This is a genomic window from Bradyrhizobium sp. McL0616, assembly GCF_049993385.1.
GTDB lineage: Bacteria > Pseudomonadota > Alphaproteobacteria > Rhizobiales > Xanthobacteraceae > Bradyrhizobium.
Window position 1 is genome coordinate 959,943 of record NZ_CP188255.1, and the last position, 113,383, is coordinate 1,073,325.

Below are 113,383 nucleotides of genomic sequence, written 5' to 3' on the forward strand. Positions count from 1 at the left end.
TGCAATCACGCTCTCATATTGCAGCTTGAGCTGCTGATCGAGCGCCATCCGGGTCAGTGCCCGCTGCTGGGTGATCGAGAAGCCGGAGAGGATGGCGCACGCCACAGCAACGGTCAGCGCGATGGTGAGAATCAGGCGGGCCGCAATCGACTTGAGCTTGAGCATCGAAATTCCCCGGGCATTCCAAAAGATTGATCTTGGTTTTCCCGGACGGTCCCAGAAATTGCTTAACAACAAGGCCGGCATGGCCCCCGTGTTTCAACGGGGTCGCCTTATCCTTTTGCATGACTCACTGCGATGAGTGCATGGAGACCGGACGTTCGTCGCAAGCAGGGACAAAGCGCCGCAGCTTCGTGCGCGCAGGCGACTAGCGTTTTTCGGCAAGGATCATCTTGCCGACATCCTCATAATGCGTGTCGCGCGCCTGGATCTGCTGGGTGATCGCGTGCATGTCGCGAAAGCGCCGTTCGAACGGATTGCTGCGAAACACCGCCGTCGCGCCGGCCATGTGATAGGCGGTGTCGACCACCTTGGCCGATTGCTGGATGGTCCAGGTCGCAGCGAGGCGAACGGCGCTGCGCTGCGCCGGGCTGAACGTGCCGGTCGCGGAGAGGTCGCGCCACATCGCGTTCGCCGTCGCGTAGAGATACGCGCGGGCCGCGCGAAGATCGCCCTCGGTGCGGCCGATCAGGCCCTGGACCGCCTGGTTGTCGCGCATGGCGCTCGCCGCAAGCGACTGATGCTTTGCGCGCGCCAGCGCAATCGCGGCATCAAGCGTGGCGCGTGCCACGCCGAGCGAGACCGCGGCAAAGCCGAGACTGAACGTCGAGCCGGTCGGGAGCCGGTAGAGCGGGCCCGGCTCGCGCAAGGCATCGGGCACGTCACGGAACGCGGCAAAGCGATCCGGGATGAAGAGGTCGTGCACCTCGTAGGAATCGGTGCCGGTTCCGGCGAGCCCGATCGCCTGCCAGACGTCGTGCATCACAGCGCTCGCAAGCGGAAACAAAATGGTGCGCATCTCCGGCGAGCCGTCGGCATTTTTTCGCGGTGTGCCGTCGCTACCTGTGATGCGGACATGCGCCCCCAGCCAGCTCGCCTGCCGTGAGCCCGAGGCAAAATCCCAGCGCGCCGTGACGCGATAGCCGCCCTCGACCGCGCGCGCCTGATGCGCTACCGCGCCCCAGGCGAGGATGCCAGGCGCCGTGTTGAAGATCTCGTGCGCGCTGTCGTGATCGAGCGCGGCTGCGATCATCGCGCAGACGCTGCATTGGCCGAGACACCAGGCGGTCGAGGCGTCCGCCTTCGCGATCTCCTCCAGCATCTGCATGAAGATCTCGGGCGGCGCCTCCGAGCCGCCGAGGCTCTGCGGCAGCAGCGCGCGATAGAGCCCGTTCTCGGTCAGCGCGCCCACGACCGCCGGCGTCAGCCGCCGTGTCCGCTCGATCTCGTCAGCCTCGCTCGCAATCAGCGGTGCGATGGCCCGCGCCCGCTCGATCAGGCCAACCCCGGGAGTTGCGTTCATATCAGCGTTTCCTCGCCCATTCTTGGTGTGAGCGGTAAGTGGCGCGATGGTGGTCTATTTCGCGATAGCGATCAAGCCGGGGCTACCGACCCTGCAAGGGAGCATCGAGCAAGCGTTCCATGATGATCGTGCGTTCGTCGCCATGATAGCTGTCGCGCACGGCGTTGAACCCGAGCCGCGCGTAGAATGTTTCAGCGGTGACCGACGACGGAACCGTCAAGGCTGGAATGTTTCGCGTGCGCGCCATGTGCTCGATCCGGGCCATCAGCAGCTTGCCGATCCCTTGGGCCTGAACGTCGGGCGCCACGAACACGGTGCGGACGACGCTTCCGTCGAGGCTTGCCGTTCCGACGACGCGGTCGCCGATGGTGGCGACAAAGACGGCGCGTTTCGCAATCAGCTCGCGCACGGCGTCTGGACTAAAGCTGAGCTCGACCCTTGCGATGATCTCGTCGGTATAGTCCTTGGCATTGGTTTCGCGCAGCGCACGCAGGATGACCACGCTGATGTCGGCGGCGTCATCGTCCAGCGCAGGCCGGATCGTGTATTCCATCGGTCGCCCCCTCGGCTGGCAGCTTGTCGCGCAATCGGGATAAATGCTACAATTTGTAGCATATGTCTGTAAAGCCAGTCCGGCCGTCCAAGAGGCACGTCATGAAGAAGCCAACCCGTCGCGCCGCGGCCGCCGCCGAGGCGCCGAAGCTGACGCTCGCACACGCGCCTTTGAGCGACATCATCGATGCCCTGGCCGGGGGGCAGGTCACCGCGACGGCGCTGACCAAATTCTATCTCGCGCGCATCGAAGCCTACGACCGCGATGGTCCGATGCTCAACGCCGTCCGCGCGCTCAATCCCGACGCCCTCACGATCGCGGGCAAGCTCGACGGCACCAGGCCGTCGGTCAAACGGCCGCTGGCCGGCGTTCCGATATTGCTGAAGGACAACATCGCAACCGGCGACAAGCAACCGACGACGGCGGGCTCGCTGGCGCTGGAGGGTGCACGCGCCAGGCGCGACGCCACAATCGTCAAGCTGCTGCGCAAGGCCGGCGCGGTGATCCTGGGCAAGGCGAACCTGACGGAGTTCGCGAACATCCTCGCGATCGACATGCCCTCGGGCTATTCATCGCTGGGCGGCCAGGTGAAGAACCCCTATGCACCGACGCTGATGGACGATCGCGGCATTCCCGTCGTGTCGCCGGGGGGCTCGAGTTCGGGTTCGGCGGTCGCCGTGGCCGCAGGTTTTTGCGCCGCCTCGATCGGCACCGAGACTTCGGGCTCGCTGCTGTTCCCCGCCAGCCAGAATGGCCTCGTCACCGTCAAGCCGACCGTCGGATTGATCAGCCGTGCCGGCATCGTGCCGATCGCGCACAGCCAGGACACCGCAGGACCGATGACGCGCAATGTGTGCGACGCGGCGATGCTCCTCAACGTGCTGGCCGCCAAGGATCCGCTCGATCCCCTGACGCTGCGGCAGCGGCGGCCGGCCGATTACACCGCGGGCCTTGCCTCCGACGCGATGAAGGGCGCGCGCATCGGTGTGCCGAGCGACCCAACCGACCCGCTGAACGATCGCTACTACGGCAAGCTGCAACCCGGCTGGGTCAAGGTGATGACCGAGACGATCAAGGTGCTGGAGGATCTGGGTGCCGTCATCGTGCGCGCCAACATGCCGACGGCCGGCTGGCTTGCCGGACCAGGCACGACCATGTCTGTGCTCAACCGCAATCCGCTGAGCCCCAACAAGGGCAATGCGATGATGCAGTGGATCGTGTTCCTCTACGAGCTGAAGCACGATCTCAATCTCTATTTGAAGAATTGGGCGACCAGCACAGAGATCAAGACCATCGCCGACATCGTCGCCTTCAACGAGGCGCACGCGGAGAAGGCGCTGCGTTTCGGCCAGGACCTGTTCCTCGCCGCCAACTTGACCAGGGGCGATTTGAGCGAGCGCGAATACAAATCGGCGCGTGCGATGGACCTGCTTGCCGCCAAAACGCGTGGCATGGACGCCTATATGAACCAGCACAAGCTCGACGCCGTGCTGTTCCCCGGCAGCGGAGGCTGCGTGATATCAGCGAAGGCGGGCTATCCCAGCGTCATGGTGCCCGCAGGTTTCATCTCGGGGGCCGACGACAAGGACACGCCCGACTATCCGCTCGGCGTTACCTTCGCAGGGCCTGCCTGGAGCGAGCACAAGCTTCTGCGTCTGGCCTACGCGTTCGAGCAGGCGTCGCACATGCGCAAGCCGCCGCCCGGCTTGCCTGCGCTTTAGATTCTAAGGCTCTCCTTGCCGAGAGATGTCCGGCGGGATGCCGAGGAACCGCAAGGGTCTCGCGTTTACGCGAGCCTCGGAAACAAGTCCCGCTGCCCGGACGTTATCATCCTTTGAAAGAACGTGGTATTCCTGCAAGGCAGGCAGCGATCTTGATCTCCGACCGGCAGCGCCAAATGTCCTCGTCTGATGCGCAAATGAAACCCACTGACGCAGACCGCCGAGGGCGGAGAAGGACGAAGACCCTCCTGCTGATCTTGGCCATCGGATTTCTCATTTTTGGAGCCGCCGCGGGCACACTGTTTTATGCGCTGCGGCCGATAACTCTCCGGATTGCCGTCGGACCGCCGGGAAGCAACGATCACAAAGTGATTGAGGCGATGACCGAGGCCTTTGCCAACGAAAGCAGGACTGTGCGTCTGTCGCCGATCGTCACGGCCGGAGCGGTCGAAGCTCTCGCTCTGCTTGGTGCTGGCAAGGCCGACCTTGCGGTCGGTCGTGGCGATCTGGAAATGCCGGCCGACGCGCAAACAGTCGTCATCTTGCGCAAGAACTTCGTCGTGCTGTGGTCTCCTTCGGGACTTGCGGGCAAGGGCTCCAAGAGAAAGCCAGCGCCGAAAATCAAGGAGATCGCCGACCTCGCGGGGCACAGGGTGGGAGTGATCGGCGGGACGCCGGCGAACGCTGCGTTGCTTCGGGTCATCCTGAGCGGCTCCGGCGTGGAGACGGACAAGGTCGCGGTGACGCAGTTCGGCACGAGTCAAATCGAGGAGCTGGCGCGTGACCCCACCCTCGATGCATTCATGGCGGTCGGTCCGCTCGACAGCAACATAACCTCCGGCGCGATCGCGGCGACGGCCCGGACCCGCGGCGAGCCGAAGTTTCTCGCGATCGATGCGTCGGAAGCCATCGCCCTGAAGCACCCGAGTTACGAAGCGGAGGAAATCCCGCCAAGCATTTTCAATGCGAATCCGGCCTGGCCGGATGACAAGGTGGACACAGTCAGTGTCAGCCACTTGATCGTGGCGCGGAAGGCTCTGTCCGAAACGACGGTGGCGGCATTTTACCGGCAGGAATTCGCCCTCCGGCAGGCGGTTGCAAAGCAAGTGCCTGGCGCTGCGCAGATTACCAAGCCGGACACTGAGAAAGAAGGCGAGCTGCCGATACATCGGGGAGCGGCGGCCGTCATCGACGGGACTGAACGCACCTTCCTCGACAGATACGGCGACTACTTCTGGTTCGCGCTCCTGCTTCTCTCGGGGGTTGGTTCGGCCGGCGCCTGGTTGCGCCAATATTTGAATCGGGACGACAGGGACGAAAATACCATCCATCGCAACAGAATTCTGGCCATGGTCTCAAAAGTGCGGACCGCGGAATTCGACAGCGAATTACTGGTCATGCAGCGGGAGGTCGACACCATCATTGCGGAAACGCTCGACTGCTACGATGGCGGCTTGATCGAGGAGGAGGAACTGGCAGCCTTTGGCCTTGTGCTCGAACTGTTCAACCATGCCATGGTCGAGAGGCGCGCCGCCTTGCAAGCAGCCCCTTCAAACCTGCTGGCGGCGCGGCGGTAGGCGATCGGCTCGCCCTGGCCGCGGCTTCGAGCGGCTATGGGTCAAAAGCGGGCTTCGGTTGGGGCCACCGAAACACTTCTGCTCGATCAGCAGCCGCGGCAGATGCCGGAGATCTTGCGGTCGATGTAGGAATCTTCCGGATCGAGGAAATCCAGCGATCCCATCGTTGTCGCGGGAACGTCGGACGCGTGCGGCTGGCGGTGACCGACCGGCGCCGCCCAGGGCTTTGTGGTCGTTTCCTTTCCGCCCACCGATGGATGGAAAGATTGCGCCGAAGCTGCGCTCATCACCGATACGATCGCGACCACAACCAGCATCTTCGAGGTAATCATAGCTATCTCCAAATGCATCCCGCCCTGTGCGGTTCTGACATCTGGATTTGCAGCGAAGGCCCGTTATTCCCCGTGATAGCGTAGGCGTGATGCAGGCGTGGCCCAGCCTTCTGAAACGATGCTTTGTCAGGCCGGCGCTTTCCTGCCGATCAGGCCGAAGACGATCATGACGAGGCTGATGCCGCCGACAGCGCCCGAGACTTCCCCGACCGTACGCATCAGGGCGACAGGATCATTGGACCACAGCGTCATGTCCCGCATAGACAGGAAGAACAGCACGGCGAGCACCAGCAGCACCGTGCCGACCGCAATCAATCGCCAGTTACGCTTTCGCATGACAGACACTCCCCGTATCGCCCATCGACGGGCGAGGCCGCTTACTCCATAGGGGGATAGTGTCGCGGAGTTCGGATCGGGTTCAATCGGATCGGGCGACATGGGGCAGCCGAGCGCTTTTGATAGCTCCGACAAGCGCAATCCATCTCCGTCATCCCCGCGTAATGGCTTCGCCATTGCCCGGGGATGACGGGGTGATGGATTAGCGCACGGCCAAATCCGCCATCGGTAGCAATTCCAGCCTCGCTGATGATTTTTCCAACAACGAGGCGTGTGTTGTGCGCCGAGGGTCATTCCGATAGTTTTGAAAGTCCGCATCGGATGCGAAGCTGACGATGTGCATCTCGACGGTGCCATCCGGATTTCGAAGCCGACGTTCCAGAGATCCGTTGAATTCGGGCAAGAGCGGCAAGACGGCATCCTCGTAGGAACGAAAGTCCGCGATACCCTCTTGAGAGATTCGGGCTATGAGCACAAACGTTAGCGGCTTGGTTTCATGGGACATCATCGCTGCCGATCACACGCGCTGCAATGATGGCATTATGCCCCTGTTTTGCCCGACGCGTCACACGAAGGTCATGTCGGGCAGTGATTTCGTCATCGGAGGGTCAGCCGGGCCACCCCAAGTGCCAGATTGACACCAACCTGGCCTTCTACCGACAGTGGCTGCAGGGAAATCGTGCGATGGGATCCGCCGACGAGTACGTTGGCGCCGAGGCCAACACCTAACGACGCATTGCCGCTGGCGCCCACATAGGTTCCTCTCAGCGTTCCGTGTCCGACATGCGAGGTCGGTGCGAACACCCCCCAGAACAATCGTCCCCCGCCGGTGACCCCGAGATCGAGGCCAAGCCGGCCAATCGTGCCGCTATAATTGTAGAGGCGTGTCGTTGCGTTCGACCTGAAAACGCACCGTAAATTCTGCCGCGAGCCGAGAACCAAACCAACTCTGGGACCGGTATCGCAGGTTAACCCGCCGACTCGAACAGGCTGTGCCTGCGCGAACGCAGGCCCTGCGAGAGTGACCATGAAGCATGAAATAACTGGAAGGCAGATTTTCAACATTTGTCTCTTCCTGTGGGTGGCGGCCGGTCAGATCAACTCAACGGCAATATCGGTGCGACACGGGGTGAGATCTTCCGTTGTGCGTACGATACCAGCAACGGCCGTTCCTCCAATAATATCTGTGCCAATTGTGACGCCGGTGGGCACCGGCAACTGCACCGGCGGTAGCTCCTATGGCAGCGCCGCGACGTCCGCCAATGGCACCTCCGATAACCGCGCCCCGCAGTGCACTCTGGCCGAAGGATTCGGTGGAAGGCAATATTCCAACGAGCGAGAGCAGAATCAAAAATAGCGAAATTTTTCGCATATCATTCCCTGTTGTCGTCCGGATGATCGGCATCCTAGAAAACCCTATCGAGGGGGACATCAGGTCAATCCGGTGTTGCCGCTCCGGTAAATTACCGAGGGTATCTTCTTCTTGCCTTCCTTCTGTTTCTTCGGAAGCTTGCGCTTACGGCGTGATGTCGCCGCCATAGCCGCGCGGCAGACGCCGCGTCATTCGGGAAGCCCTGCTTTGCGGAGGCCGTCGATATACAACTGAGGCCCCAATAGGCCGCCGCGCGCTACCCGTTCAGAAATGCGAAAATCGGGTTCGAGTTCGAGCAGACCAGCCACTGTCTCCTTTGCCTCTACGTCGCGACCCAAATGAGCCAGGGCCGACGCAAGGCCGCGATAAGCGAAAGGATAGAGCGGGTTCTGGCGGACGGCCTTCCTGGCGGTCGAGACTGCCTCCTCGAAACGACCAAGACCGATGAAGGCAACGCTCATTCCTCCAAACGTTGAAAAAAGCAGCGGGTCAAGTGGGCTCAATCGAATGCGGCGCTCAAAGCTCCGGATTGCCTCTTCTGGCTGCCCCGCCATCAGGTAAGCGAGACCTCGCTGCTCCCATATGGGGGATGAATTAGGGTTTAAGGCGACCGCACGGTCCACCATCCCCCTTGCAGTATCGTAATCGTCAGAGAAGGAAGCGGTTGCGTTGCCCAGCATGCTCAATGCCAAAGTGGCGTTCCCGTCGATGCTGAGGGCCAGCCGCAGAAGCCGAAATCCCTCTGCAATTTCCGACGTCGGATCGGTCGCCCATCCCTGACGTACATTTCGAATGTGGCATCCCCCTGCAAGGGTGGCGGCAAAGCAGCATCGAGGGTCGATCTCCAATGCGCGAGAAGCAAGCCGAAGACTCTCGGCCGATCCGTCCCGGGTCCATGACGGGAGGTGCTGTGCGCGAAGGCAAAGGTCGTAGGCGCTGAGGCTGTTCGGCCGACGCGAAGCCAAATCAATTTCGGTTTGAAGCAGTTTTGGCTGAATCACGGAGACAACATTGACCGTCACCTCGTCCTGCAACGCAAAGACATCGCTGAGATCACCTTCAAACCGATCAGCCCAAAGGTTCGCGCCAGTCATGGCATCAATCAATTGGCCGGTAATGCGGACCTTTCCCGCTGCTTTGCGCACACTTCCTTCGAGGACGTAGCGAACGCCGAGCTCGCGTCCGACCAGCTTGATGTCGACAGCCCTGCCCTTGTAGGTAAAGCTCGAATTGCGCGCGATCACGAAGAGGGATTTGAACCGCGACAAGGCGGTGGTGATTTCGTCCACCATGCCGTCCGCGAAATAGTCCTGCTCAAGATCACCGCTCAGATTGGTGAAGGGGAGAACTGCGATCGAGGGCTTGTTGGGGAGCGCGAGCGCTGGTGTTGTCGAATTGTCGGCGGTTGCCGCACTTGCGGACCCCAGCGTTTCCACCACCGACCCGATGAAACGAAAGCCCCTGCGCGGCAATGTCTTGATGAGGCGCTGATCCCCACCTGTATCGCCGATCGCGCTCCGCGCGACATTCAGGCGGGTCGTGAGCGCGGCATCGGACACGCTCCGCCCATTCCAGATGGCGTCGATGAGATCGCCTTTGCTGACGACGCGCTCTCTGTTGCGGATCAGGTAATCGAGCAGGTCGAACACCTGCGGCGCGACGGAGATGACGTCGGCCCCGCGATGCAGCTCGCGCCGGACTGTGTCGAATGCATAGTCCTCGAACAGATAGCGCAAGCTGCGAATCCTTCAGTCGCTCCTACATTCCGGGCTCCAGCGCCGCCTGAAACGCGAAGAATAAGCCCCGGGTGAGGAAAATGTAAGCCGCCGGTTAAGCGCGCTGGAAGATCTTGCGGCAGCTTGGGGTGGTGAAACAGTCCAGACAGGACACACCACAATGAGCACGATCAACGAGACCACCGAGCTGCGACCCGCAAGCGCGAAGCGTCAGGTCTACAGTCCTCTCGAAATCTACTGGGATGCATTTCAAGAGTGGCGCAAACGCGGGAAGCTGCGCGCCCGTTTGGAGCAGCTTGCGGACAGCGAGCTTGCGGACATCGGCATCACCCGCGGTGAGATCGATTACGTTGCCTCGCACCGGGATAGAGACCCGCGAAGCATCCGATCCGCAGAATGAGCGTCGGTATGGATCAGGCGGCGGCATCGCCGAACGTCGCAAAAACCTTTTGGCGATCAGTGATCTAGTTCACCTGCTGTGCGCCTACAGGTGCCGTAGAAGGATGTCATGGCAATGATCAACACATGGAGTTCGATCATGCCCATTCTATTTGACATGCTTTACCGCGAATTTCTCCGGGCGCGCCTCGCCGAGATGCGGAAGCAGCTCCTGCTGTGGCCTGGTACCGCTGGGGTTCCCGAAAAGAATTGCGACGCCGGCCACCCCGACAACGCTGCTGAGTCTTCGCGGGATTGGGACAGTCACACGGACAGAAAGCATTCCTGAGACTGGCTAGTGGAATCGAAAGCCGCTTCAAATGGATTTGGGCGCCGCGGACCGCGGCCAGATGCGGGCTCATGGCGGCGCAGCAAAAGGACAAGCACGAACCAGGTTGGCTGTTTGACGGATCTCGGCTGCGAGCGCGTGCTGTCTCCTGAAGTGCTGCTTGCTCATAAAGGCCTTGGAAGAAAAATGCCGCCGATGAACAGCAGCAGGATTGCGATTCCGAAGAGGATCCTAAGATGCCGGGGTAGCTCCAGCAGATCTCGGTCCGCATTCCAGGGGTCCTGGCCGAAGTATAAATACCACCTAAGTCGGTAAAATATGGTCGCCGAGAGCGCGAGCAATGCAAAGGACGGGACATGGTTCGCCGCTTTGTTGAAATGATCGAGCGGGTCAAAATACGGCTCTGACGCAACTTTGGTGCAGCCGTGGTCATGTAGCGGCCCCTATTAGGCGAGCCTGAAGCAAGTCGAGCTTGGCACGCCCGTACATTTGACGCTTAACGAGCTTGAGCTTGGTGATCTGGCCTTCGGTCTGTCCGTTGGACCAAGACGTCGTGATCGCAGCGCTGATGGCGGCTTTGTCCTTGGTGACGCCATTGGCGAAGGACACGACGAGGCTCGCGCATGCGCGTTCCAGCCATGGGTCAAGATCGGCGTGGGCCTTCTTACGGATCATCGTATGGAAAGCGGCGATGACTTCTCGAGCTTCTACCAGGAGAGGAACGCCTTGCTCGATCGCCGCGATGGTGACGGTGTCTGACTTCGATAGCGTATCGCGGCCATTGGTCATCAAGCGGGCGATAGTTCTTGCGGACGGCACGCGCTGTAGGCTCTGAGCATTGGGCGTTTCGGCGCGCCGACGGCGTGTCGCCCACTCTGTAACAACCCGCACCGAGCCCCTAAATCCCTGCGCCTTGAGGCAACGCCACAGGTCGGCGCCGTTACGATGACCAGCAGCCCACTGCGCGTCGAGCCATGGTAGGTGGGGTTCGAGCGAGCTCTCGCGAACTCTGAACACATCGGTTCGCTGACCTCGCAGCACCCTGCGAACAAGGCCCCGGCTATGTCCGGTGAGCCGCACGATCTCCTTAATGGAGACGCCCGCCTCAGCCTGCTTGAGGATTGCCGCGTTGGTGTCCTCACGTCGCAGATAGCCCTCATACTGGATGCGCTCGGCGGCGGTCAGCAAGTCGGGATTTATGGTGGCGGAGCCGACCGCGGCGCGGACCCGGTGCATGGATTTGCGAACCGCATCGAGGAAAGCGTGGCTGGCGTTCTCCATGAGATGCCAACGGTCAGCGACCTGGGTGGCGTGAGGGAGTGCCTTGGCGGCAGCAAGGGCGTAACTGCCGCCGCGGTCGCGCGCGACCACAGTGATTTGCGGCTGGCCCGCGAGCCAGGCCTGCGCGGTGGCAGGTTCTCTGTCGGGTAAGAGTGTGATCGGTCGTCGCCGCTCCAGGTCGCAGACGATTGTTCCGTAACGCTGGTTGCGCCGCCAAGCCCAGTCATCGATGCCTATAACGCTTGGTGCAGCAAAGGGCGGACACCCGCGCCTTCGAACGACCCGAAGCAACGTATCATTGCTCACGGGCAACATAAGTCGGCGGGCAAAACTCGCCGCTGGGCGGCCACCCAAGGCAAGGCCAAGATGATGGACGACCAAATCGAGCCGCGCGGTTCGCCGCGCCCACGGTGCCACAGCGCCGTCATCGAAGCGCTCGGAGAAAATACGTCGACCGCACAGAACCACTTCGCAGCGGAAGCGACGCGCCACGACCACAAGCCGAACCTGCCGCCCCGCCAGCGGCAGATCGGTAAGGCGTCGCTGATATCGGCTATGGATCCGCCTAGAACTGGCTCCGCATCCGGGACAGAGACTCGTCCTACTCGTGGGACGCACGGTGATCACGGTCGTGGTGCCGTCACAGAAGGCGCTTTCCACGTCAAACCCGCGAGGGACCAGGGCCGACGGACGTAGGGCTTGCCGCATCATGTTGATTCCTTTGTGAAACCAACGCGAGCCGGCGCTTGAACTTCATCAAAAGTGAGTCAGAGCCAAAATACAGCGCCACCAATACGACCGGTGCTGCGAAGATGAGAAAGATGGCAAACGCGCGAAGATAGAGGCGCAGGCGCACCGGCACGAAATTGCGCACCGCTCTGAACCAACGCTCGCTCATGGATCGGATTTTACATCATCGCGCCGCGTTGGGCCTCCAACCTTCTAAAATTCTTGGCAAGTCCGTCCAATCACCAGCGCGGCGCCGCTGAGCAGTACCTACTCAATCATTCGTTTGGCCTCAGAGGCGGACATCGCGAAGTCCGAGATCATGTCCGCCTTGGGTCAAAATGCGAAGAACTCAGAGTGAGAAAATCGAGTCCGCTCCGCCCCACTAAGCGTACCTGAATGAGAGGTGTCGCCACTTCGCATTCGGGCCAACAACGGAAGAAGCTCTGCAAAGAGGTGATCGTCGGACATTGATTGCAACATCAATCCGCATCTACGCGCTAGTCGCGCGCGGGCACCGGCTTCCGCGTGATGGTCGCCGCCGGAAGCGGCGTGAAATCCGGGTTCTGGTCGTTACCGACCCGTATGCCGGAATAGGCGACGAGCCCGTCAGCGGTGGCGACCGCGTCGCCCGAGCGTAACGAGCCGTCCATCGCGAGATCGATTGATGCAAGACCGGCGGGGCTTTGGCCGTTGCAAGTGCAATCGGCGCGCAGCGCCTTCCGATAGGCAAAGGCGTTTTCGCTATCGGCGTAGCGTTCGCCGGTTGCGGCATAGGCTCTGTCGATGCTGGAGCCGAAGAAAACTTTGGTCGGGCTTGCCGGACAGAAGGCCTGACACATCTGCGCCGGCGAGGCCGCGCCGCGCATCAGCGGAAAATATTTTCCGTCGCAACTGCGCACGCAGAAGGCAGGTCCCGCGCTTACGACGACCGGCCGCGGCGGTGGTGATTGCGGATCAAGAGTCGAGGTCTGCTGCTGTTGCTTCTGGCCGCCACCGAAAAAGAAATCAAGCAAGCCTTCGGCCGCACTCATTTCGGGCGTCAGCGCCACGGGGCCAACGATGGCAACAGCAACAAGCATACGGCGCAGCTTGCGCTGAAAGCACAATTCGGTACGCATCGCTTGCTCCACCGGACGCAACGAACTCTCTTCAGTACAAAGGACGCTTGCGGCAACCGTGGATACGAAACGCGCTCTAAGCTGGGCGGAGAAGGGGAAATAAATAGGCGAGTGGGCACGGCAAGCGCCACATTTTGGCCGTTATGGGACGCCGTCGGAGCCGTAATCCCCCGGAGTTCGCGCCGCGTTGAAACCGACCGAAGTCCGGTTCGGGTCAACAACGGCCCTGACAGCGTTGAAACGGGACTTCCGAAATGTCCCAGAGAGCAGACATTCGCGGTGCTCGTTGGCATGTCTCAAACGGGCCACAAACGGACTCATGCATCGCAGCAATTACGTCCTATTCGCCCACCTCGTCGACGCGAGTGTGGCTCATTCGGGCAATCCCGCTTTGCGAAGGCCCTCAATGAACAGCTTCGCTCTTGCTAGTCCGCCCGCGTTCAACGGAGATATTGTAAAGGCGGGATCAAGCTCAAGCACACGCAACGCCGCCTCACGCGCCTCAGCGCCGCGTCCAAGATGGGCGAAAGCGGACGCGAGACAACGGTAAGCGACCGGAGTTGACGAGTTGACACGCAAAGCCTTCTTTCCTGAAATGATTGCGTCATCAAACCGACCAAGCTCGATAAAGGCCAACCCCATTCCCGAGAACGTGCTGTGTAGCCGCGGGTCGACCGGGCTCATGCGAATGGCACGTTCATAGCTTCGGACCGCTTCCTCCGGCAGCTCCGCAGTTATATAGACCGAGCCTCTGCAGTTCCAAGCGGCGTATGAATTTGGGTTGAGCGCGACCGCCCGGTCAACCATTTCGACCGCGCTTTCACAATCGCCGACCATGAGCGCAGTAATGGCGCTGGCCATCGCTAATATGTCCGGATCACCATCGTTGATGCTTAAAGCCAACCCAGCAAGCCGAACTGCTTCCTGGCGCTCGAATTGACGATCGATCGTATAGCCCCAAAGGGCGTTTTGCATGTGACAGACACCTGCCAGTGCGGCGACCAAGCCGAATCGAGGGTCCAGCTCCAAAGCGCGATTGGCCAGCCTTATCGCCTCCGCCAACCCTTCGCGGGTCGCCAGGTAATGCTGCGGCAAGGCTCGGAGATATAAATCATAGGCGGTAAGGTTCTCTGGTCGCCGCCGCGCTGCCATTGCAATTTCTGCTTGAAGCAACTTTGGCTGAATGGTCGAAACAACAGCGGCCGTTACTTCGTCCTGGAGAGCGAAAACGTCAGTCAGGTCACGCTCGAACCTGTCCGCCCAAATGTGCGCCCCCGTCACCGCATCAATCAGCTGCCCCGTGATCCGAACTCTCCCAGATGCTTTGCGTACCGCCCCCTCAAGGACGTAGCGCACACCAAGCCTGCGCCCGACCTCTTTAATGTCGACGGCTCGGCCCTTGAAGGTGAAGCTCGAATTGCGAGCAATCACTAACAACGATTTGAACCGCGAGAGCGCCGTAATGATTTCTTCAACCATCCCATCCGCAAAATACTCCTGCTCGGGATCGCCTGACATGTTTTGGAAGGGCAGTACCGCGATAGACGGCTTGTCCGGGAGTGGAGGGGCCGTACCAAGCCACTCGGTCGGCACGCTATGCGTTCCCGCACGCACCGCGTAGGCGCGGACCGGCTTGGAGATATTCTTGAGCTGCTGCTCGCCGCGATCCTCGAAGCCAACATCCAGCTTGCCTTCGACCTCGCTGTAGACCTTTTCAGACATCAGGATGCCGCCCGGATCGGCGATCCCCTCCAGCCGGACAGCAATGTTGATCCCGTCGCCATACAGGTCGCCGTCCTGCCCAACGATTACGTCACCAAGGTTGAGCCCGATGCGTAGCTTGAATGGACCCCTACCCTCGGCGAGATGATCCTGCATCTCGGTCGCGCATCTCACGGCGGCTAAGGGACTGGCGAATTCGGCGAGCGCGCCATCACCCGTTGTCTTGATCAGTCGGCCGTCGTGGCGGGAGAGGCTCGGCGCGATCAAGTCCCGCTTGAGCCGCTCGAACTCGGCATAGGTGGCTTCCTCAGCGCGTTGCATCAACGCGGAGTAGCCGACCACGTCTGCGGCCAAAATCGCCGCCAGTCGCCTTTGAACCCGCTGCTCGGCCACAGCGCCCTCCGAACGACCAGACTAACCCACGCCGCTAGGACAAGGGGACCCTAGCACTTTGTTGCGGACCTGTGAGCGGCAATCGCGGGAGCCCGATTGCCTCAAGTGGAACTTGGAGGTCCGAGTTGGGTCAAAAGCGCCGTTTTTGCACTCGGCCAGCTACTTCTGATGTACCACCAACTTCAGACATGTCACTGCACTGCGCCAACTGGCGCGATGGGCCAGTAACAGGTCACCTGCCGCAACCTGAACCAGGTACGGTCTGCGCACGTAAACCGACGTGGGCAGCGGCTTTCTCAATCCGTGTTGGGAGCATCGCCGACGTTAACCCTATCGGCAAATGATCCGTACGTGGGTCGGCAGCCGCCGACAACTAGCCTTATTGGAGCGGAGAATGTTCAGCGGCACTAACTCAGGTTAGAGGCGCATTATGCTGAGAATGGCGTTGTTGGGTCTCCTTATCCTACTGAGTGTAGGAGTGCTGTCAGCAATGGAACTGAGAGCTCCACCGCGCAGCGCAATCGCGACCGTGCAGCCGCTTGCCGAGCCAAGCGCAGGCACTTCTGCTTCAAATGGCGCGTTGGCGAAGGCCGATCGTCTTGAAGTTGTCGCTGTGAGCGGCGAGGCGCCGACTCAGGCTGCTTTGGTAGAAGAACGCATTGCTCCACCAGAAGACATCAGTATCGGTTCGTCGGAGCCTCCGAGGTCGATCACCCGTGATCGGCAGAATTCGAAGAAGATCGGGGCCGCTACACGTCCCAAGCCGAAGCCAAAGGCAACCGTTATCAAGCGAGCTGCCATTTTCCAGAATTCAAAGGCCGCCAGCGATACCGAGCCCTGTCGGCTTAAGGCGTTTGGTGGCTTGCGCAAGGCATTGAATTTGGCCGGCTGCGAAATCTGAGGGCGCCTCCGAGCCTGGCAGATCGAAGTCGAACAATCTGTGTTCGTGGTCCGCCGTGGGGCAGAAGCTGGAGTCTGGGTCTGCTAAGCGCTGGGTCCACTCTGTCCTTGATAGCGGGCATGCCAGAGCTTTCGCTGCGTGGCGGCTTAGGGTCAAAAGCGTCGATTTGACCGTAACTCGGCGATGTCCGGTCTATCCCTAACAACCGACGTTCGGGGAAACGCTTGGTTTCGCCGGTATGGGGCCAAAGGCGGAACCGGTTGAACTTCCGCTCTTTACCTTCAAAAGTTATAAAAGACAGAGTTGGCATGGCCGCTTAGCCGGGTCGGCCTGCGTATTGGAGGGATGCCGTGGCCTTGACGGTGCAATTGCTAAAGCAGTTGATTGCCTCGCTTCCGCCAAGCGAAAGCAGCAAGGCAGCTCTCAACTTCCTGAAGCAATCAGACCTGACCCAAATCGTCCCTGCCAGAGGACCATCAGGTTACATGCCGGCCGAATATTGGCTTCGAGTTTACAAGATTAAGCATGGAACCGCGACGGAAGCAGGCATCGCCACCTACGGCTTTCCTTTGCTACTCGCTGCCTTACAGAAGTTGCCCCCCTCAGCACCCGTTGCCATCACTGCGTTCGAAACCAGAGAATGGCATGGGGCTTTTTGGTCCGAACAAGCCGATCAACTCGTAGGGTTCGGGCTCGTGAAGCGCCGATCCACTCGGGAAGAGCAAGACCGCTTAGATTGGTTTCGGCGCAACTTGACGTAGGACGCAACGCGACCTTCGGCAGAAGTCACAGCGTGTCGGCCTCGGATTAAGGGCTGCGCTTGTTGGCTTCAGTCATTTCAGCCCGCTAAGAGCCAGAAGCGAACGTTCGCCATTCGGAGCAGGCTGCCAACTGATCACGTAACCCTGCTTATTTGATGAGGAGTTTCCGTGCGTCTTCCGCCGCTCGATCCAAGCGTATGCGACGCTTCCCTTGGCCCAGTTCGTCACGATATTGACCTAGAGAGAAGACGCTGAGTTCTTTGACGGTCAGCGCCCCAGCAGCGCGCGGAATCTCAAAAGTAACAACCGACCGGTCATCGATGAGTACTGTATAGATGTCTTCGTATTGCTCTGGAATGTGGTTTAGCACGTGAGAGACCGTGCCGCGTTCGCCATTGGCCGCCATGAGCTTTACCAAATCGGCGTCTCGACTGCTTTCATTCTGCAGCAAGATGCGAGACTTGTATTTGTCGTGGAGACGTTGCGGTGACATCCTTCTAAACCTTCCCATCCCTTCCGGGAGAAAATGACCGCGAAGACCGACATCTGCAACGGGCCAAGAGCAGCCGTTCAAGCACGGTATTTCCAATTAGAAGTCGCCATCCCACTTAACCGGGCCCCATGGTTGAGAATCGGCCCACGCCTTTAATTCTTCGAGCGATAGGTGCTCGCCCGAGTTGGTAAGCAGGCAATAGTACAAAAAACCATCCTTCGTTTCGGGTATCGGTCGGCTCTCGTCTATTGATGGCTCCTGGTCGGTGTTACGGTCAAATCGAGACGACGCGAGACGTGCTTCCTTCCGGTAAGCTGCGATGCGCTTCGGAATGTTGCCGTCATAATACCAAGTACCTTCCGCAACTTTTTCAGACATTTTGGCGCTCGCAAGCTGAAGCCGCTTCTCTTGTAACGAACGATGCAGAATGACTGCAATGGGTCTCAATCACGTTAGTTTACCCCTCAGCGGATGACTGCCGGTTTGCGCCCGATCCGGACATGTCGCTGCGCCACGCCACCGTCGCGATGGGCCCATGTGTGGACGGCTCCAGCTTGGCGAGGGTTTTCTTCACGCCTGCGGCGGTGGTCGGAGCAGCCATGTGTTCGGCCTGTCAGCGCGGTTCACGCGACCGCTGGCCATAATGCCCTTCGCGGATCAGGTCCCGGTCAAAAGCACGCATTCGATGATGCCGTGGCCCATGTGGGTTGTCCTGATCGCCGGATCGACCGGCGCTGCATTAGGCGCGGATCGAATTGATGACGGCGGTCTGCTGGCGGATAAACAGATGGCGCGCCCGGTGAAGCATCAGACAGCCCTGTTGCTCGACCGTCCTAGTCGGCACAAACCGCATGTTGGGCCTCGTGACCGCCTCGCAAATTGCCTCCGCGTCGGTGCCATCGTTCTTCTGTCGCTTGACGTAGGGCTTCACATAGGCCGGAGGCATCAATCGTACCGTATGCCCCAGCGCCCGCAGTTCGCGGGACCAATGGTGCGACGACGCGCAAGCCTCGATCCCCACCAGGCATGGTGGCAGTTTTTGGAAAAATGCCAGGACCTGCCGGCGCTTCAACTGCCGGCGCAGGACCACTTGGCTGGCCGCATCAACGCCGTGCACTTGAAAGACCGACTTGGCGATATCGAGACCGATTGTCGAAATCGACTGCATAGCCGCTCCTCCGAATCGTGGGAGCCTCAAACGGCGCCCACTCCTTGGCACTCTCGTGCCCGTGGAGGAGTCGTCCACAGCATCAATAGCGGACATCAGGAGGGGGCAGGCAAGCTGCGGCGCTGCCTGACAGAAAATGCGATCAGCAGCGAGCCTGCCAGCCCTGCCAGCGAAAACCAAATGATCGCATATCGCATGTGCTCGTCGGGCAGATGCACCTGAATCGGTCCGGGTTTCGGGATGCCGCTCGGTGGTATCGGCGCCTCCAGATCGATATAGAACGGCGCTATCCGATCCCACCCAAGCGCCTGCGCCATCGCGAGATGATCACGGGTGAACCACAACCGCTTGTCGTGCTCTACGTTAAGCGTGAACAAGCCGGTCGCTACCGGAAAACGGACGTAGCCCGTCATCAGGACAGGCTTGTTGGTGATGAGTTGCGCCACCGCGCGATCCTGCTGGCCTCGGTCCACCATCGTGTTCGGGACAAATCCCGCGTTGACCGCAACGGTCTCGCCGGTTGGTAGTTGGGCAGGAATGAAAGCCCAGCTGCCGGTACCGGAAATATCGTTGCGCATGGCCGTGCCGGAGCTGTAGACCATCGCATCCAGGCGGGCCTCATAGGTCGCCGCAAAGCTGACACGCCGGAACTCGTCTTTCTCCGCGGTCAGGGCGGGCCACTGCGAGGGATTGGACAATGCCACGGGCGCTGCGGCGAGGCGTTCACTTAGCACTGCAATGAGCGCGCGCTCCTCGATCCAGCGCTGCAATTGCCAGACGCCACCGCCGACAAACAGCGCCACTATCACTAGCGTAAAGACGGCGAAGCCGACGGTACCGCGTTGCCCAACTCGGTCAGTCATCGTAACGCACCAAAGGCTCTTGTCGCGTTGCCGGCGACGCTTGCATCCAGCCTGTGCCGAGGTCTTACGGCCTTACTGTGTGCCTTTGCTGGCAGCGTCCACGGCAATGCGGAGGTGCCAAGAGGCGCAATGAATTCGCCTCGCCTCGTGTGACCTCCCTGTCGATTGGCCCCGGCTACGGCATCGTACCCTAGTACGTCCAGCGAACGGAAGGGAGGGTCGAATTCAGGGGTGGCGATCAATAACGGCTTCGGGTCAATCGCGTCATTTTGGACGAGGGCCAACGACTTAGGGGCTACCCTTAACAACGGACCTCGGCGAAATCCGGGAGCCAGTCTGTTGAGTGCCAATAGGCGACACCATTCCATCATCTTGTCAGCGCACGTGACCCCGCGGGCACACCTTATTCGGCACCGATGTGAGCGCCTTTCTCAGCCACTGACCGTTTCATCAGAAGCACCACAAGTACCGGCGCGAGCGTCACCACAGCCAACAAGAAAAAGACGTCGAAATAGGCAAGCGATGACGCCTGCTGTTGACGCAAAATGTCGAGCGACTGCCAACCGAACTTCTGCGCGGCAGACGGATCGCCGGTCTGCTGCAGGAAAACGGCCTGGGCCTGATCGAGGAAGGAGACGACATTAGCGTTGAAAGAATCGAGGGACTCGCCCAACCGCAAAGTGTGAAATTGGTCACGCCGCTCCTGAATTGTCTGCGCCATCGACGTCCCCACGCTGCCGCCTTCGTTGCGCAGCAAACTGAGCAAGCCGACAGCCGCGCCGCGCAGCAGCGGCGGCGTATAGAGGTAGGCCGCGACATTCGCAGGGGCAAAGCACATCGAGAGTCCGAAAACCAGCATCACCCGCGGCCAGACGACCTGGCCCGGGCTGATCTCCAGGTTCATTTGCGACATCCAATAGTTTGCGAACGCCATGGCTAAGAGGCCGGCAGCGATCAACCACCGGGCATCGGTTCCTCGGCCAAGGGCCAGGCCGACAAACGGCATTGCCAGAAGCGCAGCGAACCCAGCCGGCGACATGACCAACCCCGCGCTGAGAGCATCATAGCCGAACAGAGATTGAAGCAGAGCTGGCAACGATGTGCTCGCGGCGTACAGGACTGCAAAAGCGCAAAAGATGATGAAGCAGCATGCAGCGAAATTCCGTTCCCGCAGGGGACGAAAATTGACCACGGGGCTGGGATGGCGCAACTCCCAAAAAATCAGCGCGATCAGACCAACAACGAAGAAAATCGCGAGCGTCTGTACACGCCAGAATGGATCGCCCAGCCAATCCCATTCCTGTCCCTTGCTGAGTACCACTTCCCAGGAGACCACGACGATCACCAGCAGAGACAGGCCGAGCGTGTCGAAGCGCAACGGCTGCTTTCTTAATTCCTTACGCTGCTCTGTGAGATAGTCCGGATCCCGCAGCAAAGCATAACACGCAGCAAGCGCCAGGAGACCAACCGGGACGTTGATGAAGAACACCCATCGCCACGAATAGTTGTCCGTGATCCAGCCGCCGAGGGTCGGACCGACGACGGGTGCCAAGAGGGCAGCTAAGCCAAACAGCGTCATCGCAATGCCTTGCTTCTCCACCGGAAAGGCGTCCAGCAGTACGCCCTGGCTGGAAGGCTGCAGGCCGCCGCCCGCCAAACCCTGCAAGACGCGAAACACAATCAACTGACCGAGACTTGTGGCCATCCCGCAAAGTCCGGACGCGAGGGTAAAGACGGCTATCGACAGCAGGAAATAGTTGCGGCGCCCGAGATGCGCCGAAAGCCAGCCACTGATCGGCAGGATGACGGCGTTGGCGGCGAGATAGCTGGTGATGACCCATTCACCGTCATCGACAGTGGCCGAAAGGCCGCCGGCAATGTATCGCAGCGCGACCACAGCAATGGTGGTGTCGAGGACCTCCATGAAGGTCGGTATGATCACGACGGCGGCTACGAGCCACGGGTTCACGTCCGCCTGGGATCTGACAGGTGAAACGACCACGTCCGTCATTTGCTGCCGCCTGGCGTGTTCGCGGTCGAAGCGCTGCCCGGCGTCGGCTGCATGGTGCTTTGAAGGAACTTTCCGGCATCGGGGCCAGTGGGCGGCTTGTTGATATGGACGTACGGAACGACCGACGTGCCGATGAACAGCGGCTTCTTGTCCGGGTCGTATCCTTCAAGCTCGATGCGGACCGGCAGCCGCTGCACGATCTTGATGTAGTTACCCGTAGCATTCTGCGGCGGCAGCAAGGCAAGCGTCGATCCGGTTCCGAATGAAAACCCGGTGATCCGGCCGCTGAATACCTGTTTGTCGCCATACATATCGACATAAAGATCGGCGGCCTGACCGATGCGCAAGTCGCGCAGTTGCGTCTCCTTGAAGTTGGCATCGATCCAGATCTCGTTGAGCGAGCGAATCGCCATCAGGCTCTGTCCGACCTGAACGTCATTGCCCGGGTTGACATTTCGGCGCGTGACGACGCCGTCAATGTCTGCGACGACATCACAATACCGAAGGTTCAGCTCGGCCAGAGCGAGATCGCGTTTGGTGGCTTCGAGTTTAGCCTCGGCTTGCTTGACCGTCGGCGCCTCCGCCGCCAGCCGATCGAACGTGCGGTTGATGTCGCCTTTTGGATCAAGCTTTTCGAAGTCTTCGAGCATCTGCTTCGGAGACTTGTTGTAGGAAAGGAGAATGCCCAGTTCAGCCGCGGTCTGAATCAATTGCGCCTGCACCTGCAGGACCGAAGAAAAGGTTTGGTCGAGATTGGGCGGTACCTGCTCGAGATCGGCGCTGTCCTCGGGCAAAGCCTCCAGGCCCAAAGAGACACGGATCTGGTTTGCGTCCGCCAACGCCTGGACAACAGCTGCTTGAGCGATTGACAACGACGCTTGACGCTGATCGTAGAGCTCGCGGCTCGCCGTTTCCGACTCAAGCAGCTTCGACGTTCGGTCGAACTCCTGGTGCGCGAGTACAAGCGTGGCCTGTGCCTTCCTGAACGCAGCGACCTTCGCATGTAGCAGGCTTACCTGGTTGTCGACATTCTCAAAGGCTTGTTCCAATTGCCAATGGCGGCTCCTTGCCTGTGCTTCGATGCCGCGCACCGTGGCCCGGGCGGCATCGAGGTCTGCCTGTGCGGTATCGACCGTCGCCTTTTTCACCGCCACTGCGTCTCGAAACGGCTCCTTGTCCAATTCAACGAGAAGATCTCCCTTGTGTACGCGATTGTTGTCATCCACCAGAACCCGGGAGACCTGACCGCGGACGCGGGGCGCCACGAACGTCACGTGGCCGTTCACGTAGGCGTCGTCGGTTGAAACCGTGCTGAGCGCGAACTGGATCCAGGGAATACCGAACACCAAGGCAATCGCCAGAACCAGAACGCCCAGTCCGCCCATCAGCCATCTTCGTTTCACCGCGGAGCTCTGCCTCACTGGTGGAATCGGTCCGGAAGCAGGATCTGCTTGCGGCAATTCGTCGTCGCGATGGATCGCTGCATCCGCTTTGGCGGTCGCGGACGCATCGGCCGAACTCGACCCTCTGCTATGCTCAGTCATCTCGGCAGGCATTGGATGATCCACTCCTAACGATTGTCTCTCAAGCAATTAGGTCGTGTTGATCGCCGGAACCTATTTCTAACCTAAATTCAGTCTCTCGTCGCGGAAGCTCCTGATACGGGCAGCGCGCCTCGTGACCGGCGGCTCAATCTCCGTCAGCGGCGAAGTCGAAGATGGCGACCTCGTCGCCATTGCCTGCGCGTTCGAGCACCTCGGGATGGAGTAATGTGCGCATGGCGTCGTTGTAGCCCGAGCGCCAATGCTCTGCCATGGACAACCGGGAGAACTCATAGTCTTTCGAGTCGCCTTCGTAAGATCTTGGGCGATAGATGAGATGGACGAGGTTATAGGCGTGGCGCTCCGCGATCGAGGCGAGGAACCTGGCTTCGTCACTTTGCTTGAACTCGTCCGGCAGCTGGTCGAGGAGCATGGCGACGGAGTATTCCACCTTGTGCAGCCGTTTGATGAAATCCGTGAAGGCGCGCGTGCGGCTCGAATATTGGATTTCTTTCTGGCGGGTTGCGACTTCTGCGAGGTTGCGCGGAAACTCTCCGTGCGCGCTCCAGAGGTCGACCTGAAACACGAGCGCGTCGGGCAGGCGCGCGCCGGTCACGCGTGTGTCCGTCACAAGCCACTGAAGCGGCGTATTCGAGACGAGGCCGCCATCCCAATAATGCTCGCCCTCGATCTCGACGGCGGGGAAGCCAGGCGGCAATGCGCCGCTGGCCATCACATGCTCAGGCCCGAGCACCTGCTTTGCGGTGTCGAAATAGGCCAAGTTTCCGGTGCGCACATTGACGGCACCGAGGCTAAGACGCGTTTCCTTCTCACCGGAGTTTAGGCGGTCGAAGTCGATGAAGCGCTCGAGCGTGGTTCTCAGCGGCCGCGTGTCGTAGTAACTGGTCGCCTCGATGGTGCCGGGGAGATGAAACCACGGATTGGTGATGCGTGGTCTGAAGAAGCCTGATGTCCCGACATACGCAACCATGGCAGCGCTCACCTGATTGGCGAGCGCTCGCGCCTCGCCTCTCTCAAAGAGGCCAAAGACGTCGGCGTGGAATCCCATGGCGGGAGCGGTGATTTCCTCCCAGAACGCGCGCAGCTTGTCGATGCGTCTCTCAGCCGCGTTGCCGGCGATAATCGCGGCGTTGATGGCACCGATCGAGATGCCGACGACCCAGTCGGGATGAAGCCCGGTTTCAGCCAAAACCTGATAGACGCCGGCTTGATAGGCGCCGAGCGCGCCACCTCCCTGCAGCAGCAGCGCGATACGATCGAATTGAAGTCGCGGGCGCAGATTTCGGCCCTCGTCCATTCTCGCTACACGCGATTTGGGGACGAATGGCCTTTCCGCGAGCGGCATGTCTGGCACGACCGGATCGCGCAACGCTGTCGTCGGCATGCCCTCCCAGATCGTGCTCTTCGCCATGGCTAGCGGAACCCCGGCTTGAGAAAACCCGACGTGGCATCGCGCATTGTACCGAGCTCACTGTGGGACCGTACACCCGACCCGCACATTGTGAAAACCCGTACGAGAACCCTCGAAAACTTCTGAAACTTGATCGGGCAACGAAGCCTCCGACCCGGAGGTGCGCGATGCCCGAATCCCATTGCAAGGCTTATGGTATTGACCAGTCTGCGCTCGATCTGTGGCGCGGCCGTGATCAAGGCAGTCTGGCCTCACGCTGTTGTGACCGACGAATCCGTGACGCGGTGTGTGAGCGAGGTGCGTTAAGAGCCCTTGACGATAGCGAGATGCAGACCAACCGGACCGTGCCATGAAGGGGTTATACTAGTCGGCTTGTGGAGGCACCCTGTTGGCCCAATGTCCGCTTCGGTCAATCACGTTAGTTTACCCCTCAGCGGATGACTACCGGTTTGCGCCCGATCCGGACATGTCGCTGCGCCACGCCACCGTCGCGATGGGCCCATGTGTGGACGGCTCCAGGTTGGCAAGGGTTTTCTTCACGCCTGCGGCGGTGGTCGGAGCAGCCATGTGTTCGGCGTGTCAGCGCGGTAGGGCTTCACATAGGCCGGAGGCATCAATCGTACCGTATGCCCGAGCGCCCGCAGTTCGCGGGACCAATGGTGCGACGACGCGCAAGCCTCGATCCCCACCAGGCATGGTGGCAGTTTTTGGAAAAATGCCAGGACCTGCCGGCGCTTCAACTGCCGGCGCAGGACCACTTGGCTGGCCGCATCAACGCCGTGCACTTGGAAGACCGACTTGGCGATATCGAGTCCGATTGTCGAAATCGACTGCATCGCTGCGGTGCATTCTTCAATTTCAGGGCAAGAACCGGAGTTCGATGCGGGGCGACGACGCCTAGACATTGTGGCGATCGAGAGTCGATCCATGATTCCTGCAATGAAGGGTGTTTTTCGATGAGCAAGCAAGATGAGAACAAGGCCGTCGTCGGTCGTTGGTTCACCGAATTCTGGGGCGAGACCGTCAATCTCGGCGTCATCGACGAGATTGCCGCGCCGGACATGCTGCTCAAATATTCGCTGCATGAGCCCCGGCGCGGTCGCGCTGACATCAAGGCGTTCATGACCGATTTCCGCGCCGCGTTTCCCGATCTCAATTTCTGGGGCATCGCGGACCTGATTGCCGAGGGCGACTATGTCGTCGGTCAATGGGAGGGCGGCGGCACCCACACCGGCCCGGCATTCAGCGATTTCCTGATCGGCAGCCTTCCGGCTGCGACGGGCCGCAAGATGCGCTTCACGGGCACCACGGTGCTCAAGGTCATCAACGGCAAGATCGTCGAGGAGATCGGTCTGGATGACGGCGTCACCGCACTGACCCAGCTCGGGTTGCTCAAGGCGGCGGCCTGATCGGTACGTTTCCGCACCATCGGCACATCTAGTGCCGTTGAGCGAGGCTCGCACATTGTGCGGGCCTCGTCTGCTTTTGGAGCACCGGACTGTCCCGTCGGAAATCGGGTGGTGATGTCTCCGGTATCGTGGAGACTAGAGCCGATGACCGCAGCGCCCCTTCAGTTCCGGAAGCAGATGCCCCTACCGGTCGCGGATGATCCGCGATGGGCCCGCGTCCTTGCGCGCGACAAGGCCGTAGATGGCCACTTCTGGTATTCGGTTTCGACGACGGGGATCTACTGCCGGCCGTCCTGTCCCTCGCGTGCGGCGAACCCGAGGAACGTCCAACTTCACGACAGCCTGGCGAGTGCCAAGGCGACTGGATTTCGGCCCTGCAGGCGTTGCAACCCGGACGGGCCCTCGGTCGAAGCCGAGAATACCACGCTCGTCGCGAAGGTTTGCCGCATCATCGAGACCAGCGCGGATGAGTCGTCGCTGGAGGATCTGGCCGGAGCTGTCGGCTTGAGCCCCGGCTATTTTCATCGCGTCTTCAAGGCCGCCACCGGGCTGACGCCGAAGAGCTATGCCGCCGAGTTCCGTGCCAGGAAGGTTCGTGAAGGTCTGGTCTCCGCCAATTCCGTGACCGAGGCGATGTACGACGCCGGCTTCAATTCGAGTGGAAGGTTCTACGAAAAGTCGACAGGAATGCTCGGCATGACGCCATCGCAGTATCGCGCCGGAGGGGCGAACGAGGAGATCAGGTTCGCGGTCGGTCAGAGTTCTCTCGGCCCGATTCTGGTCGCATCGAGCAAGAAGGGCGTCGTTGCGATCTTTCTTGGAGATGACGCAGAGGAGCTCGTCCACGATCTTCAGGATCGCTTCCCCAAGGCACGTCTGATCGGCGCTGACCATGACTATGAGGCGATGGTCGCGCGGGTGGTCGGCTTCGTGGAAGCGCCGGAGATCGGTCTCGATCTGCCGCTCGATATTCGCGGCACTGCGTTCCAGCAGCGGGTCTGGCAGGCGCTTCAGGAAATCCCTGTCGGTGCTACGGTCTGCTACGCGGAGCTCGCGCGCCGGATCGAGGCTCCCAACGCTGTGCGCGCCGTTGCCGGCGCCTGTGCGGCAAACAAGATCGCGGTCGCCATTCCGTGCCACCGCGTGATCCGCAACGACGGGTCGACCTCCGGATATGCCTGGGGCGTGGAACGCAAGCGCGCCCTGCTGGACAGGGAAGGAGCCGTGGAGCGATGTCGCTGAGTTGTTTCAATGCGATCGCGGCCGCGCCTGGGGATGGCCTGGATCTGAAGTTGCGAGAGCTGCTCGAGCGGGCTGCTGTGTCACCCCATTCGGAGGTGGCGGTGCGGTCCGATGGAATGCTCCAGGCGGGTCCAAATCCGAGATCCGAAGAGGTGGAGATCGGATCGGCGGTTGTGGTCGAGCTTCAGCAGCTCTTGGCTACTCGGTCGAGATGAGCGAGAGGCGGGCGCCTCTCCCACACGCGCTGCAATGATGGCATCGTGCCCCTGTTTTGCCCGACGCTGCAAGGGGGATCTCGTAAAATCGAAAAGCGCAATGCCGACAAGGGGCCGGCTACTGTGCATGGGGTTGTTTTCGCGGTTTTTGTTTGAGGCGAGGCTGGCGCGGCCAGAAGGCGGCGGCCTTTGCCTCAACTATCGACCTTCAGCGCGGCAATGAAGGCTTCCTGCGGGATGTCGACCTTGCCGAACTGCCGCATCTTCTTCTTGCCTTCCTTCTGCTTCTCCAGAAGCTTGCGCTTGCGCGTGATGTCGCCGCCGTAGCACTTTGCGGTGACGTCCTTGCGCAGTGCGCGCACCGTCTCGCGGGCGATCACCTTGCCGCCGATCGCCGCCTGGATCGGGATCTGGAACATGTGCGGCGGGATCAGCTCCTTCATCTTCTCGACCATGGCACGCCCGCGGCCTTCGGCGCGGGTCCGATGCACCAGCATCGAGAGCGCATCGACCGGTTCGTTGTTGACCAGGATCTGCATCTTGACGAGGTCTGCCGGCTTGTAGTCGGTCAGATGATAGTCGAACGAGGCGTAGCCCTTGGAGACCGACTTCAGGCGGTCGTAGAAGTCGAACACCACTTCGTTGAGCGGCAGATCGTATTTCACCATCGCGCGGGCGCCGACGTAGGTGAGCTCCTTCTGCGAGCCGCGGCGGTCCTGGCACAGCTTCAGCACGCTGCCGAGATATTCATCGGGGGTGAGGATCGTGGCCTCGATCCAGGGCTCCTGGATCTCCGCAATCTTCACCACATCGGGCATGTCGACGGGGTTGTGAATCGAGATTTCCTGCCCGTCGGTCAGGCTCATCTTGTAGATCACGCTCGGCGCGGTCGCGATCAGATTGAGATCGAATTCGCGCGACAGGCGCTCCTGGATGATCTCCAGATGCAGCAGCCCGAGGAAGCCGCAGCGGAAGCCGAAGCCGAGCGCGGCCGACGTCTCCATCTCGTAGGAGAAGCTGGCATCGTTGAGGCGCAGCTTGCCCATCGCCGCGCGCAAGGTCTCGAAGTCATCGGCGTCGGCAGGGAAGAGGCCGCAGAACACCACGGGAATGGCCGGCTTGAAGCCCGCCAGCATCTCGGTCACCGGCTTCCTGTCGTCGGTGATGGTATCGCCGACGCGGGTGTCGGCCACTTCCTTGATCGCCGCGGTGATGAAACCAATCTCGCCGGGCCCGAGCTCGTCGACCTGTGTCATCTTCGGCGTGAAGAAGCCGACGCGCTCGACGTCATAGGCCGCACCCGTGCCCATCATGCGGACGCGGCTGCCCTTCTTCATGACGCCGTCGACGACACGGATCAGCACGACGACGCCGAGATAGACGTCGTACCAGCTGTCGACCAGCAGCGCCTTCAACGTCGCATCGCGATCGCCCTTCGGCGGCGGCAGGCGGGTCACGATGGCTTCCAGCACATCGGGCACGCCGAGGCCGGTCTTGGCCGAGATCATCACCGCGTCGGACGCGTCGATGCCGATGACGTCCTCGATCTGCTGCTTGACCTTCTCCGGTTCTGCGGCGGGAAGGTCGACCTTGTTCAGGACCGGAACGATCTCATGACCCGCGTCGAGCGCGTGGTAAACGTTGGCGAGCGTCTGCGCTTCGACGCCCTGGCTGGCGTCGACCACCAGCAGGGAACCTTCGCAGGCCGCCAGCGACCGCGAGACTTCGTAGGCGAAGTCGACATGGCCGGGCGTGTCCATCAGGTTGAAGATGTAATCCTTGCCGTCCTTGGCGTGGTAGGCGAGGCGCACCGTCTGCGCCTTGATGGTGATGCCGCGCTCGCGCTCGATGTCCATGGAATCGAGCACCTGCTCCTTGCCCGCCATTTCGCGGTCGGACAGCCCGCCGGTCATCTGGATCAGGCGATCGGCCAGCGTCGATTTGCCATGGTCGATATGCGCGACGATGGAGAAATTGCGGATGTTGGAAATGGGGACGGTCGTCATGGGCGCGGGATACCACTCACATCCCCGTGCGGCAACCATATTGCTGTATTTTCAGGGGCTTTCTTCACGGCAAGCTGATTCCACGGGAGCCAAAAACGCGCTACGCAACGGCCCATGTCGACCACTTCGATCCCAACTGCCCGAGCGCGCGTAAAAAGCCGGGTGAGCTTTGCCCGCTTCCGGGCCTGGCTGGTTGCCTGCGCGATCCGCCCTGAGGCGCGCCTCTGGCTGGTGATCCAGTTCGCCATCCTGCATGCGGTGATCTGGACCTTCATCCTGATCAATCTCAAGGCCGCGCAGGACGTTCACATGGACGTCGCAGAAGCCTGGGGCTGGGGCCAGAAGTTCCTGTGGGGCTATGGCAAGCACCCGCCGCTGTCGGGCTGGATCGCCGGGATCTGGTTCAAGGTGTTCCCGGCGGCTGATTGGGCGACCTATGCGCTCGCGATGGCGACCGTCAGCGTCGGCATGGTGATCTGCTGGCTGGTTGCGTTGCGCGTCGTCGATGCGCGGCGCGCGTTCCTGGTCGTGGTGATGGTCGCGCTTTATCCGATCTTCAATTTCAAGGGTTTCAAGTACAACCCGGACCTGCTTCAGCTCGTCACTTTGCCGCTCGTTGTGCTGGCCTATCTCAACGCCTTCGAGAAGCGGAGCTGGCAGTCCGGAGTCTTGCTCGGGCTTGCCGGTGCGCTGGCGCTGATGACCAAATACTGGGTGCTGACCATGATCGGCGCCATCGGGCTCGCCGCGCTGATTCATCCGGAGCGGATGAGATTCCTGCTGTCGCCGGCGCCCTGGGTCGCGATCGCGACGATGGTGGTGGCGATGATCCCGCACATCATCTGGCTCGCGGACGCGCATTTTGTGCCGCTGACCTATGCCGGCGACACCTACAGCATAGAGGATTCCGGCCTCGTGCATCAGCTCGTGTTCGGCTATGTCCTGCACAATGCCGCGCTGCTGGCGCTGCCGGTGGCGCTTGCAGCGCTCGCGATGGCGCTGGTGCCGCCGTGGCTCGGTTTGCTCTCGCGCGCGCCGTTGCGCGTCGTCACGCGGGCCTGGGCGCGCGGCTCCAATCCGGGCGTCGATCTCTCGAAGGCGCTGAATATCTGGATCATCCAGATCATCGTGGCCGCCGGCCCGCCGCTCGGCGCGCTGGTCTTCGGCATCTACATCAAGACCGATTGGGGCATCTCGCTGTTCTTCCTGGTGCCGCTGGCGCTGGTCGCGATCCCTCCGCTGCGGGTGCAGAGTGCGGCGGTGTTCAAGATCGTTGCGATCTGGCTCGTGCTGAGCATCGCGACGCTCATTGCCTCGCCCTGGATCGCCGCGCGCGAAATGGCGGTCAATGCCGACAATACGGCGACCTATGGCGCGCGCTCGGAGCTCGCACACGAATTGACGCAGGCCTGGCACGCGCGCTTCGCCTCGCGCTGGGCGGTCGTCACCGGCACCATGGAGTCGGTTCAGCCGATGGTGTTCTACAGCCCCGACCATCCCAGCGCGTTCACGCCGAACGAGGCCTGGAGCTCCGGGCTGACGTCACTCGAAGACGTCAAGAAATACGGCTTCATCGGCGTGTTCGATCCGACCGACGGCCGCCTGCCCGCGTTCGAGAAGTGGGTGTCGGAGACCGCGCCGAATGCCGAGCGCTTGGTGATGACGACGCGCCGCTTTATCCACAGCAAGGCCGGTCCGTCGATGAGCTGGAACGTCTACATCGCCCCGCCGGAGAAGTGACCTCAGGTCCCTTCTTCGTTGAACTTGCTCTCGACGAGCTCCGTGATCGCCGCGAGCGCGGCTTCCGCATCGGGGCCGGCAGCAGCCACCGTGATCGTCGTTCCCGGCCCGGCGGCGAGCATCATCAGGCCCATGATCGAGGTTCCGCCGACGGTCTCGGCGCCGCGCGTCACCCACACCTGTGCGTTGAAGCGCTCCACCGCCTGGACGAACTTCGCCGAGGCGCGGGCGTGCAGGCCGCGCTTGTTGATGATCAGGAGCTCTTTGGAGATCGCGTTCGCGGGCACGCCAGTGCCGGCTTGGTTTCCGGGCGGCGCGTCGTCGCTCATTTGCCGGCGAGTACGCGGCTGGCGATGGTGACGTATTTGCGGCCGGCTTCCTGGGCCATCGCGATCGCGTCCGGCAGCGAACGCTCCTCGCGCACCTTGGCAAGTTTCACCAGCATGGGAAGGTTGATGCCCGCGAGGACCTCGACCTTGGGCCGGCTCATACAGGATATTGCCAGGTTGGATGGGGTGCCGCCGAACATGTCGGTAAGGATCGCAACGCCGTCGCCGGAATCGACGCGGTTAACCGCCTCGATGATGTCGCTTCGGCAGAGATCGGAATCGTCTTCAGCGCCGATCGTGATCGCTTCGATTTGTTTTTGCGGACCCATGACATGTTCAAGCGCTGCCTTGAATTCGTCGGCAAGGCGCCCGTGGGTCACAAGTACTAGACCAATCATCGGAAAACTCCTCGCGGGCGCTTTTGGTGCACCGCACGAACGCGCCACTTTGACCATCCAGAGCCCCCGCGCAAGAGGGGATGTTGCGTATCTCCCTGAATCTAGACGGATGGATGAGGGGAGCTGCGTCGGTCTATTCGATCGCGATAGTGGGGCTCATATGGTTACCATTTCCCTTCAAACAATTGCCGGAAGGGTTAACGGAAGATGAACTCTTGGTAGTGATCAAGGCTGCGACAACCAAAGGGAGGGGCGAATAACCACGTCCGACCGGGATTCGCGGTATTTCGACACCGAAAATGCCGACTTTCAGCGATTCCAGTGGGGGCAGGCGTTCGGCGTCGTCCGCGTCCAGATCGACCACGAGACCGACGGTCGCATGCTCCACGAAGTCGCAGCGGCGAATCCCCAAGCCCCGGATCTCGATCAGGCCGGCCAGGACCGGAGTGGGACGGACCACAATTTCTTGGCCGACTGTCGCCAGATGGACACGGTCATCGCCGACCAGAATGGCCCTTTCGACCACGCCTGCGCGCCCCGCCATGATCAAATCGAAGGCAAGGCGGGACTTCCCGGCGCCGGAGGGCCCGCGGATCAGCACCGCCAGATCTCCGACCTTGACTGCGGAGGCGTGAACGCTTGGGCCGTCGTCGCTCATAGCGCCGGCAGCCTCACCACGAAGTGCGCGCCGGCAACCGTCGCCGCGCCGTCTTCGTCCGGGGGACCTGCGCGATTTTCCGCCCAGATCCGTCCGCCATGGGCATCGACGATCTGCTTGGAGATCGACAGGCCGAGGCCGGAGTTCTGGCCAAAGCCCTGATGCGGACGGTCGGTGTAGAAGCGCTCGAAGATGCGCTCCAGCGCGTCGTCGCGGATGCCGGGGCCGTCGTCGTCGACCACGATCTCGATCTCGCCGCGCACGCGGCGGCAAATGAGACGCACCTTGCTGCCGAGCTCGGAAAAGGATTGTGCGTTGGAGAGCAGGTTGGAGACCACTTGTCCGAGCCGCGAATCGTGGCCCGTTACGGAGAACGAGTCGGTCGGGCTGCGGCCCTCGAAGCGCGCCTCGACGGCGACGTCGTGGCCGAGCTTGGTCTCGTTGGCGACCGAAACCAGCGTGCCCAAGAGGCGCTTGAGATCGACCGGGAGCGCATCCTGCCGCTGCAATTCGGCATCGAGCCGGCTTGCATCCGAGATGTCCGAGATCAGGCGGTCGAGCCGTTTGACGTCATGTTCGATGACCTCGAGCAGGCGGGCGCGGCTGTTCTCGTTGCGCGCCAGCGGCATCGTCTCGACCGCGGAGCGCAGCGAGGTCAGCGGATTCTTCAGCTCATGGGCGACATCGGCGGCGAACATCTCGATCGCCTCGATGCGCTTGTAGAGCGCGTTGGTCATGTCGCGCAGCGCGCCGGAGAGATGGCCGATCTCGTCGCGGCGGCGGGTGAAGTCGGGAATCTCGACGCGGGTCTTGATGCGGCGGCGGACCCGCTCGGCGCTGTCGGCGAGCCGGCGCACGGGACCTGCGATCGTGCTCGCGAGCAGCAGCGACAGCATGATCATGACCGCGGCGGCGACGCCGCCGACCTTGAGGATCGCCAGGCGCTCGGCGGTGACCATCTGGTCGATGTCGTCGCCCTGTGTCGACAGCATCAGCGCACCGTGGATGGCGCGCGAGCGCAGCACGGGGACTGCGACCGAGACGATCACCTCGCCGCGCGCATTCACCCGCACCATCGAGCGCTTCTGGCCCTGGAGTGCATCGGCGACTTCCACATAGCCGTTGCCGTTCTCGCGCCCGAGCTCGCGATACAGCGGCAGGTCGCCGCGGTTGATCCAGAGGCGTACCGCGACCGTCCCGCGTTCGATCAGGCCGGGTTTTTCCGACGGCGGCGGCAGCGGCAACGTTCGCACGTTGTCGAGGTCACGGCTGTCGAGCAACACCGAACCGTTGGGATCGAAAATCCGCGCGCGGGTCTTGGTTGGCGAGATCAGCGTGCGCAACACCGGCGCGACGCGCTCGGGATTGATCGGAAAATCCAGCGAATCGTCCGGTCCGCCGTAGCTCTCGCCCAATTTCAGGTCGAGCAGCCGCTCAGGGTCGACGGTGATCGCGTTGGTCTGCACTGTCGCCGACGCTCCGATCGCACCGGCGATGATCTCAGCCTGCACCAGGAGGCTCTGGGCGCGCGCGTCGATCAGGCCGGCGCGGAACTGCGACAGATACAGGATGCTCGCGACCAGCGCGACGAGGCCCGCGAGGTTGAGCGAGACGATGCGGCGGGTCAGGCTCGAGAACGACAGCGCGAAGAAGAACTGCCCGGCGCGCTTGAGCCAGTTCAGCGGCCGCCAGCCTTGCGCGACCGGCTTGTCCTCATGATCCGAGGCGCCGTGGGCGGCAACGTCCTCGGCGTTCGAACTCGGATCAGGCTGCGTTCGGTCAAGCAATGCTTACGCCCGCGTTAGGACAGCTCGTGCGATGGGTCCCCGCATCCTAGAGCATGATCCGGAAAAGTGTGCAGCGGTTTTCCGAAAAGATCATGCTCAAACAATAACCTAAAGCGCGATGATCTTCATTCCAATCACATCGCGCTTTAGGCCCATCCCGGTCCCGATGGAATCAGAACCGGGCGCAACTCTGGTCTTTTGTGAAGGCGCGTGCGCCTCAGGCTTCCTTGAAGCGGTAGCCAACGCCGTAGAGCGTCTCGATCATCTCGAAATCGTTGTCCGTCACCTTGAACTTCTTGCGTAGCCGCTTGATGTGGCTGTCGATGGTGCGGTCGTCGACATAGACCTGGTCGTCATAGGCGGCGTCCATCAGCGCGTTGCGGCTCTTGACCACGCCGGGCCGGGTCGCCAGCGCCTGGAGGATCAGGAATTCGGTGACGGTCAGCGTCACCGGCTCGTTCTTCCAGGTGCAGGTATGGCGTTCCGGATCCATGCGCAAAAGGCCGCGGTCGAGCGCCTTGGCGTCGTTCTCCTTCGGTGTGACAGTCGGGTCCTTCGGCGCCGAGCGGCGCAGCACGGCCTTGACGCGTTCGACCAGCAAGCGCTGCGAGAACGGTTTGCGGATGAAATCGTCCGCGCCCATCTTGAGGCCGAACAGCTCGTCGATCTCTTCGTCCTTGGAAGTCAGGAAGATCACCGGCAGGTCGGATTTCTGCCGCAGCCGGCGCAGCGTCTCCATGCCGTCCATGCGCGGCATCTTGATGTCGAGGATGGCAAGATCGGGTTGGGTGGTGCGGAAACCGTCAAGCGCGGAGGCCCCGTCGGTGTAGGTCATGATGCGGTAGCCTTCGGCTTCCAGCGCGATCGAGACGGATGTGAGAATGTTGCGGTCGTCGTCGACCAAAGCGATTGTGGGCATGAGCCTCTGCTTTCTGCTTTCCGTTTGGGTCGTGGCTTAAACGGCGAGCAATCCAGTGGTGCGCCGCATACATGGGTCCCGAACTTGGAGTTCGAACTTTGTCACCGAGCAATGCAAGCTGGGCTGAAGTGTGACCAAGTTCCGCGAAACACGGCAGATTCGCCGCATGTCGACCCATAACCCGACCCTCGTTTACCCGAAAAAAGACCCACCTTGCAACCACCTGAGGCGAGAAAGCCAATGCAACCGACCCCCGATTTCGACCCCGGAAAGCTCGCCAAATCGCTGCTCAGGCGGTCACGGCAGGGGGCCCTTGCGACGCTGATGGCGGGCAGCGGCGATCCTTATTGTTCCCTGGTCAATCTGGCCAGCCATCCCGATGGTTCGCCGATCCTGCTGATCTCGGGATTGGCCGTTCATACCAGGAATATTCTGGCAGATAGCCGGGTCTCCCTGATGCTGGACGAGCGCGCGGCGGGCGATCCGCTGGAAGGTGCCCGGATCATGCTGTCCGGCCGGGCGGAACAGGCCGAGACCGAGAAGGATCTTCTCCAGAGGCGGTATTTGAATGCCCATCCTTCGGCGGAAGCCTTTGTCTCATTTAGGGATTTTTCGTTCTTCCGGATCATTCCTGCGGGAACCCATCTGGTGGCCGGCTTTGGCCGGATCGTCGATCTCAAGCCCGGGCAGTTCCTCACGGACCTCGCCGGCGCCGAGGAGCTGCTGGCGGCCGAGGAGGGGGCTGTCGCGCACATGAATGCCGACCATCGCGATGCCATGGGCCTCTACGCCACAAAACTGCTCAACGCGGCCGAGGGTGACTGGCGGTGCACCGGCTGCGACCCCGAAGGCCTCGACATGCAGGACGGCCAGACCGCCCTGCGGCTGGATTTTCCGGAGCGGGTCACGAACGGCACGGCGCTGCGCAAGATGCTGGTCCGCCTTGTCGGCGAAGCGCGGGCAAAGACGGAGTAGCCACAAATTGAACGCCGGGGCCCATCGCTGCGACCCAAGACCGTGATGGTCTTAAGGCTCGCAGCGAGAGGGTTCATGACACGGTGTCGTTTGGCATGGGTCGCAGGCCTGGCGCTGGCGATTACCGCATCGCTTGCCACACCCGGGCTTGCCCAGACGGGCGGTCTTGCCGCGCAGAGCGCGCGTATCAACGCGCTCAGGAGCGCCGGCAAATATGCCGAAGCGTTGCCGCTGGCGCAGGCGATGGTGGCCTCGCTCGAGAAGACCAGCAACAACCGCGATCTCGCCGGTGCGCTCAACAATCTCGCGCAGATCTATGCTGACCAGGGCCATGACGATCAGGCCGAGCCGCTCTACAAGCGCGCCATCGCGCTGATGGAGAAGGGGACCAGTCTCGACAGCGTCGAGATCGCGCCGGTGTTGAATAATCTCGCTGCGCTCGATCAGCGGCAGAGCCGCTTCGCCGAGGCGGAGCCGCTGTTCAGGCGCGCGCTCGCCATTCGCGAAAAGGCGCTGTCGCGCGAGCATCCCGACGTTGGCCAGTCCCTCAACAATCTCGCCACGCTCTATGTGAAGCAGGAGCACTTTGCGGATGCCGAGCCGCTGTTCCAGCGCGCGCTCGCGATCTACCAGAAGGTCGGCGGCCCCGAACATCCGGCGGTCGCGACGCTTTTGAACAATCTCGGCCAGCTTGATCGCGATGTCAACCGCGACGCCGATGCCGAGGCGCCGATCAAGCGCTCGCTCGCGATCCGCGAGAAGGTGCTCGGACCGGATCATCCCGACGTTGCACGCTCCCTGAACAATCTCGCCGGGCTCTACGAGCACCAGCAGCGCTATGCCGATGCCGAGCCACTCTATCGCCGTGCGCTTGCCATCCGCGAGCGCGCGCTTGGGCCGGACCATCCTGATGTCGCGACCTCGACCAGCAATCTCGCCTATTTCCTCTACGTGGCCGGGCGGAACGCGGAGGCGCTGCCGTTTGCGGAAAAGACGCTTGCGACCAACCGCGCGCAATTGCGAGTGGTGTTGCCGATCCTGTTCGCCGCGCGGCAGCAATATCTGCTGCCCGACGACAAGGCGTTGGACGAGGCGCTCGCCGCGATCCAGCGCGGCACGCAATCCTCCGCGGCATCCGCTGTGAACAAGCTCGCGGTACGGCTCGCCGCCGGCAGCGACCGGCTCGCCGAGCTGGTGCGCAGGGACCAGGATCTCGGAGCCGAGTCCGAGGCGCTCGACAAGGCGATCATCATTGCGGTGTCGAAGCAAGCTGCGCAACGCGACGTCGCGGCCGAGCAGCGCAGCCGCGCGCGGATCGCGGCAATCGCGATCGAGCGCGCCGGCTTGCAGAAGACGCTCGCCGTCGAGTTCCCAGATTACGCCTCGCTCTCCGATCCGCTGCCATTGACGGTGAAGGACATCCAGCCGCTGCTGTCGGCCGACGAGGCGATGACGATCTATTCCGTCGTCGACAAGCGGAGCTACGTCATCGCGATCACGCGCGAGGGTGTCGACTGGAAGGAGATTCCGCTTGGCGCGGACGCGCTGGCGCAGAAGGTCACTGCGTTCCGCAAAGGTCTCGATGTCGGCAAGGCGCGCGATGCCTCCGGCAAATCAGGCCTGTTCGACCTCGCGCTCGCCCACGAGCTCTACGTCACGCTGCTCGGCCCGGTCGAGACGTTGACGAAAGAGAAGCGCAGCCTGCTGGTGGTGCCGTCGGGTGCGCTGACCGCGCTGCCGTTTCATCTGCTTGTCACGGAGACACCGCAGGCTGCGATTCCGGACAAGCTCGAGGGCTATCGCAGCGCCGCCTGGCTGTTGCGGCGTCAGGCCGTCTCGGTGCTGCCGTCGGTGGTCAGCCTGAAATCGCTGCGCGCCTTCGCGCGCAAGGACCAGGGCGTCAAGCCGATGACCGGCTTTGGCGATCCCGTCTTCAATCCCGCCGAGGGTGGGCCGGCCGACCGTCGCGCAACAGGCGGAAAGGTCGCCGCGCGCAGCATTGCGACGATCGCCTACACCGACTTCTGGCGCGGCGCCGGCGTCGATCGCGCGCGGCTGGCGCAGGCGCTGCCGCAGCTGCCCGATACAGCGGACGAGTTGAGCGCTGTGGCCAAGGATGTCGGTGCGGCCGAGGCCGACATCCATCTCGGCCGCGATGCCAGCGAGACGACGCTCAAGCGTGCATCGCTTGCTCAATACAGCATCATTTACTTTGCCACCCACGGTCTCGTCGCGGGTGACATTAAGGGGCTGGGCGAGCCGTCGCTAGCGCTCTCCATTCCCGACCAGCCTTCCGAGCTCGACGACGGTCTGCTGACCGCGAGCGAAGTTGCCCAGCTCAAGCTCAACGCGGATTGGGTGGTGCTGTCGGCCTGCAACACCATTGCCGGCGACAAGCCCGGCGCCGAGGCATTGTCGGGATTGGCGCGCGCGTTCTTCTATGCCGGTGCCCGCGCGCTTCTGGTTTCGCATTGGGCAGTCGATTCCGAAGCTGCCACCCGCTTGACCACATCGACTTTCGATTTGCTCAAAAACGAACCAGGAATCGGTCGTGCCGAAGCCTTGAGGCGCGCCATGTTAACCTATGTTGATGACACCTCGTCGCCGCGGAATGCGTATCCTGCGATGTGGGGGCCGTTCGCGCTCATCGGCGAGGGTGCGGTTCGATAGAATAGCCGTCGGGATTGTGCGTCGCAAAAACTCCGGACAACGCCGAAACAAGCGTTTGGTTGCGCGACCATTCGTGATTTTTTGATGGGCTGACATGGGCGACGTTTGGCGCGGTCCTTGAATAAACCAAATCCTGCGGGATCAGCTTGGCAACGCCAGCGTTCACCGATATTAGGTCGTCCAACCGAGGCCGGACGGCCTGTTATTCACGGTGACCGCGGCAGCGCCAAAGCTTGGTCGCGCAGAGTGTCGCGGGTTCTAGGAGGGTTTTTCGTGCAAGAGACGGGCGTGCGCAACGGTGCCTTCGGCGCCGACAAATTCGGCTTAAAGAATCTCAAGCAGGTTCACTGGAACCTCGGCGCACCGCAGCTCTATCAATATTCGCTCTCCGCGGGCGAGGCGGTGCTGTCCGCCGACGGCGCGCTCTGCGCCGACACCGGCGAGTTCACCGGCCGCAGCCCGAAGGACAAGTTCACGGTGCGTGACGCCACCACCGACAAGAAGATGTGGTGGGCCGGTAACCAGTCGATCACCGCCGAGCAGTTCGAGACGCTATACCAGGACTTCCTCAAGCACGCCGAAGGCAAGTCGCTGTTCGCGCAGGACCTCTACGGCGGCGCCGATCCGGCTTACCGGATCAAGACCCGCGTCTTCACCGAGCTCGCCTGGCACTCGCTGTTCATCCGGACGCTGCTGATTCGCCCTGAGGCAGTCGAGCTGTCGAGCTTCACGCCCGAACTCACCATCATCGACATGCCGAGCTTCCGCGCCGATCCGAAGCGCCATGGCTGCAAGTCGGAGAACGTCGTCGCGATCGATTTCGCCCGCAAGATCGTGCTGATCGCCGGCTCCTATTATGCCGGCGAGATGAAGAAGTCGGTCTTCACCACGCTGAACTATTACCTGCCCGAGCGCGGCGTGATGCCGATGCACTGCTCGGCCAATGTCGGCGCCAAGGGTGATGCCGCGATTTTCTTCGGTCTGTCCGGCACCGGCAAGACCACGCTGTCGGCCGATCCCAACCGCACGCTGATCGGCGACGACGAGCACGGCTGGGGACCGAACGGCATCTTCAATTTCGAGGGCGGCTGCTACGCCAAGTGCATCAAGCTGTCGCAGGAAGCCGAGCCCGAGATCTTCGCCGCTTCGACCCGCTTCGGCGCGGTGCTCGAGAACTGCGTGCTCGACGAGGACACCCGCGTGGTGGACTTCGACGACGGCTCCAAGACCGAGAACACCCGTTCGGCCTATCCGCTCGACTTCATCCCGAACGCCTCGCGCACCGGCCGCGCGCCGCAGCCGAAGAACGTGGTGATGCTCGCTGCTGACGCTTTCGGCGTGCTGCCGCCGATCGCAAAGCTCTCGCCGGCGCAGGCGATGTATCACTTCCTCTCCGGCTACACCGCGAAGGTCGCGGGCACTGAGCGCGGTCTCGGCAACGAGCCGCAGCCTGAATTCTCGACCTGCTTCGGTTCACCGTTCCTGCCGCTCGACCCCAGCGTCTACGGTAACATGCTGCGCGACCTCATCGCCCAGCACAATGTCGACTGCTGGCTGGTCAACACCGGCTGGACCGGCGGCAAGTACGGCACGGGCTCGCGCATGCCGATCAAGGTGACCCGCGCGCTGCTCACCGCCGCGCTTGATGGCAGCTTGCGCAACGTCGAATTCCGCACCGACAAGTATTTCGGCTTCGCGGTCCCGACCGCGCTGCCGGGCGTGCCGAGCGAGATCCTCAATCCGGTCAATACCTGGAAGGACAAGGACGAGTTCGACAAGACCGCGCGCGCGCTGGTCGGCATGTTCCAGAAGAACTTTGCCAAGTTCGAGTCCCAGGTCGACGCGGAGGTGCGCGCGGCGGCTCCGGATGTGAAGCTCGCGGCGGAGTAATTTCGCATCGCTTGAAATACAAAAGGGCGGCCGTGAGGCCGCCCTTTTTGTTTATGCCGATATCTCTCCACCGTCATTGCGAGCGCAACGAAGCAATCCAGAATCCCTCAGCGGAGACAGTCTGGATTGCTTCGCGGCGCTCGCAACGACGAGATGGTGGAAGCGCCTACGCCTTGAAATACGCAATCTGCGTGGTCGTCGCGAGCAGCCGCCCGTTCGGCGACCACAGCTCGGCGTTCTGGTCGGCGTAGCTCTTGTGCATGATCTTCGAATCGGCCGTCGCCAGCACGCGGGTGATGTCTTCGGCCGCGAGTTCTTCCGTATCGGTGTGAAAATAGGTCGTCAGCGACACCGTGCCGAACGGCACCAGTTCGCGCCGCGCGTGGAAGATGCGCCCGAAGAAGGCGTCCGACATCGACATCAGCGACAGCATGTCGAGCTTGCGCGGCGTGCGGTCGCCAATCCAGATTTTCGAATATGTGCTCGCAAGCTCAGCCTGCGGCGGGCCGATCCGCATCTCGCCCTCGACGAAGCGGAATTCGTACTGGTTGGCCCAGGACGCCGAAATCTTCGGGAACGGCAGCGTTTCCTCGAACGGCTTTGCATCAGGATACTGCGCAACCCTGTGCTCCCAGGACGGCCGGCGCTCGGCGAACACTGCGGTCGCGAGTGTTGCGACCTCGCCGCCGCCCTGCGACAGTTCGACGCTCCAGTGCTGACTGGAGCGGTTGGCCTTCACCAGCCGGATGTCGAGGTCGAACGGGCCCTTGGCGATCGGCGCGCAGTAATTGACGGTGAGGGCCAGCGGTTCGCCGGCGCGTTGCGGATGCTCGATCAGTGCGCGCAAAATGGTTGCGGCCGTGACGCCGCCGAACGGACCGACAAAGGCCCAGTAGTCTTCGCTGGCGTGCCCCTGCCAGTGAGAGTCACCTGCGGTGATGCGGGTGGCGTCGTCGAACGGGTGCGCGAGCTTGGCGTGCATGGTTGGTCCTCGATGTCGGCCCCATCGTCATTGCGAGCGTAGCGAAGCAATCCAGAATCGTTCCGCGGACGCAGTCTGGATTGCTTCGCTACGCTCGCAATGATCGTGTTTGAGGCCACAGCGTCAGTCTCGCCGACATCGGCCTGCTGGAGATGACGAGGATCATATCATCATCATCCCCGCGGAATGCAATAACCTCGCAGGTAACGCCGATTTCACGCTGCGGAAAATCAGCTCGCCGCGTCGCGCAGATCCTCTGCCTCCTGGAACGGCGGCGTGACCGGATTGACCGGCACGTTCCAGATCTCCTCGGCATATTCGCGGATGGTGCGGTCGGACGAGAACCACGCCATGCGCGCGACGTTGAGGATGGACGCGCGGGTCCAGGCCGGCGCCACCTGCCAGCGTGCGTCGACGCTGCGCTGCGCCTCGTAATAGGAATCGAAGTCCGCGCTGACCATGTAATGGTCGAGATAACGCAGCGCGTGCGCGATCGATTCGAAACGTCCGGGATCGCCGGGCGAGAACTCGCCGGCGCCGATCGCATTGATGGCGCGCTGCAGCTTTGGCGATTTGCGGATCACGTCGGAGGCATCCAGCCCCTGCTTGCGACGGATCATCACGTCGCCGGCTTCCATGCCGAAGATCGCGATGTTTTCCAAGCCGACCTGGTCGCGAATCTCGATATTGGCGCCGTCGAGCGTGCCGATGGTGAGGGCGCCATTCAGCGATAGCTTCATGTTGCCGGTGCCGGAGGCTTCCATGCCGGCGGTCGAAATCTGCTCGGACAGGTCGGCCGCCGGAATGATCACTTCGGCAAGGCTGACATTGTAGTCGGGCAGGAAGACGACCTTCAGCTTGCCGCCGATGGCGGGATCGTTGTTGACGACCTCCGCGACGTCGTTGATCAGCTTGATGATCAGCTTGGCGTAGCGATAGCTCGCCGCCGCCTTGCCCGCAAAAATCTTCACCCGCGGCACCCAATTGCCGTTGGGATCGTCCTTGATCGACTGGTACAGCGCGACCGTCTCGATGACATTGAGGAGCTGCCGCTTGTATTCGTGGATGCGCTTGATCTGGACGTCGAACAGCGCGCTCGGATCGACCTTGACGCCGAGACGTTCGCCGATCAGGCGCGCCAGCGCCGTCTTGTTATGGAGCTTGACGGCGCGGAATTTTCGCTGAAATTCGACGTCGCTGGCGCGGGCCTCGATCAGTGAGAGCTGCGTCGGATCGTCGAGCACGGCCTCGCCGCAGGTCTCGCGCAACAGGTCGGTGAGCTTGGGATTGGCCAGCATCAGCCAGCGGCGGAAGGTGATGCCGTTGGTCTTGTTGGTAATGCGGCCGGGATAGAGATGGTTGAGATCGTGGAATACGGTCTCGCGCATCAGGTCCGAATGCATCGCCGAGACGCCGTTGATGCGATGCGAGCCGACGAAGGCGAGTTGGCCCATACGGACGCGGCGGCCGCTCCTCTCGTCGATCAGCGAAACCGAGGCGCGGAAATCGATGTCGCCGGGTGCGCGCGCCTCTGCCAGCGCGAGATGCTGGACGTTGATGCGGTAGATGATCTCGAGATGGCGCGGCAGCAGCCGTTCGAACAGCTCGACCGGCCAGGTCTCCAGCGCCTCGGGCAGCAGCGTGTGGTTGGTGTAGGACAGCGTCGCGACCGTGATCTTCCAGGCCTCGTCCCAGCGGAAATTGTGCAGGTCGATCAGAATTCGCATCAGCTCGGTGACGGCGAGGCTCGGATGGGTGTCGTTGAGCTGCACCGCGACCTTGGACGACAGGCTGCGGAGCTGGCCGTCCGACGCGAGATGCCGCTTGACGAGATCCTGGAGCGAGGCGGAGACAAAGAAATATTCCTGCCGCAGCCGCAGCTCGCGCCCCGCCGGGCTCTCGTCGTTCGGATAGAGGAATTTGCAGATCGCTTCCGCGCGCGACTGCTCGGCGCTGGCGCTGACATAGTCGCCCTTGTTGAAGGCGTCGAGCTTCAAGGGATCGGGCGAGCGCGCCGACCACAGCCGCAGCGCATTGACGTGCTGGCCGCGCCAGCCGACGATCGGCGTGTCATAGGCGAGCGCCTGTACGGTCTCGGACGGATGCCAGATCGCGCGGTCGCGGCCCTTGTCGTCGACATGCTCGACGCCGCCGCCGAAATTGATGTCGTAGATCACTTCCGGCCGCTGCAATTCCCAGGGGTTGCCGAAGCCGAGCCACTCGTCCGGATATTCCTGCTGCCAGCCTTGATTGATGATCTGGCGGAACAGACCGTAATCGTAACGGATGCCGTAGCCGATCGCGGGGATCGACAGCGTCGCCATGCTTTCCATGAAGCAGGCGGCGAGACGCCCGAGGCCGCCATTGCCGAGCGCGGCGTCCGGTTCGCATTTGCGCAGCTCAGGCAGCGAGACGCCGAGATCGCCGAGCGCCACCTCGAAGATCTTCAAGAGCCCCATGTTGTTGAGCGCGTCGGTGAAGAGACGGCCGATCAGGAATTCGAGAGAGAGATAGTAGACGCGCTTGCGTCCGGCGTCGTAGCTGCGCTTCTCCGCGCTCAGCCAGCGATGCACGATGCGGTCGCGCAACGTGAGCGCTGCGGCCTGGTACCAGTCGTGCTTGGTCGCCATGCCCGCGTCCTTGCCGATGGCAAGGCGCAGCTTCGCCAGGATCGCGCCCTTGATCTCAGACAGCGCGAGTTCGTCGATGGGCTGACCGGGGGCGGGGAAATTTGGCTGGAACGATTGATCTTGCAAGGCCGTCACTTCCTGGTCGCGAGAACACCACTAACCCTACGCGTCTTGTAACCTTAAGCGTCTTGCCCCTGCACCGGAACCATCACTGGCGCGGCCGTGCACTGCGCTGGCGTAAAATTATGCAAGGAACGGGCCGGTTTGGGAACCCGGATGCGTACGGAGAAGCGCGGATTTGCTGCTAGAATGGCGGCCAATTCAGCCATCAGTGTGGAGGAGACGCCCATGAGGCCGCTGATGCGACTGCTGATCGAAATCGCGGCTGCAGCTTTCCTTGTCGTCTGCATCACCGCCTCCAGCGCCGCCTTTGCCGCCGGCAAATCGGGCCGCAGCGCGGATGGCTTGACCTGCGCGTTCACCGTCCCGCAAAACGCATCCCCCGCCGCCCGCTGCGCCGCGATCAAGCGGCAATGCGGCGGCAAGTTTTACGCGAGTGCATGCGGGGATAGGTTGATGTCGGCGGCGAATTGAGGGGGAGATCGCGCCACAAAGAAAGTGTCGTCCTGGCCAAAGCCAGGACCCATTACCCCGGCTGTTAGAGAAGGCCCGACCGGTCATTCCAATCGGGATTCTCTTCCTCGATCAACTTGATCTTCCAATCGCGCTTCCAGAATTTCAGCTGCTTTTCGCGCGCAATGGCTTCTTGCGGTGTGGCGAATGCTTCGACGTGCACGAGGCGGAAAATCTTGTACTTCTGTACGAACTTCGATCCGCGACTTGAACGATGCAGCTCGAGCCGCACACGGATGTCGTTGGTCACGCCGATGTAGATCGTTCCGTGGTGACGGCTCGCGAGAATGTAGACGTAGTAGCTGCCCGCGCTCATGGCTGCGTCTCAAGCTCGCAAAGACAACACTGACCGGGGTAACTGGGTCCTGGCTTTCGCCAGGACGACGTTCCTCGATAGCCCTTCGTTGTTCATCAGAACAAATTAAGAACACTTTAGTAAGTCTTTGATATATCATTGTGATTCGGCGCATTGCCGACACAATATCTAGGGTCTGTCCGACGCTGCGAGGACTACATGTCCACCATTGCCTTCGATCAATTTGCCCTCACCCGGATCGCCGATTTCGCGCGGTCGCTGTCGCGGCTGCATTTGGCGGCGCGGCGTTATGCCGTCGATGACGACCAGTTCGACCGCGAGTTCAACGCGGTGTGCCAGTCGATCTGGGGCTACACCATCGATGATGTCAGCGACGATCTGTTCGCGGCCGAGGACCATCTGTTTCTCGACACGCTGGACGAAGCGCATGCGCGTATCTTCGCGGCCGAGCAGGGCTATGACCTCGTCGACGAGACCGGCATGCTGACCGACTGGTGGGGCTTTTGCTGGATGATTTTGGCCGAGAAGCGCGGCCTGCTCACTCAGGACAACCGCGCCGCCGCGCGCGCGGCGATCGAGGAGAAATATCTGGCGGCGCCGAACGTGATCGGGGTAATTATCGGAAGGTGATGCACAACCTCCGTCATTGCGCTCGCAATGACGGCTAGGTTTAGACCTGAGCCTTAATCCAATCCCGCGCGCTTCGCCGGCTTCGCCTGTGTCTTCGGCACCGTCACATCAGGCAACGTCCCGCGCACGATCTCTGCGGCCGGTGCATCGGCCGCCACAGTCTCTGCCCGCACCGGGGCCACCTTCATCTCCCCAAGCCGGGCGCGGACCTGCGCGGTGAGGCCGGGATAGGAGGCGACCGGGGTAAACTCCGCGGTCTGGTCCATGCCGAGGCGGACGCCGGTATAGGCGACGAGGCCGTCGGTGGTGGCGATGACGTCGCCGGCCTTCAGCGAAGGATCCAGTGCGAGATCGACCGGGGCGAGGCCAACCGGCTCGCGGCCGTTGCAGGTGCAGTCCGCGAGCAGCGCCTTGCGGTAGGCGAATGCGTTTTCGCTGTCGGCGTAGCGCTCGCCCGTCTGCGTATAGGCGCCGTCGATGCTGGAGCCGAAAAAGACCTTGGTGACGGTGGCAGGACAGAAGGCCTGACACATCTGCGCCGGCGAGGCGATGCCGCGCATCAGCGGAAAGTATTTACCGTCGCAGCTGCGCACGCAGAACGCCGGGCCCGAGCCGCCGGCCGCCGCCGAGCGCGTCGGCGGGACATATTGGGGGGTCGCAGGATTTTGCTGGCCGGTGAAGGGATCGGCGTAGGAACTCGCCTGCTGCGGCCGCTGCTGCTGCGCTCCGCCGAAGAAGAAGTCGAACAGGCCTTCGGCCGAAACGGGGGCGGGGGCCGCAAGCAGCGGGCTTGCGAAAATGGCGGCCACGAGCATCGCGCGACGCCACCGGCGCGCATGGGACACAACGATACGCAACGCTTACTCCACCCGACGCTACTGAACCGGCCGGGACCAGTGAGGTCTCAGCACATGATTCACCATAAAGCGGGATGGTAAATGAGCGGTTGAAGGGAACCGCGGCGCCCCGTCAAGCCTTCAAGAATTCCGACGCCTTGTAGAGCGAGCGGAATGGCAGGCCGGCCGCACCGAACGTGTCGGTGGCGCCTTCCTCGCGGTCGACCATGGTCAGCACCAGCACCACCTCGGCGCCGGTCTCGCGCACGGATTCAACAGCCTGCATCGCCGAGCCGCCGGTGGTGGTGACGTCCTCGACGATCACGACGCGCTTGCCCTCGAGCGTCTCGCCCCTGGGCAGCCCCTCGATCGCGAGCTTCGCGCCGTGCTCCTTCGGCTTCTTGCGCACGAAGAACGCCGCGATCGGATGGCCCTTGATCCAGGAGATCTGCGCGAGCGCACCCGCCAGCGGCACCGCGCCCATCTCGAGCCCGCCGATGAAATCAAGCTGATCGTCCTTCAGCGTCTCATAGGTGAGCTCGGCGAGCAGCGTCGCGCCCTCCGGGTCCAGCATGGTCGGCTTCAGGTTGAAATAGAAATCGCTCTTGCGGCCCGACGCGAGCGTCACCTCGCCGCGGCCAAAGGAGCGCCGGCGGATGATTTCGAACAGGCGGGCGCGGGAGGCTGATTTCGACACGGCGGTCCCTCGGGAGCGTTTTCGGCAGTGGCGGAATTTATCCGCCACTGCGGTGACATTCCAGAGGGGGCGCCTCCCGTCAACAGGGATCGGCCATCCCGGTCCGCCGGTTGTGGGGCTGCAACTTTCTGGAGTAGGTGGATGCCGGATATCTCGGGGAAGGAAACGTGAAAAATGACCATCGAACTGCACACCTGGAACACGCCAAACGGCCGTAAAATCTCGGTCGCGCTGGAGGAAATGGGGCTGCCCTACAAGGTGATCCCGGTGAACATCAGCAAGGGCGAGCAGATGGCGCCCGAATTCCTCAAGCTCTCCCCGAACAACAAGATCCCAGCGATCGTCGACCCCGAGGGGCCGGACGGCAAGCCCGTCAGCATCTTCGAGTCCGGCGCGATCCTGCTTTATCTGGGCGAAAAGACCGGAAAATTCCTGCCGAAGCCACTTTCGGGCCGCATCCCCGTCTACGAATGGCTGATGTGGCAGATGGGCGGCTTCGGGCCGATGCCGGGCCAGGTGCACCATTTCATTGCGCTCGAGAACGAGCAGGACCGCGCCTACGGCCTGAAGCGCTACATGGCGGAGACCCGCCGGCTCTACGGCGTGCTGGACCGCCGGCTGGACGGCCACGACTTCGTCGCCGGCGATCTCTCGGTCGCCGATTTCGCCATCCTGGGCTGGGCCTGGCGTCATCCTCGCCACAAGGTTGAACTGGCCGATTTCCCCAACGTCAAGCGCTGGTACGAAGCCCTGATGGCGCGGCCGGCTGTGAAGCGGGGTATGGACGCGAAGCTGGATTGATCTTTTCCCTCCCCCCTTGTGGGGGAGGGTGGCTCGCCGCTTAGCGGCGAGACGGGTGAGGGGTTCTCTCCGCGAGTCCAACTCTCCATCCGAACGCGCGGAGAGAACCCCTCACCCGGCGCTTCGCGCCACCTTTTCCCGCAAGGGGAGGGTGAAGAGTGCCCTCACACCTTCTTCGCTTCCACCGCCATCCGCACCGCAAGCCCGGCCAGCACCGTGCCCATCAGCCAGCGCTGTACCAGCATCCAGCTCGGCCGGCTCGCCATGAACAGCGCGATCGAGCCGGCGGCAAGTGCAATCACTGCGTTGACACTGACGCTGAGCGCGATCTGGATCGCGCCCAGCACGACAGACTGCGTCAGCACGCTGCCGGCGGTGGGATCGATGAATTGCGGCAGCAGCGCGAGATAGAGCATCGCGATCTTCGGGTTGAGCAAATTGGTGACAAAGCCCATCGCGAACAATTTGCGCGGACTGTCGATCGCGAGCTGCTTCACCTCGAACGGCGAGCGGCCGCCCGGCTTCACCGCCTGCCAGGCGAGCCACAAGAGATAACCGGCGCCGGCCAAGCGCAGCGCGTCATAGGCAAAGGGAATTGCGAGCAAGAGCGCGGTGATGCCGAACGCGGCGCACAGCATGTAGACTACGAAACCGAGCGCCACGCCGCCGAGCGAGACGATGCCGGCCGCCGGCCCCTGCGTGATCGAACGCGAGATCAGGTAGATCATGTTCGGCCCGGGTGTGAGCACGAGGCCAAGGCAGACGAGGGCAAAGCCGAGCAGGGCGGAGGTGTGGGGCATGAGTGAACCGGTGCGGGGGGATCGCGCCGTTCTAATATGGGCGGAGCGGCGAGGCCATTGCGCAATTGCTCGGAGGACAATTCAGCGTGGCTAGCCCGTCAGGATGCGTCGACCTGCGCAGTCCTGATGAATGACGCGAAATCCTTCATCGCGGACCGCAGCGGCTCCGCGAGTGCGGGATCAGCGACGATGCCGTGCTCATCGCAGGCGCGACCTAACAGCGGCAGTGCCACGCAGGCATCTCTCGCGATCCGGGCCGACATCGTCTCCAGCGTGAGCGTCAGCGCGGCGAGTGCATGCGTCGCGCGCGGCGAGGTGTTGATCAAGGCCACCGGCTTGTCGGGAAATTCATGGCTGCCGACCAGCCAGTCGAGCGCGTTCTTCAGCACGCCGGCGACACCGCGGGCATATTCGGGGCTGGAGATCAGGAGGCCGTCCACGCTTCCGACGAGGCTGCGCATGACGCCAACCGGCGCTGGCACGTGATCGCCATCCAGATCCGGATTGAAGTATGGCAGGTCCGCTATCCCTTCGAAAAGGAGGACCTCAACGCCGTCACGCGCGAGCCGGCCGCCGCGCGCAGCACCGCCGTATTGCTCGAGCCCGCGCGCAGGCTGCCGGAGATGGCGGCGATCTTCATCGGAATGTCCGGCCGTCAGTGCGCCTCGTCCCAGTTCGTCGCCGCGCGGGCGTCGACATGCAGCGGCACCGACAGCAGCACGGCCGGGAACGGCGCGTCCTGCATGACGTGCTGCACCACGGGGAGCGTCGCTGCGACCTCGGCGTCGGGCACCTCGAAGATCAATTCGTCATGCACCTGGAGCAGCATCTGCGCCGAGAGTTTCTTCTCGGCCAGCACATCCTCCACCCGCGTCATGGCGCGGCGGATGATGTCGGCGGCGGTGCCCTGAAGCCGCGCGTTGATCGCGGCGCGCTCGTTGAAGGCGCGCACCGAGGCGTTCGAAGCCTTGATATCCGGATAGTACATCTTCCGGCCGAACAGCGTAGTGACGTAGCCGTGGCTCCGACAGAAGTCCCGAGTCTCGTCCATGTAAGCGCGGATGCCGGGGAAGCGCTCGAAGTACTTCTTGATGTAAGCCGATGCTTCTTCGCGCGCGATGCCGAGCTGGTTGGCAAGGCCAAACGCCGAGATGCCGTAGATGATACCGAAATTGATCGCTTTCGCACGGCGCCGGATTTCACTCGGCATGCCCTGAACCGGCACGCCGAACATCTCGGAGGCCGTCATGGCGTGAATGTCGAGCCCGTCCTTGAACGCCTGCTTCAGCACGGGAATGTCGGCGATCTCCGCCAGCAGCCGCAGCTCGATTTGCGAATAGTCGGCGGAGACGAGCTTGTGGCCGGGCATCGCGATGAAAGCGCGCCTGATCTTGCGGCCATCCTCGGTGCGCACCGGAATGTTCTGCAGATTCGGCTCGTTCGACGACAGCCGCCCCGTGGTGGTCGCGGCCAGCGCGTAGGTCGTGTGGACGCGATGGGTCTGCGGATTGACGTAGGTCGGCAGCGCGTCGGTGTAGGTCGATTTCAGCTTGGAGACCTGGCGCCACTCCAGAATCTTCTTCGGGAGGTCGTGGCCCTGCTCCGCGAGTTCGTCGAGTACCTGCGCGGTGGTCGACCATGCGCCGGTTTTTGTCTTGGTGCCGCCGGACAGTCCCATCTTGCCGAACAGGATGTCGCCGATCTGCTTGGGGCTGCCGACATTGACCGGCTCGCCCGCGATCTCCTGGATCTCGGCCTCGACCCGCGCCGCGGTCTGGGCGAAGTCGCCGGAGAGACGCGACAGCACCTGACGGTCGATCGAGATGCCGCGCCGCTCCATGCGCGCGAGCACCGAGACCAGCGGGCGCTCCAGCGTCTCGTAGGCCGCGGTCATGTGCTCGGCGACGAGGCGCGGCTTCAGCACGCGCCACACGCGCAGGGCCATGTCGGCGCCCTCCGCCGACAGCGGCGCGGCCTTTTCGATCGGTACCTGATCGAAGGTGATCTTGCTTTTGCCGCTGCCGAGCAGTTCGCTCTCCTTCAGCATGGCGTGGCCGAACCAGCGCTCCGCAAGGGATTCGAGCCCATGCGAGCCACGGCCGGCGTCGAGCACATAGGAGATCAGTTGCGCATCGTCGGTGTTGCGCAAGGTGATGCCGTGCTGTGCCAGCATCACCGCGGTGAATTTGACGTCGAAGCCGATCTTGAGAATGCCGGCCGATTCCAGCACCGGCCGCAGCGCTTCGATCGCGTCCGCATGCTTGATCTGGTCGGGTGCGAGGCCGGCATCGAACAGGCCTCCATCGCCGCCCGACTGCTTGTGCGCCAGCGGCACATAGCAGGCCTCATTCGGCGCAAGCGCCAGCGCGAGGCCGCAGAGATCGGCCTGCATCGGATCGATGGAATTTGCTCTGATCTCGACCGCGACATGACCGGAATCGTGGATGCGAGCGATGAAGGCGTTGAGCTCGGCGAGCGTTTTGATCGCCTGGTATTTGCCGCGGTCGACCGGGAGCTTGCGCAAGGCCTCTTCGCGCGCGGCGGCCAACGATATCGGTGCGCCCTTTGGGCTCGCCGACTTGTCACCCTTGTCGCCGCCCTTGGCAGGTGCGGCAGGGCTGGCGAAGAGATCGCCGGAAGTCTCGGACGAGGTCGTCCTGGCCGCGCCGTCGCCGCCGCGGGCCTCGCTGCTGTTCGCGGCGTCGGCATCGACATTGGCGGGATCGATTTGCGAATAGTCGGCGACGCGTCGCGTCAGCGTGGAAAACTCCATCGCCTTCAGGAAGGCGACCAGTTTTCGCGCGTCGGGCTCGTGGACGGCGAGGTCGTCGAGCGGCACGTCCAGCTCGACCTTGTCGTCGAGCAGCACCAGCTTGCGCGAGATCCGCGCCTTCTCCGCGTTCTCGATCAGCGCCTCGCGCCGCTTCGGCTGCTTGATCTCGGTGGCGCGGAACAACAATTGCTCGAGGTCGCCATATTCGACAATCAGCTGCGCGGCCGTCTTGATGCCGATGCCGGGGACACCAGGCACGTTGTCGGTGGAATCGCCGGCCAGCGCCTGCACTTCGACCACCTTCTCCGGCGGGACGCCGAACTTCTCGATCACCTCGGGAATGCCGATGCGGCGATCCTTCATGGTGTCGTACATCATGATCTTGTCGTTCACGAGCTGCATCAGATCCTTGTCGGAGGACACGATGGTCGTGTGGGCGCCGCGGTCGCTGGCCTGCCGCGCATAGGTCGCGATCAGATCGTCGGCCTCGAAGCCACCCTGTTCCAGGCAGGGCAGGTCGAAGGCACGCACGGCCTCGCGGATCAGCGAAAATTGCGGGATCAGATCGTCCGGCGCCGGTGGCCGGTGTGCCTTGTATTCAGGATAGATCTTGTTGCGGAAGGTGACTTCCGACTTATCGAAGATGATCGCCAGATGCGTCGGCCGGTTGTCCGCGGGCATGTCGCGCAGCAGCTTCCACAGCATGTTGCAGAAGCCGAGCACGGCATTGACCTGCAAGCCGTCCGACTTGCGGTTCAGTGGGGGCAGTGCGTGATATGCGCGGAAGATGTAGCCGGAACCGTCGACCAGGAAGATGTGGTCGCCCTTGCCGGCCGCCTTCGCCGCAACCGGCTTGGCAGCAGCTGTCGCAGCAGCGGGCTTGGTGTCGGCTTTGGCGTCGGTCTTCGGGGAGGTTTTGGGCATGGCCGCAATGTATGAATTTTTGTGGCAAAAGACAGCCTCCACCAGCCTGATTTTGCAGGCGCGCACAGGCAAATCCTGGCAGCACCGCGCTTTGCGGCGCAGTTATCGCAAGCAGCCTTCGAGGAAGCCTGCGACTGCGCGCACCGCCGGCGCGCGGCGCAAGTCGTTATGGACGATCAGCCAGACCTCGCGGCTGACAGGCTTGCGGTCAGTGTTGTAACGTTCGAGCCGTCGATCGGGGTCGCCAAGAAACCGCGGCAGCGCCGCAAGCCCAACGCCGGCCCGGGCCGCAGCGGCCTGGTTCTCGAGGTCATTGGTCCGCAGCACGATCTGGCGGGAGCCCGCGATCTCCGTCAGCCATTGCTGCTGCGGAGTGTCATTCATGCTGGCATCATAAGCGATGAAAGCAAACGCATAGGGTGGCGTCTCCTTCAGGTAGGACGGCGCGCCGTAAAGGCCAAACTCGAAATGGCCGATCTTGCGGGCTATCAACCCGGGCTGTGTCGGGCGGGAGAGGCGAAGCGCCAGATCGGCCTCGCGGCGGCTGAGCGAAGCCGTTCGCTTCTCGCCGATCAGCTTGATGAGGATGCCCGGATATCGTTGGCGCAACTGCATCAGCTTTGGAGCGATCAGAATATTGGCGAGCGACGGCGGCGCGCTGATCGAGATCTCCCCGTCGAGTTCCGGCTTCGATGCCCGTGCCGCGCGCTCCACCGCGAAGGCGGTCTCCTCCATCTGCGCGCCAATCGCCGCAATCCGCTTGCCGTCCTCGGTGAGAACGTAACTGCGTGGCCGGCGGTCGACGAGCTTGAGTGAAATGGATGCTTCCAGCGCGGCAACGCGGCGGGCCACCGTCACATGGTCGACCCCGAGACCCCTCGCCGCCGCCGAAAGGCTTCCTTCGCGCGCCAGAGCCAGGAAGTGATGCAGGTCGGACCAATCGATCATTGTGCAAAATCTCACAAGATAGTTTCATCTATGGGCAGTTTCGCAGAATTTGGAATGATCCCATAGTCCCTTCATTGGCAACGAGAGGGACGGTCATGGCCGAGATCATCAGGTTGAAGGCGCCGGGAAGAGTGGAGCAGCTCGAACTGGCAACGGTCGATCTGGCGCCGCCGGGGCGCTGCGAGGTCCAGCTCCGGCAGACCGCGATTGGCGTCAACTTCATCGACATCTATCAGCGTATGGGCCTCTACGCGCTTCCACCCGAAGCCATTCCCGGCGTCGAGGCGGTCGGGGTTGTCGCGGCGCTCGGCGAGGATGTAACGGGCCTCAAGGTGGGCGACCGCGTCGCCTACGCAGGAGCGCCGGTCGGCGCCTACGCATCCGAACGTAACCTGCCGGCCTGGCGTTGTGTGAAGCTGCCCGACACGGTCACCGACGAAGCGGTGGCCGCGACGTTCGTCAAGGGGATCACGGCGCACATGCTGCTCGACCGTGTGTTTCCTGTCGGTCGCGGCACGGCGGTTCTCGTCCACAGTGCGGCGGGCGGGCTCGGTCAGTTGCTGACCCGCTGGGCCAGTGCTCGGGATGCCGTCGTGATCGGAACGGTGGGATCGCAGACGAAGGCTGAAATCGCCCGAGACGCCGGTGCGCGTCACATCATCATCGGGCGGGATGCCGATTTCGCTTCCGCGGTTGCGGATATCACCGGTGGGCGTGGGGTCGACGTTGCCTATGACGGCATCGGTGGAACGACCTTGCAAAGGACGCTTGGCTGCGTGAGGCCATTCGGTGTGGTGGCCAGCATCGGCCAGTCCGGCGGTCCGATCCCGCCAATCGATGTCAACGACCTCGGGCCACGTCGCAGCCTGATGTTGGCGCGGCCAAGTGTCATGGCCTATGTCAACGATGCCGCTGAATATCGGCATGCGGCCGAGCGCGTGCTCGCTGCGCTGACGGATGGCGTCTTGCGGTCGATCGGCAATGCCTACAGCTTGCGTGATGCAGCGCGGGCGCAGGCCGACCTCGAGGCCGGGCGCACCGCAGGGGCTCTCTATCTGGTGCCCTGATCGACCTATTCCGCGGCCTGCAATCGCACGCTCGACTTTTTCGGCGCGATCCAGAACGTCTCTGGCCGCTCGAACAGGAAGTCGGCGTGCAGCCGCAGCGCGGCCCGCCAGATCGCGAGTGATCCGATCACGCCCACGATGGTGACGATCAGCGAGACCGTGCCGATGTCGGAAATGATGCCGGTGTGCAAGAGCAGCGTCCGTGTCGCAGCCATCGGCAGGAAGAAGCCGAGATAGATCACGATCGAATGCTTGCCGCAGAAGCGCAGGACGTTACACCGATGTGCGCGCGCGAGCAGCGTACCCATCGTGATGATGGCGCAGGCGCCCGCGAAGCCGAGCAGGAGCGACACGATTTTCCATTCGCTCGCGCCAAACGCGACGAGGCCGGCATTGACCAGCGCCCAGGTCGCGAGCGCCACGAGTGCCAGCGCCGGATGGTTGCGTGCACGATCCGCCAGCGCGAACACGTAAGGCGCGAACAGATAGCCCGAGTAGAAATAGACGAAGCGCGCGCAGAACTCGTCGATCGCGGTCCAGCCGGTTGTGATGCGCGCCGTCTCCAGCGCCGCCGCGACGATCCAGATCGCGAGCGGAGGAATTCGCCGTGTCAGTTTTGTGACGACGAAGAAGATCGGCAGCAGATAGATGAACCAGAGCGTGCCGAACGGCTCGATGAAGGATTCCAGATACAGCAGGCCGGCATCATGCCAGCTGGTTTCCGCCGCGAAAGCGGGCGCCTTGAAGCCGAACTGGATTGTCACCCAGACGACATAAAAATAGGCGAAATGCACCACCTTGCGGTCGAGATAGGTCCGCCAGTCCCGATCGATCACCAATGGCAGGAACAGGCCTGAAATCAGGAAGAAATCCGGCATCCGGAACGGCTTTGCGAAGGCCACCAGCACATGCATGAAGCCGGTCTCGCCAGCGGCGAGCTCGACCCCCAGCACCGAGTGCATCATCACGACCATGACGATGCAGATGCCCTTGGCGTAGTCGACCCAGTCGACACGCGCGGCGGCCGGGGCTGCAAAGCCTCCATTCACGGCGATTGTGCCTGATGGTGTCATGGTGTCCCTGTTTGACGCGAGTTCCGCCCGGCTCTTGTCTGGGCGTGGGGCAGTGTGGGGCCTTGCGGTTTACGATTTCTTTACCGGTACAATTCGCGTGCCGGTTTTCGCGTGCGGACTGTTCTCTTCCATCGGGAAAATGCTAAACCGCCCCGAATTGGGGTTTCGTTAACCAAGGCAGACAGGGTTATTCATGCGAATCGCGATGATCGGCACGGGCTATGTGGGACTGGTGTCTGGAGCCTGCTTTGCGGATTTCGGTCACGACGTCACCTGCGTCGACAAGGACGAGAAGAAGATCGCTGCACTTCATCGCGGTGAGATCCCGATCTACGAGCCCGGGCTCGACGAGTTGGTCGCAGCGAATGTGAAAGCCAAGCGGCTGGAATTCACCACCGATCTGTCGAAGCCTGTCGCGGATGCCGACGCCGTGTTCATCGCGGTCGGCACGCCGTCGCGCCGTGGCGACGGTCATGCCGATCTTTCCTACGTCTACGCCGCCGCGCGCGAGATCGCGCAGTCACTCTCCGGATTTACCGTCGTGGTCACGAAGTCGACCGTTCCGGTCGGCACCGGCGATGAGGTCGAGCGCATCATTCGCGAGACCAACCCTGCGGCCGACGTCGTCGTCGCATCGAACCCCGAGTTCCTGCGCGAGGGCGCGGCGATCCGCGACTTCAAGTTTCCCGATCGCGTCGTCGTTGGTACCTCCGACGAGCGCGGCCGCAAGGTGATGGGCGACATCTATCGCCCGCTGTCGCTGAACCAGGCGCCGCTGATGTTCACGGAACGCCGCACCGCCGAGATGATCAAATACGCCGCGAACGCGTTCCTCGCGACCAAGATCACCTTCATTAACGAAATCGCCGACCTTTCCGAGAAAGTCGGCGCAAACGTGCAGGAGGTCGCGCGCGGCATTGGCCTGGACAACCGCATCGGCACTAAATTCCTGCACGCGGGTCCCGGCTTCGGCGGCTCCTGCTTCCCGAAGGACACCAAGGCGCTGATCAAGATCGCACAGGACTATGACGTATCCTTGCGGATCGTCGAATCCGTGCTGGCGGTCAACGAGAACCGCAAGCGCGCGATGGCGCGAAAAGTGAGCCAGGCGCTCGGCGGCTCGCTGCGCGGCAAGACCATCGCGGTGCTCGGCCTCACCTTCAAGCCCGACACCGACGACATGCGCGATGCGCCGTCGATCCCGCTGATCACCGGCCTGATCGACATGGGCGCGAAGGTCAAGGCCTTCGATCCCGTCGGCATGGAGCAGGCCAAGGGCGAGCTGCCCAGCATCATTTATTGCGAGGACGCCTATTCCTGCGCACAAGGCGCCGATGCGCTGGTGGTCGTCACTGAGTGGGTGCAGTTCCGCGGCCTCGATCTCGACCGGCTGAAGGCGACCATGGCGCAGCCCGTCGTCGTCGACCTCCGCAATATCTACAGCCCCGAGGACATGCGTGCGGCCGGCTTCGTCTATGAGAGCGTCGGCCGGCCGTCGGCGCAGGGCTGACAGCGACTCCTTGTTGTCATACCCCGCGAAGGCGGGGTATCCAGTACGCACAGATCTCCGTAATAATCGGAATCCGAGTTTACTGGATCGCCCACCCCAGTGCGCAATTGCGCACAAGGCGGGGGATGACGGACAAATGCCTCGCAGCTTCGACACGCCCCTCCCGATCGATGCCGTGCTCGACGACCTCTCGCGCACGCTGGAGGCGCATAACGCTGCCGTGCTGGTGGCGCCGCCGGGAGCCGGCAAGACCACGCGGGTGCCGCTGGCGCTGCTGGATGCGCCCTGGGTCAAGGGCAAGAAGATCATCGTGCTGGAGCCGCGGCGCATCGCGGCCCGTGCCAGCGCCGACCGCATGGCCAAATCGCTCGGCGAACGCACCGGCGAAACCGTTGGTTATCGCGTCCGGTTCGGCTCGAAGATCTCGCGGTCGACGCGCATCGAGGTGGTGACCGAAGGCATCTTCACCCGCCAGATCCTCCATGATCCCGAGCTTTCGGGTATTGCCGCAATCCTGTTCGACGAATTCCACGAGCGCTCGCTCGACGCCGACATGGGCCTCGCGCTGGCGCGCGACGCGCAAACCGGCCTGCGCGAGGATCTGCGTATCCTGGTGATGTCGGCCACGCTCGACGGTGCGCGTGTCGGAAAGCTTTTGGGCGAGGCGCCCGTCGTCGAGAGCGAGGGCCGCGCCTACCCGGTCGAGACGCGCTATCTCGGCCGCAAGGCGGATGCGCAGGTTGAACGGCAGATGGCGGATGCGATTGCCTCGGCACTGCGCGCCGATAGCGGTTCGGTGCTGGCATTTCTGCCAGGCGCCGCCGAAATTCGCCGCACTCAGAATTTCCTCAGCGAGCGCGTGCAGGATGCCAGCATCGAGATCGTGCCGTTGTTCGGCGCACTCGACGCCGCCGTGCAGGATCGCGCCATCTCGCCCGCGCCCAAGGGCATGCGCAAGGTGGTGCTGGCGACCTCGATCGCCGAGACTTCGCTCACCATTGAAGGCGTCCGCATTGTCGTCGATTCCGGCCTTGCCCGCGTGCCGCGCTACGAGCCGGATATCGGGCTGACGCGGCTCGAGACCGTGCGTGTCTCGCGCGCGGCGGCCGATCAGCGCCGCGGCCGTGCCGGCCGTACCGAGCCGGGCGTCTGCTATCGGCTCTGGGACGAGCCGCAGACGGCGTCGCTCGCGCCTTACACCCAGCCCGAAATCCTCAGCGCCGATCTGTCCTCGCTGGTGCTCGATCTCGCGCAATGGGGCGTCGCTGACCCCGCAGCATTGTCGTTCCTCGACCCACCGCCCGGACCGGCCTGGAAGGAAGCCAAAAGCCTGCTCACCGAGCTCAACGCGCTCGATGGCGACGGCCGTATCACCACTGAGGGCAAGAGTCTGCGCGCGCTTGCGCTGCCGCCGCGGCTTGCGCGTATGATCGTGGATTCGCATCGTGCGGGCGCCGGCGAAGCCGCCGCCGAAATTGCCGCCATCCTCACCGAGCGCGGGCTCGGCGGCGACAATGCCGATCTCGAGTACAGGCGCGACCAGTTCCGCCGCGACCGTTCGCCGCGGGCGGCGAGTGCGCGCGACCTGGCACGGCGCTGGGCCTCGCAGGTCGCGGCTTCAGAGAAAGCGGGGCAGCAGGACGATCTCTCGACCGGCCTGATGCTCGCCTATGCCTTTCCGGACCGCGTCGCCCGCAACCGCGGCAATGGCAGTTTTGTGCTCGCCAATGGCCGTGGCGCGGCCGTCGAGCAATCGTCGTCGCTTGCCCGCGTGCCCTATATTGCGATCGGCGAGATGACGGGGACGGCGGCCAGCGGACGCATCCTTCTCGCCGCGCCGATCACGCAGGACGACGTCGAGCTTCATTTCGCCGAGCATATCGAGGCCGTCGACGAGATTACCTTCGATCGTGGTGCAATGGCGCTGCGCGCGCGGCGAAAGCGCACGCTGCATGCGATCACATTATCCGAGGCCACCCTCGCCGTGTCGCCCTCGGACGCGACCGCGCGCATCTTCGCCGACGGACTGATCGCCGCGGGCCTCGACCGGCTGCCCTGGTCGAAGGCAGCAAAACAATGGCGCGGTCGCGTGATGTTCCTGCGCAAGGCCGAGGGCGACAGCTGGCCCGACCTCTCGGATGATGGATTGATCGCGCGGCGCGACGACTGGCTGGTGCCGGCGCTCTACGACAAGACCGCGCTGAAGGATATTTCCGCCGGCGATCTCTCCGACGCGCTGATGGCATTGCTGCCGTGGGAGATGCGCGCCCGGCTCGAGCGCGAGGCGCCGACGCATTTCGAGGCGCCGACCGGCACGGTGCTCGCGATCGACTATGAGGCGGAGCAGGGGCCGACCATCGCGGTGCGGCTCCAGGAATTGTTCGGCCTCAACACCCATCCGTCGATCGCGGCCGGCAAGGTGCCGCTGGTGCTGGAACTGCTGTCGCCCGCGCAGCGGCCGGTACAGGTGACGCGGGATCTCCCCGGGTTCTGGCGCGGCAGCTACAGTGCCGTGCGTTCCGACCTGCGCGGCCGCTATCCGCGCCATCCCTGGCCGGACGATCCAGCCAATGCACTCCCGACCCGGCGGGTGAAACCGCGCGGCACTTGAGACATCTCGAACGCGCATTAACCGTTCGCTCATCCTTTTCGGCAAAATGACACCGGCCCAGCCGCGGCTTCGCTCGCGAACGGGCGCGTCGCGTGGTCAAATCGTGCTTTCGGTTCCGAGTGGTGTCATGCGTAACATAATGATCTTCGCGGCCATCATGATCGGGCTCGGCACCTTCATGGCGCAGATGGCGGACAGGATGAGCTCCGCCTCTGCCACGTCAGCGCCGCGCACGACGATTGCGGTTGCGTCGACGGCGCCGGCCGGCGGGCGCAGCCTCGCCATTTCCCGCGATGGCCGTGGTCATTTCCAGGCGGACGGCCGCATCGATGGCCAGCGCATCGGTTTCATGATCGACACCGGCGCCTCGGTGGTCGCGCTGAACGAGACCTCGGCCGCTCGCTTCGGACTTCGCCCCTCGCGCAGCGAGTACAACGCCTCCGTCTCCACCGCCAACGGCACCATCAAGGCCGCGCGCGCCCGCATCGCAATGCTCGATGTCGGCGGCCTCATCGTGCGCGACGTCGATGCCATGGTGCTTCCGGACGAAGCGCTGTCGGAGAACCTGCTCGGCCTATCCTTCCTTTCCCGCCTGAAGCGTTTTGAATACGCCAACGGCCAGATGGTGCTGGAGCAGTAAGGGCCTTTCGGGGGCCGGATGAGGCCTCCCGCCGGCGCGAGCGGCGTGATATATTCCGGCCATGAACAGCCCCGATGCGATAGCCATCCTCGAAGGTCCGAGCCTGCTCTGCGCGAGCGGGGCGTTTTGCATGCCGCGTTGTTTGGTTCGGTGGCCCGGGGCGAAAATCACTCCGGCAGCGATGTTGATATCATGGTCGAGATCGATCCGAATGCGCGGATTACGGTCTTCGATTACGTCGAGCTGAAGGAATACATCACCAATCTGTTCGACGGGCCGGTTGATGTCGTCAACCGCGACAGCCTGAAGTCATACGTCGTCTCCGCCGCGACAGCTCATGCCGTCTATGCCTTCTGATCGCACCGACGGGACGCTTCGGGATATCCTGCATCACATCGATTTGGCGGTGGGGTTCGCCCTGGGTTTTGATCGCGACGTTTTCACGGCAGATCTGAAATCGGTGTACGCGGTCACCCGATGCCTCGAAATCATCTCGGAAGCATCACGACGCTGCCCGAAGATTTGAAAGCAATGCATCCGGCGATCGCATGGAAGCAGATGGCGGCCGCGGCAAATGTCTATCGTCACAATTATGAAGATGTCGCAGCTCATTTCGTGGGGGAGACCGTTCAACGGGCCCTCCCACCTCTGGGGGCGGTCGTCGAAGAGGAGATTGCGCGCCTCCGGGGTTAAGCGGTCTTTGCCAGATATGCTGATCTCTCCGTAGGCGAACGTTTCCCGTTGCCAAACTGCCGCAATTATCCGCCATAAGCCTTCATTCCCACCTTCCGCTGCGGCCTGGCATTCGCTAAGGCTGCATCAACTTCCGCCATTTTCGCGAGATCGTCTCAATGTTCCCCAAGCCGAAATCCGTGTTGCTGCCCAACACCTATGCCTTCGAATCCGAGCCGATGGTGAAGGCGACCGGCTTTCGCGAATACGACGCGCGCTGGCTGTTCCAGAAAGAAATCAACCTGATGGGGATCCAGGCGCTCGGCATGGGGCTGGGTGCGCTAATCACGGAGCTCGGCGTCAGCCAGGAGATCGTCACCGGTCATGATTTCCGCGGCTATTCGGCCTCGATCAAATACGCGCTGATCTCCGGCCTGATGGCGGCGGGCTGCAAGGTGCACGACATCGGGCTCGCGGTGACGCCGATGGCCTATTTCGCGCAGTTCGATCTCGACGTGCCCTGCTGCGCCATGGTCACCGCTTCGCACAACGACAATGGCTGGACTGGCGTGAAGATGGGCGCCAACCGTCCGCTGACGTTTGGTCCCGACGAGATGACGCGGCTGAAGGAGATCGTGCTCAACGCCGATTTCAAGAACAAGGCCGGCGGCTCCTACCAATTCCACGAGAACTATCCGGCGCGCTACATCGCCGATCTCACCAGTCGTCCGAAGCTGAAGCGCAAGCTCAAGGTCGTCGCGGCCTGCGGCAACGGCACGGCCGGCGCATTCGCGCCGCAGGTGCTGGAAGCGATCGGATGCGAGGTGATCCCGCTCGACACCGAGCTCGACCACACCTTCCCGAAATACAATCCGAACCCCGAAGACATGGAGATGCTGCACGCGATCCGCGACGCGGTGCTGCAGCACAAGGCCGATGTCGGCCTCGGCTTCGACGGCGACGGCGATCGCTGCGGCGTTGTCGACAACACCGGCGAAGAGATCTTTGCCGACAAGGTCGGCGTGATGCTGGCGCGCGACATGTCCGCGATCCACAAGGACGCGCAATTCGTCGTCGACGTGAAGTCGACCGGCCTGTTCGTCACCGATCCGGTGTTGCAGAAGCAGGGTGCGAAAGTCGCCTATTGGAAGACCGGCCATTCCTACATGAAGCGCCGCACCCACGAGATGGGCGCGCTCGCGGGCTTCGAGAAGTCGGGCCACTTCTTCTTCAACAAGCCGTATGGCCGCGGCTACGACGACGGCCTGGTCTCCGCGATCGCGATCTGCGACATGCTCGACCGCGCGCCGGGCAAGTCGATGGCCGATCTGAAGGACGCGCTGCCGAAAACCTGGTCGTCGCCGACGATGTCGCCGCATTGCGCCGATGAAGTGAAATACGGCGTCATCGACAAGGTGGTGAAGCACTTTGAGGACTTGCACGCGAAGGGCGTCAAGATCGGCGGCCAATCGATCCGCGATCTCGTCACCGTCAACGGCGTGCGCGTCACCGTCGAGGACGGCAGTTGGGGCCTGGTGCGCGCCTCCTCCAACAAGCCCGAGCTCGTCGTGGTGGTCGAGAGCCCGGTGTCGGAGCAGCGCATGCACGACATGTTCGAGATGGTGAATAGCGTGCTGCGCACCCATCCCGAAGTCGGCGAGTACAACCAGAAGATCTGATGGCCCATGCGCTCCGTGAACGGAGCGCGGTCAGGCGCGGGCGGCGGTCTAAGCCGTCCGCAGCCAGCCCAGGAAGCCGTCGACCTCGGTCTTGAGGCGCTCGGACTGCGATGACAGTCCGGCGGCGGCTTCGTGCATCTTCGAGGCGGCCGCGCCCGCCTGATCCGATGCCTTGCTGACGCCGGAAATGCTGTCGTTCACTTCGCGGGTGCCAGTCGCGGCCTCTTGCAGGCTGCCGGCGATCTCGCGCGTTGCCAGCCCCTGTTGATCGACGGCGGTCGAGATTTGGCCGGAGATTTCGTCGATCTCGGCGATGGTCGCGCCGATCGCCTGGATGGCGTTGACGGCCTCGCTGGTCGCGCCCTGAATGCTCTGGATCTGCGCCGAGATTTCCTCGGTCGCCTTTGCGGTCTGGTTCGCCAGCGCCTTGACTTCGCTTGCGACCACCGCGAATCCCCTGCCATGTTCGCCGGCGCGGGCCGCCTCGATGGTGGCGTTGAGGGCCAGCAGATTGGTCTGGCTCGCGATGTTCTGGATGAGGGTGACGACCTCGCCGATCTTCTGCGTGCCGCTGGCAAGACCCTCGACAACCTGATTGGTGCGGCGTGCTTCGTTGGCTGCCTTGGCTGCGATCTCGGCGGAGCGCGCGACCTGCTGCGTGATGCTGCCGACCGACGCGGTCAGCTCCTCGGTCGCGGCGGCAACTGTCTCGACATTGCTCGAAGCCCGGTTCGAGGCCGCGGCCGCGGCCGTTGTCTGGCGCGCGGTGTCCGCGTTGTTGCTGCTCATCGACGACGACAGTTTTTGCACCTCGCCGGCGGCGATCGCCACCGCCTCGACGATGCCGCCGATGCTGCGTTCGAAATTGGTCGCGACCCGCTGCTTGGCGGCCTCGCGATCCTGCTTGGCACGCTGCTCGACCTCGCCGCGTTCCTGGTTGGCGCGCGCTTCCGCCGCCATCGCAGTTTGGGCTTCGGCCGTCTTCACCGCCGTGGTTTCGAACAGCTCCTGCAGCTTGTGGGCCAGCGCGATCAGCACGCCGGCCTCGATCAGCAGAATCACAGCGTGAAGCGCGACGCGGCCGAGATCGGAACCGCCGGGATAGATCGCCGCGGGCAGCAGGAAGTTCAGTGCGAGGTGATGCAGCGCGACCGCAGCGGTTGCCGCGACCAGCGGCCGGTAGTCGCAATAGGCGACGAGGCAGGCCAGCGCCGCGAAGAAATACATGTGCATGTCGATCTGCCAGGGACGTCCTTCCAACTGCCAGGTGAACATCGACACGCCGCTCATCAGGACGACCGCGAACACGAGGCGCGTGGAGAGCCCGTTGCCCGACAGCCGCCACGACAAGGTCGCGGCCAGTGCGAAAGCCGCCATGAAGAGGGCCGGGATCAGCCAGCCCTTGCCGAGCGCCAGTGCGATCGTGATGCTGATCGGCACGTGCAGCCAGAACACTGCGACGAGGATCTTGCTGGTGGTCTGGCGCAGTGCTTCCAGTCCGTCGTTTTCGACACTCATGTCATCATCCCCAGAACTATCTGCCAAAGCATGCTGAAACCGCTTGCGCGTCCATGACGAACCAGGCGCCCGCCTGATGCAGGCGGGACAGTCCGTCATGGTCATCCGGGCGGACGACGAGAAGGGTGGCAAAGGCCGTACCCCGTACGATGGCCGCCTCGGCTGCTCCCACAGCTTCAAAAGCCTGCTGCGAGCTCCACCATGGCGGGAATGCAACTGCGACGACTGTCGTACCCGGACGAACCTGTAAGGTGAGGATAGCGAGCACGATCCAGCCTGCGAGCAGCAACGCTGCCGCATTCACCCAGGCAGGCCACCGCCGAGGCAGAATCGCCGTCTCCCCATCCATGCTGCGAAGGTAGGCGTGCGAAGCTAATTCCCGGTAAACGCTTCCTTACCGAGATACCGAGCGACGTGAGAGTCGTGGCAATATGAGATCAGCGGCGTTTCCGCCGCTGATCTCAATCAGATGAAGTTGAGCCGAGAAGAACTTTAAGCCGCCACCACGGCCGGGATCGGCAGCGCCGTGACCGACTTGATCTTCTCCATCGCGAAGCGCGAGGTGACGTTCTTCAGCGGCACCGCGCTGATCAGCTTCTTGTAGAATATGTCATAGGCCTGCATGTCCGCGACCACGACGCGCAGCATGTAGTCGACGTCGCCGGCCATGCGATAGAATTCCATCACCTCGGGCATGGCGCTGACGGCCTCGGCGAACTTCTTGAGCCAGGCGTCGGAATGGTCGGAGCTCTCCACCGACACGAACACGGAGATGCCGAGCCCGATCTTGTTCTGGTCGACGAGCGCCACCCGCTTGATGATCACGCCGTCGGCCTCCAGGCGCTGGATGCGCTTCCAGCAGGGGGTGGAGGACAGCCCGACGCGGTCGCCGATTTCGGCGACGGACAGGGAGGCATCGTCCTGGAGCACCATCAGAATCTTGCGGTCGATGGCGTCGAGGCGGCGGCTGGTCTCTGGGAGTTGGACAGCGAGGTCAGTCATCTGAAGAACTTTGTTCCATTATGAGGGCTGGTTTCCCTCATATAGAGAAAAATCTTCTATCGCAAGTCTATAATCTCGGCTGTCGGCTTAGGCTGGATCCTGGGTGCCTGCGTAAAAACTCTTCCACTTCAATACGTTGCGGTGCAGACATGCCGCCGCCATGGCGGGTGCATTTCAGCGCTGCGGCGGCCGCGGCGAATCGCAGCGCCTCCCGGATGTCGGCGGCCTCGCTGAGGCGAAGCGTGAAGGCGGCCTGAAAGGCATCCCCGGCACCGAGCGTATCAACCGCCTGGATTGGAAAGGCCGGCATCTCCTCGAGCGCGCCGGCTTCGTTCAGCCAGATCGTGCCGCGCGGGCCGCGGGTGGCGGCGAGGAAGGCCGGCGTCAGCCCGGCCAGGTGCTTCAACGCCTCGCCATCGTCAGCAATGCCCGCGGTCTCCTGCACCTGGTCGCTGGAGAACAGCAGATGCGAGGCGGCCGTGAGCAGGCCGTCAGTGAGTGCCATCGCGCGGTCGACGCCGACGATGACGGCAATGCCGCGTCGGCGCGCTTCGGCGCAGAGATCGATGCAGAACGAGGCGCAGCGGCTCTCGACGAGGACAGCCTGACAATCGGCCAGCAGTTCGTCGGCATCCGGCAGCTTCACGTCCCACAGAGCGGGATCGCGATAGATGGTGAGGGTTCGCTCGCCGGAGGGCTCGATCATGATCGCCGAGACCGGCGTCATCAGTCCCGGCATGCGCACGATATGCGTGGTCTCGATGCCCTCGGTGGCCATCCGATCGAGAATGAAACGGCTCGACGTCTCCAGCGCGTCGCCCATGGGACCTGCGAATGCCGCGCGGCCGCCGAGCCGCGCAATGGCAATCGCGGCATTGAGCGCGTTGCCGCCGCAGCTCTCGGCGAGATGGCTGGCGTTGGCCTTGCTGCCGCGCTCGGGCACGGCCTCGACGCGAAAGGTCAGGTCGCGCACGGGAATGCCGATGCAGAGGATACGCGGCGCGATCCCTGATTCAGCCATCGGCGGTCTCAGCTCTTGTCGTGCACCCAGCGGCCGAGCAGATGATGCGCGATGGCGAAAGGATGCGGACCGGCGAGCCCGTCGGGATGGGTCCGCGTCAGCATCAGGGCCGCCTCCTCGCGCGTAAACCAGCGCGCGTCTTCAAGCTCGGAGTGGTCGACGACGATGTCCTCGTTCAGCGCCCGCGCACTGCAACCGATCATCAGCGATGACGGATAGGGCCAGGGCTGGGTCATGTAATACTGCACGTCGGTGCAGCTTATGCCGGACTCTTCGAGGATCTCGCGGCGCACCGCATCCTCGATCGTTTCGGCAGCCTCGACGAAGCCGGCGAGGCAGGAATACATGCCCGGCGGAAACTGCTTCTGGCGGCCGAGCAGGCATTTTTCGCCGGACGCCACCAGCATGATCACGACCGGATCGGTGCGCGGAAAATGCTCGGCCTTGCAAGCAGGGCATTCGCGTTTCCAGCCGCCTTCCTTCATCGCGCTGCGCGTGCCGCAATTGGCGCAATAGCCGTGGCGCTGGTGCCAACCCACCATCGACTTCGCCATCGCGATCGCCGAGAGCTCTTGCGGTGGGATCGCGCCCTGCATCGCCATGCCGCGCAGCTCGGTGACGGTGTAGTCCTCGCGCCCGATCAGCTTCTCGGCAGCGGCCTGCGGCATCCCCATGCCGAAAATCGCGGCGCCATCGCGCAGGCCCAGAAAGATCGTGCCGGGATTGGCGCCGCACTTCACTGCCTCGTCGATCGACAGCAGTGCGCGCGCTTTCTCGCCCTCGCGCTTCACCAGCAGAGAGTCGCGATAGACGACATAGGCGCGCGATGACGGCTTCTGCTCCATCGCGAACAGCTTTTCATCATCGCGGCGCAAATGCGCCGCGCGGTCGAGGACGTCGGTGACGAAGGCTGGTTGCCCCAGCGGAAACGAGTCGAATGCTGACATTTCTTGTTCTTTCAACCCAACCAGATTTTTCGGCGAAGCGCGCTGATGAAATTCTGCACCTCGGTGGCGTCGTGCGCCAACGGCTTCATCACGCCCCAGACCGGCCGCGGCCAGGCGGCGTCACTGGTGCGGCGCGCGATGATATGGACGTGAAGCTGCGGCACGAGGTTGCCGAGCGCCGCGATGTTGAGCTTGTCGCATTGGGTGATTTCCTTCAGCGCGCGCGAGACGCGGGAGATCTCGGTCATCAGCTGCGCCTGCTGGACTTCGTCGAGATCGATGATCTCGACCGCATCGGAGCGTCGCGGCACCAGCAGCAGCCACGGATAATGCGCGTCCTTGATAACCAGCACCTTCGACAGCGGCAAATCGCCGATGTCGATGGTGTCCTCTTTCAGGCGGGAGTGCAGCGACCAGGCGGGATCAGACATGAAGGTTTCCGGATGGCCCGATGGGGGCGGGCTTGGCGGGGCGGAACCCCTGAATATTTGGCCCGACCATACGATACCGATTCCGATAGGGGAAGGATCGGGGCCGCAGGGGCCGCATGCTCTGTTGTCGTCTCGGCCCAGTGCGCAATTGCGCACTAGGTGTGGTCTTTCAGGAGGTTGTCCATCTGGTCTGAACCGAGGAAGCTGAGGTTGCGAAGCTTCAGTGTTCCAAGGAGAGACCAGATGAACGTCCACAAGAATGCGCCTTTGACACCCAAAGGTCGAGAGGCGATGGTTCGAAGCGTGGTGGAGGGCGGGCTGAGCCAGGCCGACGCAGCTGACCTGTTCAACACGACACCGAAGACCGTCGCCAAGTGGGTCAAGCGCTTCCGCGCAGAAGGTGTGGAAGGGTTGCGTGATCGCTCCTCCAGACCCCATTCATCGCCGAGCCAAACCCCGCCAGCCACGTGCACGGTCATCGAGGCCTTGCGCCGGCAGCGCCACACCGGGAAGCAGATCGCAGCCGAGGTCGAGGTGTCGCCGGCCACCGTCAGCCGTGTCCTGCGCCGTTTGGGCTTGAACCGGATACGGGATCTGCAGCCGGCCGAGCCGGAACGCCGCTACGAGCGCGAGACCCCGGGCGAGATCATTCACATCGACATCAAAAAGCTCGGGCGTTTCCAGCGTGTCGGCCACCGCATCACCGGCGATCCGAGTGGTCCGAACAAGAGCCGCGGCGCCGGCTGGGATTTCGTCCACGTCTGCATTGACGACCATTCCCGCGTCGCCTTCTCCGAGATCAAGCCTGACGAGACGGCGGACAGCGCTGTTCCCTTTCTCAAGGCAGCTGTGGCCTATTACAAAAGCCTCGGCGTCACCGTTACGCGCGTCATGACCGACAATGGCAGTTGCTATCAGTCCTTCGCCTTCCGCGATGCTTGCGGGGACCTGGGCATCAAGCACATCCGCACCAAGCCTTACACGCCGAGAACAAACGGCAAGGCCGAGCGCTTCATCCAGACCGCACTTCGGGAATGGGCTTACGCCAAAGCGTATCCAACATCAGATCGGCGCGCCCAACAGCTGCCGATCTGGCTGCACCAATACAACTGGCACCGACCCCACGGTGGTATAAAATCTCAAACGCCGATCAGCAGGCTCGGTTTGACCGGGGACAACCTCTTGAGGCTCCACAACTAGGCCGGGACGACAGCGAATTGGCGGCGGTCGTCTACCCCTCCGCCAACACCCGCGCATTGGCGCGAACTGAGGCCTCACTCACGCGAATGCCAAGGCCGGGACCGTCGGGCACAACGACATGGCCGCCGCGGTTGGCGACGCGCTCTTCGAGCACGTCCTCGGTCAAGACATGATGCGGCATGTAGAATTCGCAGCCCAGCGAGATGCCCGGCGTCGCCGCGATCAGCTGGGTGCCGGCGGCGAGGCCGATGCCGCCCTCCCACAGCGTGCCGCCATAGCCGGGCAGGCCGGCGATGTCGGCGATCGCCATGATCGCCTGCGCCTCGAACAGGCCACCTGCCTTCATCAGCTTGATCGAGACCGCGTCGGCCGCCTCGCGCCGCACGACTTCCATCATGTCGCGGCGATCAAAACAGCTTTCGTCGGCGAGCACTGGCGTTTCCAGCGCGGCGGTGAGCTGTGCCATCACGTCGAGATATTTGCGCGGCACCGGCTGCTCGATGAAGGTCGGCGAAAACTGCTCGACGTCGCGCAAAATCTTGATGGCGCGGAACGGCGCCAGCGCCTGGTTGTAGTCGACGCGCAGATCGACCTTGTCGCCGAACTCTTTGCGGATCGCCTCGAGGTGGTCGAGGTCCTCGCGATGCGGCTTCACGCCGGTCTTGACCTTGTAGATGACGTTGCCGTCCGGAACCATTTTCCGCATGCGCTCGAGGTCGGCGGCAAAATCCGGATCGGCGATCGAGAACGAGAGTGGGATGGTGTCGCGCACGCGGCCGCCGAGCAGGTCAGCGACCGAAAGCCCCGACGATTTGCCGACGATGTCGAGCAGCGCCATCTCGATCGCGACCTTGGCCTCGGCATGTCCGACCAGCGCGCGATCGAGCTCGGCCATCAGCGCGCGGATGCGGCGCACCGGTTTGCCGAGCACGATCGGCCGCAGATAGATGTCGAGCGCAGAAAAGGCTGCTTCCGGCGTCCCCGTGAACACCTCCCAGGGCGCAGCTTCACCCCAGCCGATCACGCCGTCGCTCGCCGTGAGCTCGACCAGCACGCGCTTCACCGTGCCCTTGACGTTGCCGACACCCTGGAGGCGCGCCATCTTGATCGGGCTTTCGATCAGGAACAGTCGAAGCCGCTCAATGGTCGCTTCGGTCATGTCAGGCCTCCATTGACGTGCCAGACCTGGCCCGTGACGTAAGATGCTTTCGCTGACGCCAGGAAGGCGATGATGTCGGCCACTTCCTCCGGCCGTCCGCGACGGCGCATCGGGATCAGGGCTTCCGTTGCCGCAATCTGCTCAGGCGACAGCCTGCTCTCGCTCGGCTTGTCCTTGATGATGAGGCCCGGCGCAACCGCGTTGACGGTGATTCCATCCCTGGCGAGCTCGACCGCGGTGAGGCGCACCAGCGCCTCCAGCGCGGCTCGGCTCGCAGCGGTTGCCGCGAAGGGCGCGAATTCCGGCCGGATCGCATGTGCCACGAATGACGATACCGCCACGATCCGCGCGTCGCGCCCGGCGCGCAGCAGTGGAAGCGCGGCGTCAACCAGCCGTGTGAAGGCCAGCGCCGACTCGTCCATCGCCTGCCGGAATTGGTCCGCCGGCGTGCCGATGGCACTGCCGCGGCGGGCGTGGCCGCCAACCAGGATCAATCCGTCGAGGCGACCGAATGCCTTTTGTGTCGCGGCGACGGCATCAAGGATCGCTGCTTCCTCGGCAAGATCGCCGAGGCACTTTGCCACCACAGCGCCTTGCGCTTCGGCCTCTGCCGCGGTGGCGTCGAGACCGACCGCATTCGAGCGGGTGTGCAGCAACAGCGCGGTGCCGGGAGCTGCGAGCAATTTTGCGGTGGCGCGGCCGATGCCGCTGGCGGCGCCGGTGACGAGATAGACACGATCGATATCAGGCATCACGGTGCTGCGTTGGCCGGCGGCAATGCGCCGGTGCGGTGGAAATGGCTGAGGAAGGCGCGCGTCGCGGCTTCCTGCGGATTGTCGATCACCTGCCGCGCCGCGCCTTCCTCGACGACGACACCGTCGCGCATGAAGATGAGGCGGTCGGCGACCTCGCGGGCAAACGCAATCTCGTGGGTCACGATCACCATGGTCATGCCCTCGGACGCGAGCCGTTGGATCACGGCGAGCACCTCGCCGACGAGCTCAGGATCGAGCGCCGAAGTCGCCTCGTCGAACAGCATCACGTCCGGCTCCATGGCCAGCGCGCGCGCGATCGCGACGCGCTGCTTCTGCCCCCCGGAAAGCGTCGCCGGATATTGGTCGGCCTTCTCCGCAAGCCCGACTTTTGCGAGCTGCGCGCGCGCGAGCTTCTCGGCGTCCGCCTTGGCCATCCGCCGCACCGTGACCGGCCCCTCCATCACGTTCTGGAGCGTTGTCATGTGCGGGAACAGGTTGAAATGCTGGAACACCATGCCGGTGGTGGCGCGGAATTTTGCCAGCGTCTTCACGTCCGGCAGCTTCGCGCCCTCGCCGAACGCAAAGCGCGTGTCGCCGACACGGACGCTGCCGCCGTCGGGCTCCACGAGGAGATTGATGCAGCGGAGCAGCGTCGACTTGCCGGAGCCGGATGGGCCGATCAGCGCCACAACGCCGCCCTTGGCGACGTCGAGGCTGATGTTCTTCAGGACTTCGTTGCTGCCAAAACTCTTGCGCAGGCCGCGGATCTCGATTTTTGACGTGTCGCTCATTCGCCGACCGCCAGTCGCTTTTCGCCGCGCCGCGCGAGGATGGTCAGGGGAATCAGGATCGCCGCATAGGCGACCGCGACGGCCGTGTAGGTCTCGAGCGGCCGGTAGCTGTCATGCGCGGCGACCTGGCTCTGATAGACCAGATCAGGCACCGCCAGCACCGAGACCAGCGAGGTGTTCTTGAACTGGATGATCGACTGGTTCATCAGCGCCGGGATCATGCGCTTGATCGCCTGCGGGAGCACGATACGCCGCATCGCCTGGCCCGGCGTCATGCCGAGCGCGGCGCCGGCTTCGGACTGGCCGCGGTCGATCGAGATGATGCCGCCGCGGATGATCTCCGAATAGAACGAGCCGCCATAGAGCGAGAGCGCCAGTGCCGAGGCCGTGATCGGCGTCATTTCGACGCCGGCCAGGATCGGCAGCGCGTAATAGAACCAGATCAGCTGCACCAGGATCGGCGTGCAGCGGAACGCCTCGATGAAGGTGAGGGCGAGCAGGCGCACCGCTCTAAAACGGGACAGGCTGCCGAACGCGCCGAACAGACCGAACACCAGTCCGAGCACGACGATGACCACAGTGAAGCCGACGGTGACGCCAAGGCCGTTGAGAAAGAGCCAGCGATAGCTCCAGAGGATGCCGAAGTCCCACTGATACATGCGTGTTTTACTCGTACCCGATGTCAGTTCCGAAGCTCGTCGTCATGCCCGGGCGTAGCCGTCCGAAGGACGGCGTCGCTTCCGCTCGCCTATGTCCCGGGCATCCACGTTCTTGATGCCGCAGGTCAGACGTGGATGGCCGGGACAAGCCCGGCCATGACGGTGCGGATACTTCAAGCGCTCATCACACCTTACAGCGAAACGCCCGGCGGAATGTCGGCTTCCGTCACGCCCACTAGCTCCATGTTGGTGATGATCGCGTTGCGGATGAAGCCGAGGCCCTTGTTGAAGTCGATCCAGGTGTTGACGTAGTCGCGAAACGTTTTGTCGTTCTCGCGGCGGAAGCCGGCATTCGACGTGGTGGCGAAGATCGGCGTCGGCAGCACGAACTGGCCGAGCGAGGGGTTCTTCTTCAGCACCGTCAGCGACAGCATGGTAATCAGGCACTGCGCGTCGACGCGGCCGGTCTGGAGCGCGGCGGTGGCGTCGTCGGCGGTCTTCAGGCGCGAGATCTGCGCCTTCGGCGTCAGTCGGCTGACGACCTGGTCGTGCGACGAGCCCTGGTCGACGGCGATCTTGACGTCGGGCGAGTTCAGCTCGGCCCAGCTCTTCGGCTTGAAGTCCTTCTTGCAGAGAATGCCGAAGGCGTTGTTGAACACGGGCACCGAGAAATCGACCACCAGCGCGCGCTTCGGGGTCGGGTTGAGGCCGAAGAAGATGTCGATCTTGTTGGCCTGGAGATCGAGTACCGAATTGCCCCAGGTGGTTTCGGTGATGTCGAGCTCGGCTTCCATGTCGTCGGCAAGCGCCTTGGCGATGTCGACGTAAAAGCCCTTCCACTGGCCGCTGGCGAGGTCCTTCATGTAATAGGGCGCGCCGCCGCCGACCGCGCCGATCCGCATCTTCTTGGTGCGGCGGATGCGGGCAAAGGTTGATTCGTTGGTATCCGCTGCGGTCTGGGCCACGGCCGGGGCGGCCAGTGCGGCCGCAGTCATCGCGCCAAGTCCGACAATCGATGCGACATCACGACGTGTAACCATTTTGAGGGATCGCTTTTCTGGTTGGATAAAGGTGGTGGCTCGCGCGAAGAACTCGCCCATCAGTCGACGTCGGCCGGCTGAAAAATGCTCTGGATCGGATTTTCGCGCGCCCTTTGTTTCGGTTCTGGCAGGATTTCATAGAAAGGCGCTGGCGGGCGGGCCGTGTCAAGACTCGAATGCCTCAAGGATGTGCGGGGCCTCGAAGATAGGCACGGAGCCTATCGGCTTGACGCATTCAGAGGCGAATGTCCGCGTCTGCGCGTTGCGGCAGGAGTGCCGCGGCGATCCGCCAGGGACCACCGAGCGGTCGACTCGAGGTATTTCGCGAGGAAATTGAGAGGCTTCGGTGGCTCGCTCTAAGAATGCGAACGATCGCCCGTGGCCTCCGGAGCGAAGGCAGCCGACGCCGGCGCGTCAGGCGAACGGCACGATACAGCGCCGTTCGCCGATCGACCGATCCTATTTCGCGGACTTGGTGCGGACAGTTGCAAGTCGTGTCAGCGCTTCGCGGACGCCAGCGCCGTAGGCAGGATCGGCCTTGGTGCAGTTGGCAAGGTGACGTTCCTGGATATGGACCGCGGCCCCGCCGACGCCGCGCGCCGTGTTGTCGAACAAGGCTTGCCGCTGCGCCGCGTTCATCTTGCGGAACAAGTCGCCCGGCTGCTGGTAGTGGTCGTCGTCGACACGATGATCCCAATGCGCGGCCGCGCCGTCGATCTCGAGCGGGGGCTCGTTGAGGTCCGGCTGGTCCGCCCATTCGCCGCGGCTGTTCGGGAAATAGGTCGGAGTTCTGCCCAGATTGCCGTCCGTCCGCATTGCGCCATCGCGGTGGTAGCTGTGATACGGACATTTCGGCGCATTGACCGGGATCAGATGATGGTTGACGCCGAGGCGGTAGCGCGCTGCATCCCCGTAGGAGAACAGCCGTGCCTGCAGCATTTTGTCGGGCGAGAAGCCGATACCCGGTATGACATGGGCGGGCGAGAAGGATGCCTGTTCGACCTCGGCGAAGACATTTTCCGGATTGCGGTTCAGCTCGAAATAGCCGACCTCGACCAGTGGAAACTCCGCCTTCGGCCAGATCTTGGTCAGGTCGAACGGGTTGAAGGCAAGCGCCTTGGCCTGATCGTCGGTCATGATCTGCACGAGCAGTGTCCAACGCGGGAAATCGCCACGCTCGATGCTCTCGAACAGATCGCGCTGGTGGGTCTCGCGATCCTTGCCGACCAGGGATTCTGCTTCGGCATCGCTCAGGTTTTCAATTCCCTGCTGCGTGCGGAAGTGAAACTTCACCCAGGTCCGTTCGTTGGCGGCGTTGATGAAGCTGTAGGTGTGGCTTCCGAAGCCGTGCATGTGGCGATAGCTTTGCGGAATGCCACGCTCGCTCATGACGATGGTGACCTGGTGCAACGCTTCCGGCAACAGGGTCCAGAAATCCCAGTTGTTGTCGGCGCTGCGCATTCCGGTGCGAGGGTCGCGCTTGATCGCGTGATTGAGATCGGGGAACCGCAACGGATCGCGAAAGAAGAACACCGGGGTGTTGTTGCCCACCATGTCCCAGTTGCCTTCCTCGGTGTAGAACTTCAGTGCGAAGCCGCGGATGTCCCGCTCGGCGTCGGCGGCGCCACGCTCGCCGGCGACTGTCGAGAAGCGCGCGAACATCGGCGTCTGCTTCCCGACCTCGGAGAATATCTTCGCTTTGGTGTGGTGCGTGATGTCGTGGGTCACGGTGAAGGTGCCGAAGGCGCCGGATCCCTTGGCGTGCATGCGTCGCTCGGGAATGACTTCCCGGTCGAAATGCGCAAGCTTCTCGATCAACCAGATATCCTGTAGCAGCGCCGGCCCGCGGCGACCTGCGGTCATGATGTTGAGGTTATCGCTGACCGGAGCGCCGGTGGCGTGGGTGAGATAAGGGGGCTTGTCACTCATGTGGGTAATCCTGATCGATCATTTGCGGGATGAGGGCGGCTGGAATCCGGGCGAAGCGGTTCAGCTATGCCAATGGGAATTGCGGATGACGCTGCAGAAATTGCCGCGATGGAAATGCGGCTCCTTGTCGGCGATCACGTCGGCCTTGACGTTGCCGAACGTCGTATCCGGCCGATGCTTGATGCCGTCGTAGAACGCCTGGATGATGTCTTCCTTGAAGCGTGGCGTTCGCGGAAACGCGTGCACGACCGCGTCGCGTTCAGCGTCGGAATATTCCTTGTAGGTGAGGCCGAGAACGTCCATCTCGACGCCCGCGGTCACCAGGGCCACGACCGGATGCATGTGTTGGGGAATGCTTGGCGTAGTGTGCAGCGCGATCGCGGTCCAGACCGTGGTGGCGTCCTGTTCGGAGATGCCATGGCTGCGCAGGAAATCGCGCGCGGCGTGCGCGCCATCGACCTCGAACCGCTCGTGCTTGCTGCCGTGGCCCGGCATCAGGCCGATGTCGTGAAACATGGCGCCGGCATAAAGCAGCTCGCGGTCGAAGTTCAGCCCGCGGCGGATGCCGGCCAGCGCACCGAAATGGTAGACGCGGCTGGAATGGTTGAAGAGCAGCTCTGTCTCGCTGTCGCGGATATATTCGGTAATGGCGCGCGCCAGTCTGCCATCGGGGACGGCGGCGCCTTCGGTGATTTTCGGCATGACGTTCTCCTGAATTATCGGATGGCTGCCACGCTAAATTCCTGCTATCGCGTCTGCAATTAACGTAACACGTCTAGAACGGACAAAATGGGACCGAGGCGGACATGGGTGCTCATCCGAAACCAAGAACGGTCGTGATCGTGGCGCTGCCAGGGGTGCAGCTTCTCGACGTCGCGGGACCTCTGGACGTGTTCGCAGAAGCGAATGTGCAGGCCGGCCATACGGCCTATGTGCTGTTCGTGGCGGGGGCGGCGCCGGGACCGATCCGCAGCTCCTCGGGCGTCCGGCTGATGCCCGACCGGATCATCGACCGCGACTTCCAGGAGCCCATCGACACGCTGCTCGTCGCGGGATGTCCGAACGCGGCTGACGTGCCGGCGGACGGCGCGGTGGTCGATTGGCTTCGCCGCCGTGCCGCGAGGACCCGTCGCTTCGGCTCGGTGTGCAGCGGGGCTTTCTTCCTTGCGGCCGCGGGTCTGCTCGACGGCAGGCGGGTCACCACGCATTGGGCGCTAGCGGACCGGCTCGCTGAAAGATTTCCCTCGGTGACCGTGGAAGCGGATGCGCTCTATGTGACTGACGGCAAGCTACGCACGGCGGCAGGCGTGACGGCGGGGCTCGATCTGTCGCTTGCGCTCGTGGAGGAAGATCTCGGGCGCGAGATTGCGATGAGGGTCGCCAGCCAACTCGTGATGTTCTTCAAGCGCCCGGGCGGGCAGATGCAGTTCACCCGCAAGGGCGAGGCGGTCCCCGCCGGCCGCGCCGCGCTCCAGGAGCTGCAGCGTTGGGTTGCCGCCAACCCCGGGCTGGATCATAGCGTTGCGAGTCTGGCCAAGCGCATGGAGCTGAGCGCGCGGCATTTTGCGCGGCTGTTCAGGGCCGAAGTCGGCATCACGCCTGCGACCTGGGTCGAGGAGGCGCGCGTCAATGCTGCAAGGCGGCTGCTTGAGCTTGGCCATGACGCGCCCAAGCAAGTCGCGACCCATTGTGGTTTCGCCGACGCAGATACCTTGCGGCGTGCCTTCGCCCGCCACGTCGGGGTGACACCCGCGGAATATCGCAAGCGGTTCGCGCACATCGCGGAGGTTCCAAAGCACCTGTCCTGACCGGTTTCATGCGGCCTGATTCGGCGCATGGATGCTTCCGCCGGCCATGCGGTATCCCGTGGATCCCCGCTTGCTTTCCCGCCCTTTTGGCCCCAAATAGAGACCGGGAGATTGGCGGTGGACGAGCCACTCGCCAACCGGGTCAGGTCCGGAAGGAAGCAGCCCTAACGAGGTCCGGATCGGGTCGCTCGTCAGTCTCCTACTTGTTTTTTCGAGCGAATTGCGCCGGCGGCTTGAGCCGCCAGCGCGCTCCTTTCCGCAAAAGCCGGTGAGAGACATTTCATTGCGGATCGACCGATGACCGACGCTGGCGCCCCTCCCAATTCCGATAGCGCCAGCCAGGCTGGCTTTGCGCTCGGCGCCCAGCCCGGCACCCCCTATCGGGTGCTGGCACGCAAATACCGCCCTTCCTCTTTCGACGATCTGATCGGCCAGGAGGCCGTGGTCCGCACCGTCTCAAATGCGTTCGAGACCGGGCGCATTCCGCAAGCCTGGATCCTCACCGGCGTCCGCGGCGTCGGCAAGACCACCACTGCGCGTATCCTCGCCCGTGCGCTCAACTACGAGATGCCGGACGGATCGGTGAAGGGCCCGACCGTCCACATGCCGACGCTAGGTGTGCATTGCCAGGCGATCATGGAAAGCCGGCACATGGACGTGCTGGAGATGGACGCGGCGTCGCACACCGGCGTCGACGACGTCCGCCAGATCAATGACAGCGTGCGCTACGCGCCGGCCAGCGCGCGCTACAAGGTCTACATCATCGACGAAGTCCACATGCTGTCGACGGCGGCGTTCAACGCCTTCCTGAAGACGCTTGAGGAACCGCCGGAGCACGCCAAATTCGTGTTCGCGACGACGGAGATTCGGAAAGTTCCGGTGACCGTGCTGTCGCGCTGCCAGCGTTTTGACCTCCGCCGCGTCGAGGCCGACGTGCTGATGAAGCACCTCGCCAGCATTGCTGGGAAGGAAAACGTCGAGATCGGACCGGAGGCGCTCGGCATCATCGCGCGCGCTGCGGAGGGCTCCGTGCGCGACTCACTGTCGTTGCTCGACCAGGCGATCGCGCATGCGGCAGGCACCGTGAAGGCCGATGCCGTCCGGCAGATGCTCGGCCTCGCCGATCGCACCCGTGTGATCGATCTCTTCGATTCGCTCGCGCGCGGCGACATTGCGGCTGCCTTCAAGGAATTTCGCGACCAGTACGATGTTGGCGCCGATCCCATCGTCGTGCTTTCGGATCTCGCCGAATTCGTCAACTTCGTCACCCGCGTGAAAATCGTGCCGGCGACCGCCGACAATGTCGCCTATGGCGAGACCGAACGCGTGCGCGCGCGCGAGTTTGCTTCGAAAATCTCGATGCGCGTGCTGTCGCGGATGTGGCAGATGCTGCTCAAGGGCATCACCGAGGTGCAGGCCGCGACGCGTCCCGCGGCGGCCGCCGAGATGGTGCTGGTGCGCATCGCCTATGTCGCCGACCTGCCGACACCAGACGAAGCCATCAAAATGCTGGAGCAGAACGGCGGCGGCTCGCCGGTCGTGAGCGGCGGCAGTGCTGTGCGCAGCGCGCCGGCAGCACCAGTTGCCTCCGCGGCGCCCGTTCGTATGCCGACTTCATCGCCGTCATCGTTCGGCGGCGGTGCCCGTCCGCAGATGGCGGCGCCCGCGCCGGACCCGCAAGCTGCTGCCCCCGCGCTACGCATCACGAGCTTTACCCAGCTGGTCGCGCTCGCCGGCCAGAAGCGCGACCTCCTGACGAAGGGCGCGCTCGAAGGCGACATGCGCCTCGTTCGTTTCGAGGAAGGCCGGCTCGAGGTCGCGCTCGAGCCCAATGCCGCCAAGACCATGATCTCCGAACTCGCCCGCAAGTTCGAGCTCTGGACCGGTCGGCGCTGGACCGTGATCGTCTCCAACGAGCAGGGCCAGCCGACGCTGCGCTCGGTCAACCAGGCCGCCAAGCAGGAGCATGCGCGCAGCGCCGAGGCCGATCCGCGCGTGCAGGAGGTGCTGTCGCGTTTTCCGGGTGCGAAGGTCGTCGAGGTCCGCAGGCTTGCCCCCGAGACGCCGGAATCCAATATTAACGCAGACTATGGCAGTGACGATCCGCCCGACGGTTCCGACGGCGACGACGATCTCTGAGCCAGTTTTGAGGACAAGCACCCATGGCTGATTTTCTCGGCATGATGAAGCAGGCGGCGCAGCTGCAATCCAAGATGCAGGCGATGCAGGACGAGCTCGCCAATGTCGAGGTCGAAGGCATCTCCGGCGGCGGCCTCGTCGCCGTGCGCATGACCGCGAAGATGGACGTGAAGAGCGTGACGATCGATCCCTCGCTGATGAAGCCGGAAGAGTGCGAGGTGCTTCAGGACCTGCTGGTTACCGCCTTCGGTGACGCCCGCCGCAAGGCGGAGACGGCGATGCAGGAGAAGATGCAATCGCTCACCGGCGGGCTCGGCCTGCCGCCGGGGCTGTTCGGCCAATAATATGGGCGCGGTTGCAGGTCCTGAAATCGAGCGGCTGGTCCAGCTTCTCGCGCGGCTGCCGGGCCTCGGTCCGCGCTCCGCGCGGCGCGCGGCCTTGCATCTGATCAAGAAGCGCGAAGCGCTGATGATGCCGCTGTCCTCGGCCATGCAAGTGGCTCTCGAAAAGGTCCAGGTCTGCAAGACTTGCGGCAACATCGACACGCAAAATCCCTGCACGGTCTGCATCGATCCGAAGCGCGATCCATCCATCATCGTGGTCGTGGCTGATGTCGCCGACCTCTGGGCGCTGGAGCGGGCCAATGCGACGCATGGGCGCTACCACGTGCTCGGTGCGACCTTGTCGCCGCTCGACGGTGTCGGTCCGCAGGACCTCACCATCGACGCGCTGGTCGCCCGTGCGCATGCCGCCGAGGTGCACGAAGTCATCCTGGCGCTGAATGCGACGGTCGACGGCCAGACCACGGCGCATTACATCACCGACCTGCTCCAGGACGCCAACGTAAAAGTAACCCGTCTGGCTCATGGTGTGCCGGTCGGTGGCGAGCTTGATTATCTCGATGAAGGGACGCTATCGGCCGCGATGCGGCAGCGGACCCTGTTCTAGCAATCCAGACTTTACGGAACGGATGACATGACGAAACGATTCGCCAAACGGCTGGCTTTGGTCGCGATGATGATGAGTGTGGTGACCCCGGCCGTCTCCGCGCAGCAGGACGGCGAGGCAATGCCGCCGTCGAAGCCCGGCAAGCCGATCAACACCGGCGAGGTGCTGTCGGGCGAGCTGACCGCATTGAAAGTGCGCGACGTCAAGAACGTCGGCAAGCGGATCGCGACCTACCAGATCACCTCCGAGCCGCGCCGCCTGCCGGCGCCGAGCGGGCTGTGCAATCTCGAGACCGGCCCTGAGACCTTCCAGCTCGTCACCTCCAGCGACGCGCAGGCCACGCAGTTGAAGTCGTTCGTCGGCAAGGAAATCTCGGTCAAGGTCGACGAGGTCGCCTGCGCCAGCGATCCCGGCCAGATGAGCGAAGCCGTGGTCACGAAGTGGAGCTTGGTCAGGAAGCAGTAGGGAGAGCGGGACGCTCTCTCCGCCTACACCCGCACCGGCCCCAGCGCCTCAAAATGCCCGCGCTTCTGCAGCCATGTCAGCAGCACCAGGCTCGGGATCGCCACCAGCACGCAGATCATGAAGAACAGCGGCCAGCCGGTCGTATCAGCCACGAAGCCGGCACCTGACGAGAGATACGTCCGCCCCACCGCCGCAAGAGCGGTGAGCAGCGCATATTGCGTCGCCGTGTGCAGCGGGTTCTGGCAAAGCGCCGAAAGATAGGCGACGAAGATCACCGTGCCGATGGCGCTGGTGAAATTCTCGCACGTGATGGCGAAGGCGAGTGCCCACTGGCTGGCGCCTGCGACCGCGAGCCAGGAGAAGGAGAGGTTCGCCAGCGCCTGCACTGCGCCGCCGATCCAGAGGCTGGTCGCAAGCGGATAACGCCGCGCGAAAAAACCGCCGACAAAACCGCCGATCAGTGTCGCCGCGAGGCCGACGCCTTTCACGATCGCCGCATAGTCGTTGCGGGTGAAGCCGAGGTCGATCACGAACGGCGCGGTCATCGTTCCAGAGAAGGCGTCGGTGAACTTGAACAGCACCACGAAGGCGAGTGCGGCGAGCGCGTCCTTGCGCGACAGGAATTCCGAGAAGGCACCGATCGCGGCATTGAGCACGCGCGCGAACGCGGTCTCTTCTTGCGTCGCCGCTTCGGTGCGCACCGATTGCTCCGGTTCGGTCGCGGCCAGCGCGGTGATCGTCCCGATCAGCACCATCGCCGCCATCACCACATAGCCCCACATCCAGGCCGACGCACGCGGGATGCCGGTGCCCTCGAAGCCCGAGACGATGAACAGCGCGCCTGCGGTCGAGACCAGCATGCCGATGCGATAGGCCGCGACGTAGGCCGCCATGCCGGCGGCCTGCTCACTCTCCGGCAGGCTCTCGACACGGAAGGCATCGACCACGATGTCCTGCGTCGACGACGTCGTCGCCACCAGCAGAGCGCCAAGCGCGACATAGAACGGCGAGCGCGCGGGATCGGTCAGCGCCAGCAGCAGGATCGCGATGATCAGCAGCAGCTGCGAGAACAGCAGCCAGCCGCGCCGCCGCCCAAAGGTGCGCGTGAACAGCGGCACATGCAGCGCGTCCACCAGCGGCGCCCACAAAAATTTCAGCGTGTAGGGCGTGCCGACCAGCGCGAACAGCCCGATGGTTTTGAGATCGACCCCGGCCTCCCGCATCCACACCAGCAGCGTCGAGCCCGACAGCGCCAGCGGCAGCCCGGAGGAGAAGCCGAGGAACAGCACGATCAGCACCCGCGGCTGCAGGTACACGGCAAGGCTGTCGCGCCAGGACGGGGCGGGGGCGGAGGTCGCGGCGGGGGAGGTCGCGTCGGGTGCGGTCATGGGGAGGTGTTAGCAGATTCTGGCGGCCACAAGGGAGCTGTCGTCGCCCTCTCAGTGTCATCGTCCGCGAAGGCGGACGATCCAGTACTCACCAGCGCCTCGGTTCAATCACTCCTGCCGCGGCGTACTGGATGCCCCGCTTCGCGGGGCATGACAGCGCTATGGCGGCCCGGCTATTCCTGGATAAAGATCGTCCCAATTCGGATTTTGCTTCTCGACCAAACGAATCTTCCAGGCTCTGTTCCACTTCTTAAGAAGCTTCTCTCGTTTGATCGCATTTTCCGGATCGTCGAACTGTTCGAAATAGACGAGCCGGGCGACATCGTACTTTTCGGTAAAACTCTCGATGAGCTTGGATTTATGTTCCGCCACGCGGCGGATGAGATCGTTCGTCACGCCGATATACAGCGTTCCGCCGATCTTGCTGGCGAGAATGTAGATGTAGTAGCAGCGTGCGCCCATCTGCCGTCTCTCTCAACCGTCATCGTCCGCGAAGGCGGACGATCCAGTATTCACCTGCACCTCGATTCAATCACAACCGCTGCGGCGTACTCGATGCCCCGCCTTCGCGGGGCATGACAGTGTGCCCAAATCTACTCCCCCGCCTGGAGCTTCCTCGGGAACAGCTCCGCCGCAGCCGTTGCCACCAGATGCGGCCCCTCCGGCGCGTCGGTCTTGCTGAAATCGAGCTCCTCGATCCGTCCCGCGCGCTTCTCGATCTTGTCGGCGGAGATCAGCACTTGCCGGACGTCCTCGTTGGCGTCGGCAAAATGCTTCTGGAGCTTCAGCACGCGGTCGCGCAGGCGGCCCAAATCGTCGCCGAGCTTGATCACCTCGGTGCGGATCTGATCGGCGGCGTCGCGCATGCGCGCGTCCTTCATGATCTGCTGCATCACCTGGATCGCGAGCATCAGCAGCGAGGGCGACACCAGCACGACGCGAGCGCGATAGGCCTTCTGGATCACGTCGTCGAAACCGTCGTGGATCTCGGCGTAGACCGATTCCGATGGCACGAACATCAGCGCCATCTCCTGGGTCTCGCCTGCGACGAGATATTTGTCGGCGATGTCGCTGACATGCTTCATCACGTCGCCGCGCAGCCGCTGCGTGGCAACGCGCTTCTCCTCGTCGGTCCGGGCGTCGTGCAGCGCGGTCATCGCCTCCAGCGGAAATTTCGCGTCGATGCAGAGCGGCCGCTGGTCGGGCAGGAACACCACGCAGTCAGGCCGCTTTCCGGTCGAGAGTGTGAACTGGAATTCGTAAGCGCCCTTCGGCAGACCGTCCTGGACGATCGCCTCCATCCGCGCCTGGCCAAAGGCGCCGCGCGACTGCTTGTTGGCGAGCACGTCGCGCAAGGTGGTGACCTGCGTGGTGAGGTCGGTGAGGTTCTTGTGGGCGCTGTCGATGATGCCGAGCCGCTCGTGCAGCGCGCGCAGACTCTCCATGGTGTTGCGGGTGGTGTTCTCCATGGACTGGCCGACGCGATGGGTCACCGAATCCAGCCGCTCGTTGACCGCGCGCGCCATGTCGGCCTGACGGCCGGCCAGCGTCTGGGTCATGGCGTCGACCCGGCCCGACGCCTCGCTTTGGGCGTGCAGCATCTGGCTCACGCGCTCCTCGAGTTCGTCGGCCCGGATGACATTCGCCATCGCGAGTTCCGCACCGCGCCGCCCCGAGCGGGCGATCACCACCGCAATCACCAGCAGCAGGATGAGGACGAGGGAGCCGAAGCCGATCAGCACGTCCACGGTGCGCACCGGCCAGTCGCCAGCCAGGAAAATGATCTCGTTCATGCCTGTCCTTCTAGCCGATTCGCCTGTCCGCACGAACGAATAGCGAACATTTATGGTAAATCGGCCGTTAATTTTTATGGTTAACGAAACCCTAAGTTTTATGGTTAGCGGATCGTTAACGGGGTTCCGCTCCGCATTGACCACTTGTCGCGCGCGGCTTAAATCGCGGCCATGGCCCTCAGAGAAATCATCATCCTGCCCGACAGGCAGCTGCGTCTGGTCTCCAAGCCGATCGAGAAGGTCACGCCGGAGATCCGCAAGCTTGCCGACGACATGTTCGAGACCATGTACGACGCGCCCGGCATCGGGCTCGCGGCGATCCAGATAGCGCAGCCGCTGCGGCTCATCACCATGGACCTCGCCAAGCCTGACCAGGACGGCGAGACCAAGCCGGAGCCGCGCGTCTTCATCAATCCCGAGATCGTGGCCTCCTCCGAAGAACTGTCGGTCTACGAGGAAGGCTGTCTGTCGATCCCGGAATATTACGAGGAGGTCGAGCGGCCCGCGAAGGTGCGCGTGCGCTTCACCGATCTCGACGGCAAAGTGCGCGAGGAGGACGCCGAAGGCCTCTTCGCCACCTGCATTCAGCACGAGATCGACCATCTCAACGGCGTACTGTTCGTCGACTATCTGTCAAAACTCAAGCGCGACCGCGTGCTGAAGAAGTTCGAGAAAGCCGCCAAGCGCGTGGAGTAGAGTTCTGTTGATGCCCCTCCGCCTGATCTTCATGGGCACGCCCGATTTCTCCGTGCCGACGCTGCTCGAGCTCGTCGCGCACGGCCACGAGATCGTGGCCGTCTACACCCGCGCGCCGAAGCCGGGCGGGCGACGCGGCCTGCAATTGCAGCAGACCCCGGTCGAGGAGGCCGCGCGAAAGCTTGGCGTTCCGGTGCTGACGCCGAAGACGCTGAAGACGCCGGAAGCGCTCGACGCGTTTCGTTCATTTGATGCCGATGCCGCCGTCGTCGTCGCTTACGGCATGATCCTGCCGCAGGCGATCCTCGATGCGCCAAAGCTCGGCTGCTACAACCTGCACGCCTCGCTGCTGCCGCGCTGGCGCGGCGCGGCGCCGATCAACCGCGCCATCATGGCCGGCGATGCCGAGAGCGGCGTGATGGTAATGAAGATGGATGTCGGTCTCGACACCGGCGACGTCGCCATGGCCGAGCGGCTCGCGATCACCGACAACATGACGGCGGTCGATCTGCACGATCGCCTGTCCCGGCTCGGCGCCGATCTGATGGTCCGGGCCATGGCCGCGCTTGCACGCGGCGGGCTCCAGCTCAAGAAGCAGAGCGACGACGGCGTCACCTATGCCGCCAAGATCGACAAGGCCGAGGCGCGGATCGACTGGACCAGGCCGGCGCGCGAGGTGCTGCGCCACATCCACGGCCTGTCACCGTTTCCCGGCGCCTGGGCCGAGCTTGAGAATGCGCGCGTAAAAATCCTGCGTTGCGAACTGGCGAAGGGTGCCGGCGCGCCGGGCGAGGTGCTGGATGACCAGCTCACCATCGCCTGCGGCGAGGGCGCGATCCGCATTCTCGAGCTTCAGCGCGAAGGCAAGGCGCGGATGCAGGCCACCGATTTCCTGCGCGGCGTGAAGGTCGAGCCGCCGATGCGGCTGGCCTGATGCCCCGCTACAAGCTCACCATCGAATATGACGGCGCGCCGTTCTTCGGCTGGCAGGTGCAGGAGACGCTGCCCTCGGTGCAGGGCGCGTTGGAGGCCGCGGTGAAGGCGATGACCGGGGCGGATGTGCGGGTGCATGGCGCGGGCCGCACCGATGCCGGCGTGCATGCGCGCGGCCAGGTCGCGCATGTCGATATCGAGAAGCCATTTCCGCAGGGACGTTTTCGCGACGGTCTCAACGCACATTTGCGCCCGCATCCGATCGCGGTGTTAGAGGCCGAGATCGTGCCTGATACGTTCGAGGCGCGCTTCTCGGCCGTGAAGCGCCACTACCGCTATCGCATCGTCAACACCCGCGCCAATCTCGCCCTCGACATCGGGCACGCCTGGCGTGTGCCGCGCCGGCTCGATAGCGATGCGATGCATGCGGCGGCGCAGCGCCTGCTCGGCAAGCACGATTTCACGACGTTCCGCGACACCGAGTGCCAGGCCAAGTCGCCGGAGAAGACGCTCGATCAGCTCGACGTGCTGCGCGACGGCCGCGAGATCGCCATTGTCACCTCGGCGCGTTCGTTCCTGCACAGCCAAGTGCGCTCGATGGTGGGATCGCTGGTCTGGGTCGGCGACGGCCGCTGGACCGCCGACGATCTCTCAGCAGCGCTGCAAGCCCGCAACCGCGCCGCCTGCGGCATCGTCGCCCCGCCGGACGGGCTGTATCTGGTGAAGGTGGACTATTAGAGAGGCGGGAGCTCTAGCCTCGCCCATCACTGTCATTCCCCGCGAAGGCGGGGAATCCAGTACGCCGCCGCCTATCAGTATACTCGCACTGTCTCTGGAATACTGGATCGCCCGCCTGCGCGGACGATGACGGCGGAGTTAGTAGAAGCGCCGCCGCTTACCCAAAATACCTCGCCAAAATCCCCCGATACACCTGCGTCAGCTTCTCCAGGTCCTTAACCGGCACGCACTCGTCGACCTGGTGCATGGTCTGGCCGACCAGCCCGAACTCGATCACCGGGCAATAGCTCGAGATGAAGCGCGCGTCCGAGGTGCCGCCTGAGGTCGACAGCTCCGGCTTGCGGCCCGTCACCTCTTCGATCGCGGAGACCGCGAGGTCGGTGAACGGGCCGGGCTTGGTTACGAACACGTTGGAGTTCGACGGCTCCCAGACGATGCGGGCGCGGATGCGGTTGCCGCAGGCCTTTGTCAGCCGCGTCTCGACCAGCTCGCGCAAGCTCGCCTGGGTGTGGTTGTCGTTGTAGCGGATATTGAATTTTGCGCGCGCTTGGCCAGGGATGACGTTGTTGGCGGTGTTGCCGACGTCGACCGAGGTGAATTCGAGATTGGAGGCCTGGAACTGCGCGCTGCCATGATCGAGCGGCTCGTCGGAGATCGCCACGATCAGCCGCGAAATGTCCGGCACCGGATTGGCAGCGCGGTGCGGATAGGCGACATGGCCCTGCACGCCGTCGACGTAAAGCGTGCCGGATTGCGAGCCGCGGCGGCCGACCTTGATGGTGTCGCCGAGCGTCTCGACATTGGAAGGCTCACCCAGCACGCAATGATCGAATTTTTCGCCGCGCTCGGCGGCCCATTTCAGCAGCTTGATGGTGCCGTTGACGGAGACGTCTTCCTCGTCCCCGGTGATCAGGAACGAGATCGAGCCGTGTCCGTCAGTGCGCGGCTTGCCTGCGTTGGCGGCAAGATGCTCCAGCACCGCCGCAACCGAGCACGCAATGCCGCCCTTCATGTCGACCGCGCCGCGGCCGTGCAGAAAGCCGTCCTTCACCTCGCCGGAGAACGCACCGACGCTCCAGGCGCTCTCGTCGCCGGGCGGCACCACGTCGGTGTGGCCGGCGAAGGTGATGTGCGGGCCGTCAGTGCCGATGCGCGCATAGAGATTGTCGACGTCGGCAATGCCGGGCTCGCTGAAGGTCACGCGGTGGCAGGTAAAGCCGGCTTCAGTGAGGGCTTTTTCGAGCACGCCCAGCGCACCGGCATCGGCCGGAGTTACCGAGGGGCAGCGGATGAGATCGCGGGCAATCGACAGGGCATCGGTCATGCGCCCCGCTTAACATGCATGCCGCCGGGTGGGCCAGCACTGGGCGGGACAAATTCGATTTCGCTCTGCTGGTCCCAGCTTTTCGCAGGGGACGCGGCGGATACGGAGCTGTCTTCGCTGCCGGCGAGCGGATCAGGGCCGAACCGGTTGCTGCCCGAGGTGCCGGGCGCAATGAACAATTCGATAAGGCCCCACAGCCACAGCGCGTGGATGGCCAAGTCGAACAGAACAAACCAGTCAGCGTCAGGCAGAAAACCCCAGAGCACAAGACCCCGGAAATGGAACAGCAGATTGGGGACGAAGAAGAAGGGAATGATCCACCAGCCGCTCCTGTCGCGATCGTGCAGCCGCTTGATCGCGGTCGCGAGGTAGATCCAGAGAAACAGCGAGGTGCCGAGCACCTTGAGGATCAGGGTCGGACGGTCGGCGGATGGCAGCGAACGGTAGGCTCGCGGGTCGACCACCTTGAAGAGGTCGTCGAGGCCGAAGTCAAAATCGAAGTTGAGCTTGAACTTGATCGAGGATGTGGTGCCTTCGAGGACCCAGATAACCTGAGCGATGATCCCCAGCAAGCCCGCCAGCAGCGCGACGATCAGCAGCGCCTGCCACAGCAAAGCGCGGTTGATGCGACCGTCGAAGCGGAAGAAATACCAGGTCCAGTCCATGCCAAAGGCTCCGGGCGGTCGAGGCCGCCCGGATGTTGGTCGCGGTGGGAGGAGGGTGGGTTCGAACGGGGCCGCAACGGGCTCTCTTCACCTCGCCCCGCTTGCGGGGAGAGGTCGGATTGCGCCTTGCGATGCGCAGCATCGTCCGGTGCAATCCGGGTGAGGGGGTACAGGTCTCGCGGTCATCTCATCTGTGGAGAGAGGCCCCTCATCCCAACCCTCTCCCCGTAAGAACGGGAGAGGGGGAGGAGAGAGTCTTAATCCCGCAGCAGCTCGTTGATGCTGGTCTTTGAGCGCGTGCGCTCGTCGACGCGCTTGACGATGACGGCGCAGGCAGTGCTGGGGCCGATCTGGCCGTTCTTCATGGGCTTGCCGGGCAGCGCGCCCGGAACGACGACGGAATATTCCGGCACTTCGCCGATGAAGATCTCGCCGGTCTCGCGGTCGACGATCTTGGTCGAGGCGCCCAGGAACACGCCCATGGACAGCACCGCGCCCTTGCGCACGATGACGCCTTCGGCGACCTCCGAGCGCGCGCCGATGAAACAATCGTCTTCGATGATGACAGGCTCGGCCTGGAGCGGCTCGAGCACGCCGCCGATGCCGACGCCGCCGGAGATGTGCACGCGCTTGCCGATCTGCGCGCAGGAGCCGACCGTCGACCAGGTGTCGATCATGGTGCTCTCATCGACATAGGCGCCGAGATTGACGAAGGACGGCATCAGCACGACGTTCTTGGCGATGAAGGCCGAGCGGCGGACAATGGCGCCTGGCACCGCGCGAAAACCGGCGTCGCGAAAGCGGTTCTCGCCCCAACCGTCGAACTTCGAGGGCACCTTGTCCCACCAGGTCGCCTTGCCGGGGCCGCCGGGAATGGCGCCCATGTCGTTGAGACGGAAGGAGAGCAGCACGGCCTTCTTCAGCCACTGATTGACCTTCCACTTGCCGTCGGCCCCACGCTCGGCAACGCGCGCCTCGCCCTTGTCCAAGGTCTCCAGCGCATGATCCACGGCCTCGCGCACCTCGCCCTTGGTCGAGGTCGAGATGCCGTCACGCGCGTCGAAGGCGCCGTTGATGGTGGATTCCAGGGCGGACAGGGACATCGGGATTTCCTCAGAGGCAGACGCGGATTTGATGGATTGGAGGCTTTTTCGGGATTTGGAGGCGAGGAGTCAAGCTTGGTTCGCTGTCATCACCCGCGAAAGCGGGTGATCCAGGACGCCGCGGCGATCGTGATGAATCGAAACAGCGGCGATTACTGGATACCCCGCTTTCGCGGGGTATGACGGCTACTCGGGGTGAGGCAGCTTGGCCAAAAACCCCGCCAGATCATCCGTGACGTGGTCGACATAGGCCGCATCGCGGCCCTCCAGTTCCCAGTCCTCGCGCACCACTTCCTGGGTGCCGTCAGGCACCACCAGCACCGTGGTCATGCCGAGCTCATGCGGAACAGTGAGGTTGCGGGCGAGGTCCTCGAACATGGCGGCGCGTGCCGGATCGACCGTATGGTCAGCGAGGAATTTTCGGTAGGTCTGCGGCGCAGGCTTCGGCTCGAACCCGGCCGCGATGATGTCGAACACGCCGTCGAAATGTGAAGCGAAGCCGAGTCGCGCCAGCACCGCATCGACATGGTCGACCGAGCCATTGGTCAGGATCAGTTTTCGCCCCGGCAGCTTTGCGATGGCCTCGCCGAGCTGCGGGTTTGGCTCCAGCGGCGAATGGTCGATCTTGTGGACGTAAGCGAGATAGTCGTCGGCGCGCACGCCATGCAGGGTCATCATGCCGCGCATGGTGGTGCCGAAGCGCAGATAATAATCCTTCTGGATCTTGCGCGCTTCCGCCGGCGTCACGTGCAGCCAGTTGCAGACGAACTCCCCGATCCGCGCATCGACCTGCTGCCACAGATTGACGTGATGCGGATAGAGCGTGTTGTCGAGGTCGAACACCCAGGTATCGATGTGGGTGAAGGTGCGGGGGGATTCCATCAAAACGCTCTCAATCAAGGCAACCCAAACCGCAGCGTCTTGCCGCCACTGCTCATGTCCACCGCACCAAAACCGGTCGCTGCAAATCCGCGGGCGCCGCAGTCGGTCTGCTCGTTGGTCTCGAATTTGGTCTCGCGCGTGCAGAGCTGCCGGTCGCCCCCCCAGTTCAGCGGCTTGTCCTCCAGCTTGATGGCGCGGTTGTCGGCGTCGACTGCCTCCGCGAAGCTGAAGATCTGTTTCGGCGTGCCGGTCACGTCGGGATGCAGGCAGGTCTTGGGATCGATGCGATACCAGCCGCGGCTCGTGACCGATTTGCCGTCGTCGGTGGCGACCGCGGCCATCACCTTGTGCGGCGTGTCGTTGCACCAGGTCAGGCCGCTCGGCGACGGCGTCTGCACCGCGTCGACCATGGTCTTGAAGAAATTTGGCGAGGACACGATATCGGACGGCAGCCCGCGACTCTTCAGGAACGCGGCAAGCGCTGCTTGCGTCTTCGGCCCGTCGACGCCGTCGATCGGCGCGGCATCATAGCCCGCGATCAGCAGCAGCCGCTGGATGCCGGCGAGCCGCGCCTGCTCGTCGTCATATTCGGAATCCTCGGCGAGATAGGCGACGAGATTGCCGTCATCGCCCTGCGTCGGCGTGATCTGGGTGAAAGCCGCCTGGGTCTGGCCGCTGCGGCATTGCCGCGCGGCCGCTATGACGAAATTGTCCTGCGCCACGCACAGCGTGTCGCTGCCATTTTGCGGGATGGGGGACGCGCCGTAGACGCCGAGCGCGCGGGCGTTGAGCAGGATGCGGTCGGCGGAGAGCGTGCCCTGCACCACCACGCGGCAGGTGGCCGGATCAATCCTGAACCAGCCGCGCGTTGCGGTCGCCGCCTTGTCGTCGATGCCGATCGCGGCCTCGACGACATAGGACATGCGGTTGCAGATCTTGAGGTCGGCGACGGCAGGAGCAGAGGAGAAGACGAACGAGATCGCCGCGGCCGGCAGCGCCATCAGCAAGCTTGCCAGGGTCGAGCGGCGGCGAGGCCCGGCTCTCCACCCGTCATGCCCGGCCTTGTGCCGTGCATCCACGTTCTTGGCGCGGGACAAAAGATCGTGGATGGCCGGGACAAGCCCGGCCATGACGCCGTTCTTTGTTCGCTCCCGCGTCACTTGTGGATCAGCGTTCCCGTGCCCGCGTTGGTGAACAGCTCGAGCAGCACCGCGTGCTGCATCTTGCCGTCGATGATGACGACGCCCTCCACGCCCTGTTCGAGCGCGTAGATGCAGGTCTCGACCTTCGGGATCATGCCGCCGGAAATGGTGCCGTCTGCGATCAGCTTTCGCGCGTCTTTCACGGAAAGCTGCGGGATCAGCTTCTTCGACTTGTCGAGCACGCCCGGCACGTCAGTCAGCAGCAACAGGCGTTTGGCCTTCAGAGCGCCCGCCACCGCACCGGCAAAGGTGTCGCCATTGATGTTCAGCGTCTGGCCGTCATGCGAGGTGGCGAGTGGCGCCAGCACCGGGATCAGCTCGTAGCCGATCAGCTGGTTGAGCAGCGTGAGGTCGACCTTTTCGGGGTCGCCGACGAAGCCGAGATCGACCGCCTTCTCGATGTGCGAGTCCGGATCGACGATGGTGCGCGTCGTCTTCGACGCCTTCACCATGTTGCCGTCCTTGCCGGACAGACCCACGGCCTTGCCGCCGGCTTCGTTGATGTAGCCGACGATCTGCTTGTTGACGGAGCCGGCCAGCACCATCTCGACGATCTCGATGGTCGCGGCGTCGGTAATGCGCAGGCCGGCTGCGAACTCCGAGACGATGCCGAGGCGCTTGAGCATGGTCGCGATCTGCGGGCCGCCGCCATGCACCACCACCGGATTGATCGCGGTCTGCTCGAGCAGCACGATGTCGCGGGCAAAGTTCTTCGCGGTCTCCACGTCGCCCATGGCATGGCCACCATATTTGATGACGATGGTTTCTTCGTCATATTGCTGCATGTGCGGCAGCGCTTCGGACAGGATGCGGGCCTGGTCGAGCGGGGAAATTTCGGTCATCGGGCAGATCTCGCTGGCGGGACAAACGCGGCCTGCGTTCTATCTGATTGGCGGGCGAGGCGCAAAGTGCGTGTTCGTACTTACCCTCCAGGGGAGGGTAAGATGGAGCGTCACTTCGGCGCCACCACCGCGGCCAGGCTCACCGTCAGCCAGCTCAGGATCATCAGCGTTCCGCCGGTCGGCGCGGCGTAGGGAAACAGTGAATGTCCCGTGTATTGGCGCATGGTGAGGTCGCCTGCGAACAGCGCCGCTGCGATCACGAAGCCGAATGCGGCCACGAGGCCAATTCCGTCGCGCAGAAGTGCCCGCGAAAGCAACGCGACGACCGCAAGTATGGCAGTTGCATGAAACAGCAGCATGGCGCTTGCGGAGGCGAGCCGGCTTGCATCGCCGCCGTGCGCGGAAGCGGCGGCCAGCGCCACGCCGGCGGCGCCCATCAAGCCGGCAAGCCCGATCAACAGGCGGTGCGCCGCCATCACGAGGTCCGCTCTTCCAGCAGCTTCGCCATCGCGGCGCGCAGTTCGGCCATGCCGGCCCCGGAGCGCGAGGAGGTCGTCAGCACATCCGGAAATGCGGCGGCATGCTTGGCGAGGACGACCCCGGTCTCGGCAATTCGCTCGGCAAGCTCCGATGCCTTCACCTGATCGGCCTTGGTCAGCACGATCTGGTAGCTGACGGCTGAGCGGTCGAGCGTTTTGAGGATTTCGAGATCGACGTCCTTGAGCCCGTGGCGGGCATCGATCAGCAGGTAGACGCGTGCGAGACTCGCGCGGCCCAGCAGGAATTTGTGGATCAGCTCGGTCCAGGACGCGACCTGCGACTTCGGCGCCTTGGCGTAGCCATAGCCGGGCATGTCGACGAGCCGTAATTCTGTCTTGCCCGGGACCTCGAAGAAGATCAGCTCCTGGGTGCGGCCCGGCGTATGCGACGTGCGCGCCAGCGCGTTGCGGCCGGTCAGCGCGTTGATCAGGCTCGACTTGCCGACATTGGAGCGGCCGGCAAAGGCGATCTCCAGCCCCGCCATCGGCGGCAGCGTCTCGACTGAAGGCGAGGCCCAGATGAACTGCCAGTCACGGGTGAACAGCTTTCGCCCGGCTTCGATCAGCTTCGCATCTTTGTCGTCGGTCATGCGAAGGCTTTCAGTTGTTTGTCGCGTCATTGCGAGCGAAGCTAAGCAATCCAGAATCTTACCGCGGATTCAGTCTGGATTGCTTCGTCGCTTTGCTCCTCGCAATGACGGCGCTACGTCGCCTTCTTCGCGAACGTCGCCTTGAGATTGTCGAACAGCTCCACCTTCACGCCGTTGCGGCGCATGATGAAGCTCTGCTGGAGCACCGAGAGCGTGTTGTTCCAGGCCCAGTAGATCACGAGGCCTGCCGGGAAGCCCGCCAGCATGAAGGTGAAGATCAGCGGCATCCAGTTGAAGATCAGCTGCTGGGTCGGATCCGGCGGCGTCGGGTTCAGCTTCATCTGGAACCACATCGTGATGCCCATGATGATCGGCCAGATGCCGAGCGCGAGATAGTGGCCGAACAGCGGAAGCGTCGTCGGGTCGAACGGGATCAGGCCGAACAAAGTGAACAGATTGGTCGGATCGGGCGCGGAGAGATCCTTGATCCAGCCGAAGAACGGCGCGTGCCGCATCTCGATGGTGACGAACAGCACCTTGTAGAGCGAGAAGAACACCGGGATCTGGATCACCACGGGAAGACAGCCGGCGACCGGATTGATCTTCTCCTTGCGGTAGATCTCCATCATCTCCTGCTGCTGCTTCACCTTGTCGTCGGGGTAGCGCTCCTTCAGCACCGCAAGCTGCGGCTGGATCGACTTCATCTTCGCCATCGAGGCGTAGGACTTGTTCGCCAGCGGGAAGAACAACAGCTTCACGATCACGGTCACGAGCAGGATCGAGATGCCGAAATTGCCGAAGAAACGGTAGAAGAAGTCGAGGCCGAGGAACATCGGCTTGGTGATGAAGTAGAACCAGCCCCAGTCGATCAGAAGATCGAAATGGTTGAGGCCGAGCTCCTTGTTGTAGCCGCCGAGGCCTGCGAACGGGAACACGCCGACGACGCCGGCTTCCTTGGCGCCGGCGAACAGCCGCGCGTTCGCGGTCGCGGTGCCGCCGATCGCGACGGTCTGTTCTTTCTGCAAGTAGTCGGTCTGGTAGCGGATTTGAGTGCCGGGCTCGGCCAGGAAGCGGGCCTTGAGTGTCGCTGACGTGTCGGGAAGGAGCGCCGAGGCCCAATATTTGTCCGTAATGCCGAGCCAGGCATTCGTGACGCTGTTGAATTCAAAGCCGTGCCCGCCGTTGCCGATCGCGGGCGCTTCCGCGACAGCCTTGTAGGCCTTCTCCTGCAGGCCTTGGTCACCCAGATAGCCGATCAGGCCTTCATGCAGGATATAATAGCCCGAGACCTGTGGGGTGCCGTGGCGCGAGATCAGCGCGAACGGATAGAGCGTGACCGGCGCGTTGCCGACATTGGTTACATCGTCCTTGATGCTGAAAAGATAGTGGTCGTCGATTGTGATCGTGCGGCGGAAGGTGAGACCTTCGCCATTGTCATATTTCAGCACGACGGGAGTAGACGGCGTCAGGCTGTTCGAGCCTTCCTGCTGCCAATCGGTCGTCATGCCGGGAATTTTTGCCGTAACTCCCGCCGCGGGCAGCCAGCCGAACTCGGCGTAATAGGGCTGCGCGGTACCGGAGGGCGAGTAGAGGATAATCGGCGGCGATTTCGGATCGACCGTCTCGCGATATTGCACCAGCGCGAGGTCATCGATGCGAGCACCTCTCAAGGAAATGCTGCCGGTCAGGCGCGGCGTATCGATCTTGACGCGGGGCGAAGCGGCGATCGCGACCTCGCGGCTGACGGTCGGCTGACCGGGCTGATTGGCGGCCGCGGGGGCGGACGGCGCCGTGCCGGCCTGCGGCGTGGCGCCCGGCATTGCGGACGCCGTCGGCTGCGGCGTGGTCTTCTGAAGCTCGGTCTGCGTCTGTTGCAGGGCGCGCTGCTTTTCCATCGCCGGCACGTTGTAGAAGTACTGCCAGGCGATCAGCACCAGGCCGGACAGAATGACGGCAAGGATGGTATTGCGATTGTCGGTCATCACTATTGTCTCGTCATCAATCCGGTTTACGGCTGGTCGCTGAGGCGGGGCTTGGATCTGGCTTTGGGCCGCGTCCCTTGAACGATCCCTTGTGCGCCTGCCGCGCGGGCTTCGTGAACGCTGCGCGGAGATCGTCGATCATGGTCGCGAAGTCGCGCGTGAGCGCGTCCCGGCGTCCGACCAGCACATAGTCATGATGGGGCTGCATCGATACCGGATCGAGCCGCTTCACGATTTCGCGAAGCCGGCGCCGGATGCGATTGCGTTCGGGGGCGTTGCCGTTCTTTTTGGTAACGGTGAAGCCGATCCGGATTGGGCCGCTGTCGTCGCGGCGACGGCTTTGCAGGACGAACGCGGAACTATTCACCCGCGCGCCATTGGCAACGGCGACGAAATCCGCCCGCTGCCTCAGCCGATCCATGATGAAATCCCAAAAAGGGGGTCCGGCTCAGGCGCTCAGACGCTTGCGGCCGCGCGCGCGGCGGGCAGCGAGAACCTTGCGGCCGCCAGCCGTGGCGAGACGAGCACGGAAGCCGTGGCGGCGCTTGCGCACCAGTTTGCTGGGTTGATAAGTCCGCTTCACGGGTTTTTCTCCGCTGACCGGGCAATTTGCCTGTAGAATTGATGGTAAAGTCCGGAAGATGCGGCCCAAAATGGGCCATTTCCGGCCCCAAGAGAGCCGCTCCCAGCTTCACGCCGGGTCATCGCGGACAATTTGGCCGGCTTATAAGCGAGCGTCCCTTCTTCGTCAACGCCGCAGGACCGCACAGTTCGGATGAATATCACTGTTTCGGCGGGGTTTTTAACCCTTGAGGTGGCGAGTAGCCGGATCAGCGCTTACATCCCACCTCGGCAGATTAGCGATCCGTAATTTGACCGGCCCTAGGTGCGGGTCGCATCCTCCAATAGCCAAGGCCAGCAGGGGCGAATTTCGTGGCGACAGACCTCCAGCCGACCCAGGATGTAGATCGGGTCATGGATCAGCCGGACCCGCCGGTCATGCGGTCGCGCGGGCCGGCGGGGCTCGGCCTGTCCGGCAAGTTGCTGCTGCTGACCGTCCCCCTGGTGATGATCGCGGCGAGCCTGCTCTATGTGCCCGCGATCGCCAATTTCTGGGTCAATCGGCTCAACGACCGCGTCGCGGCGGCCAACACGGCGGCGCTGGTGCTCGATGCGGCGCCGCTCGGCATGGTCCCCGATTCGCTGTCACGCGAGATTCTCAAAAGCATCAATGCGCGCGCGGTCGCCATCAAGATGGGTCAGCAGCGCCGGCTGCTTGCCAGCGACAATCTGCCGGCGACGATCGGGCATGACGTCGACCTGCGCGACATGACCGTGTGGGAGGCGATCACCGGCTCGTTCCAGATGATGCTGGAGACCGGCAATCATCCGATCCGCATCGTCGGCCCCGGTGTCGGCAGCGCCCAGTTCGTCGAGATCGTCACCGACGAATTGCCGCTGCGGCAGGCGATGTATCGCTTCTCCCGCAACGTCGTGGTGGTCGCACTGATCATCGGCGTCCTCACCGCAGGTCTGGTCTACCTCGCGCTCCATTATCTCTTCGTGCGGCCGATGCGGCGGCTGACCGCGAGCCTGGTCGGCTTCCACGAGAACCCCGAAAGCTCGGCGCGTATCATCGTTCCAAGCCAGCGCAGCGACGAAATCGGCGTCGCCGAGCGCGAATTGTCGGACATGCAGCGCGATCTGATGTCGATGCTGCATCAGAAGAGCCGGCTTGCCGCGCTCGGCCTCGCCGTCTCCAAGATCAACCACGATCTGCGCAATCTGCTGGCTTCGGCCCAGCTGCTCTCGGACCAGCTCGCCAGCGTGCCCGATCCGCGGGTGCAGCGCTTTGCGCCAAAACTCGTGCGCTCGCTCGAGCGGGCCATCGCCTTCTGCCAGTCGACGCTGTCCTATGGCCGCGCCCAGGAGGCCGCGCCCGATCGCCGCATGATGCTGATCGAGCCGGTCGTGCTGGAGGTGCGCGAGACCGCCGGTCTCGCCAGCGACGCCTCGATTGCCTGGGTCGCCGCAGTCGAGCGCGGGCTCGCGGTCGATGCCGATCCCGACCAGCTGTTCCGGGTGCTGCTCAACCTCGTCCGCAACGCCGCCCAGGCGCTGGAAAGCCATGCGACCGGCGATGGCGGCGTGCAGCAGATCCGGATCACCGGGAAGCGCGAAGGCGCGGTCGCCATCCTGGAGGTCTCGGACACCGGCCCCGGCGTGCCCCAGAGGACCCGGGAGCATCTGTTCGAGGCGTTCCAGACCTCGGGCCGCCCCGGCGGCAGCGGCCTTGGCCTGGCCATCGCCGCCGAGCTGGTCCGCGCCCATGGCGGCGACATCCATCTGGTCGAAGGCACCATCGGCGCCACCTTCCGGATCGTCATCCCCGACCGCCCCGTGGAACTCCTGTCCATCCGCAACGAGCGGGCGCGGGCGTAGTCGGCCAGCGGCCGACACGGAAACTGTCATTTCCCTGCAAAATCTCCCCAAACCGGACCTTGCCAATCCGGCCAAGAGCGGTTAGTCAGAGCGCTCTTTCGCACCCCTCCGGCGCTGTCCGGAGGCTGCGTGCGGGCCCTGCCCGCATTGCTGTTCGCGAAGTACGCGCCCGTAGCTCAGCTGGATAGAGCATCAGACTACGAATCTGAGGGTCGGACGTTCGAATCGTTCCGGGCGCGCCAGTCGCAAAAGTTCCCATTGGAAATCAATAACTAACGCAGATACAAGCGCTTAGCTGCCGTGTGGTGGTCACAGTCGGTGGTGCTAATCGTGCGTATTTTGATGGGCGTGATCAAAGACAGACACGGGACATACTGTGCCCGAAAGACGGTGCCAGAGAAGCCCAACGGCCTTCAGGCGGCGGTTGCTCGCGAGCTGAACAACGGCAAGGCTGCACAGAAACACCTGAAGCGGTCGCTGGGGACCAAGGACCTCCGCGAGGCCAACATACGGGCCAAGCCGGTGTTAGCAGACTTCGACCGGATCATCGCTAAGGCCAAGGCAAGCCTTGCGGCAACCACGGTGCCTACGGTCAAGCGCACCAGTCTGAACGACACCGAGATTAAGCGCATGGCTGAGTACGTTTACGCCAAGGCGCTGGCTTGGGACGAGCGTGTTCGGTTCGGGGGGCGCGATGAGATGAAGCGAATTGAGGCTGAGATCATTCGCCTCGAAGGCGCTGTAGAACAACCGCTGATCGCACAGGAGCAATGGCCGCAGCGGGGAATGCCTCGCGGCGTATACGAAGAAAACAAGGCCGAGCTGTTGGATACCCTGCGGGAGATGCGGGAGGCTGCTGCTATGGGCGACATCTCCGCTGTTCAGGACCATGTGTTGGAAGCCATGTTGGCCTTCAACGTCGAGCTGGACCAACACAGTCCGGCTTACATCAGGCTGAGCACCGCGTGCCTGCATTCGTATCTGCGAGCCCTTGAGGACATCGGGAAGCGCGACGAGGGCATTACAGTAGAGGCCCCTCCGCTCGCGTTGCCGGGTGCTGCCGCAATAACAGCAGACGGAGGCACGCTGAAGGACGCGCTGGAAGGCTGGAAGCGACATCGGGCGCGCCCCAAACGGACGGTGGACGAGTTTAGCCGCAGCGTGGACATGTTTGTGCAGCTTCACGGCAACATGTCTGTAGCGGTGATCAAGAAGAAGCATGCACTGGACTATCGTAAGGCGCTTCAGGACGTACCGCGCCACCGCACGGGCGACTTGCTGCACGCCACGCTTCCAGCTCAGGCCGCTTGGGGTCGGGAGCATGCTGACGAGCCAAGGATCACCGCAGCCACTATCAACAAACAGCTCGGCGGCGTGCAGTCCATCTGCATCTGGGCGAACGAGAACGGCCTTGTGTCCGATGACGTCCAATGGTCCGACCCTTTCAGTAAGCTGAGACTGCCGGAGGAGCGTTCGGAGCGCACGTCGTTTGATGTTGCCGAGTTGCAGCTCTTATTCAACACGACGCTGTTCATCGAGCATCGTTTCCCCCTTGGTGCCCATGGTGCCGCTGGCTTCTGGCTACCTGTCCTTGCGCTTTTCTCAGGGGCGCGGCAGGCAGAGTTGGGAAGCCTCACGCGGCCAATGTGCAGACAGATGTCGAAACGGGATTGGCGTTGCTCTATTTCATGACCGAACGGGCACGGGGAAAGCGCGTAAAGACAGACGCATCCGAGCGCGTTGTACCCGTGCATCCCGAAGTGATCCGACTAGGCTTTCTCAGCTATGTCGAGGAGCGACGGAAGGCCGATGGCGCAGTTGCTTGGCTGTTTCCCTCGGTGTCTCCCGACAAGGGCCGCGCTGGCATCCCTGCGTGGTCTCAGTGGTTCGGCCGCTATCTGCGCGCTGCCGGGGTCACGAACAGAGCCAAGGTATTCCACAGCTTCCGGCACACCGTGAAGGACGCACTGCGGAGAGGCAGGGCGGACCATGAGATGCGGGAAGCTCTGGTCGGCCACGCTCAGGCATCCTCGGTGAGCTGGGGCTACGGCGCGCCTGAGATGTTAGCTCGCTTCGGCGCTGCCGGATTGTCGGACGCCGTGAACCGCATCACCTATCCCGGCCTTGACCTGTCGCGGGTCAGGCCACTGGGGGTTCCTAAAGACACACGTGGCACCAAGGCAACCTAGAACGACCGGCGTGGGGCACTGCAGCCTCGCCGGAACACCAAGAAACGCCCATCAGATTGATGGCCAAGAGCAAGAACAATGAGCCGGAACAAGAAAAATAAACGAGTGCGCCGAACCATCACGCGCGGGAACGTGAGGAGACCCAACGACACCGGGGAAACCATTGAAGACTTGGAGGCAAGGCTTGCGACCGCAGGAGCACCGACGTTGCCTACGGAGGCCGGTGCTACCGTTCGGGTGGCTCGCGAGCACATCAAGGTCGCCCAGAAGGCATTTCAGTGGCGCGTGCCGAAGCGCAATCAAATCCCGAGCGATGACCACATTCTCACATTGGCGCGTGCGATCCAGCGCGGAGACGAGATGCCACCGATCCTCGTATTCCCCGTAGGAAGAGATTTTTACGTTTTGGACGGACACCACCGCTTAGCGGCGTATGACAACGCGGGTTGGTCGAAAGCGATACCGGCTCAGGTGTTCACAGGGAGCCTAAGGGAAGCCGAACGTGCTGCTTTGCGCTCCAACAACAAAGACCAGCTGTCATTGACGCGGGAGGATCGGACCGAAGCGGCTTGGCGCTTGGTGCGGGAGCGCGAACCTGAGGACAGCATCAAGAGCATCATGCAGGACACCGGGGCCAGCAAGGGGACGGTGAATACCATGCGGGCCACGCTGGAAAAACTTGCGGAGCTTGGAAACAGCCCTGAGGACATCAAGGACATGTCGTGGGCAAAAGCACGTTGGAACGCCAAGGGTGGCCGCGAGGACCATGAGCACGCAGACTGGATTGAGGCTGAAGCGGATAAGCTCGTCGATGACATTCTGAGGTTCAAGCTTGGGACACGGCTCACCAAGAACACGGACGTCACAGCCCTAGCGTTGGCGAAACTGAACCCTGCGCTTCCTGACGCTTTAATGGCGGAATGGGCTCCGGAACCTGAGTTTGACCCGCACGAAAACGACCCAGAGCACCCGGACATCATATTTTGAAGGGCGGCATACCCAAACACTGCTGTACCCATTTGGGTAGGCAAATTAGGTTCCGAAACGCCCAATCGTAAATGACCGGATGGGAGAAATGATGCCTATTGCGGCAATTTCTTGTATGGCAAAAGCGTAACAAATCGGGAGGAGCACGCTACCCCTCTTGGCTCACCGCGACCTAATACCTGCCACTTTCAGCAGCGGCGCAAATCGTGGGGCCATTGGAGGCCTGATCGCACACTGCTGCTGTAAGCTCGGCGGCAGCGGCGGCCCTTGAGCCGCAAATTTTGAAATCGGTCGGTGGCTTCGACCCAAAATAGGGTCCGGTGGACCAAAGGAGGCTCATTCGCCAAAGGGGCCCCATGGCCCATGCGTGTTGGTCGGGGTGCTACGCTCCGTGCCCCGAGCATGTGGAGCACCGCAGTTCCGGGGTGTCCCGACCATGATTGTGCCTTTCAGGCATCAAGCCGCCGAGGCTTTACGCTTGGGACAGCCGCTCCAGGAGCCGCACGACGGCCGTAGGATGCCACTGGCCGCCACGAGGTGCCGCGATTCCTTGCTGGTTGAGCTCAGCAGCGATGGCGCGGACGCTTGTGACGCCTGATCGCCTGAAGTTCGCAATGATCCCGTGGAGGTCCAAGGCGCGCCGTGTAGCCTTCTGTTTGATGCAGGCGACCGCTTCAGCGTTACCTGTTTGCTTGCACCGGAGTGCACGGGCACCATTGGGATTGCCGAGCTTCACACCGCGTGCCTTGGCGGCAGCAAGGGCTTTCTTGGTGCGCTCGCCGATCAGACCTGCTTCCAACTCCGCGACAGCCGCCATCTGTGTCAGAAGAAACTTGCCCATCGGGCCGGGAGGCACGTTCGGCAGATCACAGAAGACAAGATCAACTTCGCTCGCGACAAGGGAGCGCAGCAGGTCCACGTTGCGCGTCAGACGGTCGAGCTTGGCGAACACCAGCTTGGCACCAATGGCCTTGGCATGGGATAGCGCCGCAGCCAGCTTCGGGCGATCAGCGCGCTTGCCGCTTTCCGTCTCGACGTACTCAGCCACGAGCGTCCAGCGGCCACCGTTGAGGTAGCTTGTGACGGCTTCACGCTGCGCTTCGATGCCAAGACCAGAGCGGCCCTGCTTGTCGGTCGATACCCGCAGATACGAGATGAACTTACCCGCTGCCATGCCCAAAAGCCCCATACACATTCTGGTCTAACGACCGTTAGATGGATTTGTGTACGAGGCCACGAAGAGAGGCACAACGCATAGTTCGGAATCGCTGCGATTCGATTTTGCATGGCTTAGACGTTTGTGCGGGTTCAACACCGTTGCAATGATGATACAGGGTGTAGCGGCGAGGTACTGCACGAACGCCGGAATGGGTCGGGGGGCTCTCACTATGAAGTATCTGAGTTTAGGCGCGCTACTAAGCGTGCTCGTAGCGGGTTGCGCGCAAGTCTCGCAGCAGCAGAACGTCGCCACCCCAGTCGGCCAAAGCCTGACAGCCGGGGTAGGCGACGTGATCCTCCGAGTAGAAGGGCGTGAGAGCATGCCCAATGCGCTGGGCGGTGCTGATATTTTCGGACGCACACGCCCAACGGGGTTCACCACGATTCAGTATGGAGGCATGCAGAATGGCAAGGTGGTCCTGTTGCGCAGTGGCGTCGTCACACAATCCGAAGCTACGACGCTGAATAGCACTGGCGATGTAGTCCAAACACGCCACGGCGCCTTGTACGTCCCACCTGCCGGTTCAACGCAAACGAGCGTGAGCCAGCCGACAATTCCAATTCTAGTTGACCTGAAAACAGCATCATCGGTGCCCGCTTTGGGCAAGACAATCGTGATCCAAGCCGCAACTCCCACGTCGCTTCAGTATCAGATTCAGGGCTAGGCGGCCCGGTGCAGGCCTGCCCACAAGCCCGAGCGACTTCGGGAGCGGTAGTTCAATGCAGAGCTGGCGTCCTCGCGACCCCGGCGTTCAAGCCAACAAGCGATGGGTCAGCGACGTGCGGGGGAAGGGCGTTATGTTCGGGCTGGGACGCAAACTGAGGTACGTGCGCGAGAGTTTCACGGCAGGCGCAACTAACACAGGCAACGTCACCGCTACGGCGGATGATAAGCTTGTGCTCAACTGGCACTGCCGGGATTGGACAAGGAAACACCGCACGTTCTCAATAGGCTTGAATTAAAACGGCGCAAGTCTCAGGGACGTGTGCATTCTGCCTATACCACTAAACAAACAGAGCGCTACGTTGCACGCCAAGGCGCGGCGCACGGGCAGGATTCGCGATGCGAAAAGCAAGTTTTAACCATTCGGCCGAGACGCTGCGTTTCTGGGGGCGAGGGGATGACAAGTCAGGCACTCGATAATGATACGCTGATCGTTCGTACAATGTCTGTTCGAGCAGGCTCGTTCGACCTTTTGCGATTGACGGCAGCGCTGATGGTGCTTTGGTCTCACCAGTTCGCTTTGCTCGGCGTGCCGGAGACATTTGTCTATGGCGCGGCGAGCCCCAGTGCCGTCGGGGTCTATATCTTCTTTGCAATCAGTGGCTACCTAAATGCCCAAAGTCTTCTTAGAGGGCAATCAAGCTGGCGTTTTCTAGTTCGACGAGCGCGTCGGGTATATCCAGCGCTGATCGGATTGGCTATTTTTTGCGTGCTCGTGGGCGCCTTCTTTACAACAGCAGGGTCGGCATTCTGGGAACGTGTTCCTGACTTTGTCTTCAGGAATGCCACCATTCTATTTGGTATCCGCCACACGTTGCCCGGTGTTTTTGAAACGAACCCGTTTCCAAGCGCAATGAATGGTTCGCTGTGGACACTTCCAATCGAAATCAAGCTGTACATCTATCTAGCGATAATCGCGGTCGTCGTCAGATATCGACCGCGATTTCTACTGGTAGCTCTGTTGGCTGTTTTCTTGGGTTTCCTGATCTGGTTTCACGTCACATCAAAGATGGTCGAGACAGCCTACTTTCAGAAGTTTGCCATCGTCTTCATCTCTGGTGCTACCTTCGCCATAGTCGAGCGCCATCGCGGGCTAGGGACGGCAATAATTGTCTTGGTCAGCATTGCTATTCTTACAGCCATCTCAACTAGCGCTGTGGCGCTACTGCCAGCCTTTGCACTCGCGACAATCCTTATTGGTAAAATCGAGCCGCCAACATGGCTACAGCCTCGTCTCGACATTTCTTATGGAATTTACCTTTTCGCCTTTCCCGTACAGCAAGTGATCGCGAGCTATGGTTTGCCCTTCTGGCCTTCGCTCGCGCTTTCGTTGACGATAACGACTGGACTGGCCATGTTGTCAGCCGTTCTCATCGAGCAACCAGCCGTGAAGTGGCGGTCCTCAACAATAGCGCTAGCGAGGTCATGATCTGGCCGTGATGGCCGAGCGGGGCACCTGTGTACCCTGCGGCGTCAGTTTGAAAAACGTCGTTCAATGACGTGGTGTGAGGGAAGCTCGTCAGAAATGGTGAGCTTTCCCCTTACTCGCGTATCTGAGCTTGTCGGTGGTCACACAAGGTGGTACGAGACAGCACGCAGCTACGCTGATTTCTGTTGATTTTTCAATGCGAAAGGTGTGCGGCGGTCGCCTCGTTCCGGGCGCGCCACGTACCCCGTTCTTGCCCGACTTTAAACGGTTCGGACGGGTACGGTTGCGCCGGGCGAGGAGCGCATGAGCCGAATGATCAGCTTTTCCGCTTCAACAACAAGGAAGAACACGAAGCCTCCGAATAAGAGCCAAGGCCATATGCGGAGTGGCATTGCTTCGGTCTCGAAGAGGACCTGCAGTGGTGGCGCGTAGGTAAACAAAAGCTGCAAGATCAAAACCGCGCCGATGCCCAGAGGCAAGTACTTGTTGTCCAGATGCGCCCGCAGGGATAGCGACGATCCAACCTTATAGCGGCTATTGAGCAGGTAGAAAATTTGACCGATGACAAGTGCGTTCACGGCAACGGCCCGAGCAAGCGCATCCGACGCATTATTTTCCTTCATCCAGAAGAACGCGCATAAGGTAAGTGCGAGCAGCGCCAAGCCGACAAAGACGACACGCCAAACTCCGAAAGCATCCAGTATCGGAAGATCGACCACGCGTGGTGATCGTTGCATGACATCAAGCTCGTGTGGTTCGAACGAGATGACGAGTCCGAGCGCTACAGACGTCACCATATTTACCCAGAGTATCTGAGGCGCTGTGATCGGCGCTGTGAAGCCGACGAAAATAGCCGTCATGATGACGAGCGCCTGGGCCACGTTCGTCGGCAACATAAACAAGATTGCCTTTTCAATGTTATTGTAGACCGTGCGCCCTTCCTTGACCGCTGCCGTGATAGAGGCGAAGTTGTCGTCGGCAAGCACCATTTCGGCCGCCTCTTTGGTAACCTCGGTCCCCTTGATTCCCATCGCAACTCCGATGTCGGCTTTCTTGAGTGCCGGCGCGTCGTTCACACCATCTCCCGTCATCGCTACGACCTGCTTATTCGCCTGAATCGCCTTCACGAGACGGAGCTTGTGCTCAGGGCTTGCTCTTGCGAACACGTCGACGTCACGGACGCGTTCCTGCAACGTGGCGGTATCCATGTCCTCGATTTCGGCCCCGGTGATTGCAGTTTTCCCATCGCCAATGCCCAACATCTTTGCGATCGCGGCGGCGGTAATCTTGTGATCGCCGGTGATCATCGTGACACGGATACCGCCGCCATGGCACTCCTTGACGGCTTCGATGGCTTCCTCGCGCGGCGGATCCAGCAAACCAATCAGCCCGAGCAGAACCAAGTTCGTCGGTAGATCCGCTGGACCGAGACTCCCGGCCTTGACCACTGGCTGTCCCAGCCATGCCAAGGCCAGCACGCGTTCACCCTGCGCGGCGAGCATGTCCGACATCCGCAGCCAATATTCGCGCTGGATTGACGCAGGCTCCTCGGCCTGCTGCCGGTCGCAATGTTCCAGGATGATTTCCGGGGCCCCCTTGACCAGGAGCATCTGCTTCCCGGCAATATCCTCGTTCAAGGTGGCCATGAATTTGTGTTCGGATTCGAACGGGATAATATCGATACGGCGATACGCAGACCGCTCGGCCTGCCGCTCAAGCCCGATTTTTGCGGCAAACGGATACAACGCACCTTCAGTCGGATCGCCCTCCACCTTCCAAACGCCCTGCTGCTCTAGCAGTTCAGCATCGTTGCAAAGCACGGATACGCGGCCCATGAGTGTCAAAACCGGATCTTCGCCAGAGGGCTTCCCATCCTTCAGTATCTGCCCCGCTGCAGCGTAGCCTTGGCCTGTGATACTGTAAGTCGTTCTACCCGTGACCGCCGAGACGACCATCATCTCCATGAGTGTGAGGGTGCCGGTTTTATCAGAGCAAATTCGGGATACCGAACCAAGAGTCTCGACCGCCGGGAGGCGACGGATGATGGCGTGGCGTTGGGCCATCCGCTGAACGCCGATTGCCAACGTGACGGTGATAAGAGCTGGCAAGCCTTCCGGAATTACGGACACCGCGATACTGACGACGGCCTGGAAGATCTCCACAAAGGGCATCTCCCGCACCCATCTGCCGAAGGCGAACACGATAACGCTCACCACGCCGATCACCGCAGTGATAGCATATCCAAATTTTTTGATCTGACGCAGTAGCGGCGTTTCGAGCGCGCTGACGGCAGACATCATCTGGTTGATATGGCCCAATTCCGTATCAGCCCCGGTCGCGACAACCACGCCGGTGCCGCGTCCAGATGCGACCAGCGTTCCAGAGAAGGCCATTCCTTCTCGATCTCCGATGGTTGCCCTTTCTGCGACCGGCTCCGTGGTCTTGTCGATGGGGACCGACTCGCCAGTGAGCGCAGCCTCTTCAGTTCGCAGATTTTTCACCTCCACGAGGCGCAAATCTGCCGGGATCTTGTCGCCGGATTCGAGAAGCACGATGTCGCCCGGGACCAGATCTTCGGACGGGACCAGACGGGTTTCGCCGCCGCGCAAGGTTCGAGCTTCCGCAGACAGCATGTTTCGGATCGAGTTCAAGGCCTTCTCCGCTTTTCCTTCCTGGAAAAAGCCGAGCAATGCATTGAGGACAACCACAGCCAGAATGATCGACGCGTCGAGCCACAGACCGACCATCATCTTGACGAAACCGGCGCCAAGCAAAACGTAGACGAGGATATTATTGAACTGCAGCAAGAACCGCATCAACGGCCCTTGCTTGCGACCCTCGGGCAACCTGTTGTGACCATACTTCTCGAGTCGTTGCTGAACATTCGCCGCCGAAAGGCCGGATTGAAGGTTGCTATCGAGGCGCCGCACGATCTCATCCGCTGCAACGGCATGCCATGGCGTTAAGTCGATCTGTGATCCGGTCTTGGCTTGAGGATTCATGGCCGCAATCCCGATTTCATCACGCATCCGAGTTTGGGCAGTCCAGTTCAATCCGTCGTGTGGCCACCGAACGACCGCTAAGTCGATCGCAGAGGCCTGTTTCGAAACAATCTTATCAGAAAGGTCGATTAAGTGGCACGATGAAGGGCCGCCACGAAGCACAACCGATGGGGCGCGGATGCAGCACGACAATGCTGCGGCGCGGTAACCCCTGGCACGGCCGTCACGGGTTAGAGTGGCTTCCTGGGCGGTTTGCGCGCTTGGGCTTCAGGGGCGCCGTGGTTGCGTTGCGGCTTGTAAAGCCGCACTTGGAGCCGCAATATCCGTAGCTGAATCAGGCCAATCACGTATCGCAGTCCAGCAATTCGGGGGAAGGGAGGGGGCCGATGAGTGTAAGCGATGAGCCGATGGAGCGTAAGGAATATGAAAACGCGCTCCGCGCGCTGCAGGTGGACCTATGCGCACTGCAGGACTGGGTCAAGAAAAAGGGTCTGCGCGTTGTCGTAGTCTTTGAGGGGCGCGATGCCGCTGGCAAGGGTGGCATCATCAAGGTGATCACCGAGCGTGTCAGCCCACGTGTATTTCGAGTAGTTGCACTGCCAGCGCCGTCCGACCGCGAGAAGTCTCAGCTCTACATGCAGCGCTACATCCAACACTTCCCTGCGGCAGGTGAAATCGTAATTTTCGATCGTAGCTGGTACAATCGGGCTGGTGTTGAATACGTGCTGGGCTTTTGTTCGAGGGCGCAACATGAACATTTTCTCAAAGTCTGTCCCGAATTCGAGATGTATGCCGTCGACGATGGCATCCTGCTCATCAAGTTCTGGCTTGAGGTCAGCGACGAGGAGCAGAAACGCCGTTTCGAGGCTCGCATCACAGATCCGCTGCGCCATTGGAAGCTGAGCCCGACCGATCTGTACTCGCGGAGCAGATGGTTCGAATATTCTCGGGCCCGCGACACCATGTTTGCGGCGACTGATACGAAGTTCGCCCCTTGGTATATTGTACCCTCGGACGACAAGCGTCGAGCTCGGCTGAATTGCATCAATCATCTCCTCGGTGTGATCCGATATCCGAAGCTGCAAGAAAACAAAGTGAAGCTTCCCAAGCGTTCAGCCAAAGGCGCTTATGACGATCGGGCAACGCTAAACGGCAGGCGTTTTGTGAAACAAAAATACTAGCCGCACCGCCAAAAATCACTCTGGTTACTTAACGTCTTCCATCAGCTGAGATGCTGAACGCCAAGCGTGATGAGCGATTGCATCGAGGCGCCGCACCGTGTCTACACGAGCGATAGCCTCGCTCGCTGTCATTGACCCATTGGCGACCGCGCTCAGTGTTGAAGCCCGATGATCCTTCTGCAACGCGCACAAGTCTTTCGCGCATTGCTCCAAGTGAAAAAGGGCGTTTTGGGTTGGGGTAGCGGGTCTAATGATCTGCATATCCAATGACTGCGACGATGATGGCTCTCGCTGTCCTTCACCGTCGAGAGGAACACCAGGCGCAGCGGCAACGTACGCCGCAATCTCCGCGGCGCGCTTTAACGCGTCCGCGCTGAGCTGAGCGGCTTGTCCTACTCCATCGTGTACAGTCCAAGTACCCGTTTCGGCGGCGACCTCGGCCAAGCGGGACGCATGATCCAACGCATGCAGGGTGCTTGTGAGCCTGCGCTGCTCGGCCGGCGATTCCGGTGGCCCACTCACTTCGCACATGAATTCTTGCGCCTGGCTTAGCGCTTCAGCTGCCTCTTGCGCCGACGACATTGCCTTGTCGGGCGGCCCAGTTCCCCCGAGAACCCCGCCGAGCGATTGACACACTGCCTCCAGGGCGCGCGCAACCGTTCGCCGCACGGCCTCCTCGGCGGCGATCGGAACAGTCAGTGCCGATGGATCAAGGCAACGCGTTAGCGCAAGGTTTCGATCCGGAAGCATACGCTCAACAAAGCGCGTGAAACTGTTGATGACCGGCAGCAGGACCATAACCCCGATAATATTGTAGGCAGTGTGATAGCCGGCCAGCAGCGTCACTCCATCGATCGTATTTGACGCGCGGATGAGAAGAGGAGTAACGATCGGGAACAATACCAAAGCGATCACCGCGGCGATCAGCTTGAACAGGATATAAGCGACTGCCAATCTCTTGGCGGTTGCACTCGCACCGATCGCTGCCATTGCCGAACTTGTCGCTGTTCCGATGTTCTGACCGATAATGAGTGCGCACGCCTGATCGAGTCCTACTGCTCCCGCATAGTGAGCCGATAAGGTCAGAGCAATGGAAGCCGTGGATGACTGCATCACCGCAGTCATGACCAGCCCGACCAAGACCAAAGCCAAAACACCGAACATGCCAGACCACCAAGCCGCGCCCGGGGCCGCGAGAACTGTTGGAAGGTCTGCGGGGTTCAATCGTTCTGCCAGGCCGCCCATGCCCTGCTGCAACGTCGTTAGCCCGAACAGGACCAGAGCAAAGCCGGCGAGCGCAGCACCGGCACCGGCAATTCGCCCGCTGCCCAGCAGCTTGACCAGTGCGCCAACAAAGATCATCGGCAGCGCCGCCGCCGTCAGTGAAACGCGAACGCCAATCAGCGCGACGAGCCAACCGGTGCCTGTCGTTCCGACGTTCGCGCCAAAGACCAAGCCCAATCCCTGAGGAAACGTAAGTAAGCCGGCACTGACGAGTCCGATGGTTGTCATCGTCGTTGCGCTCGAAGATTGGACGATCAGGGTGGCGATGGCGCCCCAGAAGGCACCGCGAAGCGGTGTAGCCGCAGCCTTACCCAGCACCTCACGCAATGCGGAGCCGGCCATCGCCTTGAGCCCGTCGGTCATGACGGTCATGCCAAGCAGAAACAGGCCTACCCCACCCATGATCGAAATTGCCGTCGACATGACCACTTAACCCAGCGTGAGAGGTCTGGCTCGTCGAGACGGTGATGTTAGGAGGCAAAGGAGAGTACATCTATAAATATTTCCTGCGGCTGAAACCGATCGCTGTTCGGCTCGCTGCACTGCGATCGAGCAGAGCTTTCCAGTAAATAGCCGGAGACTGGCATTGGCTTTCCGGTTGCACCGCGAGCGGTTTTCAGATCGGGAGATTCGCCAAAGGAAATCGCGCGACGGCAAATCATCATTTTTAATTAGATAATGATTTCAACAGCGTAAGAGTTCGCGACTTTATTCCGAGAGGCGCGCCATTCTTCCCCCCGTGCAGAATCAAACTGCGGACTGTCCAACCGGGAATTTTGAACGAATACGGTAGCCGTTTGCACGTGCTTGTGCCGCAACGATGCTCCTCCAGCGGTCTGCGCAATCTGCTCTAAGCCGCCAAATTATGCTTTTTGTCCCCGATCAGATGGACTCGGTTGCGGCCGGCGGCCTTCGCGTCATAGAGCGCGATGTCGGCTTCCGCGAACAATTCGACGATCCGCCGGCGGTGCGGGCGGCCAACCAGAGCAGCTCCGATCGAGGCGCTGACTTCGAGGCGAAGACCGTTCCAGAAAAGCGGGCGGCTCAACATCGTGACGGTCTGCTGCAGCACGCGCGCGATCCGCGCAGGGTTTGTCGGAGCGCGCAGGATGATTGCGAATTCGTCGCCACCGAGCCGGCCGACCAGGCCGGCATTATGGAAGGCCCGCCGCAAACGTTGCGCGACCTCGCATAAGCATGCGTCTCCGGCCAGATGGCCGAATGTATCGTTGAGCTCCTTGAAGCCGTCGAGGTCGATCAGAACGAGCGCCGACGCGAAGCCATGATTCAGGCTGTCGTTGACAACCTCGCGATAACGGGCCTGAAAAATGGCTCGATTGGCGAGCCCGGTAAGCGGATCGGTTTCGGCTTGCTGCCGCAGGCTCTCGATAGCCTGTCGGTCGGAGGTGACGTCCTGTTTGGAGCCGAAGATCCGCACCGGGCTTCCGCCCTCTCTCGTCGCGTTGATCGAGAGGCGCATCCAGCGCTTTTCACCGCGCCAGGTTCTGATCTCGGTATCAAGCGAGACCGGGCGACCGCTCCGGATGACCTCGGCACGAGCGAGCTCCATGCTGCGCCTCGATTCGTCGATGTAGAGATCAACAATGCTCGCGCGCCGCAGCGGGTTGCTCACGGGATAGCCGAAGATGTCATAGACGCCCTGGGTCCAGCTCAGGCGCTCCGTCTCGAGGTCACATTCCCAAGCGCCGATGCGAGCGACATTCAGAGCCTGATCATAGAGTCGTACGCGAACCTCGTCCGACAAAGTCGAGGCAGCATGGTTCTCTGTCATCCACGATCCGGCAGCATTTTGCGATTTTGTCCAGGCTCCCAAAAGCTAGGGCTGCTGCGTTAACGAACCCTGTATGTCCGCCTGCATCCGGCGGTGCAGGCGGGAGCTGAACGGACAGCGGTCGCATTCTACCGCCAGGTGAAGTCCAATTGTGCCTTCGCGAGGAAGCTCAACCCCATCGCATGGGTTTGCCGCCATTCGCCGCGCTCTCCTCGGCGAGGATCGCGATGCGCGTGGCGCGCAGGGCGTCATGTGCCGGAATTTGCAAGGGCTCGCCGCGGGCGAGATGATCGAAGACGAAGCCCGCCGGCGAGCCGCCCGCGGGCAGATCGACGTCACGCCGGGGTCTCGTTGCTGTTTCGACGAGCAATCGATTTTCAGCGAAGAGAACGTCAGCACGCCCCCTGGTCCCGGAAATCCGCATGGCATAGTCGCCATGCCGTGGCGACGCTTCGGGCTGGATCCAGTCGACTTCAATCGCGAATTGCGGGCCGCCATCGCAGGCGAGGATGGCGCGCCCGAGCGCGGGAAAGTTGGTGGTCCCGGCGGCCGGAATCGGCGAGATCCAGCCACTGACCGTACCGCTGGTGTATCCCGTCAACCAAAGCGCCAGATCAATGTCGTGCACCGTGAGGTCAGCGAGGATGCCGCCATAAGTGGATGGCTCGAACATCCACGCTGGACGACGGCTTGGGACAAGCTTGTGTGGTCCGGTTGCGGTGATGGATACGACGTCTCCAAGTTCGCCGCTGTCGATGATGGAGCGCAGCGCAAGCGTGACTGGATAAAAGCGTTTCTCAAGCAGAAGCGTCAGCAAATTGCGCCCCGCGAGCGCCTCCTCGATTGTTGCGAGCTGGGCCAGGGTCACGGCCATGGGCTTGTCGGCGATCGCGAATATGCCGCGGCGCAAGAGTTCGGCGACGATCGGAGCGCGCAGGCCGAATTCGGTGAAGACCGCGACGGCCCGAACCTGATGCGCATCCAGTAGCGCATGCGGGTCGGCGTAGCCGGGCGCCATGGTGCGTCGTTCGAGCTCGGCGCGCCGTGCCGCGTCGTGATCGGCGACGGCCACGACCCTGACGTCGGTTCGGTTCGCAATCTCTGACAGCACATATTCGACATGCGGGTGCGCCGCGCCAATGATGGCGATGTCGAGCGTCCCGGAGCTATTGGCCGGCATGAATCACCTCCGGCGCGATCTCGCTGGGGCTGACGGCCCGACCTTCCGCGGCCGAGCGATAGATGGCGTCAACCAGTCGTGCTGCTTCGAATCCATCCCTGAACGAACTCGCGGGCGGACGCCGCTCCCGGACGGCTTGAACGAAGTCACGCCATTGCGCGATATGTCCGTCGATCCCGATGGCCTTGGGATCGCTGGCGGCGCTTCCTACCCCGGCGGCACTTGGCGGCGCCGCAACGCCGGGAAAATCCCAGCGGACGATGCTGTCGTTTGCAAGTTCGCAGCTGCCGCGATCCGTGAACAGCCGAAGCATGGCCGGCCGCCCCGGGGGCAGCGCCGTGCTCGTCACGATCACGCCGAGCGTGCCGGACGCGAAGGAGAGCAGCGCTGCCGTCGTGTCCTCGACGGCGTGGCTGTTTCCGAGCGTCGCCGTCCTGCCCTGAACACTTTCAACAGTCCCGAACAGCCAAAGCATCAGATCGAGATTGTGAACGCCTTGATTGAACAGCGAACCCCCGCCGTGTCCTGCTTCGCTGCGCCACGGCTTCTCCGCGTAATATGCGTCGGAGCGGTACCAGTGGATCGCCGCCTCGATCAGGCGCGCCTGTCCGAGGTGACCTGCGTCGAGAAGAGTCTTGATCGCCTGGTGTTGCGGTTCGAGACGGCGCTGCGAAACCACGCCGCACGTCAATTGCGAGCGCTCGGCTGCGCGGACGA

At 62.6% G+C, this 113,383-nt stretch carries 104 protein-coding genes, 1 tRNA gene, 1 other RNA gene and 3 pseudogenes (2 of these 109 only partly in view); 40 read left to right on the top strand and 69 right to left on the bottom strand.

Annotated features, from left to right (window positions below):
• The 3 genes from ACPPVR_RS04640 to ACPPVR_RS04650 all read right to left on the bottom strand — a co-directional run.
• Positions 1–165: the beginning of a methyl-accepting chemotaxis protein gene (locus ACPPVR_RS04640; RefSeq protein WP_426613089.1), read on the bottom strand. The gene continues 1,800 nt to the left of window position 1, outside the view; 165 of the gene's 1,965 nt are visible here — the first part of the coding sequence; the start codon lies at positions 163–165; its stop codon lies beyond the left edge, outside the window.
• Between the two features lie 202 nt (positions 166–367).
• Positions 368–1,522, bottom strand: coding sequence for an acyl-CoA dehydrogenase family protein (locus ACPPVR_RS04645; protein WP_426613090.1), 1,155 nt, complete (start codon positions 1,520–1,522; stop codon positions 368–370).
• 82 nt (positions 1,523–1,604) lie between these two features.
• Positions 1,605–2,075, bottom strand: a complete 471-nt coding sequence (locus tag ACPPVR_RS04650; RefSeq protein ID WP_426613091.1) for a GNAT family N-acetyltransferase — start codon at positions 2,073–2,075, stop codon at positions 1,605–1,607.
• 101 nt (positions 2,076–2,176) lie between these two features.
• Here ACPPVR_RS04650 and ACPPVR_RS04655 point away from each other — a divergent pair, with 101 nt between their 5' ends.
• Positions 2,177–3,796, top strand: coding sequence for an amidase family protein (locus tag ACPPVR_RS04655; protein WP_426613092.1), 1,620 nt, complete (start codon positions 2,177–2,179; stop codon positions 3,794–3,796).
• 197 nt (positions 3,797–3,993) lie between these two features.
• Entirely contained in the window at positions 3,994–5,373 is a 1,380-nt protein-coding gene (locus ACPPVR_RS04660) for a TAXI family TRAP transporter solute-binding subunit (protein WP_426613093.1), read from the top strand.
• Between the two features lie 86 nt (positions 5,374–5,459).
• Here the strand turns inward: ACPPVR_RS04660 and ACPPVR_RS04665 are convergent, their stop codons facing one another.
• From ACPPVR_RS04665 to ACPPVR_RS04690, 6 genes are all read right to left on the bottom strand, one after another.
• On the bottom strand, positions 5,460–5,705 hold the full coding sequence (locus tag ACPPVR_RS04665) for a hypothetical protein (RefSeq protein WP_426613094.1): 246 nt from the start codon (positions 5,703–5,705) through the stop codon (positions 5,460–5,462).
• Positions 5,706–5,831: 126 nt separating this feature from the next.
• Positions 5,832–6,041, bottom strand: coding sequence for a hypothetical protein (locus ACPPVR_RS04670; protein ID WP_426613095.1), 210 nt, complete (start codon positions 6,039–6,041; stop codon positions 5,832–5,834).
• Between the two features lie 202 nt (positions 6,042–6,243).
• Positions 6,244–6,549 carry a hypothetical protein gene (locus ACPPVR_RS04675; RefSeq protein ID WP_426613096.1) on the bottom strand — a complete coding sequence of 102 codons (306 nt, stop codon included), beginning with the start codon at positions 6,547–6,549 and terminating at the stop codon, positions 6,244–6,246.
• A gap of 89 nt (positions 6,550–6,638) precedes the next feature.
• Positions 6,639–7,106, bottom strand: coding sequence for a DUF992 domain-containing protein (locus tag ACPPVR_RS04680; RefSeq protein WP_426613097.1), 468 nt, complete (start codon positions 7,104–7,106; stop codon positions 6,639–6,641).
• Between the two features lie 37 nt (positions 7,107–7,143).
• Positions 7,144–7,473 carry a glycine zipper domain-containing protein gene (locus ACPPVR_RS04685; protein ID WP_426613098.1) on the bottom strand — a complete coding sequence of 110 codons (330 nt, stop codon included), beginning with the start codon at positions 7,471–7,473 and terminating at the stop codon, positions 7,144–7,146.
• Between the two features lie 128 nt (positions 7,474–7,601).
• Complete coding sequence (locus tag ACPPVR_RS04690) at positions 7,602–9,149, bottom strand: tetratricopeptide repeat protein (protein WP_426613099.1); 1,548 nt, start codon at positions 9,147–9,149, stop codon at positions 7,602–7,604.
• A 160-nt stretch (positions 9,150–9,309) separates the two neighbouring features.
• Here ACPPVR_RS04690 and ACPPVR_RS04695 point away from each other — a divergent pair, with 160 nt between their 5' ends.
• On the top strand, positions 9,310–9,549 hold the full coding sequence (locus ACPPVR_RS04695) for a DUF1127 domain-containing protein (protein WP_426613100.1): 240 nt from the start codon (positions 9,310–9,312) through the stop codon (positions 9,547–9,549).
• A gap of 108 nt (positions 9,550–9,657) precedes the next feature.
• The gene (locus ACPPVR_RS04700) at positions 9,658–9,876 is read left to right on the top strand and encodes a hypothetical protein (RefSeq protein ID WP_426613101.1); all 219 of its coding nucleotides are present in this window, start codon (positions 9,658–9,660) and stop codon (positions 9,874–9,876) included.
• A 429-nt stretch (positions 9,877–10,305) separates the two neighbouring features.
• Here the strand turns inward: ACPPVR_RS04700 and ACPPVR_RS04705 are convergent, their stop codons facing one another.
• The 4 genes from ACPPVR_RS04705 to ACPPVR_RS04720 all read right to left on the bottom strand — a co-directional run bounded on the left by ACPPVR_RS04705 (position 10,306) and on the right by ACPPVR_RS04720 (position 15,119).
• Complete coding sequence (locus tag ACPPVR_RS04705; RefSeq protein ID WP_426616302.1) at positions 10,306–11,865, bottom strand: ISL3 family transposase; 1,560 nt, start codon at positions 11,863–11,865, stop codon at positions 10,306–10,308.
• A complete protein-coding gene (locus ACPPVR_RS04710) occupies positions 11,819–12,055 on the bottom strand; it encodes a hypothetical protein (RefSeq protein WP_426613102.1) in 237 nt (78 codons plus the stop codon). The genes ACPPVR_RS04705 and ACPPVR_RS04710 overlap by 47 nt, the downstream gene beginning before the upstream one ends.
• A gap of 328 nt (positions 12,056–12,383) precedes the next feature.
• A complete protein-coding gene (locus ACPPVR_RS04715) occupies positions 12,384–13,004 on the bottom strand; it encodes a DUF2865 domain-containing protein (RefSeq protein WP_426613103.1) in 621 nt (206 codons plus the stop codon).
• A 372-nt stretch (positions 13,005–13,376) separates the two neighbouring features.
• A complete protein-coding gene (locus tag ACPPVR_RS04720; RefSeq protein ID WP_426613104.1) occupies positions 13,377–15,119 on the bottom strand; it encodes a tetratricopeptide repeat protein in 1,743 nt (580 codons plus the stop codon).
• A 490-nt stretch (positions 15,120–15,609) separates the two neighbouring features.
• On the opposite strand from ACPPVR_RS04720, the gene ACPPVR_RS04725 reads away from it, so the two are divergent.
• Together ACPPVR_RS04725 and ACPPVR_RS04730 are read left to right on the top strand one after the other, a co-directional pair.
• Entirely contained in the window at positions 15,610–16,020 is a 411-nt protein-coding gene (locus tag ACPPVR_RS04725) for a hypothetical protein (protein ID WP_426613105.1), read from the top strand.
• Positions 16,021–16,370: 350 nt separating this feature from the next.
• Positions 16,371–16,781 (top strand): hypothetical protein, encoded by a 411-nt coding sequence (locus ACPPVR_RS04730; protein WP_426613106.1) that lies wholly within the window; start codon positions 16,371–16,373, stop codon positions 16,779–16,781.
• Positions 16,782–16,929: 148 nt separating this feature from the next.
• Here the strand turns inward: ACPPVR_RS04730 and ACPPVR_RS04735 are convergent, their stop codons facing one another.
• From ACPPVR_RS04735 to ACPPVR_RS04770, 8 genes and pseudogenes are all read right to left on the bottom strand, one after another.
• On the bottom strand, positions 16,930–17,274 hold the full coding sequence (locus ACPPVR_RS04735; protein WP_426613107.1) for a hypothetical protein: 345 nt from the start codon (positions 17,272–17,274) through the stop codon (positions 16,930–16,932).
• 96 nt (positions 17,275–17,370) lie between these two features.
• A complete protein-coding gene (locus tag ACPPVR_RS04740; RefSeq protein ID WP_426613108.1) occupies positions 17,371–17,652 on the bottom strand; it encodes a hypothetical protein in 282 nt (93 codons plus the stop codon).
• A 367-nt stretch (positions 17,653–18,019) separates the two neighbouring features.
• Positions 18,020–18,442: pseudogene (locus ACPPVR_RS04745) on the bottom strand (IS110 family transposase); the annotation flags it as partial.
• A gap of 95 nt (positions 18,443–18,537) precedes the next feature.
• Entirely contained in the window at positions 18,538–19,305 is a 768-nt protein-coding gene (locus ACPPVR_RS04750; protein ID WP_426613109.1) for an SURF1 family protein, read from the bottom strand.
• A gap of 403 nt (positions 19,306–19,708) precedes the next feature.
• Entirely contained in the window at positions 19,709–21,316 is a 1,608-nt protein-coding gene (locus tag ACPPVR_RS04755; RefSeq protein WP_426613110.1) for a DHA2 family efflux MFS transporter permease subunit, read from the bottom strand.
• Complete coding sequence (locus ACPPVR_RS04760) at positions 21,313–22,872, bottom strand: efflux RND transporter periplasmic adaptor subunit (RefSeq protein ID WP_426613111.1); 1,560 nt, start codon at positions 22,870–22,872, stop codon at positions 21,313–21,315. Before ACPPVR_RS04760 ends, ACPPVR_RS04755 begins: the two co-directional genes overlap by 4 nt.
• Positions 22,873–23,005: 133 nt before the next feature.
• Complete coding sequence (locus tag ACPPVR_RS04765) at positions 23,006–24,175, bottom strand: patatin-like phospholipase family protein (protein ID WP_426616332.1); 1,170 nt, start codon at positions 24,173–24,175, stop codon at positions 23,006–23,008.
• A 701-nt stretch (positions 24,176–24,876) separates the two neighbouring features.
• Positions 24,877–25,125: pseudogene (locus ACPPVR_RS04770) on the bottom strand (IS110 family transposase); the annotation flags it as partial.
• A gap of 120 nt (positions 25,126–25,245) precedes the next feature.
• Between ACPPVR_RS04770 and ACPPVR_RS04775 the strand changes: the two are divergent.
• Complete coding sequence (locus ACPPVR_RS04775) at positions 25,246–25,698, top strand: ester cyclase (RefSeq protein ID WP_426613112.1); 453 nt, start codon at positions 25,246–25,248, stop codon at positions 25,696–25,698.
• Positions 25,699–25,842: 144 nt separating this feature from the next.
• A complete protein-coding gene (ada, locus tag ACPPVR_RS04780; protein WP_426613113.1) occupies positions 25,843–26,940 on the top strand; it encodes a bifunctional DNA-binding transcriptional regulator/O6-methylguanine-DNA methyltransferase Ada in 1,098 nt (365 codons plus the stop codon).
• Positions 26,941–27,349: 409 nt separating this feature from the next.
• Here ada and lepA read toward each other — a convergent pair whose 3' ends face one another.
• Positions 27,350–29,161: a translation elongation factor 4 gene (gene lepA / locus ACPPVR_RS04785; RefSeq protein WP_426613114.1), complete on the bottom strand. Its 1,812-nt coding sequence runs from the start codon at positions 29,159–29,161 to the stop codon at positions 27,350–27,352.
• A gap of 114 nt (positions 29,162–29,275) precedes the next feature.
• Here lepA and ACPPVR_RS04790 point away from each other — a divergent pair, with 114 nt between their 5' ends.
• Positions 29,276–30,901, top strand: coding sequence for a glycosyltransferase family 39 protein (locus ACPPVR_RS04790; protein WP_426613115.1), 1,626 nt, complete (start codon positions 29,276–29,278; stop codon positions 30,899–30,901).
• Positions 30,902–30,903: 2 nt separating this feature from the next.
• On the opposite strand, the gene ACPPVR_RS04795 is transcribed toward ACPPVR_RS04790, so the two are convergent.
• The 5 genes from ACPPVR_RS04795 to ACPPVR_RS04815 form a co-directional block, all read right to left on the bottom strand.
• On the bottom strand, positions 30,904–31,230 hold the full coding sequence (locus ACPPVR_RS04795; RefSeq protein WP_426613116.1) for an HPr family phosphocarrier protein: 327 nt from the start codon (positions 31,228–31,230) through the stop codon (positions 30,904–30,906).
• Positions 31,227–31,628 (bottom strand): PTS sugar transporter subunit IIA, encoded by a 402-nt coding sequence (locus ACPPVR_RS04800; protein ID WP_024339151.1) that lies wholly within the window; start codon positions 31,626–31,628, stop codon positions 31,227–31,229. The genes ACPPVR_RS04795 and ACPPVR_RS04800 overlap by 4 nt, the downstream gene beginning before the upstream one ends.
• Before the next feature lie 133 nt (positions 31,629–31,761).
• Entirely contained in the window at positions 31,762–32,286 is a 525-nt protein-coding gene (locus tag ACPPVR_RS04805; protein WP_426613117.1) for an HPr kinase/phosphorylase, read from the bottom strand.
• Complete coding sequence (locus ACPPVR_RS04810) at positions 32,283–34,073, bottom strand: stimulus-sensing domain-containing protein (RefSeq protein ID WP_426613118.1); 1,791 nt, start codon at positions 34,071–34,073, stop codon at positions 32,283–32,285. The genes ACPPVR_RS04805 and ACPPVR_RS04810 overlap by 4 nt, the downstream gene beginning before the upstream one ends.
• Positions 34,074–34,290: 217 nt before the next feature.
• A complete protein-coding gene (locus tag ACPPVR_RS04815) occupies positions 34,291–34,992 on the bottom strand; it encodes a response regulator transcription factor (protein ID WP_092026853.1) in 702 nt (233 codons plus the stop codon).
• Positions 34,993–35,232: 240 nt separating this feature from the next.
• Between ACPPVR_RS04815 and ACPPVR_RS04820 the strand changes: the two genes are divergently transcribed.
• The 3 genes from ACPPVR_RS04820 (at position 35,233) to ACPPVR_RS04830 (ending at position 40,527) form a co-directional block, all read left to right on the top strand.
• Positions 35,233–35,967 carry a HugZ family protein gene (locus ACPPVR_RS04820; protein WP_426613119.1) on the top strand — a complete coding sequence of 245 codons (735 nt, stop codon included), beginning with the start codon at positions 35,233–35,235 and terminating at the stop codon, positions 35,965–35,967.
• Between the two features lie 75 nt (positions 35,968–36,042).
• Positions 36,043–38,637 carry a CHAT domain-containing tetratricopeptide repeat protein gene (locus ACPPVR_RS04825; RefSeq protein WP_426613120.1) on the top strand — a complete coding sequence of 865 codons (2,595 nt, stop codon included), beginning with the start codon at positions 36,043–36,045 and terminating at the stop codon, positions 38,635–38,637.
• 273 nt (positions 38,638–38,910) lie between these two features.
• Positions 38,911–40,527, top strand: a complete 1,617-nt coding sequence (locus ACPPVR_RS04830) for a phosphoenolpyruvate carboxykinase (RefSeq protein ID WP_426613121.1) — start codon at positions 38,911–38,913, stop codon at positions 40,525–40,527.
• A gap of 166 nt (positions 40,528–40,693) precedes the next feature.
• Here the strand turns inward: ACPPVR_RS04830 and ACPPVR_RS04835 are convergent, their stop codons facing one another.
• The gene (locus ACPPVR_RS04835) at positions 40,694–41,509 is read right to left on the bottom strand and encodes an acyl-CoA thioesterase (RefSeq protein ID WP_426613122.1); all 816 of its coding nucleotides are present in this window, start codon (positions 41,507–41,509) and stop codon (positions 40,694–40,696) included.
• Between the two features lie 230 nt (positions 41,510–41,739).
• Positions 41,740–44,265 (bottom strand): glycogen/starch/alpha-glucan phosphorylase, encoded by a 2,526-nt coding sequence (locus ACPPVR_RS04840; protein ID WP_426613123.1) that lies wholly within the window; start codon positions 44,263–44,265, stop codon positions 41,740–41,742.
• A gap of 234 nt (positions 44,266–44,499) precedes the next feature.
• On the opposite strand from ACPPVR_RS04840, the gene ACPPVR_RS04845 reads away from it, so the two are divergent.
• Positions 44,500–44,733, top strand: coding sequence for a hypothetical protein (locus ACPPVR_RS04845; protein ID WP_426613124.1), 234 nt, complete (start codon positions 44,500–44,502; stop codon positions 44,731–44,733).
• 64 nt (positions 44,734–44,797) lie between these two features.
• On the opposite strand, the gene ACPPVR_RS04850 is transcribed toward ACPPVR_RS04845, so the two are convergent.
• Positions 44,798–45,088 carry a GIY-YIG nuclease family protein gene (locus tag ACPPVR_RS04850; RefSeq protein WP_426613125.1) on the bottom strand — a complete coding sequence of 97 codons (291 nt, stop codon included), beginning with the start codon at positions 45,086–45,088 and terminating at the stop codon, positions 44,798–44,800.
• 198 nt (positions 45,089–45,286) lie between these two features.
• On the opposite strand from ACPPVR_RS04850, the gene ACPPVR_RS04855 reads away from it, so the two are divergent.
• A complete protein-coding gene (locus tag ACPPVR_RS04855) occupies positions 45,287–45,718 on the top strand; it encodes a hypothetical protein (protein WP_426613126.1) in 432 nt (143 codons plus the stop codon).
• A 53-nt stretch (positions 45,719–45,771) separates the two neighbouring features.
• Here ACPPVR_RS04855 and ACPPVR_RS04860 read toward each other — a convergent pair whose 3' ends face one another.
• Both ACPPVR_RS04860 and pyrE read right to left on the bottom strand, forming a co-directional pair.
• Complete coding sequence (locus ACPPVR_RS04860; protein ID WP_426613127.1) at positions 45,772–46,533, bottom strand: DUF2865 domain-containing protein; 762 nt, start codon at positions 46,531–46,533, stop codon at positions 45,772–45,774.
• Between the two features lie 154 nt (positions 46,534–46,687).
• Positions 46,688–47,251, bottom strand: coding sequence for an orotate phosphoribosyltransferase (pyrE, locus tag ACPPVR_RS04865; protein WP_426613128.1), 564 nt, complete (start codon positions 47,249–47,251; stop codon positions 46,688–46,690).
• A 174-nt stretch (positions 47,252–47,425) separates the two neighbouring features.
• Here pyrE and ACPPVR_RS04870 point away from each other — a divergent pair, with 174 nt between their 5' ends.
• Positions 47,426–48,052: a glutathione S-transferase family protein gene (locus ACPPVR_RS04870; RefSeq protein ID WP_426613129.1), complete on the top strand. Its 627-nt coding sequence runs from the start codon at positions 47,426–47,428 to the stop codon at positions 48,050–48,052.
• Between the two features lie 164 nt (positions 48,053–48,216).
• Here ACPPVR_RS04870 and ACPPVR_RS04875 read toward each other — a convergent pair whose 3' ends face one another.
• From ACPPVR_RS04875 to ACPPVR_RS04890, 4 genes are all read right to left on the bottom strand, one after another.
• Positions 48,217–48,852, bottom strand: coding sequence for a LysE family translocator (locus ACPPVR_RS04875; protein WP_426613130.1), 636 nt, complete (start codon positions 48,850–48,852; stop codon positions 48,217–48,219).
• 98 nt (positions 48,853–48,950) lie between these two features.
• Positions 48,951–49,379, bottom strand: coding sequence for an NADPH-dependent FMN reductase (locus ACPPVR_RS04880; protein WP_426616333.1), 429 nt, complete (start codon positions 49,377–49,379; stop codon positions 48,951–48,953).
• A gap of 128 nt (positions 49,380–49,507) precedes the next feature.
• The gene (polA, locus tag ACPPVR_RS04885; RefSeq protein ID WP_426613131.1) at positions 49,508–52,549 is read right to left on the bottom strand and encodes a DNA polymerase I; all 3,042 of its coding nucleotides are present in this window, start codon (positions 52,547–52,549) and stop codon (positions 49,508–49,510) included.
• Positions 52,550–52,651: 102 nt separating this feature from the next.
• Positions 52,652–53,497 (bottom strand): LysR family transcriptional regulator, encoded by an 846-nt coding sequence (locus ACPPVR_RS04890; protein WP_426613132.1) that lies wholly within the window; start codon positions 53,495–53,497, stop codon positions 52,652–52,654.
• A gap of 95 nt (positions 53,498–53,592) precedes the next feature.
• Between ACPPVR_RS04890 and ACPPVR_RS04895 the strand changes: the two genes are divergently transcribed.
• Positions 53,593–54,564, top strand: a complete 972-nt coding sequence (locus ACPPVR_RS04895) for a quinone oxidoreductase family protein (RefSeq protein WP_426613133.1) — start codon at positions 53,593–53,595, stop codon at positions 54,562–54,564.
• A 5-nt stretch (positions 54,565–54,569) separates the two neighbouring features.
• On the opposite strand, the gene ACPPVR_RS04900 is transcribed toward ACPPVR_RS04895, so the two are convergent.
• Positions 54,570–55,637 carry an acyltransferase family protein gene (locus tag ACPPVR_RS04900; protein ID WP_426613134.1) on the bottom strand — a complete coding sequence of 356 codons (1,068 nt, stop codon included), beginning with the start codon at positions 55,635–55,637 and terminating at the stop codon, positions 54,570–54,572.
• A gap of 193 nt (positions 55,638–55,830) precedes the next feature.
• On the opposite strand from ACPPVR_RS04900, the gene ACPPVR_RS04905 reads away from it, so the two are divergent.
• The 6 genes and pseudogenes from ACPPVR_RS04905 to ACPPVR_RS04930 all read left to right on the top strand — a co-directional run bounded on the left by ACPPVR_RS04905 (position 55,831) and on the right by ACPPVR_RS04930 (position 62,749).
• On the top strand, positions 55,831–57,147 hold the full coding sequence (locus tag ACPPVR_RS04905; protein ID WP_426613135.1) for a UDP-glucose dehydrogenase family protein: 1,317 nt from the start codon (positions 55,831–55,833) through the stop codon (positions 57,145–57,147).
• 136 nt (positions 57,148–57,283) lie between these two features.
• Positions 57,284–59,758 (top strand): ATP-dependent helicase HrpB, encoded by a 2,475-nt coding sequence (gene hrpB / locus ACPPVR_RS04910; protein WP_426613136.1) that lies wholly within the window; start codon positions 57,284–57,286, stop codon positions 59,756–59,758.
• Positions 59,759–59,885: 127 nt separating this feature from the next.
• Positions 59,886–60,398 (top strand): TIGR02281 family clan AA aspartic protease, encoded by a 513-nt coding sequence (locus tag ACPPVR_RS04915; protein ID WP_426613137.1) that lies wholly within the window; start codon positions 59,886–59,888, stop codon positions 60,396–60,398.
• An 18-nt stretch (positions 60,399–60,416) separates the two neighbouring features.
• On the top strand, positions 60,417–60,755 hold the full coding sequence (locus tag ACPPVR_RS04920) for a nucleotidyltransferase family protein (RefSeq protein WP_426613138.1): 339 nt from the start codon (positions 60,417–60,419) through the stop codon (positions 60,753–60,755).
• A pseudogene (locus ACPPVR_RS04925) lies at positions 60,745–61,091 on the top strand (HepT-like ribonuclease domain-containing protein). The gene ACPPVR_RS04920 and the pseudogene ACPPVR_RS04925 overlap by 11 nt, the downstream one beginning before the upstream one ends.
• Positions 61,092–61,249: 158 nt before the next feature.
• A complete protein-coding gene (locus ACPPVR_RS04930; protein ID WP_426613139.1) occupies positions 61,250–62,749 on the top strand; it encodes a phosphomannomutase/phosphoglucomutase in 1,500 nt (499 codons plus the stop codon).
• Positions 62,750–62,797: 48 nt separating this feature from the next.
• Here the strand turns inward: ACPPVR_RS04930 and ACPPVR_RS04935 are convergent, their stop codons facing one another.
• The 5 genes from ACPPVR_RS04935 to ACPPVR_RS04955 all read right to left on the bottom strand — a co-directional run bounded on the left by ACPPVR_RS04935 (position 62,798) and on the right by ACPPVR_RS04955 (position 67,668).
• Complete coding sequence (locus ACPPVR_RS04935; RefSeq protein WP_426613140.1) at positions 62,798–64,267, bottom strand: methyl-accepting chemotaxis protein; 1,470 nt, start codon at positions 64,265–64,267, stop codon at positions 62,798–62,800.
• 492 nt (positions 64,268–64,759) lie between these two features.
• Positions 64,760–65,269, bottom strand: a complete 510-nt coding sequence (locus ACPPVR_RS04940) for an Lrp/AsnC family transcriptional regulator (protein WP_426613141.1) — start codon at positions 65,267–65,269, stop codon at positions 64,760–64,762.
• A 67-nt stretch (positions 65,270–65,336) separates the two neighbouring features.
• Positions 65,337–66,290 carry a sugar kinase gene (locus ACPPVR_RS04945; RefSeq protein WP_426613142.1) on the bottom strand — a complete coding sequence of 318 codons (954 nt, stop codon included), beginning with the start codon at positions 66,288–66,290 and terminating at the stop codon, positions 65,337–65,339.
• An 8-nt stretch (positions 66,291–66,298) separates the two neighbouring features.
• Positions 66,299–67,237: an NAD(+) diphosphatase gene (nudC, locus tag ACPPVR_RS04950; protein ID WP_426613143.1), complete on the bottom strand. Its 939-nt coding sequence runs from the start codon at positions 67,235–67,237 to the stop codon at positions 66,299–66,301.
• Between the two features lie 11 nt (positions 67,238–67,248).
• Entirely contained in the window at positions 67,249–67,668 is a 420-nt protein-coding gene (locus tag ACPPVR_RS04955; RefSeq protein ID WP_045001672.1) for an HIT domain-containing protein, read from the bottom strand.
• Between the two features lie 243 nt (positions 67,669–67,911).
• Between ACPPVR_RS04955 and ACPPVR_RS04960 the strand changes: the two genes are divergently transcribed.
• Positions 67,912–68,868 (top strand): IS481 family transposase, encoded by a 957-nt coding sequence (locus tag ACPPVR_RS04960; protein ID WP_426616334.1) that lies wholly within the window; start codon positions 67,912–67,914, stop codon positions 68,866–68,868.
• 31 nt (positions 68,869–68,899) lie between these two features.
• On the opposite strand, the gene ACPPVR_RS04965 is transcribed toward ACPPVR_RS04960, so the two are convergent.
• From ACPPVR_RS04965 to ACPPVR_RS04995, 7 genes are all read right to left on the bottom strand, one after another.
• Entirely contained in the window at positions 68,900–70,027 is a 1,128-nt protein-coding gene (locus ACPPVR_RS04965; RefSeq protein WP_426613144.1) for a muconate cycloisomerase family protein, read from the bottom strand.
• Positions 70,024–70,779: an SDR family NAD(P)-dependent oxidoreductase gene (locus ACPPVR_RS04970; protein WP_426613145.1), complete on the bottom strand. Its 756-nt coding sequence runs from the start codon at positions 70,777–70,779 to the stop codon at positions 70,024–70,026. Before ACPPVR_RS04970 ends, ACPPVR_RS04965 begins: the two co-directional genes overlap by 4 nt.
• Positions 70,779–71,573 carry an amino acid ABC transporter ATP-binding protein gene (locus ACPPVR_RS04975; protein ID WP_426613146.1) on the bottom strand — a complete coding sequence of 265 codons (795 nt, stop codon included), beginning with the start codon at positions 71,571–71,573 and terminating at the stop codon, positions 70,779–70,781. The genes ACPPVR_RS04970 and ACPPVR_RS04975 overlap by 1 nt, the downstream gene beginning before the upstream one ends.
• Complete coding sequence (locus tag ACPPVR_RS04980) at positions 71,570–72,232, bottom strand: amino acid ABC transporter permease (protein WP_426613147.1); 663 nt, start codon at positions 72,230–72,232, stop codon at positions 71,570–71,572. Before ACPPVR_RS04980 ends, ACPPVR_RS04975 begins: the two co-directional genes overlap by 4 nt.
• Positions 72,233–72,423: 191 nt before the next feature.
• Positions 72,424–73,272 (bottom strand): transporter substrate-binding domain-containing protein, encoded by an 849-nt coding sequence (locus tag ACPPVR_RS04985; RefSeq protein WP_426613148.1) that lies wholly within the window; start codon positions 73,270–73,272, stop codon positions 72,424–72,426.
• A 459-nt stretch (positions 73,273–73,731) separates the two neighbouring features.
• Positions 73,732–75,201 (bottom strand): catalase, encoded by a 1,470-nt coding sequence (locus ACPPVR_RS04990; protein ID WP_426613149.1) that lies wholly within the window; start codon positions 75,199–75,201, stop codon positions 73,732–73,734.
• Between the two features lie 60 nt (positions 75,202–75,261).
• Positions 75,262–75,903 carry an HD domain-containing protein gene (locus ACPPVR_RS04995; protein WP_426613150.1) on the bottom strand — a complete coding sequence of 214 codons (642 nt, stop codon included), beginning with the start codon at positions 75,901–75,903 and terminating at the stop codon, positions 75,262–75,264.
• A 104-nt stretch (positions 75,904–76,007) separates the two neighbouring features.
• On the opposite strand from ACPPVR_RS04995, the gene ACPPVR_RS05000 reads away from it, so the two are divergent.
• The 6 genes from ACPPVR_RS05000 to ACPPVR_RS05025 all read left to right on the top strand — a co-directional run bounded on the left by ACPPVR_RS05000 (position 76,008) and on the right by ACPPVR_RS05025 (position 80,561).
• Complete coding sequence (locus ACPPVR_RS05000) at positions 76,008–77,009, top strand: GlxA family transcriptional regulator (RefSeq protein ID WP_426613151.1); 1,002 nt, start codon at positions 76,008–76,010, stop codon at positions 77,007–77,009.
• 106 nt (positions 77,010–77,115) lie between these two features.
• Positions 77,116–77,212, top strand: an RNA gene (ffs, locus tag ACPPVR_RS05005) — signal recognition particle sRNA small type.
• Between the two features lie 94 nt (positions 77,213–77,306).
• The gene (locus tag ACPPVR_RS05010; protein ID WP_426613152.1) at positions 77,307–79,148 is read left to right on the top strand and encodes a DNA polymerase III subunit gamma/tau; all 1,842 of its coding nucleotides are present in this window, start codon (positions 77,307–77,309) and stop codon (positions 79,146–79,148) included.
• Between the two features lie 23 nt (positions 79,149–79,171).
• Complete coding sequence (locus ACPPVR_RS05015) at positions 79,172–79,492, top strand: YbaB/EbfC family nucleoid-associated protein (protein ID WP_426613153.1); 321 nt, start codon at positions 79,172–79,174, stop codon at positions 79,490–79,492.
• Between the two features lies 1 nt (position 79,493).
• Entirely contained in the window at positions 79,494–80,096 is a 603-nt protein-coding gene (gene recR / locus ACPPVR_RS05020; protein ID WP_426613154.1) for a recombination mediator RecR, read from the top strand.
• Positions 80,097–80,123: 27 nt separating this feature from the next.
• On the top strand, positions 80,124–80,561 hold the full coding sequence (locus ACPPVR_RS05025) for a hypothetical protein (protein WP_426613155.1): 438 nt from the start codon (positions 80,124–80,126) through the stop codon (positions 80,559–80,561).
• A 23-nt stretch (positions 80,562–80,584) separates the two neighbouring features.
• Here ACPPVR_RS05025 and ACPPVR_RS05030 read toward each other — a convergent pair whose 3' ends face one another.
• The 3 genes from ACPPVR_RS05030 to ACPPVR_RS05040 form a co-directional block, all read right to left on the bottom strand.
• On the bottom strand, positions 80,585–81,949 hold the full coding sequence (locus tag ACPPVR_RS05030; RefSeq protein ID WP_426613156.1) for an AmpG family muropeptide MFS transporter: 1,365 nt from the start codon (positions 81,947–81,949) through the stop codon (positions 80,585–80,587).
• Positions 81,950–82,108: 159 nt separating this feature from the next.
• Positions 82,109–82,411 carry a GIY-YIG nuclease family protein gene (locus ACPPVR_RS05035; protein WP_426613157.1) on the bottom strand — a complete coding sequence of 101 codons (303 nt, stop codon included), beginning with the start codon at positions 82,409–82,411 and terminating at the stop codon, positions 82,109–82,111.
• A 131-nt stretch (positions 82,412–82,542) separates the two neighbouring features.
• Positions 82,543–83,742, bottom strand: a complete 1,200-nt coding sequence (locus ACPPVR_RS05040) for a DNA recombination protein RmuC (RefSeq protein ID WP_426613158.1) — start codon at positions 83,740–83,742, stop codon at positions 82,543–82,545.
• A gap of 171 nt (positions 83,743–83,913) precedes the next feature.
• On the opposite strand from ACPPVR_RS05040, the gene def reads away from it, so the two are divergent.
• Genes def through truA form a run of 3 tightly spaced genes read left to right on the top strand, consistent with a single transcriptional unit; the run spans position 83,914 to position 86,109 of the window.
• On the top strand, positions 83,914–84,438 hold the full coding sequence (gene def / locus ACPPVR_RS05045; protein ID WP_426613159.1) for a peptide deformylase: 525 nt from the start codon (positions 83,914–83,916) through the stop codon (positions 84,436–84,438).
• A gap of 10 nt (positions 84,439–84,448) precedes the next feature.
• Positions 84,449–85,372, top strand: a complete 924-nt coding sequence (gene fmt / locus ACPPVR_RS05050; protein ID WP_426613160.1) for a methionyl-tRNA formyltransferase — start codon at positions 84,449–84,451, stop codon at positions 85,370–85,372.
• Positions 85,372–86,109, top strand: a complete 738-nt coding sequence (truA, locus tag ACPPVR_RS05055) for a tRNA pseudouridine(38-40) synthase TruA (protein WP_426613161.1) — start codon at positions 85,372–85,374, stop codon at positions 86,107–86,109. Before fmt ends, truA begins: the two co-directional genes overlap by 1 nt.
• 157 nt (positions 86,110–86,266) lie before the next feature.
• On the opposite strand, the gene dapE is transcribed toward truA, so the two are convergent.
• From dapE to rpmH, 11 genes are all read right to left on the bottom strand, one after another.
• Positions 86,267–87,433: a succinyl-diaminopimelate desuccinylase gene (dapE, locus tag ACPPVR_RS05060; protein ID WP_426613162.1), complete on the bottom strand. Its 1,167-nt coding sequence runs from the start codon at positions 87,431–87,433 to the stop codon at positions 86,267–86,269.
• Positions 87,430–88,098, bottom strand: a complete 669-nt coding sequence (locus ACPPVR_RS05065) for a DUF805 domain-containing protein (protein ID WP_426613163.1) — start codon at positions 88,096–88,098, stop codon at positions 87,430–87,432. The genes dapE and ACPPVR_RS05065 overlap by 4 nt, the downstream gene beginning before the upstream one ends.
• A gap of 257 nt (positions 88,099–88,355) precedes the next feature.
• Entirely contained in the window at positions 88,356–89,201 is an 846-nt protein-coding gene (gene dapD / locus ACPPVR_RS05070) for a 2,3,4,5-tetrahydropyridine-2,6-dicarboxylate N-succinyltransferase (protein ID WP_426613164.1), read from the bottom strand.
• Positions 89,202–89,387: 186 nt separating this feature from the next.
• Positions 89,388–90,083, bottom strand: coding sequence for a pyrimidine 5'-nucleotidase (locus ACPPVR_RS05075; RefSeq protein WP_426613165.1), 696 nt, complete (start codon positions 90,081–90,083; stop codon positions 89,388–89,390).
• Between the two features lie 14 nt (positions 90,084–90,097).
• Positions 90,098–91,084, bottom strand: coding sequence for a DUF1036 domain-containing protein (locus tag ACPPVR_RS05080; RefSeq protein ID WP_426616030.1), 987 nt, complete (start codon positions 91,082–91,084; stop codon positions 90,098–90,100).
• 155 nt (positions 91,085–91,239) lie between these two features.
• Positions 91,240–92,127, bottom strand: coding sequence for an acetylglutamate kinase (argB, locus tag ACPPVR_RS05085; protein ID WP_426613166.1), 888 nt, complete (start codon positions 92,125–92,127; stop codon positions 91,240–91,242).
• Positions 92,128–92,237: 110 nt separating this feature from the next.
• Positions 92,238–92,603 carry a DUF423 domain-containing protein gene (locus ACPPVR_RS05090; RefSeq protein ID WP_426613167.1) on the bottom strand — a complete coding sequence of 122 codons (366 nt, stop codon included), beginning with the start codon at positions 92,601–92,603 and terminating at the stop codon, positions 92,238–92,240.
• Positions 92,603–93,256, bottom strand: coding sequence for a ribosome biogenesis GTP-binding protein YihA/YsxC (gene yihA, locus ACPPVR_RS05095; protein ID WP_426613168.1), 654 nt, complete (start codon positions 93,254–93,256; stop codon positions 92,603–92,605). The genes ACPPVR_RS05090 and yihA overlap by 1 nt, the downstream gene beginning before the upstream one ends.
• 113 nt (positions 93,257–93,369) lie before the next feature.
• Positions 93,370–95,238 carry a membrane protein insertase YidC gene (gene yidC / locus ACPPVR_RS05100; RefSeq protein WP_426613169.1) on the bottom strand — a complete coding sequence of 623 codons (1,869 nt, stop codon included), beginning with the start codon at positions 95,236–95,238 and terminating at the stop codon, positions 93,370–93,372.
• Between the two features lie 16 nt (positions 95,239–95,254).
• On the bottom strand, positions 95,255–95,659 hold the full coding sequence (gene rnpA / locus ACPPVR_RS05105) for a ribonuclease P protein component (RefSeq protein ID WP_426613170.1): 405 nt from the start codon (positions 95,657–95,659) through the stop codon (positions 95,255–95,257).
• Positions 95,660–95,686: 27 nt separating this feature from the next.
• On the bottom strand, positions 95,687–95,821 hold the full coding sequence (gene rpmH, locus ACPPVR_RS05110) for a 50S ribosomal protein L34 (protein WP_008542748.1): 135 nt from the start codon (positions 95,819–95,821) through the stop codon (positions 95,687–95,689).
• Positions 95,822–96,213: 392 nt separating this feature from the next.
• On the opposite strand from rpmH, the gene ACPPVR_RS05115 reads away from it, so the two are divergent.
• From ACPPVR_RS05115 to ACPPVR_RS05135, 5 genes are all read left to right on the top strand, one after another.
• Entirely contained in the window at positions 96,214–97,680 is a 1,467-nt protein-coding gene (locus ACPPVR_RS05115) for an ATP-binding protein (RefSeq protein ID WP_426613171.1), read from the top strand.
• Positions 97,681–97,845: 165 nt separating this feature from the next.
• Positions 97,846–97,922 (top strand) — tRNA-Arg (locus ACPPVR_RS05120).
• Positions 97,923–98,010: 88 nt separating this feature from the next.
• The gene (locus tag ACPPVR_RS05125; protein WP_426613172.1) at positions 98,011–99,372 is read left to right on the top strand and encodes a DUF6538 domain-containing protein; all 1,362 of its coding nucleotides are present in this window, start codon (positions 98,011–98,013) and stop codon (positions 99,370–99,372) included.
• Positions 99,351–99,869, top strand: a complete 519-nt coding sequence (locus ACPPVR_RS05130) for a hypothetical protein (protein WP_426613173.1) — start codon at positions 99,351–99,353, stop codon at positions 99,867–99,869. The genes ACPPVR_RS05125 and ACPPVR_RS05130 overlap by 22 nt, the downstream gene beginning before the upstream one ends.
• A 78-nt stretch (positions 99,870–99,947) precedes the next feature.
• Complete coding sequence (locus ACPPVR_RS05135) at positions 99,948–100,856, top strand: ParB N-terminal domain-containing protein (RefSeq protein ID WP_426613174.1); 909 nt, start codon at positions 99,948–99,950, stop codon at positions 100,854–100,856.
• 472 nt (positions 100,857–101,328) lie between these two features.
• Here the strand turns inward: ACPPVR_RS05135 and ACPPVR_RS05140 are convergent, their stop codons facing one another.
• Positions 101,329–102,030, bottom strand: a complete 702-nt coding sequence (locus tag ACPPVR_RS05140; protein WP_426613175.1) for a recombinase family protein — start codon at positions 102,028–102,030, stop codon at positions 101,329–101,331.
• 214 nt (positions 102,031–102,244) lie between these two features.
• On the opposite strand from ACPPVR_RS05140, the gene ACPPVR_RS05145 reads away from it, so the two are divergent.
• The gene (locus ACPPVR_RS05145; RefSeq protein WP_426613176.1) at positions 102,245–102,739 is read left to right on the top strand and encodes a hypothetical protein; all 495 of its coding nucleotides are present in this window, start codon (positions 102,245–102,247) and stop codon (positions 102,737–102,739) included.
• Between the two features lie 255 nt (positions 102,740–102,994).
• Positions 102,995–104,227, top strand: a complete 1,233-nt coding sequence (locus ACPPVR_RS05150) for an acyltransferase family protein (RefSeq protein WP_426613177.1) — start codon at positions 102,995–102,997, stop codon at positions 104,225–104,227.
• A gap of 260 nt (positions 104,228–104,487) precedes the next feature.
• On the opposite strand, the gene ACPPVR_RS05155 is transcribed toward ACPPVR_RS05150, so the two are convergent.
• Entirely contained in the window at positions 104,488–107,256 is a 2,769-nt protein-coding gene (locus ACPPVR_RS05155) for an HAD-IC family P-type ATPase (RefSeq protein WP_426613178.1), read from the bottom strand.
• A 359-nt stretch (positions 107,257–107,615) separates the two neighbouring features.
• Here ACPPVR_RS05155 and ppk2 point away from each other — a divergent pair, with 359 nt between their 5' ends.
• The gene (gene ppk2, locus ACPPVR_RS05160) at positions 107,616–108,410 is read left to right on the top strand and encodes a polyphosphate kinase 2 (protein WP_426613179.1); all 795 of its coding nucleotides are present in this window, start codon (positions 107,616–107,618) and stop codon (positions 108,408–108,410) included.
• Between the two features lie 24 nt (positions 108,411–108,434).
• Here ppk2 and ACPPVR_RS05165 read toward each other — a convergent pair whose 3' ends face one another.
• From ACPPVR_RS05165 to ACPPVR_RS05180, 4 genes are all read right to left on the bottom strand, one after another.
• Entirely contained in the window at positions 108,435–110,117 is a 1,683-nt protein-coding gene (locus tag ACPPVR_RS05165; protein ID WP_426613180.1) for a Na/Pi cotransporter family protein, read from the bottom strand.
• 427 nt (positions 110,118–110,544) lie between these two features.
• A complete protein-coding gene (locus tag ACPPVR_RS05170) occupies positions 110,545–111,486 on the bottom strand; it encodes a diguanylate cyclase domain-containing protein (protein ID WP_426613181.1) in 942 nt (313 codons plus the stop codon).
• Positions 111,487–111,655: 169 nt separating this feature from the next.
• Positions 111,656–112,666 carry a Gfo/Idh/MocA family protein gene (locus ACPPVR_RS05175; RefSeq protein WP_426613182.1) on the bottom strand — a complete coding sequence of 337 codons (1,011 nt, stop codon included), beginning with the start codon at positions 112,664–112,666 and terminating at the stop codon, positions 111,656–111,658.
• Positions 112,653–113,383, bottom strand: partial view of a Gfo/Idh/MocA family protein gene (locus ACPPVR_RS05180; protein WP_426613183.1) — the 3' portion only. The gene runs 319 nt beyond the window's last position; the window shows 731 of its 1,050 coding nt (coding positions 320–1,050); its start codon lies off the right edge, out of view — the gene reads right to left on this strand; it ends in the stop codon at positions 112,653–112,655. Before ACPPVR_RS05180 ends, ACPPVR_RS05175 begins: the two co-directional genes overlap by 14 nt.

Bases quoted from the DNA above. Each gene is read 5' to 3' on its own strand.
- ACPPVR_RS04645 (WP_426613090.1), bottom strand. From the start codon at position 1,522: ATGAACGCAACTCCCGGGGTTGGCCTGATCGAGCGGGCGCGGGCCATC.
- argB (WP_426613166.1), bottom strand. From the start codon at position 92,127: ATGACCGAAATTTCCCCGCTCGACCAGGCCCGCATCCTGTCCGAAGCG.
- ACPPVR_RS05030 (WP_426613156.1), bottom strand. From the start codon at position 81,949: ATGACCGCACCCGACGCGACCTCCCCCGCCGCGACCTCCGCCCCCGCC.
- ACPPVR_RS04765 (WP_426616332.1), bottom strand. From the start codon at position 24,175: ATGGACGAGGGCCGAAATCTGCGCCCGCGACTTCAATTCGATCGTATC.
- ACPPVR_RS04845 (WP_426613124.1), top strand. From the start codon at position 44,500: ATGCGACTGCTGATCGAAATCGCGGCTGCAGCTTTCCTTGTCGTCTGC.
- ACPPVR_RS04905 (WP_426613135.1), top strand. From the start codon at position 55,831: ATGCGAATCGCGATGATCGGCACGGGCTATGTGGGACTGGTGTCTGGA.
- ACPPVR_RS04860 (WP_426613127.1), bottom strand. From the start codon at position 46,533: ATGCTCGTGGCCGCCATTTTCGCAAGCCCGCTGCTTGCGGCCCCCGCC.
- hrpB (WP_426613136.1), top strand. From the start codon at position 57,284: ATGCCTCGCAGCTTCGACACGCCCCTCCCGATCGATGCCGTGCTCGAC.
- ACPPVR_RS04725 (WP_426613105.1), top strand. From the start codon at position 15,610: ATGGAACTGAGAGCTCCACCGCGCAGCGCAATCGCGACCGTGCAGCCG.
- ACPPVR_RS04815 (WP_092026853.1), bottom strand. From the start codon at position 34,992: ATGCCCACAATCGCTTTGGTCGACGACGACCGCAACATTCTCACATCC.
- ACPPVR_RS04930 (WP_426613139.1), top strand. From the start codon at position 61,250: ATGTTCCCCAAGCCGAAATCCGTGTTGCTGCCCAACACCTATGCCTTC.
- ACPPVR_RS04970 (WP_426613145.1), bottom strand. From the start codon at position 70,779: ATGCCTGATATCGATCGTGTCTATCTCGTCACCGGCGCCGCCAGCGGC.
- ACPPVR_RS04650 (WP_426613091.1), bottom strand. From the start codon at position 2,075: ATGGAATACACGATCCGGCCTGCGCTGGACGATGACGCCGCCGACATC.
- ACPPVR_RS04820 (WP_426613119.1), top strand. From the start codon at position 35,233: ATGCAACCGACCCCCGATTTCGACCCCGGAAAGCTCGCCAAATCGCTG.
- ACPPVR_RS04915 (WP_426613137.1), top strand. From the start codon at position 59,886: ATGCGTAACATAATGATCTTCGCGGCCATCATGATCGGGCTCGGCACC.
- ACPPVR_RS04850 (WP_426613125.1), bottom strand. From the start codon at position 45,088: ATGAGCGCGGGCAGCTACTACGTCTACATTCTCGCGAGCCGTCACCAC.
- truA (WP_426613161.1), top strand. From the start codon at position 85,372: ATGCCCCGCTACAAGCTCACCATCGAATATGACGGCGCGCCGTTCTTC.
- ACPPVR_RS05065 (WP_426613163.1), bottom strand. From the start codon at position 88,098: ATGGACTGGACCTGGTATTTCTTCCGCTTCGACGGTCGCATCAACCGC.
- ACPPVR_RS04755 (WP_426613110.1), bottom strand. From the start codon at position 21,316: ATGACGGACGTGGTCGTTTCACCTGTCAGATCCCAGGCGGACGTGAAC.
- lepA (WP_426613114.1), bottom strand. From the start codon at position 29,161: ATGACGACCGTCCCCATTTCCAACATCCGCAATTTCTCCATCGTCGCG.
- def (WP_426613159.1), top strand. From the start codon at position 83,914: ATGGCCCTCAGAGAAATCATCATCCTGCCCGACAGGCAGCTGCGTCTG.
- ACPPVR_RS05040 (WP_426613158.1), bottom strand. From the start codon at position 83,742: ATGAACGAGATCATTTTCCTGGCTGGCGACTGGCCGGTGCGCACCGTG.
- ACPPVR_RS04800 (WP_024339151.1), bottom strand. From the start codon at position 31,628: ATGATTGGTCTAGTACTTGTGACCCACGGGCGCCTTGCCGACGAATTC.
- ACPPVR_RS04715 (WP_426613103.1), bottom strand. From the start codon at position 13,004: ATGCGTACCGAATTGTGCTTTCAGCGCAAGCTGCGCCGTATGCTTGTT.
- ACPPVR_RS04935 (WP_426613140.1), bottom strand. From the start codon at position 64,267: ATGAGTGTCGAAAACGACGGACTGGAAGCACTGCGCCAGACCACCAGC.
- ACPPVR_RS04960 (WP_426616334.1), top strand. From the start codon at position 67,912: ATGAACGTCCACAAGAATGCGCCTTTGACACCCAAAGGTCGAGAGGCG.
- ACPPVR_RS04795 (WP_426613116.1), bottom strand. From the start codon at position 31,230: ATGAGCGACGACGCGCCGCCCGGAAACCAAGCCGGCACTGGCGTGCCC.
- ACPPVR_RS05115 (WP_426613171.1), top strand. From the start codon at position 96,214: ATGGATCAGCCGGACCCGCCGGTCATGCGGTCGCGCGGGCCGGCGGGG.
- ACPPVR_RS05090 (WP_426613167.1), bottom strand. From the start codon at position 92,603: ATGGCGGCGCACCGCCTGTTGATCGGGCTTGCCGGCTTGATGGGCGCC.
- ACPPVR_RS04900 (WP_426613134.1), bottom strand. From the start codon at position 55,637: ATGACACCATCAGGCACAATCGCCGTGAATGGAGGCTTTGCAGCCCCG.
- rnpA (WP_426613170.1), bottom strand. From the start codon at position 95,659: ATGGATCGGCTGAGGCAGCGGGCGGATTTCGTCGCCGTTGCCAATGGC.
- ACPPVR_RS05135 (WP_426613174.1), top strand. From the start codon at position 99,948: ATGAGCCGGAACAAGAAAAATAAACGAGTGCGCCGAACCATCACGCGC.
- ACPPVR_RS04965 (WP_426613144.1), bottom strand. From the start codon at position 70,027: ATGACCGAAGCGACCATTGAGCGGCTTCGACTGTTCCTGATCGAAAGC.
- ACPPVR_RS05145 (WP_426613176.1), top strand. From the start codon at position 102,245: ATGAAGTATCTGAGTTTAGGCGCGCTACTAAGCGTGCTCGTAGCGGGT.
- ACPPVR_RS04975 (WP_426613146.1), bottom strand. From the start codon at position 71,573: ATGAGCGACACGTCAAAAATCGAGATCCGCGGCCTGCGCAAGAGTTTT.
- ACPPVR_RS04710 (WP_426613102.1), bottom strand. From the start codon at position 12,055: ATGAGCGAGCGTTGGTTCAGAGCGGTGCGCAATTTCGTGCCGGTGCGC.
- ACPPVR_RS05155 (WP_426613178.1), bottom strand. From the start codon at position 107,256: ATGCGTGATGAAATCGGGATTGCGGCCATGAATCCTCAAGCCAAGACC.
- ACPPVR_RS04920 (WP_426613138.1), top strand. From the start codon at position 60,417: ATGAGGCCTCCCGCCGGCGCGAGCGGCGTGATATATTCCGGCCATGAA.
- polA (WP_426613131.1), bottom strand. From the start codon at position 52,549: ATGCCCAAAACCTCCCCGAAGACCGACGCCAAAGCCGACACCAAGCCC.
- dapE (WP_426613162.1), bottom strand. From the start codon at position 87,433: ATGACCGATGCCCTGTCGATTGCCCGCGATCTCATCCGCTGCCCCTCG.
- ACPPVR_RS04870 (WP_426613129.1), top strand. From the start codon at position 47,426: ATGACCATCGAACTGCACACCTGGAACACGCCAAACGGCCGTAAAATC.
- ACPPVR_RS04705 (WP_426616302.1), bottom strand. From the start codon at position 11,865: ATGCGGCAAGCCCTACGTCCGTCGGCCCTGGTCCCTCGCGGGTTTGAC.
- ACPPVR_RS04825 (WP_426613120.1), top strand. From the start codon at position 36,043: ATGACACGGTGTCGTTTGGCATGGGTCGCAGGCCTGGCGCTGGCGATT.
- ACPPVR_RS04790 (WP_426613115.1), top strand. From the start codon at position 29,276: ATGTCGACCACTTCGATCCCAACTGCCCGAGCGCGCGTAAAAAGCCGG.
- ACPPVR_RS05075 (WP_426613165.1), bottom strand. From the start codon at position 90,083: ATGGAATCCCCCCGCACCTTCACCCACATCGATACCTGGGTGTTCGAC.
- ada (WP_426613113.1), top strand. From the start codon at position 25,843: ATGACCGCAGCGCCCCTTCAGTTCCGGAAGCAGATGCCCCTACCGGTC.
- ACPPVR_RS04895 (WP_426613133.1), top strand. From the start codon at position 53,593: ATGGCCGAGATCATCAGGTTGAAGGCGCCGGGAAGAGTGGAGCAGCTC.
- ACPPVR_RS05165 (WP_426613180.1), bottom strand. From the start codon at position 110,117: ATGTCGACGGCAATTTCGATCATGGGTGGGGTAGGCCTGTTTCTGCTT.
- yihA (WP_426613168.1), bottom strand. From the start codon at position 93,256: ATGACCGACGACAAAGATGCGAAGCTGATCGAAGCCGGGCGAAAGCTG.
- ACPPVR_RS05000 (WP_426613151.1), top strand. From the start codon at position 76,008: ATGGGTGCTCATCCGAAACCAAGAACGGTCGTGATCGTGGCGCTGCCA.
- ACPPVR_RS04685 (WP_426613098.1), bottom strand. From the start codon at position 7,473: ATGTCCCCCTCGATAGGGTTTTCTAGGATGCCGATCATCCGGACGACA.
- ACPPVR_RS04805 (WP_426613117.1), bottom strand. From the start codon at position 32,286: ATGAGCGACGACGGCCCAAGCGTTCACGCCTCCGCAGTCAAGGTCGGA.
- ACPPVR_RS04735 (WP_426613107.1), bottom strand. From the start codon at position 17,274: ATGTCACCGCAACGTCTCCACGACAAATACAAGTCTCGCATCTTGCTG.
- ACPPVR_RS04875 (WP_426613130.1), bottom strand. From the start codon at position 48,852: ATGCCCCACACCTCCGCCCTGCTCGGCTTTGCCCTCGTCTGCCTTGGC.
- ACPPVR_RS04670 (WP_426613095.1), bottom strand. From the start codon at position 6,041: ATGCGAAAGCGTAACTGGCGATTGATTGCGGTCGGCACGGTGCTGCTG.
- ACPPVR_RS05035 (WP_426613157.1), bottom strand. From the start codon at position 82,411: ATGGGCGCACGCTGCTACTACATCTACATTCTCGCCAGCAAGATCGGC.
- ACPPVR_RS04955 (WP_045001672.1), bottom strand. From the start codon at position 67,668: ATGTCTGATCCCGCCTGGTCGCTGCACTCCCGCCTGAAAGAGGACACC.
- ACPPVR_RS04985 (WP_426613148.1), bottom strand. From the start codon at position 73,272: ATGGTTACACGTCGTGATGTCGCATCGATTGTCGGACTTGGCGCGATG.
- yidC (WP_426613169.1), bottom strand. From the start codon at position 95,238: ATGACCGACAATCGCAATACCATCCTTGCCGTCATTCTGTCCGGCCTG.
- ACPPVR_RS04775 (WP_426613112.1), top strand. From the start codon at position 25,246: ATGAGCAAGCAAGATGAGAACAAGGCCGTCGTCGGTCGTTGGTTCACC.
- ACPPVR_RS04990 (WP_426613149.1), bottom strand. From the start codon at position 75,201: ATGAGTGACAAGCCCCCTTATCTCACCCACGCCACCGGCGCTCCGGTC.
- ACPPVR_RS04680 (WP_426613097.1), bottom strand. From the start codon at position 7,106: ATGTTGAAAATCTGCCTTCCAGTTATTTCATGCTTCATGGTCACTCTC.
- ACPPVR_RS05175 (WP_426613182.1), bottom strand. From the start codon at position 112,666: ATGCCGGCCAATAGCTCCGGGACGCTCGACATCGCCATCATTGGCGCG.
- ACPPVR_RS05010 (WP_426613152.1), top strand. From the start codon at position 77,307: ATGACCGACGCTGGCGCCCCTCCCAATTCCGATAGCGCCAGCCAGGCT.
- ACPPVR_RS04660 (WP_426613093.1), top strand. From the start codon at position 3,994: ATGAAACCCACTGACGCAGACCGCCGAGGGCGGAGAAGGACGAAGACC.
- ACPPVR_RS04835 (WP_426613122.1), bottom strand. From the start codon at position 41,509: ATGCACGCCAAGCTCGCGCACCCGTTCGACGACGCCACCCGCATCACC.
- ACPPVR_RS04760 (WP_426613111.1), bottom strand. From the start codon at position 22,872: ATGCCTGCCGAGATGACTGAGCATAGCAGAGGGTCGAGTTCGGCCGAT.
- ACPPVR_RS05015 (WP_426613153.1), top strand. From the start codon at position 79,172: ATGGCTGATTTTCTCGGCATGATGAAGCAGGCGGCGCAGCTGCAATCC.
- ACPPVR_RS04945 (WP_426613142.1), bottom strand. From the start codon at position 66,290: ATGGCTGAATCAGGGATCGCGCCGCGTATCCTCTGCATCGGCATTCCC.
- recR (WP_426613154.1), top strand. From the start codon at position 79,494: ATGGGCGCGGTTGCAGGTCCTGAAATCGAGCGGCTGGTCCAGCTTCTC.
- ACPPVR_RS04700 (WP_426613101.1), top strand. From the start codon at position 9,658: ATGGCAATGATCAACACATGGAGTTCGATCATGCCCATTCTATTTGAC.
- fmt (WP_426613160.1), top strand. From the start codon at position 84,449: ATGCCCCTCCGCCTGATCTTCATGGGCACGCCCGATTTCTCCGTGCCG.
- ACPPVR_RS04995 (WP_426613150.1), bottom strand. From the start codon at position 75,903: ATGCCGAAAATCACCGAAGGCGCCGCCGTCCCCGATGGCAGACTGGCG.
- ACPPVR_RS04890 (WP_426613132.1), bottom strand. From the start codon at position 53,497: ATGATCGATTGGTCCGACCTGCATCACTTCCTGGCTCTGGCGCGCGAA.
- ACPPVR_RS04665 (WP_426613094.1), bottom strand. From the start codon at position 5,705: ATGATTACCTCGAAGATGCTGGTTGTGGTCGCGATCGTATCGGTGATG.
- ACPPVR_RS05080 (WP_426616030.1), bottom strand. From the start codon at position 91,084: ATGGCGCTGCCGGCCGCGGCGATCTCGTTCGTCTTCTCCTCTGCTCCT.
- ACPPVR_RS04655 (WP_426613092.1), top strand. From the start codon at position 2,177: ATGAAGAAGCCAACCCGTCGCGCCGCGGCCGCCGCCGAGGCGCCGAAG.
- ppk2 (WP_426613179.1), top strand. From the start codon at position 107,616: ATGAGTGTAAGCGATGAGCCGATGGAGCGTAAGGAATATGAAAACGCG.
- dapD (WP_426613164.1), bottom strand. From the start codon at position 89,201: ATGTCCCTGTCCGCCCTGGAATCCACCATCAACGGCGCCTTCGACGCG.
- ACPPVR_RS04980 (WP_426613147.1), bottom strand. From the start codon at position 72,232: ATGTATCAGTGGGACTTCGGCATCCTCTGGAGCTATCGCTGGCTCTTT.
- ACPPVR_RS05170 (WP_426613181.1), bottom strand. From the start codon at position 111,486: ATGACAGAGAACCATGCTGCCTCGACTTTGTCGGACGAGGTTCGCGTA.
- ACPPVR_RS05025 (WP_426613155.1), top strand. From the start codon at position 80,124: ATGACGAAACGATTCGCCAAACGGCTGGCTTTGGTCGCGATGATGATG.
- ACPPVR_RS04750 (WP_426613109.1), bottom strand. From the start codon at position 19,305: ATGACTGACCGAGTTGGGCAACGCGGTACCGTCGGCTTCGCCGTCTTT.
- ACPPVR_RS04940 (WP_426613141.1), bottom strand. From the start codon at position 65,269: ATGACTGACCTCGCTGTCCAACTCCCAGAGACCAGCCGCCGCCTCGAC.
- ACPPVR_RS04695 (WP_426613100.1), top strand. From the start codon at position 9,310: ATGAGCACGATCAACGAGACCACCGAGCTGCGACCCGCAAGCGCGAAG.
- ACPPVR_RS04740 (WP_426613108.1), bottom strand. From the start codon at position 17,652: ATGTCTGAAAAAGTTGCGGAAGGTACTTGGTATTATGACGGCAACATT.
- ACPPVR_RS04855 (WP_426613126.1), top strand. From the start codon at position 45,287: ATGTCCACCATTGCCTTCGATCAATTTGCCCTCACCCGGATCGCCGAT.
- ACPPVR_RS04675 (WP_426613096.1), bottom strand. From the start codon at position 6,549: ATGATGTCCCATGAAACCAAGCCGCTAACGTTTGTGCTCATAGCCCGA.
- ACPPVR_RS05140 (WP_426613175.1), bottom strand. From the start codon at position 102,030: ATGGCAGCGGGTAAGTTCATCTCGTATCTGCGGGTATCGACCGACAAG.
- nudC (WP_426613143.1), bottom strand. From the start codon at position 67,237: ATGTCAGCATTCGACTCGTTTCCGCTGGGGCAACCAGCCTTCGTCACC.